Below are 115,343 nucleotides of genomic sequence, written 5' to 3'. Positions count from 1 at the left end.
GAAATCAGCATGCCTTCCACCAGCAGGTGCGGCAGTTGTTCCATCAGCAGGCGGTCTTTATAGGTGCCCGGTTCCATTTCATCGGCGTTACACAGCAGGTAACGGATGTTCATGGATTCGTCTTTCGGCATCAGGCTCCACTTCAGACCGGTGGAAAAGCCCGCGCCGCCGCGCCCTTTCAGGCCAGCGTCTTTTACCTGATTGACGATTTCGTCCGGTGACAGGCCGGTCAGGGCCTTACGCGCACCTTCGTAACCGTTTTTGCTACGGTATTCGTCCAGCCAGACTGGCTGTTTGTCATCACGCAGACGCCAGGTCAGCGGATGTGTTTCGGGAGTACGGATAATATCTTTCATTTATACCGCTCCAGCAGTTCAGGAATGCCTTCCGGGGTCAGGTGAGCATGAGTGTCGTCATCGATCATCATGTTCGGCCCTTTATCACAGTTCCCCAGGCAGCAGGTCGGCAGCAGCGTAAAGCGACCATCAAAGGTCGTCTGCCCCGGCTTGATGTTGAGTTTTTTCTCAAGCGCAGCCTGGATCCCCTGATAACCATTGATATGGCACACCACGCTATCGCAATAGCGGATCACGTGGCGACCTACCGGCTGGCGGAAGATCTGGCTATAGAACGTGGCAACACCTTCTACGTCGCTTGCCGGGATACCCAGCACATCCGCGATCGCATAGATCGCCCCGTCCGGCACCCAGCCACGCTGCTTCTGAACGATTTTCAGCGCTTCAATGGACGCCGCACGCGGGTCTTCGTAGTGGTGCTTCTCGTGCTCAATCGCTTCACGCTCAGCCGCACTCAGCTCAAAAGCCTCGGTTTGTGGTTGTTGATTCTCGTGCATAATTAGCGGTCCACATCTGACATAACAAAATCAATACTACCCAGATGGACGATAAGGTCGGACACCAGGCTGCCGCGTACCGCTACCGGGATCTGCTGCAGGTGCGCATAGCTCGGGGTACGGATACGAGTACGGTAACTCATGGTGCTGCCATCGCTGGTCAGGTAGTAACTGTTGATACCCTTGGTCGCTTCCACCATCTGGAAGGACTCGTTTGCCGGCATAACCGGTCCCCACGAAACCTGCAGGAAGTGGGTGATCAGGGTTTCGATATGTTGCAGCGTGCGCTCTTTCGGCGGCGGCGTAGTCAGCGGGTGATCCGCTTTGAACGGGCCTTCCGGCATGTTGTTGAGGCACTGCTCAAGGATGCGCAGACTCTGGCGCAGCTCTTCAACTTTCAGCATTACGCGGGTATAGCAGTCAGACACGCCGCCGCCAACCGGAACTTCAAAGTCAAAGTTTTCGTAGCCAGAGTATGGACGGGCTTTACGCACGTCGAAATCAATACCGGTCGCACGCAGCGCAGCACCGGTACAACCCCAGTCCAGCGCTTCTTTCTTGCCATAGGCGGCAACGCCCTGGGAACGACCTTTCAGGATGGTGTTACGCAGTGCAGCTTTCTCGTAGGAATCCAGACGTTTTGGCATCCAGTCGAGGAAGTCACGCAGCAGCTTGTCCCAACCGCGCGGCAGATCGTGTGCGACACCGCCGATACGGAACCAGGCCGGGTGCATACGGTAACCGGTGATCGCTTCCACCACGTCATAAATTTTCTGACGATCGGTAAAGGCGAAGAAAACCGGCGTCATCGCGCCGACGTCCTGAATGAACGTGGAGATGTACAGCAGGTGGCTGTTGATACGGAACAGTTCAGACAACATAACGCGAATCACGTTGACGCGATCCGGCGTGGTGATGCCCGCCAGTTTCTCAACCGCCAGTACGTAAGGCATTTCGTTGACGCAGCCGCCGAGGTATTCGATACGGTCGGTGTACGGAATGTAGCTGTGCCAGGACTGACGTTCACCCATCTTTTCAGCGCCACGGTGGTGGTAGCCGATGTCAGGCACGCAGTCGACGATTTCTTCGCCATCAAGCTGCAGCACAATACGGAACGCGCCGTGAGAAGACGGGTGGTTAGGGCCGAGGTTGAGGAACATGAAGTCCTCGTTTTCGGTACCACGCTTCATGCCCCAGTCTTCGGGTTTGAAGGTCAGCGCTTCCATTTCCAGATCCTGTTTGGCTTTGGTCAGCTCAAACGGATCGAATTCGGTCGCACGCGCCGGGTAATCTTTACGCAGCGGGTGGCCTTGCCAGGTATGCGGCATCAGCAGACGCGTCAGGTGCGGGTGGCCTTCGATATCGATACCAAACATTTCCCAGGTTTCACGCTCATACCAGTTGGCGTTGGGGAACAGTTTGGTAAAAGTCGGTACACGCAGATCGTTTTCAGACAACGCCACCTTGAGCATGATATCGCGATTGCGTTCAATAGAAATCAGGTGATAGAAAACGGAAAAATCCGCGGCAGGTAACCCTTCGCGGTGCGTACGCAGACGTTCGTCCATGCCATGTAAGTCAAACAGCATGACGTAAGGTTTCGGCAGTCTCTTTAAGAAATCGCCAACTTCCAGTAATTGTTCACGCTTGACCCAAACAACGGGTACCCCGGTGCGAGTCGCCTGAACGGTAAAGGCATCCGGCCCAAAACGGTTGCGCAGTTCGCCAATGACCGGGTCATCAAGGTGATCCCGTGTTTGCCATACAGCATCTTGCGCGGTTAAGTCGGTCATATTGTTCACCATTGTAAATGGTCCGTGGTAGTCGGCAGTGCTTCGCGCTATTTATGTAGTGATAAGCGAAGGAAGTGCGGCTGCCGACAGGCGCAAATTAAATCTCGTCTGGTGTACGAAGATTCGTTACAGCAATACGTTCACCGCGTTTACGCTCGCGTTCTGACTGCATATTGGCGCGATAAACGCCCTGATCCCCAACCACCCAGGAGAGCGGACGGCGTTCTTTGCCAATGGAATCCTGCAGCAGCATCAGAGCCTGCATATACGCTTCTGGACGCGGCGGGCATCCCGGGATGTACACATCGACCGGAATAAATTTATCAACGCCCTGCACCACAGAATAGATGTCGTACATACCGCCGGAGTTGGCGCATGCGCCCATGGAAATAACCCATTTTGGTTCCAGCATCTGATCGTAGAGGCGCTGAATAACCGGTGCCATTTTGGTAAAGCAGGTTCCAGCCACGACCATCAGGTCAGCCTGACGCGGCGATGCACGCAGTACTTCCGCACCAAAACGGGCCACATCGTGCACAGCGGTAAACGAGGTCACCATCTCAACGTAGCAGCAGGAAAGGCCAAAGTTATATGGCCAAATTGAGTTTTTACGGCCCCAGTTAACCATGTCATGGAGCTTGCCCATGAACACGTTTTTATTAACTTCTTGCTCCAGGGGGTCGGTTACGATCTCCTGTTTTTGCAGGGGGTAACGGTCGTTCTCACCGTTAGGATCTATGCGGGTGAGCGTATAATCCATCTTAATGCCTCGCGGTTAGCGTTGACGATTAGCGATACTGTTCGTTTCCGGGTTCATACGCTCGCGGCGTGAACGCGCGGGCGTCCAGTCCAGCGCGCCAATACGCACCAGATAAACCAGACCAGCCAGTAACACAAAAATAAAAATTGCAGCTTCCACAAAGCCAATCCAACCGCTTTCACGGATAGATGTTGACCATGCGAACAGATACAGCGCTTCAACGTCGAAGATAACGAAGAACATGGCTACCAGATAAAACTTGGCAGACAGGCGCAAGCGGGCGGTGCCGACCGAGTCGATACCTGATTCAAACGGCACGTTTTTAGATCTCGCGCGCGCGCGACCACCTAAAAACCAGCCGCCGACAAGCATCAGGCAGCACAGGCCAATGGCGACAATAAGAAAGATAGCGAATGCCCAGTGATGAGCGATGATTTCAGTGGATGTTGACATACTCATTGCTTACTCATCAAAAGTAGCGCCAAATTCTCTGCTCTTTTCGGCAGATGAACGCCACATCGATTCATGGGGAGGAATAAAAAAAACCTTACAATCACTGTAGAAAACCATTTTATACAGCCAATTGATGGGGTTTTTTACTCCTTTCTATAACCTTTTGTCAACTTTAACAAAAGTTTCCTCACATTATTTTACACCACTCCAACCTCATTAACATAAAGTGCTGTTTACACCCATTTCGGTTGCATCATCGGTCTTTTTTAATGTTGTTGAATCGTGTCCGTAGTGAAGTAAAAAAGATAATACTCGTCTATTTTGACAGGAATTCACACTAATGCCTCCCCCTAAATGGGAGTATTTTCTTGATCTGTGACACGCTTTTGTTAATTCACCATAAAAAACAGCAACAATTTCTCTAGTTTTTTAACATGGAAACAATTAACACTTCTGCTGATTATTTTTCACCCTATTTGCTGGCTGTTTTTTTACCCGCTGATTTTGTTAAGTTTTAGTATAGCAAATGACATAAACCAATGTTATTTGCATAAAAAAAGAGCCGCTGGATGTTTTTTCATCATTAGCGGCTCTTTTTTTACACTTACATTTTAAAACATTTTTTGTGACGCGTTACTCGAAGTCGCCTTCAATAAGGAGCGAATCATCTCCCCCTTCGGGGGTAAACTGATTGTATTGCCAAGGGTTTTGATATGTCTGCATCGAGTTAAAGATCACCTGAGCTAAATCATTTTGCGTAGCCGGATCGCAGCACAACAGATACTCGGTATCAGGCAATGGCGGTAATCCGTCCGCCGCGCCCAGTACGCGTAAATCAGGGCTCATCATTTCAACGGGACGCGCAGTAACGCCCAGACCGGCTTTGACCGCAGCACGAACCGCAGGCAATGTTGAAGCAACATACGCTAAGCGCCACGGGATCTGCGCAGCATTCAGCGTTGCCAACACCATATCGCGGAACGGGCTCGGATCGTCCAACAGTACCAACGGGACCGGCTCACCTTTTTGCAGGATATATTCGGCCGCACAATACCAGTGCGTCGGCGAAGTGCGCAGATTCAGGCATTCAAAATCGCCCGGACGGTTAGTCGTTACCACCAAATCCACTTCTTGCGACTTCAGCATATCCACCATATAGGCGTTGCGCTTGACCCTTACATCCAATGCAAGCTTCGGATAAACCGAGCTTATACGGTTGAGCAGGAAAGGCAGTATCGTATCGGCGGATTCATCAGAAGCGCCAATAGTTAACACTCCCTGAAGATTGTTAAACATTAATGATGAGCATGCCTCATCATTAAAACGCAATATTTTTCTGGCGTAACCCAACAGCTGTATACCATGTTCGGTCAGCAGTTTGTTGCGTCCATGACGCGCGAACAACTCTTTCCCCACGAGTTGCTCAAGACGCTGCATTTGCTGACTCACCGCAGACTGAGTGCGACATACCGCAGCTGCCGCAGCCGCGAAGGTATTCAGGTCGGCAACAGCAACGAAGGTTCTCAGCAGATCGAGGTCGAGGTTAATTATCGGACGATTTGCATTTATCATAGTTTTTCACTTACTCGCGGGTCATACCGGGTTAATGCTGTGCATTCAGAATCAAACCACTCCATTTGTTATCTGCCTTCCTTGCAGTTTCGCTTAGTGTAACCAAGTGAAAATAAGGATGTATTTGGTTTAACAAACGAAACAATTCTCTTTCTACGCTATATAATAACCGTGACACTCATCGGAATATAGCAACGAGAAAGGGCCATATTTTTAGCTGCTGGATGATTCTGACTAATGGAAAACATGTAAATTTTGTAAATTTAAAAAAACTTAACGAACAATAATTTACACATTAAAAACTAACTTTTCAGTACGTTAGGAACAACCAACAAACATTTGAATTATCGTAAAATTCGTACTACGCACCATTTCATGAGACTTATCTTAACCTAAAACCACTATATTTATAAGTGTTATCGCGAATAATTCGAGTCTACCTGAGGTTATGTCTGACCTGCGGTTTTCGTATTATTAGGCCATTCAATTTAATGCGATTTAAATATTAAATAATAATTAATTAAGAATCCTTCAATTCATTAATTATACTTAACAATGAATTCACACCGTACCACGCACGGATCAGGCCGATAACAGCCCTCGCAGATAAAACCTCAGTATTTTCGAATGACGTCATACCGCTTATGTGTCGGCGATCTTTTGCTTTACAGAGTTAAGTTTTTTTGACCAGACAAACCACCACACCCAAACCAACACTACAAAATATATCACCAATATAATACAATCCACCGGATTATTATTCCATGATAATTGCGTTATTTAGTTATTAACAGTTAATTATAACTTCATGGATTTTCAAAATCTTCTACTAAAGACCCTTCAAAACTTACCGTCGTGGGAGTACATTGTGCTGGGCTGACTTCCACGGCAGGGAGTGGCATTCACAGCTAAAAAGGTCAACGTTCATGTCCCCCATTGAAAAATCCAGCAAATTAGAAAACGTCTGTTATGACATTCGCGGCCCGGTTCTGAAGGAAGCAAAGCGCCTGGAAGAAGAAGGCAATAAAGTTCTGAAACTTAACATCGGCAACCCGGCACCATTCGGGTTTGAAGCGCCAGACGAAATTCTGGTTGATGTGATCCGCAATTTGCCAACAGCGCAAGGATATTGCGACTCCAAAGGTCTTTATTCAGCCCGTAAAGCGATCATGCAGCATTACCAGGCCCGCGGGATGCGCGATGTGACCGTGGAAGATATCTATATCGGTAACGGCGTTTCCGAATTGATTGTGCAGGCCATGCAGGCATTGCTGAACAGTGGGGACGAAATGCTCGTTCCGGCACCTGATTATCCACTGTGGACGGCAGCGGTATCGCTCTCCGGCGGTAACGCCGTGCATTACCTGTGTGACGAATCATCTGACTGGTTCCCGGACCTTGACGACATTCGCGCCAAAATTACCCCGCGTACGCGTGGGATCGTCATCATTAACCCCAACAACCCAACCGGCGCTGTGTATTCCAAAGAGCTGCTGATGGAGATTGTTGAAATTGCTCGCCAGAACAACCTCATCATTTTTGCGGATGAGATTTACGACAAAATTCTCTACGATGATGCTGAACACCACTCGATCGCCGCAATGGCGCCGGACCTGCTGACTATTACCTTCAACGGCCTGTCAAAAACCTATCGCGTTGCCGGTTTCCGTCAGGGCTGGATGGTGCTGAACGGGCCGAAGAAACATGCCAAGGGGTACATCGAAGGTCTTGAGATGCTGGCCTCTATGCGCTTATGTGCTAACGTTCCGGCGCAACATGCGATTCAGACCGCGCTGGGCGGATACCAGAGCATCAGTGAATTTATCATGCCTGGCGGGCGCCTGTATGAACAACGCAACCGCGCCTGGGAGTTACTCAATGATATTCCCGGCGTCTCCTGCGTGAAACCGCGCGGCGCGCTGTATATGTTCCCGAAAATCGACGCTAAACGCTTCAACATTCATGACGACCAGAAAATGGTGCTCGACTTCCTGTTGCAGGAAAAAGTGCTGCTGGTTCAGGGAACGGCGTTCAACTGGCCGTGGCCGGATCATTTCCGCATCGTCACGCTCCCGCGCATTGACGATATCGAAATGTCGCTGAGTAAATTTGAGCGCTTCCTGTCAGGGTATCACCAGCTGTAATAAAACACGGGCTGTTGGATCAGTATGACGAGTATTTGCATCTGACAGCCTTCTCTGCGCACAATGACTCTTAGGTTGCCATCATATAAGGGTCGTTATGAAGCAGAGCCATTTTTTTGCCCACCTCTCCCGTCTGAAGCTCATTAACCGCTGGCCGCTGATGCGCAACGTGCGCACCGAAAATGTGTCCGAGCATAGTTTGCAAGTCGCCATGGTCGCTCATGCGTTGGCGGCGATCAAAAACCGTAAATTTGGTGGTCAGCTTAATGCAGAGCGCATTGCCCTGTTGGCAATGTACCATGACGCTTCAGAGGTGCTGACCGGTGACCTCCCTACCCCGGTAAAATACTTCAACTCACAAATCGCCCAGGAATATAAAGCGATAGAGAAAATTGCCCAGCAAAAGCTGGTCGATATGGTGCCCGACGAGCTACGCGATATTTTTGCTCCGCTGATTGATGAACATGCTTACAGCGAAGAAGAGAAATCTATTGTCAAACAGGCCGATGCGCTGTGCGCTTATCTGAAGTGTCTGGAAGAGCTTTCGGCGGGCAATAATGAGTTCTTGTTGGCGAAAACGCGGCTGGAAAAAACGCTGGAGTCGCGGCGCAGCGAAGAGATGGACTATTTTATGGAGGTGTTTGTCCCGAGCTTTCACCTCTCATTAGATGAGATCAGCCAGGATTCACCGCTTTAAACGATGTTGCCGGATGGCGACGTCAACGTCTTATCCGGCACATAAAAATCAAAACGGGAACAGCATCGGGATCATCACCACGCACACCGCCATCACGATCACCGTAAACGGCACGCCAATTTTCACGAAATCGCTAAAGCTATAGTTACCCGGTCCCAGCACCAGCGTGTTTACCGGCGAAGAGACCGGTGTCATAAAGGCTGCGGATGCCGCCATTGCAATCACCATCGCAAAAGGATACGGCGAAACCCCCATCGACTTTGCCGCCGCCAGGGCAATTGGCGCCATGAGTACCGCCGTCGCAGTATTTGAGATAAATAACCCGATGCTCGCGCACAGGACGAACAGGCAACCCAACATCATGTACGGGCCATACCCGCCGCCGACGTCCATCAGTCCTTTTACTACCAGATCGACACCGCCGGTTTTTTGTAGCGCCAGTGCAAAGGGCATCATCCCGACGATCAAAATAATGCTCGGCCAGTGAATCGCTTTATAGGCGCTTTCGGCATCGATACAGCGGAATTTCCCCATCAGCAGGCAGGCGATAATTGCGGCAACCGTATTAGGAATTTCATCGGTAAGCATCAGGGCCACCATCAGCACCAGGCAGAAAATGGCATGTGGCGCCTGACTGTGCGCCGGGGAGGCTTCACTGACCTCAGCTGGCATGTTCAACACCACGAAGTCGCGCCCTTTTTGTCCCAGCAGTGTGATGAGCTTCCAGTTACCCACCACCAGAATGATATCCCCCATCAGCAACGGTTCATCCACCACCGCGCCTGCCAGCGCCGTACCATCGCGTTTCAGGCCGACCACATTCAGACCGTAACGCGTACGAAAGGCTATCTCCCGTACCGTTTTGCCAATCAGTTCCGATTCAGGGATCAGTGAGATCTCAGCCATGCCCACATCAAGCGCCTGCTCGGAGAAGTATTCCCCGCGCAGCACCATTGGCTCCAGCAGTTGCTCACTGCAAAATTCTCGCAGATCGACATCCGCTGCAGACATATCAATCAGCAGCACGTCACGGGCGCGAAACTCAGAAACCCCGTTAACATCAACAATCACGCGACGAAAGCGCCGCCAGCGCTCCACGCCAATCACGTTTGCTCCGTAACGCTCACGCAGCTTCAGGTCGTCCAGACGCTGGCCAATCATCGGTGAACCAGGGCGAATCGCCAGACGGCGGGCACGCCCCGTGAGGCGATACTCTTTGATTAAATCGCGAAAAGTCCGGCGTTTCCAACCGTCTCCCGGCTGCCCGGAGTCTTCACCCTTCAGCATAAAGCGCATCAGCAGCATATAAATTATGCCAAGCACCAGAACCACCAGCCCCAGCGGAGTGACGCTAAAAAAGCTGAAGCCGTTAAGTCCTTCGCGTAACAATTCACTGTTGACGACCAGGTTTGGCGGTGTCGCCACCAGCGTCATCATACCGCTTATCAATCCGGCAAAGCTCAGCGGCATCATCAGGCGCGAGGGAGAAATTTGCATGCGCATGGAAACGCTTAAGACAACCGGTATAAAGATAGCAACCACGCCGGTCGAACTCATAAACGCACCGAGCCCGGCCACGGTTATCATCAGCAACACCAGCATTTTGACTTCACTGCTGCCGGCAACCTTCACCAGCCAGGCCCCCATCACCGTCGCCACCCCGGTACGCACCAGACCGTCGCCGATAATAAATAAAGCCGCGATCAAAATAACGTTAGGATCGCTGAACCCGGAAAAAGCTTCTGTGATGCTCAATGTTCCACTCAGAACAAAGGCAATAATGACCAGCAAAGCGATCGCGTCCATACGCACTCTGCCAGTTGCAAACAAGACGACGGCAATCGCCAACAATGAGAGAACCCATATCAATTCACCGTTCACAACATATCCTTGTTAAATGAGAGGGATGGAGCGATTCTGCCATAAAAAAGCCCCAACAATCTGGGGCTAAATCATGATCAGGTATTTCTTACAACGACCACATTTCCGTTGGGCTGCTTGGTCACAGAAATATGTTCCAGACTGGTCAGCGAAAAATCGACCTCATCCAGACGCGGCGTGTCCGCTGGCGCATTTACCGCTATTACATGGCACCCTGCCGCCAGTCCCGAGAGCACCCCTGCGGGCGCATCCTCGACTACCGCGCATTCCTGTGGCGCCAGGCCCAGTAACTGAGCGCCTAACAGATAGGCGTCTGGCTCTGGCTTCCCTCTTTTTACCCGTTCGGCAGTGACAAACACTTCAGGAGCAGGAAGTCCTGCGACACGATGACGCGCCCGTGCGACCGGCATTGAACCGGAAGTCACAATCGCCCATGGAATGCCCGCTTTGTTGAGATGGTTGAGCAAGTCAACCGCCCCTGGCAGCGCGGTAATCCCCGCGGTTTCCGTCGCTTCGATCTGCTCCAGGCGGGTGAACTCCGCAGCGATCTCCGCCTCGGACTTGCCCACCATAAAGTGTCGCAGGGAGGTAATGGCCTGCTTACCATGAATAAAGCCGAGCACCTCGGCGTGATCGAGGCCAAAACGATCGGCCCAGTTGCACCACGCGCGCTCTACTGCGGGTAAGGAATCGACCAGCGTTCCATCCAGATCAAACAGAAAACCTTTGCACTGCACGCTCGCCCCCTCAGGCATTAATGATTTGGTTAATTTCATTCGCGCTCAGGTGATACTGGCGCGGGCAAGAGTGCCAGACATTCAGCATACGTTGATATTTTTCCCACATCGGGGTCTGGGCGTTGAAGCCATGCGTACCCGCATCAAAGTGGGTATAACGCCCTTCCACATTGACCATAAACCGTACATACCCGAGGAAACGGGCTTCCGTTGCAGCGTCAAAGCCGAGGAAGGTCACGCGGCGCTCATCAATAGACTGCGCGTCTTTTAGATTAGTCCAGGACACATGTAATGCGTGATACATCTCCATAATATCGATAACCGTACGGCAGGTTTCTTCCGTCAGCTCACCAAACTCACGATCCAGCTCGCGCATCTGCAAGCCGTAACCGCGTTCAATAATCGTCTGCAAACGACGATAACGCTCGGCGTTAGTGGGATCGAGCATAGTCATCATTTTGTACTGGTTAGACAAAATCAGACGTTGAGCGTTGGTCATTTCCATTTGGGACTCCTGTATCACTACTACTACGATGAAAAAAAGAAGGCATCTTGTGCCTTCTTTTATATGCGTAATCAGGGGTCAATTACAAATCATCAAGGAAAGTTTTATCCAGTTGTTTGAAGGCGCGCTTAAGCGTGTCAGCCAGCGCCTGATAATCAGGCTTTCCTTCTACCGGAGCGAGCGCCTGCCCGGCCTCTTGCAATTTACCCCGAACTTCGTAGAACCAGTTGAGTATTGAAGGCGGCAGCGGCGTGACAGAACGCTTACCCAGCCACCACATGCCCTGCATCGGCAGACTGAGCGCAAACAGCGCCGTCGCCACGGCGGGTCCCAACTGCCCGCCTAAAGCAATTTGCCAGCATAAGGTGAAAACAGCGATGGGCGGCATAAAACGGATTGCGTAACGCGTCATACGGATGACGCGGTTCTCAACAAATACGGGCGCGAGGCGCTTTTCCATTGGCCACGTCTTCGCATAGTGCTGCCCCCGGCGAAACAAACTAAAAAAATTGACGGAACGATTATCCGGTGTCGACATGGCGGTTACCTCAACTTCACATATAAAAATTAAAAAATTTGTGCAAAACAACAACTATAAAGGACATCGTTCAAAACATTTTGTCTTTGATACCCACATTCAGGTATCCTGTGCCGGCCTGTAAGGCCTTTAGTCCAAAATCATTGAGTCGTCAAATTGGCATACAGTATGCCACTGGCTGAAAAATACGCAAAATGACATAGACTCAAAGGTATTTATTCCATCGTGCCCAAAAAGACTCTGGCGCATGATGTTAATCATAAACGTCGGTATCATCATGCGCTACGCTCTATGACTCCCTGACGTTTTTTTAGCCACGTATCATAAATAGGTACTTCCATGTCGAGTAAGTTAGTACTGGTTCTGAACTGCGGTAGCTCCTCACTGAAATTTGCCATCATCGATGCAGTAAACGGTGAAGAATACCTCTCTGGTTTAGCCGAATGTTTCCATCTCCCAGAAGCACGCATCAAGTGGAAAATGGACGGCGGTAAACAAGAAGCGGCTTTAGGTGCAGGCGCCGCTCACAGTGAAGCGCTGAACTTTATCGTTAACACTATTCTGGCACAAAAACCAGAATTGTCTGCGCAATTGACCGCTATCGGTCACCGTATCGTACACGGCGGCGAGAAGTATACCAGCTCTGTGGTTATCGATGATTCCGTTATCCAGGGCATCAAAGATTCTGCCTCTTTCGCACCGCTGCATAACCCGGCTCACCTGATCGGTATCGCAGAAGCGCTGAAATCCTTCCCAAGCCTGAAAGACAAAAACGTCGCTGTGTTCGACACCGCGTTCCATCAGACTATGCCGGAAGAGTCTTACCTCTATGCTCTGCCGTACAGCCTGTACAAAGAACACGGCGTTCGTCGTTACGGCGCGCACGGCACCAGCCACTTCTTTGTTACTCAGGAAGCGGCAAAAATGCTGAACAAACCGGTTGATGAACTGAACATCATCACTTGCCATCTGGGCAACGGCGGTTCTGTATCTGCTATCCGTAACGGTAAATGTGTTGATACCTCCATGGGCCTGACCCCGCTGGAAGGTCTGGTGATGGGTACACGTTCCGGTGACATCGACCCGGCGATCATCTTCCACCTGCACGACACCCTGGGCATGAGCGTTGACCAGATCAACAAAATGCTGACCAAAGAATCCGGTCTGCTGGGTCTGACCGAAGTCACCAGCGACTGCCGTTATGTTGAAGATAACTACACAACCAAAGAAGACGCTAAACGTGCAATGGACGTTTACTGCCACCGTCTGGCGAAGTACATCGGTTCTTACACTGCGCTGATGGATGGTCGTCTGGATGCGGTTGTCTTCACTGGTGGTATCGGTGAAAACGCAGCGATGGTTCGTGAACTGTCTCTGGGCAAACTGGGCGTTCTGGGCTTTGAAGTTGACCACGAGCGTAACCTGGCCGCACGTTTCGGCAAATCTGGTTTCATCAACAAAGAAGGTACCCGTCCTGCGGTGGTTATCCCAACCAACGAAGAACTGGTTATCGCGCAAGACGCGAGCCGTCTGACTGCCTGATTTCACACCGCCAGCCTAGCTGGCGGTGCTGTTTTGTAACCCGCCTGAAATGGGCGGTAACGAAAGAGGATAAACCGTGTCCCGTATTATTATGCTGATCCCTACCGGAACCAGCGTCGGCCTGACCAGCGTCAGCCTCGGCGTGATCCGTGCTATGGAACGCAAAGGCGTTCGTCTGAGCGTCTTTAAACCCATCGCTCAGCCTCGTGCCGGTGGCGATGCGCCAGACCAGACTACCACTATCGTTCGTGCGAACTCTAACCTGCCAGCTGCTGAGCCGCTGAAGATGAGCCACGTTGAATCTCTGCTGTCCAGCAATCAGAAAGATGTGCTGATGGAAGAGATCATCGCGAATTACCACGCGAACACCAAAGATGCTGAAGTTGTACTGGTTGAAGGCCTGGTCCCAACACGTAAGCATCAGTTCGCGCAGTCTCTGAACTACGAAATCGCGAAAACGCTGAATGCGGAAATCGTCTTCGTGATGTCTCAGGGTACCGATACCCCGGAACAGCTGAACGAGCGTATTGAACTGACTCGCAGCAGCTTCGGCGGCGCGAAAAACACCAACATCACTGGCGTTATCGTTAACAAACTGAACGCGCCGGTTGATGACCAGGGCCGTACTCGCCCGGATCTGTCCGAGATTTTCGACGACTCTTCCAAAGCGCAGGTGATCAAAGTTGATCCGGCTAAACTGCAAGAATCCAGCCCGCTGCCGGTTCTGGGCGCGGTGCCATGGAGCTTCGATCTGATCGCTACCCGTGCAATCGATATGGCGCGTCACCTGAACGCTACCATCGTTAACGAAGGCGATATCAACACCCGTCGCGTGAAGTCTGTGACTTTCTGCGCACGTAGCATTCCGCACATGCTGGAGCACTTCCGCGCAGGTTCTCTGCTGGTGACGTCTGCCGACCGTCCTGACGTGCTGGTTGCAGCATGTCTGGCTGCTATGAACGGCGTAGAAATCGGTGCTCTGCTGCTGACTGGCGGCTACGAAATGGACGCGCGCATCAACAAACTGTGCGAACGTGCATTCGCTACCGGCCTGCCGGTATTCATGGTGAACACCAATACCTGGCAGACCTCTCTGAGCCTGCAGAGCTTCAACCTGGAAGTTCCGGTTGACGATCACGAGCGCATCGAAAAAGTTCAGGAATACGTTGCTAACTACATCAACGCTGACTGGATTGAATCTCTGACCGCGACTTCTGAACGCAGCCGTCGCCTGTCTCCACCGGCGTTCCGTTATCAGCTGACCGAGCTGGCGCGTAAAGCGGGCAAACGTGTTGTTCTGCCGGAAGGCGACGAACCGCGTACCGTTAAAGCGGCTGCTATCTGTGCTGAACGCGGTATTGCTACCTGCGTTCTGTTGGGTAACCCGGATGAGATCACCCGCGTTGCGGCCTCTCAGGGCGTTGAGCTGGGTGCTGGCGTAGAAATCGTTGATCCCGATGTGGTTCGCGAAAGCTACGTTGCTCGCCTGGTTGAGCTGCGTAAGAACAAAGGCATGACCGAAACCGTTGCCCGCGAACAGCTGGAAGACAACGTGGTTCTCGGTACCCTGATGCTGGAGCAGGACGACGTTGACGGTCTGGTTTCTGGTGCCGTTCACACTACCGCAAACACCATTCGTCCACCGCTGCAGTTGATCAAAACTGCGCCGGGTAGCTCGCTGGTGTCTTCCGTGTTCTTCATGCTGCTGCCGGAACAGGTTTACGTTTACGGTGACTGCGCGATCAACCCGGATCCGACTGCTGAACAACTGGCAGAAATCGCCATTCAGTCCGCTGAATCCGCCATCGCCTTCGGTATCGAACCGCGCGTTGCGATGCTTTCCTACTCCACCGGTACCTCTGGTGCAGGTAGCGATGTAGAGAAAGTTCGCGAAGCGACTCGTCTGGCGCAGGAAAAACGTCCTGACCTGATGATCGACGGTCCGCTGCAGTACGACGCCGCGGTTATGGCTGACGTAGCGAAATCCAAAGCGCCGAACTCGCCGGTTGCAGGTCGCGCTACCGTGTTCATCTTCCCGGATCTGAACACCGGCAACACCACCTACAAAGCGGTACAGCGTTCTGCCGACCTGATCTCCATCGGGCCAATGCTGCAGGGTATGCGCAAGCCGGTGAACGACCTGTCCCGTGGTGCGCTGGTAGACGATATCGTCTATACCATCGCCCTGACCGCGATCCAGTCATCCCAGCAGCAGAAGTAATTTGCTGCGGTGTGCCGGATCTCTTATCCGGCAACACCTCTGCTTATCAAACCGGAAATAGCTGATATTTCCGGTTTTTTTATATCTGTTTTTTCTTTGGTACATTCTGAAATATTTGCCAGGATGCGCTGCATCAATGAATAACTATTCTTCTGTTTGCATACTTACTCTCTTTTGCATTGCAACAGGGATAGTCTTTCATGTCAGCAGTCACAGAATCACAGCCAGCCAAAAAATGGGCGATGCCCGATACGCTGGTGATTATTTTTTTCGTCGCCATTTTAACCAGCCTGGCGACATGGGTTGTTCCGGTCGGGATGTTCGACAGCCAGGAAGTGCAGTATCAGGTTGATGGGCAAACCAAAACCCGTAAAGTTGTCGACCCCCACTCTTTTCGTATTCTGACCAACGATGCGGGTGAAGAGCAGTATCACCGGGTGCAGTTTTTCACCACCGGAGATGAACGCCCTGGCCTGATGAATTTTCCGTTTGAAGGATTAACCTCCGGCTCTAAATTCGGCACCGCCGTCGGCATTATTATGTTTATGCTGGTGATTGGCGGCGCATTCGGCATCGTTATGCGTACCGGAACCATTGATAACGGTATCCTGGCGCTCATTCGCCATACGCGAGGTAACGAGGTCCTGTTTATCCCGGTGCTGTTTGTTCTCTTCTCATTAGGCGGCGCGGTGTTTGGCATGGGCGAAGAGGCGGTCGCCTTTGCCATTATTATCGCGCCTTTGATGGTACGCTTAGGTTACGACAGTATCACCACCGTTCTGGTCACTTATATCGCCACCCAGATTGGTTTTGCCAGTTCCTGGATGAACCCGTTCTGCGTGGTGGTCGCACAGGGTATTGCAGGCGTCCCGGTGCTCTCTGGTTCTGGTCTGCGTATCGTCGTGTGGGTGGTTGCGACCCTGATAGGGCTGACCTTCACCCTGGCCTACGCAGCGCGCATCAAAAAAAATCCGCTTCTCTCCCGGGTACATGAGTCAGACCGTTTTTTTCGCGAGCAGCAGGACGAGGTTGTAGAACGCCGCTTCACGCTGGGCGACTGGTTGGTACTGCTGGTACTGACGGCGGTGATGATTTGGGTCGTCTGGGGCGTTATCGTCAACGCGTGGTTTATTCCTGAGATCGCCAGCCAGTTCTTCACGATGGGACTGGTGATTGGCATTATCGGCGTCGTGTTCCGTCTCAACGGTATGACGGTCAACGTCATGGCAGCTTCATTCACTGAAGGCGCGCGAATGATGATTGCTCCCGCCCTGCTGGTCGGTTTCGCCAAGGGCATATTACTGCTGGTCGGTAACGGAGAGGCGGGCGAAGCCAGCGTATTAAATACCCTGCTGCACAGCATTTCCAACGGTATCAGCGGGCTGGATAACGCTATCGCTGCATGGTTTATGCTGCTGTTCCAGGCGGTATTTAATTTCTTCGTCACGTCCGGTTCTGGCCAGGCTGCATTGACCATGCCGCTATTAGCGCCGCTGGGCGATCTGGTTGGCGTAAACCGTCAGGTCACCGTACTGGCCTTCCAGTTTGGCGACGGATTCAGTCACATTATCTATCCGACGTCGGCATCATTGATGGCAACGTTAGGCGTTTGTCGGGTGGATTTTCGTAAATGGCTGAAAGTAGGCGCCACGCTGTTGGGCCTGCTGTTTATTATGTCCAGCGTGGTGGTGATTGGGGCGCAGATAATGGGTTACCATTAAAAAATAATTGCCCGGCCTACATGATTTCTCGACGCTGTAGGCCGGATGAGCAGACGTTACTCGGCTTCTTCCTGCTTTTCGGCTTTCGCCCCTTCATTCTTGGCATTGCGGGTCATCCACAGCGCCAGCGCTTTCAGTGAGTCCGGCGTAAATTCGTCGCAGCGTGCGGTGATTTCTTCCGGCGTCAGCCAGCAAACTTCACTGACCTCTTCTTCCTGAAGCGCAAACGGCCCGTGGGAAACGCAGCTAAACAGCCCGCCCCAGACGCGACAGTTCTGGTCTTCAAAATAAAACTGACCGTGCTCGGCAAACGGCACGCCCGCAATCCCCAACTCCTCTTCCGCTTCACGGCGCGCTGAGTCCAGTAGCTGCTCGTCAGCCTGAACAACACCGCCAGCGGTGGCATCCAGCATGCCGGGCAAAAAATCTTTTGTCTCAGTCCTACGCTGAACCAGAATTTTGCCCATACCATCGTGCACCACGATATACGTCGCACGATGGCGTAAGCGCTGCGCCCGCATTTGTTCCCGGCTGGACTGTGCGATGACTTCGTTGTCTTCATTCACAATATCCACCCATTCCGTACTTGCCAAACGACGCTGTTCCACCATCAGGAAACCTTCTTTTTTCTGGCGCTCTTACGGCGCGTTTATGTTTGTGGGGTAAATTACGGATTAATCTCGATCTGCGCAATAACACTTTGATCATTGAGTGCCATTACGCTGAGAACATTATCATCCAGAATCCCGTAGCTTGCCGCAAAGCCTCCTTTCGGGATGCTTACCGAGCCAGGGTTAAAGTGATAGACATCCCCTTGCAACTCGGCAACCGGCAGATGAGTATGGCCATAAACCAGTACATCTCCCGCGCTGAGCGCTGGCATATTTTGCGGGCCAAAAAGATGCCCGTGCGTCAAAAAGAGTCGCTGGTTTTCTGTCAGAATTTGCTGCCACGGCGCGGTTATCGGAAAATGCAGGAGCATCTGATCCACTTCGCTGTCGCAATTGCCACGCACCGCAATAATCCGCGCTGCCAGTTCATTCAACCGCTCTGCAACCTGCGCGGGCGCATAGCCTTCCGGCAACGCATTACGCGGTCCGTGATTTAAAACATCACCCAATATCACCAGCCATTGCGCACCGCTTGTGCTAAACAGTTCGAGTACGCGTTCCGTGGCTGGCAACGAACCATGAATGTCCGATGCGAACATCAGTTTCATCACTCACTCCTCGTTGAAAAGTACCTTGTAATGATACTGGATTACGCTCCGATGGTCAGCAGGAACGCTTCGCTGAAAGCGCGATAAAACGCTGAACTGAAGCGCGCTGCCACTGGAAGGTGGCGTATTCCGCAAGCGCTTCTGGCACCTCATCGCCGTTAAGGACCAGACGATTAAGCATTAGCGCTAAATCGCAATCAGCGATACACCATTCGCCAAATAAATTCTGTTTACCATGGCTCAATAAACTGCTCGCAGTGGCAAACAGTTTTTCCGCACTGGCTTTTCCGGCGTCGCTCAGCGGCGCTTTTTTCACGCCAGCAAAAACCACATCCGTTGAGCGCTCTTCACGAATAGGCATCAGATCGCTGCGGATCCACGCCTGCACCTGGCGAGCCCGCGCGCGCTTTTGCACATCATGTGGGTAGATGCGCTCCCACTGCGGCGGGGCAAAGCTCTCTTCCAGAAACTCAGTAATTGCTGATGATTCGCTCAGCTCGAAATCGTCAATCTCCAGGACCGGCACGCGGCGCGTCAACGCATAACCTTGCCATGAAGGTTGCAAGTGTTCACCGCTGTTGAGATCAACAGTTTTCAGCGTAAAAGGTAGCCCTTTCTCTTGCAGAGCGACATAAACAGACAGCACGTAAGGGGAGAAAAAATTGGCATCTGACCACAGCGTAATTGCAGGTTTGCTCATAACGTCCTCTGAAGTGTATTGGCTTGCCTTCAAAATATAGAGTCTTTCTCTCGCTGTCACTTGATGAAAACTCACGCACGCCAACAGGCTCTATACTTGTAATGACCCGGTTCATGACAAAACGGACGCTGAAAATGATCGATCTCTATTACACGCCATCGCCAAACGGTCACAAAATCACGCTGTTTCTTGAAGAAGCGCAGCTGCAATACCGTCTGATTCATGTCGATATCAGCAAAGGTAGCCAGTTTCGTCCTGATTTTCTGCAGATCTCGCCGAACAATAAAATCCCGGCCATTATCGACAATGCGCCGCAGGATGGTGGAAGCCCGATCAGCCTGTTTGAGTCCGGAGAAATTTTACTCTATCTGGCGGAAAAGAGCGGCAAGCTGCTGAGCGGTGAGTTGCGTGAGCGCCACACCACGCTGCAATGGCTGTTCTGGCAGGTCAGCGGCCTGGGGCCCATGCTCGGTCAGAATCACCATTTCAGTCATTACGCCCCGCAGACTATTCCCTACGCCATTGAAAGATACCAGGTTGAAACCCAGCGCCTGTACAACGTAATGAATAAACGTCTGGAAACCTCCCCTTGGCTGGGGGGCGATCACTACAGCATTGCGGACATAGCCTGCTGGCCATGGATTCATGCCCACCAGCGTCAGCGTATCGACCTCGACAATTACCCGGCGGTTAATAACTGGCATGAGCGCATCCGTACGCGTCCCGCCACAGAACGCGCCATGCTGCAAGCGCAGACTGAGAAGCGGTAACACGGTTCGATTCTCGTGTATCATGAATAGGTTCATACATGGAGGAAACCTGCAATGTCACAACCTGACGCGATTATTCGTATAAAAAACCTTCGTCTGCGCACCTTTATCGGCATCAAAGAAGAGGAGATCCTTAACCGCCAGGATATCGTCATCAACATTGCCATTCATTATCCGGCAGACAAAGCCCGTATCAGCGAAGATATCAACGACGCGCTGAATTATCGCACTATCACCAAAAGCATCATTGCGCACGTGGAGAGTAACCGCTTCTCACTATTAGAAAAATTAACTCAAGATGTGCTCGATATCGCACGCGAACATCACTGGGTCACTTATGCTGAAGTGGAGATCGATAAACTTCACGCATTGCGTTACGCCGACTCAGTATCCATGACGCTGAGCTGGCAGCGCTAAACGTAACCCGGGAGGCGACATGCAGATTCTGATTACCGGCGGTACTGGCCTGATTGGACGTCATCTGATCCCCCGCCTGCTCGAACTGGGGCATCAGATAACCGTAGTGACACGTACCCCTGATAAGGCGCGTCAGATTCTCGACTCTCGGGTCACGTTATGGAAGGGGCTGGCAGAGCAGCAAAATCTCGATGGCATTGATGCCGTGATTAACCTTGCCGGAGAGCCTATTGCAGATAAGCGCTGGAGCGCTGAGCAAAAAGAGCGCCTGTGCCAGAGTCGTTGGGGCATCACGCAGAAACTGGTCGATTTAATCAACGCCAGCGAGACGCCGCCCGCGGTGTTAATATCCGGTTCCGCTACCGGTTACTACGGCGATCTGGGCGAAGTTGTCGTCACGGAAGAAGAGCCGCCGCATAACGAATTTACCCATAAGCTTTGCGCCCGCTGGGAGCAAATTGCCAGCACCGCGCAAAGTGACAAAACCCGCGTGTGTATGTTGCGTACCGGCGTGGTATTGGCCTCTGCTGGCGGGATTCTGGGGAAAATGGTCCCGCCATTCCGTCTTGGTTTAGGCGGCCCGATTGGTAACGGACGCCAGTATCTGGCCTGGATCCATATTGATGATATGGTCAACGGCATTATCTGGCTGCTGGATAACGATCTGCGTGGCCCCTTCAATATGGTTTCACCGTACCCGGTACACAATGAGCAGTTTGCCCACGCACTGGGTCATGCATTAAACCGCCCAGCCATACTGCGCGTTCCCGCCAGCGTAATACGTCTACTGATGGGCGAATCTTCCGTGCTGGTTCTCGGCGGACAGCGGGCGTTACCCAAACGCCTGGAAGCGTCCGGTTTCGCGTTTCGCTGGTACGATTTAGAAGAGGCGCTAGCAGATGTTATCCGATAGTTGCTAAGCGCTATTCACATTCGCCGTTGCGATGGTAAGGTTATAGATCTGACTTCCGCAATGGCGACGTTATGGCAAAAATATCGACTCCCCGTCTTACCCTCTCTTTGTTTCAATTTTCTGACTGGTCATTTTTCCAGAGACTGCGTGAAAGCCCTGAAGTCATGCGCTATATGGGCGACATCGCCCCAGCAAAGGATACGCGTCTGTTATTCGCCAGACGCCTTGCCGCACAGCACACATTTGTTATTCGCGAGCATAACAACCCGACGCCGCTCGGCGATATTGGTCTGCAAATCAGTCATCTTTATCCGCATGAGGCCGACCTCGGTTACGCCCTCATGCCGCATGCGCAGGGGAAAGGTATTGCCAGCGAAGCCGTGCGCGCGGTGTGTCAGTATGCCCTGGAGCAGGCTGGCGTCACGGCGATAAATGCTTACGTGCTGGCAGAGAATAAGGGGTCGATACGTGTTCTGGAAAAGACGGGCTTTGTACGAACGCAGGTGCTGGAAAAAGCGTATGAAATTAATGGGGTAGCGCACGACGACTGGGTTTATCGCCTGGAGTGCGATGCGTTAAAGCGGTAGGCCCGGAAAGCATAGCGCCTCCGGGCAACTGAATTACTTCAGCGATCCTTTGAGGAACTGCTGCAAGCGTGGGCTTTGCGGGTTGCCGAATACCTGCTCCGGGTCGCCCTCTTCTTCAATTTTCCCCTGATGCAGAAAGATCACATGCGTGGAGACATTTCGGGCAAACCCCATTTCATGGGTCACGACCACCATGGTTTTCCCTTCTTCGGCCAGTTGCTGCATAATGCGCAGCACTTCGCCGACCAGCTCTGGGTCAAGCGCCGAGGTGGGTTCATCAAACAGCAACACCTCCGGTTCCATCGCCAGCGCTCGCGCAATAGAAACGCGCTGCTGCTGACCACCAGACAAATGCACCGGATATTTACCCTGCGCTCGCTCATCAATGCCCACTTTAGCCAGATACTTCACCGCGCGTGCGCGGGCTTCCTGCTTGCTCAATCCTAATACCTGAATCGGCGCTTCCATGACGTTTTCCAGCACCGTCATGTGGCTCCACAGATTAAAGTGCTGAAAGACCATGGTTAGTCTTGTGCGCAGCAAACGCAGTTGATTTTTGTCCGCAACCTTGAGCTGGCCGTCTTTGTCACGCACCAGTCCAATGTTCTGCCCACTGACGACAATAGAACCAGCGCTCGGTTTTTCAAGAAAGTTAATGCAGCGCAGAAAGGTACTTTTACCGGAACCTGACGAACCGATAATACTGATAACATCACCCGCATTAGCTTGCAGCGATACCCCTTTCAGCACTTCATGTTCGCCGTAGTGCTTATGTAAATCGATAACGTTTAATTTATTCTCAGACATCGTGTTACTCGAATTATTTAGAGGATACATGCTGCAACCAGCGTTTTTCCGCTTTACGGAACAGACTGATCAGGACATACGAAATAATCAAATACAGCACCGCGGCAATACCGAAAGCGGTAAACGGTTGATACGTTGCCGAGTTGATATCGCGGGCGATTTTCAACAAATCAGGCACCGTGGCGGTAAACGCCAGCGCCGTGGAGTGCAGCATTAAAATCACTTCATTGCTGTATGCCGGCAGCGCAATACGCAGCGCGGAAGGCAAAATTATGCAGCGATACAGTTTGAATGACGAGAAACCGTAAGCGCGCGCGGCTTCAATCTCACCGTGTGGCACAGAACGAATCGCCCCGGCGAAAATCTCCGTCGTATAGGCGCAGGTATTCAGCGTCAACGCCAGTACGGTGCAATTCAATCCGCTGCGGAAAAACGCGTTGAGGAAGTCCGTTCCTTTGACTATCTCCAGCGTATACATCCCGGAATAAAACACCAGCAGCTGTACATACAGCGGCGTGCCACGAAAAACATAGGTAAATAACCAGATCGGGAACTGGATAAATTTATTGCTGGAAACGCGACCAATCGCCAAAAACAGCGCCAGTATGCCGCCCATCACCACCGACGAGATCAACAACCACAAAGTAATTGCCACACCGGTAAAGCGGTAACCGTCCGTCCACAGCAGGGATTTCCAGTACTCCTGAATTATCTCAATCACAGGTCAGCCCTCTTCACACCCACGGAGTAACGGCGCTCAAGGTACAGCAGCACACCATTAGAAACTGTGGTAAACACCAGATAGATGACCCCGCACACCACGGCAAAATAGAACGGCTCCCAGGTGCTCTTCCCGGCAAGCTGAGTGGCTTTCACCACATCTTCCAGACCGAGCAGCGATACCAACGCCGTGGCTTTGAGAATAACCTGCCAGTTATTACCAATTCCCGGTAAGGCATAGCGCATCATCGCCGGGAACATAATGCGGCGAAATATTTGTGAACTGGTAAAGCCGAATGCCGTCGCAGCTTCAATATGGCCTTTGGGCACAGCCATAAACGCGCCGCGGAACGTTTCGGTAAAGTAAGCCCCGTAGATAAATCCGAGCGTGATTATCCCTGCTACCATCGGATCGATATCAATCTGGCTGACCCCCATTGCATCGGTAATGGTATTCAGCGCGATTTGTAATCCATAGAAGATGAGCAACATTAAGACCAGATCGGGCACGCCGCGGATAAGCGTGGTGTACGCTTCGAAAATAAGCCCCAACGCCCGGCTTTGCGACAGTTTTGCTGCCGCGCCGACAAGGCCTATCAGAACCGCCAGCACCACTGAGCTGAGAGCCAGCTCAAGCGTAACAATTGCGCCCTGTAAAATAACACCTGAAAAGCCATACAACATGCTGCCTGTCCTGTCGTGTGTGGTGGAGTAATAAGCCTCTTTTGATTTCAGACTCACCGTTAAATGCCGGATGGCGGCGTTGCCTTATCCGGCCTACAAAATCAATGTAGGCCGGATGAGCGCAGCGCCATCAGGCATAAATTCAACGCGTCAAAAATCTACGGGCTTTATCAGCACCTGCGGTGATTAACCGCCATAAACATCAAAATCGAAGTACTTTTTAGCCAGCTTCTCGTAAGTGCCGTCAGCGCGCATCTCCGCAAAGGCTTTATTCAGTGCTTCGCGCAGCTCGTTATCATCTTTACGCAGCCCCATACCGGTACCCACGCCAAACAATTTCTCGTCCTTCACAGACGGGCCGCCGAATTTGTAATCCTTACCAACTGGCTGTTTCAGGAAGCCTTCGCTGGCAGCGACTTCGTCCTGGAATGCGGCGTCAATACGCCCGGCAGTCAGGTCAGAATAGATGTTGTCTTGTCCCTGATAGGAGACAATTTCAATACCTTTTGGCGCCCAGTGTTCGTTGCCGAACGTTTCCTGAGTGGTGCCCTGCAGCACGCCGACACGTTTGCCTTTCAGCGACTCAATGGTCGGCTGAATAGCAGAATCCTTAGCGACAACCAGACGCGAGTCGGCTGCATAAAGTTTGTCGGTAAACGCGATTTCCTGCTGACGTTTTTCAGTAATGGAAAGCGAAGACATAATCGCATCGATTTTCTTCGCTTTTAGCGAAGGGATCAGCGCGTCCAGCGGGTTTTCCACGAAGGTACATTGTGTATTAATCCGTTTGCATAGCTCTTTAGCCAGATCGATATCAAAACCGACTAATTCACCCTGCGCATTTTTCGATTCGAACGGCGCATAAGTAGGATCGGTGCCGATACGAATTTTTTGCGGAATGGCTGCAAATGCTGCGGTAGCACTGGAGAAAGCCAGGACCAGAGAAAGAGACAACACCAGTTTTTTCATAACTATCCTCAACAGACTGTCTTTTATAGGGGATCTTTACAGGACCAGGTGCAGTTATCGTGCCATTAATCAGGCCGACAAGGCAAAACATTCTACCTTGTCGGCGGTATTTATTTGCATGAAAAGCGCTTAAGTATGCACTCATGCTTATTAAGTCAGCGATAAAGGCACCAAAACAGTGCACTGAATTTATGATGCACCATAATGGTTACCCGCCATGGTGCAGCCAACTCCCCACGTCGATGAATTAATCGCCGTAGACATTAAAGTTAAAATACTTACTCGCCATCTTGTCGTAGGTGCCGTCTTTGCGCAGTTCGCCCAGCGCTTTATCGAAAGCCGCTTTCAGCTCCGCATCATCTTTGCGCAAGCCAATCCCGGTTCCGTCGCCAAAGTATTTTTTATCTTTAACTGAAGGACCGGCAAAAGCGTAGTCTTTGCCTGCCGGCTGTTTAAGGAAACCTTCACTGGCCGCGACTTCATCCTGCAATGCCGCATCCAGACGGCCCGCCGTCAGGTCAGAATAGATCAGGTCCTGGTTCGCGTAGGCCACCACATCCACGCCTTTGCTGCGCCAGTTATCATTGGCATAGGCTTCCTGAGTTGAGCCTTGTAGTACGCCTACGTGTTTACCTTTGAGGGAGTCCAGAGTCGGTTGAATCGGGGAACCTTTCGCGGCGATCAAACGAGAATCTGCGGCGTAAAGTTTGTCTGAGAAGGCAAGCTCTTGCTGGCGCTTCTCGGTGATAGAAAGCGAGGAGATGATGGCATCAATTTTTTTCGCTTTCAGCGACGGGATCAGCGCATCAAAGTCGCTGGCAACCCAGGTGCATTTGATCTGCATGCGTTTACACATCTCATTTCCCAGATCGATATCAAAGCCGACAAAGTCGCCCTTGGCATCTTTAGAGGAAAAAGGCGCGTAGGTGGTATCTGTACCAATACGAACTGTCTGCGGAAGTGCTGCGTAACTGGCCGCGGTTGCGGAAAGTCCTACCAGCAAAGACAAAGCAAGAACCGTCTTCTTCATACATAACCCTCAAGTGGCGTAATTTTATTATGTTTTACGTTGTGTTGTGTTTGCAGACTTTTTCATGCAGGTCTTATGCCATTTTCGCGTCGTTGAGGATATTCGACGTTAAATATGTTAATAAAACGTTGCAATATTGTCCTGATTTTGAAGATAGCAGGTCTGACGGTTGAAACGCAGCGTTTCGTTGAGTTTTGACGAATTAAATGTTGAGGATATGATCGCGGTTACAAAATTGCCCTGAAACAGGGCAACGGATGTTTCTTTGCACGCTAATAGAACGGCTTACGCCCCTTGCCAGCGGGTGAAGAGGTCCTGAGGAAGAGAAATATCAAACTGGTCAAGGACACGATTAACCGTTTGATTAATCACATCATCTAACGTTTGCGGGCGATGATAAAACGCCGGGACAGGCGGCATAATCACCGCCCCAATTTCTGCCGCCTGCGTCATCAGCCGCAAATGCCCCAGATGCAATGGCGTTTCACGCACGCACAGCACCAGCGGGCGACGTTCTTTCAATACCACGTCAGCCGCACGGGTGAGCAGCCCATCGGTATAGCTATGCACGATGCCAGAAAGGGTTTTAATTGAACAGGGCAGGATAACCATCCCGGCGGTCTGAAAAGAGCCAGACGAAATGCTGGCGGCGATATCGCGCGTATCGTGAGTCACATTCGCCAGAGCCTGCACGTCGCGCACAGAGAGATCCGTTTCCAGCGCCAGCGTCTGCCGGGCAGCGGCGCTCATCACCAGATGGGTTTCCACATCAGTAACGTCACGCAAAACCTGCAGCAGGCGCACGCCGTAAATCGCTCCACTTGCGCCAGAAATACCAATGATGAGTCGTTTCATGTTTAATCGCCCTTGCTTGCTTCAGGGCCGACTTTGCAGGAATTTACGGGGAGTTGCAAGCAAGGGTGCGGGTTGCGCCCTTGCTTGCGAGCAAACATTAACCTTCGTTGTGCATCTCAAGGTTTTCCGCTTCATTCTGACGCAATATCGCTTTGGCATCGTCATTACGCAGGGAGTCAAGGAAATCGAGATACTGCTGGTCAACGTCTTTGGTGACATAGACGCCATTAAACACTGAACATTCAAACTGCTGAATATCCGGGTTCTCAGCGCGGACCGCTTCAATCAGATCGTTGAGATCCTGGAAGATAAGCCCGTCTGCGCCGATTATCTGGCGAATTTCGTCCACTTCGCGACCATGAGCAATCAGCTCCGTCGCGGTAGGCATATCGATGCCATAAACGTTCGGGAAGCGGATTTCCGGTGCGGCAGAGGCCAGATACACTTTCTTCGCTCCGGCTTCACGCGCCATCTCGATAATCTGTTCTGAGGTGGTGCCACGTACGATAGAGTCATCCACCAGCAGCACGTTCTTATCACGGAACTCCGCACGGTTGGCATTCAGTTTACGGCGCACGGATTTACGACGCAGCTGCTGGCCCGGCATGATAAAGGTACGCCCTACGTAGCGGTTTTTCACAAACCCCTGACGGTACGGCTTGCCGAGAATACGGGCGATTTCCAGCGCGATATCGCAGGAGGTTTCCGGAATCGGGATCACCACGTCGATATCCAGATCTTCCCACTCGCGGGCAATTTTTTCGCCGAGCTTAGTTCCCATATTCACACGGGCGCTGTAGACGGAAATCTTGTCGATAAAGGAGTCAGGACGCGCAAAGTAAACGTATTCGAACAGGCACGGATTGCTGACCGGGTTATCGGCGCACTGGCGGGTAAACAGTTGGCCTTTTTCGGTGATGTATACCGCTTCGCCAGGCGCAACGTCGCGCAGGAATTCAAAGCCCAGCGTATCCAGCGCCACGCTCTCGGAGGCGACCATATACTCGGTGCGACCATCGCCGATATCACGTTTACCCAGCACCAGCGGGCGAATGCCGTTAGGATCGCGGAAGGCGACCATACCGTGGCCGATAATCATCGCCACGCAGGCATAGGCGCCACGGATCTGGCGGTTGGTTGCCGCAATGGCAGCAAAAATATTGTCTGCTTCCAGTGGATAATGGCGGAAGTTATCCAGCTCGCTGGCGAAAATATTCAGCAGGATTTCAGAATCTGAAGTGGTATTGATGTGGCGGCGCTTTTCTTCAAACAGCTTTTTCCGCAGCTCATGCGCATTGGTCAGGTTGCCATTGTGGGCAAGCGTGATGCCATACGGTGAGTTGACGTAAAAAGGTTGAGCTTCGGAGGCGCTGGAGCTGCCAGCCGTTGGGTAACGCACATGACCGATGCCCATATTGCCCTGCAAACGCTGCATATGGCGCGCTTCAAAAATATCGCTCACCATTCCGTTTGCTTTACGCAAGCGGAAGCAGTTGTTGGCATCAATAGTGATGATGCCCGCAGCATCCTGACCACGATGCTGGAGCACCGTTAACGCGTCATAAATCGACTGGTTTACCGGCATAACACCGGCGATACCGACAATACCGCACATACGTCTTTTCCTCGTTCAGCAACGACCCAAAGTTTATACTTTGGGCAAGAAACTTGACGAGCTTTGCAGATAGTCAAAGAACCATCTGATGATGAAACTGAACTGCGGGATCAGCTGCGACTTACTCCAGTCTTCACTTTTCGACAGACCGGTAAACGTATCGAGAAAGAACAGTATGGCGGCGACGATCAGCGCTCCTCGCAGAGCACCGAAGCAAATCCCCAACACCCTGTCGGTACCCGACAGACCTGTTTTCTCTACCAGTTGGCCTATCACAAAGTTAACGATAGCGCCGACGATAAGTGTCGCGATAAACAGTATCGCGATAGCAATCCCATTTCGAACCAGTTCGTCTTCAAAGCCCGTAAACCAGACAGACAGGTAAGTGTAGTAATGGCTGGCGACAAAGAAAGCACAACCCCAAGTCACCAACGATAATGCTTCACGAACAAAGCCACGGATCAGGCTAACCAGACAGGAAAAACCAATCACCGCGATAATGGCGTAATCAATCCAGACCATAAGTGTCCCACGATTTTACGCCCTGTCGTCCTGTTCGGGGCGCATTCTAACAGAAAAAGAAAACGTTTGCGTAGGGATTTCCTTTCCACGCGTAAATAAAAATGGCGCTGAAAAAATCTTCAACGCCATACGGTTTTATGCCTCTTCGGGCACTGGCCGGAGACGGTGAAAACACCGTATCCGGCCTGCATGAAACAGCCCCTTAATTAGGGGTATATCCCATCACAACCCCACTCAGACCGGAGATCTTCTGTAGCTCGCCCAGCGAATTCTTCAGCTTATCTCTGGAGGCGTCAGGGCCGACGAGAATGCGGGTTATTTTACCCTGTACCGGCGTTGACGGGGAAGTATATACCCGGAAGCCCGCGCCACGAAGTTTACCCACGATCTCATTGACCTTATCCGCATTTTTCAGCGCGCCGAGCTGCACAACATACGCTTTGCCGGTCGGGGCTGGCGCTTCTTCAGCGACCGGTTTCGGCGCTGGAACTGGCGCAGGCGCTGGCGCCGGTGTGGCGACAACGGGTTGCGGCTTCGGTTTAGGTTTCGGCGGTTCAACAGGTACGGGGACAGGATCTAACTCCGCACTACTTGCCGTTGTCATACGCGACGGATCCAACGATGGCGCGGCGGCATCGCCCGCGCGCACCTCTTCTGCCGCCCCTTCAGGCGGTTGCGTTGGCAGCGCCTGCGTTGCCGCAGGCATCATGTCCGGCTCGTCGCGATCGCCCGGTTTGGGCACCAGAGGGATCGCAGCAAACTCATCCTGATAATGTTTTTTTTGCCCGTCAAGCAGCCCGGGGAGCACAATCACCCCAAGCGCGACCAGCACAATTGTGCCAACTAATCGATTCTGAAACTTACTCGCCACCGCTTCTCCCCACGTCTATCACTTCCATGACATGTGCGACAGTGTGAAACGATCCACACACCAACACGGTATCTTCTGGCTTCGCCTCGGCCAGTGCCGCAGACCATGCCTGCGCCACGCTGTCATAGGCTTCACCTTTGCCCAGATGTTCTAACAGCTGTTCTGCCGTTGCGCCACGCGGCCCTTCCAGTGGCGCGCAGTACCAGGCATCGACCACGCTTTTTAACCAGGCCAACGTACCGGCAATATCTTTATCATGTAGCATACCGATAACTGCAAGTACACGCCCGCTTTTCACTAACTTTTTCAGACGTCCGGTCAGATATTCCGCCGCATGCGGGTTATGGGCAACATCAAAAATCACCCGCGGCGACTCGCTCACAATCTGGAAGCGCCCCGGTAAAATCGCCTGTTTGATTCCGTCACGAATTGCCTGCTCACTGACGTCAAGACCACTGGCACGCAGCGCAGCCAGTGCGGTCGCGGCGTTCGGTTGTGGAACCTGTGGCAATGGCAGATGCGCCAACGTGCCGTGAGTGTCCGTAAAGGACCAGTCGTTATCCGTTACCGTATAACGCCAGTCCACACCACAGCGTTGCAAAATCGCCCCGCACTCTTGCGCCACATCCGCAATAGTGTATGGCATTTCAGGTTCACCAACGATGGCCGGTTTCTCTGCGCGGAAAATCCCCGCTTTCTCACGACCAATGCTCTCGCGATCCGGGCCCAGCCAGTCGGTATGATCAAGCGCAATACTGGTGACGACCGCAACATCGGCATCGACGATATTCGTCGCGTCAAGGCGACCGCCTAACCCCACTTCCAGAATGACTACGTCCAACTGAGCCTGTTTAAACAACCAGAGCGCCGATAGCGTACCGTATTCAAAATAGGTCAATGAAATATCGCCACGTGCGTCTTCAATCTCAGCAAACGAGGCAGTATGCGCGGATTCCGGCAGTTCCCCCCCCTGCACGCGCACGCGTTCCGTGTAACGCACCAGATGCGGCGAACTGTATACTCCGACTTTATAACCTGCTGCGGTCAGCACCGATTCCAGCGTACGGCAGGTCGTGCCTTTTCCGTTGGTGCCCGCCACCGTAAAGACAAATGGCGCGGGTTTCAACACGCCCAATTTACGCGCCACCTGACTGACGCGCTCAAGGCCCAGATCGATGGTTTTACTGTGCAGGTTTTCCAGATAAGAAAGCCACGACGCCAGAGGCGACGCGGCTTGAGGAATACGTTTATTGTCCATGATGCCTGTAGATTCTTTACGTTGAGAAAAGCAAAAGGCAGCGCCAACTGGCCCTGCCCTTTTGTACTCGTAGTCTTTCAAGCTGCAGGCTTGTTGGCTGCGGATTACTCGGCCCATCCCTGGGCCTCCCCCTTCGGGGCCGCCGCATGCGGCGTTCAAATCTGCTCCCGGCAGATTTGTCGTTCACCCGAATCACTTGCCTGTGCAAGCTCATCGGGATGAACTCTCTTGCCGCCTACCTGCAACTCGAAATCCATAGAGTAAATTATCAGGCCTCTGATTCCTGATCGGGTACCGGAGGTACCACCTCGCCTTCACGCGGCTCATCCGGATTCGGCGCCGGAAGATTCATCAGCTTCGCCAGAATGCTTGCCAGTTTCAGGCGCATTTCCGGACGGCGGACGATCATATCGATAGCGCCTTTTTCAATCAGGAACTCGCTGCGCTGGAATCCCGGCGGCAGTTTCTCACGTACGGTTTGCTCAATAACACGCGGACCCGCAAAGCCAATCAGCGCTTTCGGTTCGGCAATGTTGAGATCGCCCAGCATCGCGAAGCTTGCGGAAACACCGCCCATCGTTGGGTCGGTCAGTACAGAAATGTACGGTAAACCGCGTTCCTGCATTTTCGCCAGCGCAGCAGACGTTTTTGCCATCTGCATCAGAGACATCAGCGCTTCCTGCATACGCGCCCCGCCAGAGGCAGAGAAGCAGATTAGCGGGCAGTTGTCTTCCAGCGCCTGCTCAACGGCACGGACGAAACGCGCACCGACGACAGAACCCATGGAGCCGCCCATAAACGCGAACTCGAATGCAGCCGCAACGACCGGCATGCCATGAAGCGTGCCTTTCATCACCACCAGCGCATCTTTCTCGCCGGTTTCTTTCTGTGCTGAGGCCAGTCTGTCTTTGTACTTTTTGGAGTCACGAAACTTCAGCACGTCTTTCGGCTCAAGTTCGCTACCCAGTTCCACAAGAGTACCTTCATCTAACAGGCTATGCAGGCGATTGCGCGCCGACATGCGCATATGATGGTCACACTTCGGACAGACCTCAAGATTACGTTCCAGCTCAGCACGGTATAAAACCTGACCGCAGCTATCACACTTGGTCCACACCCCTTCAGGAATGCTTGCCTTGCGGGTGGGAGTAATGTTGCTTTTAATTCGTTCAATCCAGCTCATTGGTGACCTTTCTGCCTGAACCCTAGTCAGCTTTGTTATAAGGGGCGCATAATGCCATTTTTGCCCCTAACAGACCATGAATGTTGCACATTAAAACATAACAGCCCGAAACTTTGGATAAAAAAGTGGTCGAACCGCTGAGTTACTTTCTATTTTGCAGCCCGTGACGCAGCCCGTTTATGACGAATCACTTCTATCACGCCCGGCAATACGGAAAGGACGATAATCGCCACAATCAATAATTTCAGGTTTTCCTGAACTATTGGCAGATCGCCAAACAGATAGCCTGCATAGGTGAACAGCAATACCCACAGCAGCGCGCCTACAACGTTATACATCGCAAAGTGGCGGTAGGACATGTGTCCCATACCGGCAACAAATGGCGCAAATGTACGCACGATAGGCACGAAACGCGCCAGGATAATCGTTTTCCCGCCATGACGCTCGTAGAACGCATGGGTTTTATCCAGGTAGCTGCGACGAAAAATTTTGGAGTTCGGGTTACTAAAGAGTTTCTCACCGAACAACCGGCCAATCGTGTAGTTCACCGCATCGCCGACAATCGCAGCCACAATCATCAACGCCACCATCAGATGAACATTGAGATCGTTAGTTGGCAGCGCAGAAAGCGCGCCGGCAACAAACAGCAGCGAGTCTCCCGGCAGGAACGGCGTCACTACCAGCCCGGTTTCACAGAACAGGATCAGAAACAGAATCGCGTATACCCAGATACCGTATTCCGCGACCAGCTCCGCCAGGTGCACATCAATGTGCAGAATAAAATCGATAAGAAAGTAAATCAGATCCATAGTTTTGCCTTTATACGACTCAAATTAGTCCGCCAGAAATAGCGGGCCCATTGGCGGTTTTGGCAGGTCGAACCGGTCAGGGTAATCTACCGCGACCAAATACAGTCCTTCCGCTTTCGCCGTTGCCGCTGCCAGCGTTCTGTCCTTCGCCGCTAACAGTTCTGCTATCCAGCTCTCCGGCTGGTTGTTGGCGCCTACTTCCATCAGGCTACCGACAATATTCCTGACCATATGATGTACAAAGGCATTCGCTTTAATATCCACCACCACATATGCGCCAAAACGTTCAACGTTTATGTGCATCACGTTACGCCACGGCGTGCGCGACTGGCATTGCACCGCACGAAACGAGGTAAAATCATTTTCGCCAATCAGACACTGGGCCGCACGATGCATACGCTCAGCATCCAGCGGCTCATAGTAATGGGTTACCCCTTTGCCCAAAACCGCAGGGCGCAACCGATGATTGTAGATGATGTAGCGATAACGGCGAGCCGTGGCGCTGAATCGGGCATGAAAATCATCAGGTACAGCTTTCACCCAGCGCACGGCGATGTCACCAGGTAAATTCGCATTTACGCCCAACGTCCAGGCGGCATCTTTACGCTCAGCGTGCGTTTCAAAATGTACGACCTGGCCTGTGCCATGAACGCCCGCATCCGTGCGCCCCGCACAAAAGACATTGATACGCTCATTCGCGACCTGAGAAAGCGCTTTTTCCAGCTTTTCCTGAACGCTACGCACTTCGTTCTGGCGCTGCCAGCCATAATATTTGCTGCCGTCATACTCAATGCCCAGCGCAATTTTATGGGGTAGCGGCTGTTGCAGGTCCGACATTAGTACAGATACTCCTGCACCAGTTTTTCCGCAATTTTCACCGCCATCAACGCGCCACCAAAGCGTACGTTGTCTGCCACGGACCAGAACTGAACCTGCTCCGGCATACCGTAATCGTTATGTACACAGCCGATGGAAAGATGTGGGGTACCAGACGCATCGCCAACCTGAGTCGGGAAATCGGTCTCTTCCGACAACACCACGTCTTCAGCGCGAGAAAACGCATCGCGCGCTTCTTCCGCCGCCAACGGACGCAGGGCTTCAAAATTCACCATCTGCGCGTGACCGTAGAATACCGGTGACTGTACGATGCTAGCGGAGATAAGCAGACCGTCATCCTGCATAATTTTGCGCACTTCATCGACGATACGACGCTCTTCGCGCACACTACCTTCGCGATCTGGCAGCAGCGGCAGCATATTGAATGCCAACTGGCGACCAAAGAAATCGTCTTCGTCAATCGGGATACCATTGAGCAGTTTCGCACTTTGCCCTGCCAACGCATCCACCGCTTTTTTACCGTGCGCGGAGGCCGACAGAATATTGGTCACCGTAATACGTGAAAGACCACCTTCATCAATCAGCGGTTTCAACGCAGACAACAGTTGACTGGTCAGGCTAGTAGGGACTGCAATCACATTGCGGTTGCGATAATCTGCCAACACGAACGGGTTAACGTCCGGAACCACCAGCGGAACGTCAGGCTCAAGTGCGAACAGACCACTGCTATCGATAACCAGGCAACCGGCATTGGTTGCTTCTTCCACCCATGCAGCGGTGGCCTCAGCGCCCGCAACAAAAAATGCCAGTTGTGCCTGCGTCCAGTCAAAGTCTGCAACATCCTGAACAATGACCGATTTACCGTTAAAACGCAGGTGCTCACCAGCGCTTTCGTTACGCGCCAGCGCAAAAATTTCACCGACCGGGAACTGGCGTTCAGCCAGCGTATCGAGCAGGGCTTCGCCTACGGCGCCCGTTGCGCCCAGAATGGCAATGTTCCAGCCTTCAGACATGGTGATTTACTCCAGAAATACATAAGCGTCCCTGTCGCATTATTCGACAGGGAGCATTAAGAAGACATTAATGTGCCGGGTGATGAACCGCGTTAAAACCCAGCTTACACAGCAAGGCGGCAGCCGTTGCGTCGTCACACATCACGTATAAAGACGACCATTCACGGCGCTCAAGATAATTTTTACGCAGTTTATCAAACTCACCCGGAATTCCAGCGACTTTACGCAGCGGCGCATCATCGCGGCGCACATCATACACTAAATGCGCCAGCCTTTTCAGCGTTGGCTGATCTAACGGGCCATGCAACGTGATACGCCCAAATTCCGGCGCAGGTAACAGGGTGTTCAGCGCAACGTGCTGTTCGCGACCAATAAACTTACTATAGGCCTCAAAGACCTGCGTGGTCCCACGCGCTTTTCCTTCCAGGGTATACCCGGCAATGTGCGCCGTGCCGATATCGGCTTTCTCCAGCAACGCCACATTGAGATCCGGCTCGCCTTCCCAGACATCCAACACCACGCTCAGCGCCTGCCCGGCGTTAAGCCGATTCAGTAATGCCGTATTGTCGATAACCGGCCCCCGGCAGGCGTTGATCAGAATGGTGCCCGGCTTCAGCCGACTCATCAGCGCGTCATCCGCAAGGTGCAGCGTTTTGTACGGACCGTCTTTAAATAACGGCGTATGGAAAGTCAGCACATCGGCCTGCTGTACCAGTTCGTCCAGCGAGCGGAAATCGCCCTCGTCACCGCGATCGGCCCGCGGCGGATCGCACAGCAAGGTACGGATCCCCAGCGCTTCCAGTCGCGCCTGCAAACGTCCGCCCACGTTACCAACACCGACGATGCCCACGGTACGATCGCGTAACGCAAAACCGTCGCGCTCCGCCAGCATCAGCAACGCTGAAAAAACATATTCTACGACCGCAATCGCATTACATCCGGGCGCTGCGGAAAAACCGATTCCCGACTGCGCAAGCCAGGCTTCATCCACATGGTCCGTGCCTGCGGTTGCCGTACCGACAAATTTAACCGGTTTTCCGCTGAGCAGTGATTCATTGACTTTCGTCACCGAGCGCACCATTAAGGCATCCGCATCATCCAGTTCGGCAACGGGAATCGGACGACCAGGAACCGCTTTGACCTCCCCCAAACGACTGAACAGTTCGCGGGCATAGGGCATATTTTCATCAACGAGGATTTTCACGTCTTTCGCACCTGTTTGAGAACGAGAGTTAACCGGGCAAGTGTGCCATAATCTCGCCGCCAGGCATACTGCGAGACCTGGTCAGCACAGATTTAAGGAACAGAGACGATGCAGCCCATTTCAGGTACGCCCGCTCGCCCTCCCGGCGAAGGCCAAAATGCCCCCTCCGTTGCAGGTGAGCAACCGTTATCCACGATACAACGTACCGTGCTGGAACGACTGATTACCCGTTTGATTTCGCTCACTCAGCAGCAAAGCGCTGAGGTGTGGGCCGGAATGAAACACGATCTGGGCGTCAAAAGTGATACACCGTTGCAGTCACGTCACTTTCCCGCCGCCGAACAAAATTTGAACCAGCGGCTGGAAGTCGCACAACAGAACCATGCTAATCGTCAGGTGCTGTCGCAGCTCACGGAGCTATTGAGTCAGGGAAATAACCGTCAGGCGGTGAGTGATTTTATCCGCCAGCAGTACGGGCAGACGGCGCTTAGCCAACTCACGCCTGAGCAATTGAAGAACGTGCTGACCCTGTTGCAACAGGGTCAGCTTTCGATACCGCAGCCACAGCAGCGTCCGGCTACCGATCGTCCGTTACTCCCCGCAGAGCACAATACGCTGAACCAGTTGGTGACCAAACTGGCGGCGGCCACGGGCGAATCCGGTAAGATGATCTGGCAGTCTATGCTGGAGCTGTCTGGGGTAAAAAGCGGAGAGTTAATCCCCGCCAAACAATTTTCGCATCTGGTCACCTGGCTGCAGGCGCGCCAGACGCTCAGTCTGCAAACTGCCCCGACCTTACAAACACTGCAGGCGGCGCTGAAGCTGCCGTTAGAGCCGAATGAGCTGACGGCAATCAAAGAGTACGCGCAGCAGACGTATCAGATCCAGCCACAATCGATTCTGACCACGGTTCAGGTGCTGGACTTGCTGAATCAAATCTTCCTGCGCCGCGTGGAACGTGACCGGGAGCAGGAATTAAACGATCCGCGCCATCCTCAGCCCATTTACAGCCCATTCGCGCCGATGATTGAAACGGTTAAATCATTGTCGACACGACCGGGACTGATATTTATTGCCTTGATGATTGCGTTAGCCATTTTCTGGCTGGTCGCTTAGCCTTTTCGCAGAGTCAGCAACGTCACAACAATTCCCACCACGGCGGATATCGCCCCGGCAAGGAATACCGAGGGATAGCCGTACGCGGTGGCCAGAACACCGGCGACAGGGCCGCTTACGCCGTAGGAGATATCCTGAAATGCGGCGTAACCGCCCAGCGCCGTACCGCGAACCTGCGCGGGCACTCGCTTCACAACCTCAACGCCCAATGCCGGGAAGATAAGCGAACATCCGGCCCCGGTTAATGCCGCCCCGAGCAGAGCAACCCAGGCAGAGGGAGCCTGCCACAGCAGGATCAGACCCGCAGTTTCAACCAGCAATGAAACAACGGCGACCTGCACGCCGCCGAACCGGTCCGGCATCCAGCCAAACAGAATGCGCATCAGCACAAATGCCCCGCCAAACGCGGTCAGGGTGAATCCCGCCATCGTCCAGCCATTGCTGACAAAATAAAGCGAAATAAACGTACCGATGACGGCAAAACCCACGCCCTGCAATGCCAGACCCAGGCCCGGTTTCCAGATAAGCCCGACCACGCTCCACAGTGAAGGTCGCTCCCCGGCATGCGCAGGCACTTTACGAACGGTGCCGTTGAATGCCCAGGCCAGCAGCGGTAATACCATCGTGGTTCCCGCCAGCGCCGCGAAGCCGAAGTGGCTATGGATCAGCAAGCCCAACGGCGCACCGGCAGCCAGCGCACCGTAAATCGCCATCCCGTTCCACGACATCACCTTACCGGAACGCGTTGGGCCAACCAGCCCCAGCCCCCAGGTCAGCGTTCCGGTGAGCAGTTGGCTTTCGCCAAAGCCGAGGATCAGACGTCCGACAATCAACAACGCAAATTTCACCGGGACAGAGACAGGTAATAGCGCGGCTAAAAGCCACGCCGCGCCCGCCAGCGCACAGGCAAACATCCCCTGTAGCGCCGAACGTTTAGCGCCATATTGATCGGCTAAGCGTCCGGCATAACCTCGCGTTAAGACCGTTGCCAGAAACTGTACGCCTACGGCGATACCGACCATGGTATTGCCATAGCCCAGCTCGTGGTGCACAAACAGAGGAATGACGGGTAAAGGCAGACCGACCGTCATGTAGGTCAGGAAAACCGCAAAAGCGATACGAAACAGCGAAAAGTTCGCCGACGGTGTTTTTTTTTGTTGGGTTACTGCTGTCATGCGTTACTCCAAAATGCAGAGTAAGGCGAGGAATGCCCACGCCCCCTCTACCTGACTTTCAGGATTAAGGTGCGTTGGATAACGTTAAACGCTTACGCATTATCAAGAGGATAATGTTGAAGCTGGAGTCTGCCTGTAAACCAGATAGATTGTCAACGATATAAAAAAGGGAGCCTGGCGGCTCCCTTTACTGTGCAGCATGAGCCGGATAACGGATCCGGCGCAATATTGATGCTTACAGCTTACGCATGACCAGCGTCGCGTTAGTGCCGCCAAAGCCGAAGCTGTTGGACATCACGGTGGTCAGCGCCTGCTCGGTCGGTTTGGTCACGATGTTCAGACCTTCCGCCTGCTCGTCCAGCTCTTCAATGTTGATGCTCGGCGCGATAAAGCCGTGTTCCAGCATCAGCAGAGAGTAGATAGCTTCCTGTACGCCAGCCGCGCCCAGAGAGTGACCGGTCATGGCTTTGGTTGCCGAGATTGCCGGGCTCTTATCGCCAAACACTTCACGGATTGCGCCCAGCTCTTTCACGTCGCCTACCGGAGTAGAAGTACCGTGGGAGTTCAGGTAGTCGATAGGCGTGTCTACGCCGTGCATCGCCATCTGCATGCAACGTACTGCGCCTTCACCTGACGGTGCAACCATGTCTGCGCCATCAGAGGTTGCGCCGTAACCGACGATTTCCGCGTAGATGTGCGCGCCACGAGCCAGAGCATGTTCCAGCTCTTCAACCACCACCATACCGCCGCCGCCCGCGATAACAAAACCGTCGCGGTTTGCATCATAGGTACGGGAAGCTTTCGACGGGTCGTCGTTATATTTGGTAGACAGCGCGCCCATTGCGTCGAATTCACACGCCATTTCCCAGCACAACTCTTCGCCGCCACCAGCAAACACGATGTCTTGTTTGCCCAGCTGAATTTGTTCTACTGCGTTGCCGATGCAGTGCGCAGATGTCGCACAGGCAGAGCTGATGGAGTAGTTTACGCCGTGAATTTTGAACGGCGTTGCGAGGCAGGCAGAAACACCGGACGCCATCGCTTTGGTGACCACATACGGGCCAACCGCTTTCAGACCTCGCGGGCTACGCATTGCGTCAGCGCCGAACACCTGAAAACGCGGGGAGCCGCCGCCGGAACCTGCAATCAGGCCAACGCGCGGGTTATTCTGGTAATCTTCTGCAGCAAGACCGGCATCCGCCACAGCCTGCTCCATGGAAAGGAATGCATAGATGGATGCGTCGCTCATGAAGCGCACTACTTTGCGGTCAATGAGGCCAGTGGTATCCAGTTTTACGTTGCCCCATACGTGGCTACGCATGCCGGAGTCCTTCAGCTCCTGAGAGAAAGTGATCCCTGAACGTCCTTCACGCAGAGATGCCAGGACTTCCTGCTGGTTATTACCGATGCTGGAAACGATGCCCAAGCCAGTAATCACTGCACGTTTCATTCAATACCTCTGTAAGTCGCACTATTTTAAAGTTTCGAGTGGCACAATAGCGTACACTTGTACGCCGAACAAGTCCGATCAGCCATTTAATGTGGAAATTTGCGCAGCCAGGCACTCATCGCTAAGATCGGGGCACAGCCTGCCAGACGAGTAACTTACGTGAAACAATACGCTATACAACCTGCCAACCTTGAATTCAACGCTGAGGGTACACCTGTTTCCCGAGATTTTGATGATGTCTATTTTTCCAATGATAACGGGCTGGAAGAGACACGTTACGTCTTCCTCGGCGGGAATCATCTCGCACAGCGATTTCCTGCGCATTCACGTCCCCTTTTCGTGGTGGCTGAAAGCGGGTTTGGCACCGGGCTTAACTTCCTGACGCTCTGGCAGGCATTTGCCGATTTTCGCGATACCCACCCTGACGCTACCCTGGAAAGATTACATTTCATCAGTTTCGAAAAATATCCGCTGACGCGTGAAGATCTGACCCTGGCCCATCAGCACTGGCCGGAGCTTGCTCCGTGGGCCACGGCACTGCAAGAGCAGTGGCCGCTGCCGCTGGCGGGATGCCATCGTCTGCTTCTTGATAATGGGCGCGTCACGCTGGATCTGTGGTTTGGCGATATTAATGAACTGACCAGTAAACTGGATGACTCTTTGAATCAAAAAGTGGACGCCTGGTTCCTGGACGGTTTCGCACCGGCGAAAAATCCAGACATGTGGACGCCAACGCTGTTTAACGCGATGGCCCGACTGGCTCGCCCCGGCGGCACGCTGGCCACCTTCACATCGGCAGGCTTTGTGCGACGGGGGTTGCAGGAAGCCGGGTTTACAATGCAAAAACGCAAAGGCTTTGGCCGCAAACGCGAAATGCTTTGTGGCGTTATGGAACAGACTCTGGCGCTCCCTTCATCGGCTCCGTGGTTCACGCGCACGGGCACAGATAAGCGCGAAGCCGCTATCATTGGCGGTGGCATCGCCAGCGCATTGCTGTCGCTGGCGCTACTGCGCCGCGGCTGGCAGGTCACGCTCTATTGCGCGGACGCAAAACCTGCCGCAGGCGCATCAGGTAATCGTCAGGGCGCGCTCTATCCGTTACTCAGCAAGCATGATGCGGCCATTAATCTCTTTTTCCCCACCGCGTTTACCTTCGCCCGCCGACTGTATGACGCCCTTCCGGTTGAGTTCGCACATGACTGGTGCGGCGTGACGCAGCTCGCCTGGGATGAAAAAAGCCAGCAGAAAATCACTCAAATGCTGTCTCTTGAACTGCCCGATGCACTCGCCGTCGGCGTAGACGCACAGCAGGTGTTGCAAACGACAGGCGTGGAAACCGGATGCGGCGGGATTCAGTATCCGGCAGGTGGATGGTTGTGCCCGGCGCAGTTAACCACCGCCGTACTGGACTATGCCACAACGCTGGGATTACGTACCCGCTACCAACACACGTTGGTCTCACTGACGCGCCAGACAGCAAGCTGGCAATTGCAGTTTGCCTGTGGAGAAACCGCCACTCACGAAGCGGTGGTTCTGGCTAACGGCCATCGCATTAACCGCTTTGAGCAGACGCAGTCGTTACCGGTCTATTCCGTTGGCGGTCAGGTGAGTCATATCCCCACCACGCCTACGCTGTCAGCGCTGCGCCAGGTGTTGTGCTACGACGGTTACCTCACGCCGTATGACCCGCAAAACCAGCAACACTGCATTGGCGCCAGCTATCATCGTGGGTGTGAGGAGACTGAGTATCGCGAGGACGACCAGCAGCAAAATTGTCAGCGTTTAATCGACTGCTTCCCGCACGCCGCATGGGCAAAAGAGGTGGACGTCAGTGCGCATGCCGCCCGCTGCGGGGTCCGCTGCGCTACGCGCGATCACATCCCGATGGTGGGCAATGTCGCGGACTATGACGCCACGCTCAGCCAGTACGCCACGCTTGCCGAAGACAAAGCGCACGCGGTAAGCGCCCCGGTGTATGTCAATCTATTTATGCTGGGCGCGCTGGGGTCACGCGGGTTGTGCTCAGCCCCGCTGTGTGCAGAAATTCTGGCAGCGCAAATGAGCGATGAACCCATTCCTATGGATGCCAGTACGCTGGCGGCACTGAACCCGAATCGGTTGTGGGTCAGGAAGTTATTGAAGGGTAAAGCGGTGAAATAAAATACTCTCTCATCATTGCCTGATGCGCTGCGGCGCTGCGCTTATCAGGCCTACAAACTGAACCCGAATCGTCAGTCCACGTAGGCCGGATAAGACGCCTTAGCGTCGCCATCCGGCACAATCCACTGCAATTATTATTGCGTTGCCTTTTGAAATAAAGCGTCCCACATCTCTTTCACTAACGCCTGGTCACGCGGCGAAAGTTCGCCTGCGCTAATCGCTTTTTCCAGGCTGCTGGTCACATTGGTGTACAATGCCTCAGCGGAATGGTCCTCGCCAGCGTCCAGCTCTGCTACGGCCAGCGTCAGGTGCCCACGCAAATAGCCACTGGCAAACAACTCATCATCGCTGGCGTGCTCTACCATATCGTCGATTAATGCCAGAATGCGTGATTCAAACTCCGCGATCATCTTCTTTCCTCATTGTAAACGTGGCGGCGGCTTCAGTTGAGCGCTTCGGGCCACGGGAATTGTTCCGCCTTAAGTTCAGGCGTGTGATAATAATTCTGTAACGCGTTAATAAAGCGCGCTGGACGCTCCGGGATCCCCTTTTCCAGATATTCCATCACCTGGGCATGAACACGACGCTGGAATACCACGCGATCCGGTTCAAAGTCGCCGTTCAGATTGTCGCAACTGACGTTAAACGGATAACCCGCCGCCATGCAGAACAGCCAGTCAAACGCCTGCGGCTTCACTTCCACATCTTCAAACTGGCATTGCGTGTTCGCGTCGCGTCCGTCCGGGCAGTACCAGTAACCAAAGTCAACCAGTTCACGACGCGCTTTACCCGCAATACACCAGTGCGAAATTTCATGTAAGGCGCTGGCGTAATAACCATGCGCAAAAACGATACGGTGATACGGTACTTCCGCATCAGCAGGAAGATAGATCGGTTCGTCATCGCCTTTAATCAGACGGGTATTAAATTCATCGGCAAAGCAGCCGTTAAAAATCTCAATTAACTGTTCGTAGTGATGGGTGTTATTCATTAGTTCATCCCCAGCCAGTGGAGAATCTCCTGTCCATGATTATCGTAAAGTAGCTTGGCGCTCATCACGGCGGAGACAATGACGATCATTGGCCGAATGAGTTTTTGTCCTTTGCTGAGCACCAGTCGCGATCCCATCCGTGCGCCAATGAACTGGCCAATGAGCATCACAAACCCGGTCGCCCAAATCACTTTGCCGCCGAGGGCAAACAGCAACAGTCCACCGATATTCGAGGTGGCATTTAATACTTTGGCGTGGGCCGTCGATTTTGCCAGGTTATAGCCGCACAGCATGACAAAAGCCAGCGCGTAGAACGATCCCGCCGCCGGGCCAAAAAAGCCATCGTAAAACCCAACGCAGCCCCCGGCCACCAGCGCGAAAGGCAAACCGTGCAGCCGACGCTGCCGGTCTTCTTCGCCCACTCTGGGCATCAACAGAAAGTAGAGGCCAATACAGATAACCAGCACCGGCAGGATCTGGCGTAATATGTCGGACTGCACATGCTGGACCAACAACGCGCCGCTCATGGAACCGACAAAAGTCATGAAGATGTTGAGCTTCTGATCCGCCAGATTCACCACGCCCCGGCGAATAAAATAGATCGAGGAAGAGATGGATCCCCCGCAGGCCTGTAGCTTATTGGTGGCCAACGCTTGCGCGGGCGGCATTCCGGCCGCCATCAATGCCGGGATGGTGAGTAAACCGCCGCCTCCGGCCAGAGAGTCAATAAAACCTGCCAGCATTGCCACAAAAAAAAGCACACCTAACAGCAGTGGCGACACCATAAACAGAGAGACAAAATGATCCATTAGAGTACATGCTCATCCAGTAGCGCCTGGCAGGAAGGCGGCAACGGCGGCGGTGTCTTCTTCTCAGGCTTGGTGGTTCCAGGTTTAGGAGGTTCGAACCAGCTTTGCAGCTCTGCGCCACAGCCATCGCCTGGAGGAGGCAACGGTTGATCTTCGCACTCAAGGCTGTCAGCAGGACAACGTAATCGTACGTGCATATGCGCACGATGCTGGAACCACGGTCGCACTTTACGCAACCAGTCCCTGTCAGTCCCTGCATCCAGACACAGCTGCTGCTTAATCGCCGGATTCACAAAAATGCGCGTGACTTCATTATCTTTTGCCGCCAGCCTAATCAGGCTGAAAATCTCCGGCTTCCACAGCGACGGCACGACATGTTTGCCATCCCGTGAGACCAGATCTAACGCCTGAGGACGCAGCAGTTGTGACTGGGTCCAGCGCGTTTTCGGCAACTGCAGGAAAATATCGACATCCAGTCCCGTCTGGTGGCTGGCGTGACCGCCATTGAACCGCCCACCGGCCGGCATACCCATATCGCCGATTAACACCGTGCCCAGCCCCAGATTATTCGCCTGATTACTCAGACGCTGGATAAACATCACCAGATCCGGATGACCAAAATAACGTCGCTGATCGGTGCGCATCACCTGATAGTGTTCAGACTGTACAGGCAGCGTCTCAGCGCCAACAATACAGCCATTGGCGAATGCGCCGATAGACTGCGGGCTGCCCGCCACCGGATGGGTAATTTTCTGCCAGGGCGTCGCCGCCAGGCAGGCGGTGCTGGCAAAAAGAGCTAACGCCGCAAGTGCCGTTTTTTTCATGTATTACCAGCGTGGAATGTCAGTCTTCACGTCCGCGTTTTGCGCCCGCTGACGCAGCAGGTGATCCATTAATACGATCGCCAGCATAGCCTCTGCGATCGGCACGGCGCGGATCCCAACGCACGGATCGTGGCGTCCTTTGGTGATCATGTCGACTTCTTCGCCAAAGCGGTTAATCGTGCGTCCAGGAACGGTAATACTGGACGTCGGTTTCAGCGCCATATGTGCAACAATTTGCTGCCCGCTGCTGATCCCGCCCAGAATGCCGCCCGCATGGTTACTCTGGAAACCGTCTTTGGTGATTTCATCACGGTTTTGGCTGCCGCGCAGCGCGACAACGTCAAACCCGTCGCCAATCTCTACGCCCTTAACGGCGTTAATGCTCATCAGCGCATGGGCAATGTCGGCATCCAGGCGGTCAAATACAGGTTCACCGAGACCCGCAGGTACGCCGCTTGCCACCACGCTGACCTTTGCTCCGATGGAGTCGCCCTCTTTTTTCAGGCCGCGCATCAGTTCATCGAGCGCCTCGATTTTATCCGGGTCCGGGCAAAAGAACGGGTTAAGCTCTACCTGAGACCAGTCTTTAATCTCCAGCGGGATATCGCCCATCTGCGTCAGACAGCCGCGAATTTCAACGCCGAATTTTTCCGCCAGATATTTTTTGGCAATAGCCCCGGCCGCCACGCGCATTGCTGTTTCACGTGCGGATGAGCGTCCACCGCCACGATAGTCGCGCAGACCGTATTTTTGCTCATAGGTATAGTCGGCGTGACCAGGACGAAAAACATCCTTAATCGCGCTGTAATCCTGTGAACGCTGATCGGTATTTTCGATCAGCAGACCAATGCTGGTACCGGTGGTCACGCCTTCGAACACACCAGAGAGGATTTTCACCTGATCCGGTTCACGGCGCTGCGTAGTGTAACGCGACGTACCTGGGCGACGTCTGTCGAGATCGTGCTGCAGGTCAGCTTCTGTCAGAGAAATGCCCGGCGGAACACCATCGACAATACAACCGAGCGCCAGCCCGTGTGATTCGCCGAATGTGGTTACGCGAAAGAGTTGCCCAATTGTGTTTCCTGCCATCACGGCTCCGTTATGAGTGTTGTGTTTGTGCGCGTGTATTTAGTCTTTATAAATGCTGAAGTGCTCGCGAGCAGCAACTAACTGTTCTTTGGTCAGCATGAATACACCGTCACCGCCGTTGTCAAACTCCAGCCAGGTAAACGGTACATCCGGGTATTGCTCTATCAGATGTACCATGCTGTTTCCGACTTCACAAATCAGAATACCGTTATCTGCCAGGTAATCTGGAGCGTTCCCCAGAATGCGGCGAGTCAGTTTCAGCCCATCGCTACCGGACGCCAGACCCAGCTCAGGTTCATGACGATATTCGTTTGGCAGATCGGACATATCTTCCGCATCGACATACGGCGGGTTGGTCACAATCAGGTCATACTGCACTTTCAGCAGATCGCGGAACAGATCGGAGCGGATCGGCGTCACGTGATGGATCAGACCATGTTCTTCAATATTGTGCTCAGTCACCGCCAGCGCGTCAGTGGAAATATCCACCGCATCCACTTCGGCTTCCGGGAAAGCATACGCGCAGGCAATAGCGATGCAGCCGCTGCCGGTACACATATCGAGGATATGCTGCGGCTGCTCATTGATGAGGCCCGCAAAACGATTATTGATCAGTTCGCCAATCGGTGAGCGTGGAACCAGCACGCGTTCATCAACATAAAACTCATGCCCGCAGAACCAGGCTTTATTGGTCAGATAAGCAACCGGGATACGCTCGTTGACGCGGCGAATCACGCGTTCAACAATACGATGGCGCTCGCTGGAGGTCAGACGCGCGGTGCGCATATCTTCAGGTATATCCAGCGGCAAATAGAGCGACGGCAGCACCAGCTGTACGGCCTCGTCCCATGGGTTATCCGTGCCATGGCCATACCAGATATTCGCCGCGCTAAAACGGCTGACCGCCCAACGCAACATGTCCTGAATGGTATGCAGTTCACTCACTGCTTCATCGACGAAAATTTTATCCACGTATTCCTCCAGGGCATGCTCGTATTAATTTCGGCGGCTAGTTTGCCACGAAGACGGCGATAAATCAGCATCCACACCGGGCCTGAACGCGAAAATTGCGTTTTAAGCGATCGGATGCCCGTCGAGTCGGGTTAAACTAACGGAAAATAAAAGATGAGACGCTCGAATGAAAAAGAAAACATCGCTCAGCGAGGAGGATCAGACGCTGTTTCGCCAGCTGATGACCGGCACGCGTAAAATTAAGCAAGACACTATTGTTCACCGACCGCTACGTAAAAAAATCACCGAGGTTCCGGTTAAAAGGCTGTTGCAGGAACAGGCTGATGCCAGCCACTATTTTTCTGACGAATTTCAGCCGTTGCTGAACACAGACGGCCCGGTAAGATATCTACGTGCCGACGTCAGCCATTTCGAACTCAAGAAAATGCGCCGTGGCGACTACTCCCCGGAGCTGTTTCTTGATTTGCATGGACTGACCCAGCAACAGGCCAAACAGGAATTAGGCGCGCTGATCGCCGCCTGTCGTCGTGAGCATGTGTTTTGCGCCTGCGTTATGCATGGCCACGGAAAGCATATTCTTAAACAGCAAACGCCTCTCTGGCTGGCACAGCATCCGCACGTGATGGCCTTTCATCAGGCACCAAAAGAGTATGGTGGCGACGCCGCACTGCTGGTGCTGATTGAAGTGGAAGAGTGGCTGCCGCCAGAACTTCCGTGATGCAGAAAAACAGAAAGAGCCGCGTTTGCGGCTCTTTTATTTTCCGGATGGCGGTTGTGCCTTATCCGGCACTTATATCGCTTTCGCCATTTTGAGATTACACGGGCTCATCTGCCAGTTGAAAACCCCTTTTCCGCTTTCATCAAGCGTAACGCTGGCAATCGCTGACGTGGTAAACATCGGCGGAGTTTCGCCTGGGCAAAGCTCAGACACCAGGTACCCCACTAAAGGTAAGTGAGAAATCACCAGCGCCGTGGTGATACCTTCATTGGCCAGAGCCTGTAAATAGGCGCTGACCAGACCAACATCGCCGCAGGGAGTCAGCTCCGGCAAAACATCCACGCCGCTTGGCAGGTTCATGCATTCCCCCACCACATCCAGCGTTTGTTCGGCTCGCAGGAACGGGCTCACCAGAACACGTTCGATATCCACTTTTTGACCTTTCAGCCAGTTCGCCATCAGGCGAGATTCGTCACAACCACAAGAGGTTAAAGGACGAACCGAATCACTGGCGGCATCGAGGGCCGCGTCGCCGTGACGCATGATAAAAACTTGCATATTGCACCGCTTTTGTTAACCAGAATCACCAACACCAGTTAATCACGGCCCCTATTGACCGTGGTAACGATATGGTGGCCGGCATTGTGCCTTATCCATTCACCGAATGAAACGCTGTTTTTTACCTCAACGGCGTAAGTATAGTCAATCTCTGTTTACATTTTGAGCATGAGCCATACATTCAGTGCGGATTCATCCTACCTTTGACCTCATGAATTCAGGTCAGTTTCCCTACTATTCCAGAATCTTTCACCGCGTTCCGCCATCAGCAATAACTGCTCACACGGCGTAAACCGCGAGCCATATTGTGTTGATAGCCGTTGCAGAACCGCAACTACTTCACCCGCGCCGAGGGAATCCATATACCGGAACGGGCCGCCGAGGAATGGCGGAAAACCAATACCAAATACAGCGCCGATATCGCCATCACGGGCGCTGCGGACGACCTTCTCGTCGAAACAGCGAGCTGCTTCATTGAGCATTAACATGACACACCGCTCAGCAATTTGCGTGGCGGTGAGTCGAGCCTGGCCCTGAGCGCCAATAAGCGTATAAATTGCAGGGTCGACCTGTTTTTTGCTTTTACGCCCTTTCGCGCCATAAAGATAGAAACCGCGACCATTTTTTCTACCTTTGCGATCGTCATTCAAAATTGAAGCAACAACATTTGCAGGCGCGCTAAAACGTTCTCCATACGCCGCTTCAAGCACAGGTATAATTTTAGTGCCCGTATCAATTCCGACCTCATCCAAAAGTTGGATTGGCCCAACCGGAAAACCAAACTTAACCAGCGCGGCGTCAATGGCTTCAACCCGCTCGCCTTCGGTTAACAGGCGTATAGCTTCATTGATGTAAGGCGCTAAAATGCGGTTAACGTAAAATCCGGCCTTATCTCTGACGACTATCGGTGTTTTACCCTGTTTTTTCGCCAACTTGACGGTTGTTGCAATAGTTTGCTCAGAGGTCTTTGCATGCGGAATGACCTCAACCAGCGGCATTTTTTCCACCGGGCTAAAAAAGTGCAAACCAATCACTTGTTCAGGTCTGGCAGCCTTAGCCGCAATATCACTAATTGGTAAAGATGAGGTGTTGGAAGCAAAAATAGTGTGAGGTGCGCAATTTTGTTCAACTTCTGCCACCATCTGTTGTTTTAACGCCAGATCTTCGAACACGGCTTCAATAACCAGATCGCGATGCGCAAAACCGCGATAATCGGTAGATCCAGAAATTAACGCCAGCTGTTTATCGCGCTCGCTGGCTTTGATATGACGGCGACGAACTTTCGTTTCAAGCTGATCCCAACTGTACTTCAGCGCGTGGTTGATTCCCTTAGCAGTAATATCCTTGATACGTACTGGCAAGCCACCTTTACAGGCCGTCACATAGGCGATACCTCCGCCCATCAGACCGCCACCCAGAATGCCGACACTGTTTAGCGGACCGGGATTTGCATCACTACCTGGATCCTTTTTCACGTCGGTATTGGCAAAAAAGATGTGTCGCAGCGCCTGAGACTGGGGTGTCATCGCCAATTCCCCAAATGCGCGGGCTTCTGCGTCATAACCGCTACTGCTTCCCTGGGCAAGGCCGGTTTCAATGACCTCAAGGATACGTTCCGTCGCGGGATAATTTCCCTGCGTTTTTTGCGCCGTCTTTTTACTGGCCATACGGAATAGCAGCGCTCGCCCCAGCGGCCCCGCTAATACCCGCTCACGTACGGGCAGACTCCGATGTGAGGAACTGTCTTTTTTAGCCAGTTCAACGGCAGCTTCCAGCAATATGGACTGCGGCACGACTTCATCCACCAGCCCCACTTTAAGCGCCTGTTTTGCGCGCAATTGTTTCCCTGTGAGGATCATATCCAGCGCAGTACTGACGCCAATAAGGCGTGGCAAGCGTTGCGTGCCGCCGGAGCCGGGCAACAGACCAAGCTGGACTTCCGGCAAACCCAGTACGGTTTTAGCATCATCGGTACAAATACGGTTATGGCAGGCCAGCGCCATCTCCAGGCCACCACCCAGACATGCGCCATGAATCGCGGCGATAACCGGGATCGGCAACGCATGGATTTCCGCCATAATCTGCTGCCCCTGGCGGGCCAGCGTTTCGGCTTTCTGCGCGCTGCGGCAGCTACCAATCATGTTGATATCTGCTCCGGCGATAAAATTATCGGGTTTCGCTGAAATGAACACCACACCGCGCAGCGCTTTGTTGTCGCGAATTTGTTTCAGGATGGCCCGAACCTGAGAAGCAAACTCCGCTTTCAGGGTATTCATTTTCTCTCCGGGCACATCAATAGTGACAACAGCAATGTTATCCAGACGCACGTTTAGCGTAAAAGCCGATGTCATTTCCATTATTCCGCCTCCAGAACCATTGCCGCCCCCAAACCACCTGCCGCACAGGCGGTGACTAAACCAAAGCCGCCGCCACGCCGGCGTAATTCATTGAGGGTTTGCGTGATCATTCGCGCACCGGTAGCAGCAAAAGGATGTCCATAGGCAATAGACCCACCCAGCACGTTAAATTTACTGTCATCAACCTCGCCAGTGGCATGTGCCCTACCCAACACTTCGCGGGCAAAACGTTCGCTGCCCAGCAACTGAAGATTCGCCAGCGTTTGTGCGGCAAAGGCTTCATGCATATCGATCAAGGTTAAATCCGTCATCGTCAGTCCAGCTCGATCCAGCGCAAGCGGTGTTGACCACGCCGGTCCCAGCAGCATGTCCTGCCAGACATCAATTGCGGTGAAAGCATAGCTGCGTAAATACCCCAGCGGCACCAGTCCCAGCTCTTTCGCACGCGACTCCGTCATCAATATCACGGCGGCTGCGCCGTCCGTCAGCGGGGTACTGTTCGCCGCAGTGACGGTGCCGTGCTTTCGGTCAAACGCCGGACGCAGTTTGGCGTAATCGGCCAGCGTAGAGTTGCCGCGAATATTGTTATCTTCGGAAAGAGGATCTTTAAATGGTGGCGCGTAGGTGGTCATCACCTCATCGGCGAGCTTTCCTTCAGCCCATGCCTGAGCGGCACGTTGGTGAGAACGATGCGCCAGGGCGTCCTGCTGCTCGCGCGTAATGCCATAGGTTTTCGCCATTTGCTCGGCCGTATCCCCCATGCGCAAGCCGGTGGAATATTCAGCGACAGCGGGGGGTACAGGCATCAGGTCACGTAAACGCAGCCGGGAAAACAGTTTCAGGCGTTGCCCTGTTGTGCGGGCTTTATTGACATCCACCAGCACGCGCGCCAGCTTTTTGCTGACGCCAATCGGCAGGACAGACGACGAGTCCGCCCCGCCGGCAATTCCGGCGCGAATTGTCCCCGCCATCAGGCTTTCCGCGACATTCGCTACTGCCTGGAAACTGGTAGCGCAGGCTCGGCTTACGCTGTAGGCATCCGTGTGCACATTCATACCGGTTCCGAGTACGATTTCACGAGCAATATTGGGGGCTTCAGGCATTTGTACCACCTGGCCAAAGACCAGTTGCTCGATCACATCAGCGGGTATTTCGCTACGCGCCAGCAGTTCACCAACAACCATTTTCCCCAAATCTACGGCGGGAATGCCATGAAATGCGGTTGCCTGACGGGCAAATGGCGTACGCAATCCGCTTACAATGGCGATGCGATCGCCCTGGCGGGTAACCAGCGGTAAAGCCTGACTCATAACACTCCCCTGTAAAAAATAAAAATAAGTGGTCTGACCTGATCACAGTCTTAACCAATTTTTTACATTTAGCCAAGCGGAGAGAAAAGAAAGTGGGAGCTAAGACACAGTGAATAATCACTGACTGTTACGAAAATACCCTTGCTACCAGGCAGCAAGGGTATAAAGAGAAGGGATTAACGCAGGCCCAACTGGAAAATCAGCGTTTCAGCTTCACAAGCAAAAACAAAGTCAATATCCAGACGCACACCATCTGATTCTTCGGTAAAGGTAGAGGTGATTTGGCAAGGCTCAGATTCCACGCCACGCGCCTTTTCAGTCAGAGCGGCCAGCGTTTCTTCTGCCTCTGCGCGATTCGCGAACACACGGCTGTATGACGCGGTGCAATCGGAGTTGTCCATGATGGTGCCAACATCCATACAGCAGCAAACCGGGGTTTCATCAGCACTGCATTTACTCATTGTAGATTTCCTCTGTATTCGCACCTGAGGTGCCAGATAAACGATAGGGATATTTTACGCTCCCCTCTTTCGCCTCTCCAGTCGTTAATTGTATGAAATGCGATAAGTGACCGAAATCACACTTAAAAATGATCTAAAACAAAAATCACCCAAACAGGTGAGTGCGCATACCCGCAATTTTGCCAGCTGGATCGCGTTTCCGAGATCAGAATTGAAAATATTTATAAACATACTTGCAACATTTCAGCTGGTCAGACCTATACTCTCGGCACTGGTCTGATTTCTATGTCGTACCTCAGACCCTACACTTCGCGCTCCTGTTACGGTATGTAACATTGTTTGTATAAAAATAAATCTATGAGGTTATGGTCATGAGCCAGAAAACCCTGTTTACAAAGTCTGCTCTCGCAGTCGCAGTGGCAATTATCTCCACACAGGCCTGGTCTGCAGGCTTTCAGTTAAACGAATTTTCTTCCTCTGGCCTTGGCCGGGCATATTCGGGTGAAGGCGCTATTGCAGATGATGCAGGTAACGCCAGTCGTAACCCGGCACTGATTATGATGTTCGATCGCCCCACTTTTTCTGCGGGCGCGGTGTATATCGATCCAGACGTTAATATTTCCGGTAAATCGCCATTCACCGGACGTAGCACCGACGCAGATAACATCGCCCCTACAGCGTGGGTTCCCAACGCTCACTTCGTGATGCCTATCAACGAGCAGTTTGGTTGGGGGGCTTCTGTCACCTCAAACTATGGTCTGGCAACCGAGTTTAATGACAGCTATATCGTCGGTGAGTACGGTGGGAAGACTGATCTTAAAACGGTCAACCTTAACCTGAGCGGTGCCTACCGTCTGAATGACAGCTGGAGCTTTGGTGTTGGTTTTAATGCCGTTTACGCCGATGCAAAAATTGAGCGTTATTCCGGTGAGCAGACCGCCGCACTGCCGAAAGTAAGCCAGAAGATCGCCAGCCTGAAGGGTGACGAATGGGGCTACGGCTGGAACGCCGGTATTTTGTACGAGCTGGATAAAAATAACCGTTACGGCTTGACCTACCGCTCTGAAGTTAAAATCGACTTCGATGGTGATTACAAAAGCGGCATTCGTTCCCAGGCCAATGCGTTACCTGGCGCAGGCACCGCGTTCCCATGGGGCACAACCAATGCCACCGTCCCGGGTTCTTTGACGCTGAACCTGCCGGAAATGTGGGAACTGTCGGGCTATAACCGCATCGCTCCGCAATGGGCTATTCACTACAGCATGGCTTATACCAGTTGGAGCCAGTTCCAGGAGCTGAAAGCAACCGGCACCAACGGCCAGACACTGTTCTATAAAGAAGAAGGCTTTAAGGATTCTTACCGCATCGCGCTGGGCACGACCTACTATATGGATAAAAGCTGGACCTTCCGTACCGGTATCGCCTATGACGACAGCCCGGTTCCTGCAAGCAAGCGTTCCATCTCCATTCCAGACCAGGACCGCCTGTGGCTGAGCGCGGGTACGACTTACGCATTCAATGATGACGCATCTATTGATGTTGGTGTTTCTTATATGCACGGTCAGAAAGTGACCGTCAAAGAAGGCCCGTATACTTTCGACTCTGAAGGTAAAGCCTGGCTGTTCGGTACCAACTTCAACTACGCATTCTGATTTTCTGCAGACATTAAAAAAGGTGAGCTTTTTTTAGCTCACCTTTTTATTTGCCTCAATTCCTTACTCGGAATCAATATCTTTTAAATCATCCTGAATGGCTTTCGCGTTCGGGTTTTCTTCTGGTTTAAGTTTCCCGCCGTTCGCGATGAAGTCATGACGCTGGAAGTAGGCTTCACGTACCATGATGTAAGGGTCGGAAGACTGACGCAGCAGACCGTCGGAATCAAGCAGCTGTGCGCGGGTTTCAATCCCTTCGACTGTCCATTTACCTATCGACAACGGCCAGGTCAGCCAGGACAGTACCGGATACAGCGTATCCACCATATCGCCACCATCATCGCGCAGCGTGAAGCTACCGTAGAACGGAAGCTGCATATATGGTCCGTAACCCACGTCATAGTGGCCTAACGTACTGCCAAAGCGGTGTGGTTCAACGCGCTGTAGCTTCGGATTCGCCATACCCGCCACATCGATAAAGCCGCCCATACCCAACAAGGTGTTCAGGAAGAAACGGGTAAAATGCACCATCCCCTGATAAGGATCGCCTTGCAGGAAATAGTTGACCATGACGGCCGGCTCTTCAAGGTTGCCCGTAAAGTTGCTCAAACCATTACGCGCCGGCTGCGGGACATAATCACGCCAGGCTACTGCTACCGGTCGAACAACATAGGGATCTAACACATTAAAGTTAAAGTTGTACATTGTGCGGTTGAACCCTTCAAATGGATCCGAACGCCCCTGCTGTTCAGTACCGGAGCTCGCACACCCCACCAAAAGTGTGGTTCCCAGCGCAAGCGCCGACAGGCGAAGCTTCATAAGTGTCTCCCTGTGTAATATGGCTATCGCTGATTGCCATCCATGACGGAACGATGACGTATCCGCCTGTTAAGATGTGAGCGATTGTAACAGCACGTCAAACGATGTCTATATACCCGGTCTTACTGATTTGATCATAGCCTGGTTATGCACACTACGCGGCGGTTCTATTTTAGCTAACCCGATAAAAACAAACGTTACCATTTTTGCTATCTCAGACTTTCTCCCGCTGATTTTCGGATAAAAACCGCTACGCTTTAGCAATACGTGCTTATGCAGGATTCGGCTATGAATGATATTGAGAAAGAAAAAATTGATCGGCACAGCGACGAAATCCAGGTCGAAAGTGATGAAAAGTTAGAAGGTAAAAAGATAGAGGTCGATGAGGACAGACTCCCCTCGCGCGCCATGGCGATTCATGAACATATCCGCCAGGATGGGGAGAAAGAGATGGAACGCGATGCGATGGCGCTGCTGTGGTCGGCCATCGCTGCCGGGCTGTCGATGGGCGCCTCGTTACTGGCAAAAGGGATTTTCCACGTGCAGTTAGAAAGCGTGCCAGGTGGATTTCTACTCGAGAACCTTGGTTATACCTTCGGATTTATCATCGTCATCATGGCCCGCCAACAGCTTTTTACCGAAAATACCGTCACTGCCGTACTACCGGTTATGCAAAACCCTACCCTCGGCAATTTTGGTCTGCTAATGCGCCTGTGGGGGGTGGTTTTACTGGGTAATATTATCGGTACCGGCATTGCGGCGTGGGCCTTTGAATATATGCCGATTTTTGATGAAGAGACCCGCGACGCCTTTGTCAAAATCGGTATGGACGTGATGAAAAACAGCCCAACAGAGATGTTTTCTAACGCGATTATTTCTGGCTGGCTGATTGCTACAATGGTCTGGATGTTCCCTGCGGCCGGTGCGGCGAAGATTGTGGTCATTATTCTGATGACCTGGTTGATTGCGCTGGGCGATACCACGCATATCGTCGTCGGCTCGGTGGAAATTCTCTATCTGGTCTTTAATGGTACGCTGCACTGGAGTGATTTCTTCTGGCCCTTTGCGTTACCGACACTCGCCGGAAATATCTGCGGCGGTACGTTTATCTTTGCGCTGATGAGCCACGCGCAGATCCGTAATGATATGAGCAACAAACGCAAGGAAGAAGCCAGGCAGCAAGCAAAACGCGAAGAATCGAAACAGAAAAACCAGAAAAAACAGGCTTGAATGGTGACTGTTTGAGCAGTCAGGCGGCTTGAGACTTACCGTTGAGGGTAAAAAACGCTATACTCGTGCCGCTTCGTCCCCTTAGTTAAATGGATATAACGAGCCCCTCCTAAGGGCTAGTTGCAGGTTCGATTCCTGCAGGGGACACCATGAACACTTCTCACTAAGTCCAATTAACTCCATAACTCACTGTTTCTACTGTTCTCATCTCCTTTTACTTGTCCAGCAAAGTGCCATTATTTCTAATGGAATCTATACATTTTTGCGTATAACATTGTGTATAACTGAGTTCGATCTTTTTTCTATACACATGCTGCTATCTGACATCCAAATAAAACGAGCAAAACCGAAGGACAAACCCTATACACTTAACGATGGTATGGGACTATCACTCCTCATCGACACCGCGGGCAGCAAAGGCTGGCGTTTCCGCTATCGCTTTGCAGGTAAACCTAAGATGATCTCCTTCGGCGTATATGGCGATGTGTCATTGGCACAAGCACGTGCTAAACGTGATGAGGCGCGTTCGATGTTAGCTAAAGGGATCAACCCAAGTGAAGCCAGAAAAGCTAATAAAATAGCTTTACAGTTCGCGCATGAGAACAGCTTTGAGTCTGTGGCCAGAGAATGGCACTCATCAAAAAAAACCACCTGGTCAGAGGGGTATGCAAAAGAGGTTCTCAACTGCATGGAAAAGGATATTTTCCCTTTCATCGGACAACGCCCAATTGAGCAGATTGAACCACTAGAGCTGCTCACCGTCCTGCAAAAAATTGAGAAAAGAGGTGCGCTAGAGCAAACCAGCAAGATCCGCCGCCGCTGCGGTGAAGTGCTTCGTTATGCTGTTGCCACAGGTAGAGCAAAGTATAATTTTGCACCCGATTTAGCTATCGCACTCAACAAACCTAAAACTCAACACTTCCCGTTCCTGACTGAAAGCGAGTTACCCGAGTTCGTCAATGCTCTGGATAACTATCAGGGCAGTTTAGTCACCAAATACGCCACCCAGCTATTGATGCTAACAGGCGTGCGAACAATTGAACTACGTGCAGCGGAATGGGCTGAGTTTGATTTAGATAATGCCTTATGGGAGATCCCCAAAGAACGGATGAAGAAACGCCGCCCCCATCTGGTTCCGTTATCTACTCAGGCGATCAGCATCCTGAAAAAGCTGCAAGAAATAACTGGGAATTACAGCCTCGTTTTCCCTGGACGAAACGACGTTAGAAAACCAATGAGCGAAGCCAGTATCAACAAAGTGATAAAACTACTGGGCTATCATGGTCGGTTAACCGGTCACGGCTTCAGACATACCATGAGTACAATTTTGCATGAACATGGTTTTGAAAGCGCTTGGATTGAAATGCAACTTGCGCATGTTGATAAGAACTCCATTCGAGGTACCTACAACCATGCGCAATATATTAAGCAGCGCCAGATTATGATCCAATACTACTCTGATATTGTCTATTCATGATCAAAATGGCTCTACAACTTTGTCTTCCAAATATTGCTGATCATAGACAACATCATTTTCTATCGCACCGACAATTTTTTTAAGTTGGTTGACGATTGATAAGGAATCATCATTAATATCTAATGTCTTCGCATATTCAAAGGCGGATAACGGCTTGCCCTTTTTGGAATCGTGTGAATAATTATGTGCATGCTCAAAATTCCTTATTGAAACATACCTATTGATTTCGCAGCCATTCCTTGCACTCGCAATTTGCATTGCATCCCATATTTTTTCATTCATTGTCCATGCACTATTAGATGTTTTTTCGCCATCATTATTATATTTAACAACTCCTTTCTCATACAAGTAACGTTCATCAGAATCATGAATGATATGTTGTTTTATCTTAAAATTGCTCAATACATTAATAAAGAAAGGAATGTTATTTTTTGATCCAGTATTAACTACAAATATTTCTTTTTCTGGGAAATGCTCTAATAGTAACTGCCTCGTTATAATTGCTTCAGTATCACCCTCGACTAAAATAACCTCATCAGAAAAGAAACTCTCACAAAGATGAGGATTAAAGCGGTTAAGCATCTGAACTCTATCTTTTGTCTCAACATCTTTAACGAATAAGTCCTCATCAGTTTGATATATCTCAGTCTTCCCATCATCACCTTTAATAAACCTTGCTAAAGATGTATGTGGTTTACTGAGATCAATCAATTGAGGATCGTGTGAAACGCAGATTACTTGATAATTATCCCCATTAGCAAGTTTATATAGAGTCTCTCTGAATTTTCTTTTATTGCTTGGATGCAAATAAAGCTCAGGCTCTTCAAAAAGAATAATATGTTTTTTCCCATCCTCCGTATTTTTAAAAAGTCCTAAAAGGGTAACTAGTGCCTGTCTAATTAGTGCATGTCCTTGTAGATCAAAAGACCTGTAACCATCATTTCCCCTTGTTTCAATTTCCGCTATCTGCTCTTTGATCAATGAAACCTGTTCAACAGCTACTTTTACCTGTTCTTCCGTAAGAGCAGTCTGTTCTTGTTCTTGTTCTTGTTCTTGTTCTTGTTCTTGCTCCTGCTCCTGCTCCTGCTCCTGCTCCTGCTCTTGCTCCTGCTCTTGAATTAAACGAGGTCCAATAGTAACGCTAAAATCTTTTTCGAAAATCTTAGCGATATCTGATTCTTTATAGGGTAGTGATGCAATCCTCATTTCCAAGGAAGGAAATGTTTCGCAAAAATATTTATTTGCCGCATTGCTCATTTCACCTAAAAAATTCGCACTTTCTATTTTACCTTGTAACCGTTTTACTGCCTTAGCTGCTTCTTCATATTCTTCATTATAAGATGTTTTTATTTTTGCCAATAGATTACTTTTTATCTGTTTATCTAACCAATCAGTTAATTCTTTAATGTTAGGGATGGCCTCTATAAAAATAATTACCGGAGTAGCATTAGTCAGTATTTGCTCCAAACCTCCAAAACCATTATCCACAAAACCATTAACCTCTTCGCTAGGGTTAAAGGTTTCTTTTTTCGCCACCTGATCCCTTTTTATCCAAGTTTTCCTAAACCTAATTTCATTAGTCTTGACACTAACCCATTTATCAAGACCTTTCTCTGCAAAATTTTGGGTATCTGAATCTTCTTTGATGTATACTGCTTCAATTACAATGTTATTGCCCTCATCGTAATCAAGAAAATCTGTAATTAATGCCTTTTGAGTTGGGGCTGCAAAATATTTATACGCATGCAACATACTCGACTTCCCAATATTATTTTTACCGAACAAAAAAACAATATTGTTATTATCAAACTGCAAAACATTACTCTCACCATTTATAGCACGAAAATTTTTTACTTTTAGCGATTTGAGTCTCATGAAAATTCCCTATTATGAAAAACAAAAGAGGAATTATCTTAAAAAGAATGAGGCATTAATTCAACTTAAAAAGCTAGTATCTAAACCTGGCTTTACATACACTGTTTTAATTATCAGTAAAAATTAATGATATCCATCACAATTTATCAATTTTTGTACCTAATCAATCACAATGCTGCATGCTCATAAAATGAACATCACTAACAAAATAGCAATCAAGAGGACTTAACAGAAGTCCAAAGTATTGCACTTTTCAGCAAAAAATTATCAAAATGACCAAAATCGCACTACACCGCACCCGCCTGCGGTTTTCATATCACTAAAATTTTTCAGTTGTGATTTTTTACAAACGATATTGCCAGCCCGCGCCCGTTCTGGGGATGCTCTGCGATACAGGAACTGAAAAGAATGAAAAGAAATTCAGCTTTTTTCAGTTTTACTGTCCGTAGTATCTATGGCCTGAATACGCAACTCTATGATATTAAATGGATAATTAATTTTAGGTGTATGCTTTTATGAAGGTTTGTGAAACATGAAAAACATAACAAATTGAAAAATAATAATTTTATGTCCGTATAAACTGAAATCCTGTGTTCAGGTTCCGGGAACGGATCGGCCATTCCCGACGCATACTTTACCCATTCTTTTGCGCAGCCAGCAGCAACTTTAAAGCCTTTTCCCGCTCCTCGGGTGGAATGGCATCAATTAGCTCTTTAACCCTCCCCTGCCCGTTCAGCGCGCTTGGACTAACTGAATGGGAGAAAGCAACATTCATCACAAACGAGTGACCGCACTCCACATTAGAGCAATAGCAGTACACATCGTACAGTTGTGGGTGTTTCCTGTTTGTTTTACCTATCCGCGCTACTGCCTGACATGTGGGGCAGTACATTCTTATCATCTTCATCGTTCTGTGCCCTATACTGTTGCCCGCCAGAAGAAGGGATTTGGATCCCTACCTCTTGTTCTGAACGTGTAACACTGGTAACACGTGTAACGCTATTGATTTAAAAGGATTTAATCTGTTACCAGTTAGCAAAATCAAGAGGTAACGCGTGGTAACACACCATTTTTTGTTACCTCTGTTGGATGAACTGCAAATCGCTTTCCCGCCATTGAGTTATCAGACGCCTATCCGGGTAGCCTCGTTCCAGCTGAAACTCGAAATCGGCCCCTTCCAGCCCATGTTCGCGAAGCACCTGTTCTACCACCTCCGGTACCGACTGGAACCGAAACAGGCGACACTGCCGGGTTTCCGACAGCAACGCCAGGCGGGAACTGAGTGTGAGACTGTAGTGAGACTGGTCTTCTGAGGTGGAGAGCCATTCCAGGTGGGTCACTATTCCATGGACATTTTTACCGCCACGCATCAGCAACGTCGCATATTTCATCAGTACCTGTTCCGGGGGAATGTTCTCCTGCGGTGTGGTGAATGCAATCTCCCACGAAAACGGCTCGCTCAGAGCTTCCCTGCCGCGAAAACGCAGAACATCCGGCTTTACCGGGCTGTCATTGATCATCAGGATATAGCGGTTTTGTCCGTCAAATAGCGCTGGCCAGTTATCCATCACGTCACTCCTTTACCGGCACGAGGCTGAGCCAGCCATCACCCAGTTCAATCGTACGGGGTGTGTCCGGGTCGAGCTCGTCACAGGTCAGCACCAGGCGCCAGCGGTTCTCCTTCTGATCCGGTCGATTAAACAGCCCTACCACCGCCACGAAGTGAGCGTCTTCATCCATAGGCATATTGATCGTCACGCTGCCTTTGGGCATTACCAGCAGCTCTTTCGCCGCCAGCACATCCTCTTTAAGTACCGTATCGGCCTGGCGCAGCAACGTCTGGTAATCGGCGGCTTCAACCGCTTTACGATCCCTGAGTTGATAGACTCGCACCATTGTCGCCAGCGGCGTCTGTGCGCCATCGGCGTTTACGGCCGTGCGCGGAGTAAAATCCAGATGCAGCGTTTTAATTTTCTTGTAGAAGATGGAATTCGTGATGCTGACCGTACCGTCCGTGACGGTCTGCGTCAGACCGCAGCCAGCGAGCAGGCTACAGGCAATAAGTGTCAGCGCCCGCCAGCGGGTTACTGTTGTCATTCAAAAGTTCCTTTTGTGAGAGAGGGAGTACGTAATTATTCGAAGCGGTAATGTCCGTCTTCAGCGGGCGGGAGCGCAGAACATTGCAACCCTTCATAGCAGCCCAGACTGACGGTGAGACTCTCCCGGCTATTGCTGAATTTGCCTGCTTTCAGGCCCAGCAAACCGGTACGGCCCAACTGGATACGCCTGCCTTTGCCAAGTCGCGGCTCAGGCAACAACCGCACGGGTACGGTGAGGCTCAGTCGGGCGTCGCTACGGTAGCCGAGATAGACACGCAGCAGGACCAGCAAATCGGTATGGAGGACACCTCCGGGTAACCAACCTTCCGCCTCATCCGGGTCCGCTGTCTCCAGCGTCACCAGCACACGACTACATGATTCCTTTGCCGTTTTACCCAGCGTGGCCCGCTGCGAAAGACGGACGCGGTTTTCGGTGCCCAGCCCACTGCGATTTTCGATATGGACCTTAACCGGATCGGTTTCGGTGATGAATGCCCGGGTATTCGGTGCCAGCAGGCTTACCAGGGCCTGGATACCTTCGGCATTGCGTGTGGGCAAACGCATGGTGCCCAGAAGGGCCAGGAAACGGGAAACCGGTGTCGCCACCTGTTCCGCCGTGCCTGGTATACCGAGTCCCACCAGCCCCAGCAGACACTGTGATGTGGCATCGCGACCACCCGCCTCGAACGTTGCCGGATACGCGTATTTTCGCCAGATCCGGTAATACTGCGTGGTGATGCGGTGGCTGAAAATATCCAGAAATGAGGTGACAGCCTCGTGTCCTTCGCGGCGCTGCGCAATATCATCCAGCCAGGACGTCGGCAGAGGGGAGTCCACCCCATACATCCCGAGAAATGTCGTGCGGACCGTTGGGGGTAATGTCGGATGGTCTTCGTCGGTCTCCACCGCTTTGAGGGTACTGACCGGGAAACCCATACCAGGCCAGGGTCTGAATCGTACCGGATCATCGCCCGGACATCCGCGACAGCAAAATCGGCAAGTCTTTCGTTGCTTTCACGACGCATGGTCATCAGACGCTGGCGTCGGGAGCGTAACTGGCGATTGAGCAGCACCAGACGTTCGCGAAGAACCGGACTTGCTCCGAATGACGCCACTGGAGGAATAAAAGACGGATCCTGTCGCCACGCATTTTGTCCATCCCGGAGCAGTCTTGCTACCGGGCAGACTTTCCAGGCCTCATTACTTTCATGGGCAAACCGGATGGTGAAATTAAACCGGGCAACTGCCATGGATTCTTCTTCAGAACCAAAAACATCCGGTATAGTTACCCATTCCTCCCGGTAACGAAGCGGACGGTCAGCGGTCATGCCTTCCTGTTCAACATTAACAACACCGGGCTGCAAATGAGGGAGTGCGATAACGACTGTTACCGCATCCAGACCAGCCAACAGATCCGGGTCTAACTCGCGAGGAGGGGGAAGCAGATCGCTCCTTTGCGCATCAATCAGTGAACCATCTTCCAGCCAGAGGCGTAACAGCGTAATCTGGATCAGGCCGGACGAAAGAAAACTGTCATTAAACTCAATCTTTTCCACGCCCCAAGGGAACGGGGTGGCTAGCGCTGATGCACCGGCACTGCGAAAAGATGCCCATTCAGCCTGCTGCTGGAACTGCTGAGGGGACAGCAAAGCCCCCTCGTTCCACAGTGGACGATAAATTTTCATCCCTGTCCTGCCTTATGCTTTTGCTTTAGGCATCCGGGATGCCACAGACAGATTGACGTCCATGTCATCGACCTGGAAATGAGGGATTGCAAAGCGTTTCACACGGAAGAAACCCGGCTTGTCCTCAATGTCTTCAACAATGACTTTGGTATCGCGAAACGGATGGGACGCCTGCAGATCGTCGCCTACGCTGTCGAAATTGCTCTTCGAAATGTTTACCTTTTCGCGTTCAGACAACGGACGATTTTCCCGGCCATGACAGAAGCCCCTAACTGTCAGCAGTTTCAGCGGCAGATCGGTTTTTTTCTGGGCCCCACCGGTGTGCAGGGCTAAATATAAGTTAATACGAGCTTTGGGCATTTCTTCCTGGTAAGAACCGGACATGCAATGTTCCTTCATTTGACGTGTCTACGACAGCAGAAGAAGTGAAAGCCACAGGGGCTTTCCACAGAACGACTCCACCGCCCTGACAGCGATAAATAATGATGAATAAAACAGAGGGTTACGATGAAAATCGTACGCCGGTTGATGGCGTTAACAAGTCTGCACGCCCGATGCAAATGTAAATAATAATTTCAATTAAAGCCCGTCACTGCTATTTTCCATTTCAGAAAATGAACAAATATTTCTTTCCGGATCCATTGCCCATAAAGGATTTGAGCGTATACAACCTGCCATCGCGCCACTTAATTCCCGTTATTAATTATTTCGGTTAAGTAACAATTTAGCGCCCAGCTCCGATTAAGTTTTGCCAATCTGATGATTATTCAATCCGCAAACTTCACCCCATAAATACAAACAACATAAACAATATCTTTTGACAATTATTAATTACCCACCATGTACATCAAGCAGAGAATTCAGAGTGGGTTTTATGTATATTTTAAATGTTAAACAATTTTCCAGAAAATCAAATTATTTATTCCAGGAACTTATTCTCCATTGAAAAATAATTCTTCACAACAATAATTATGAATGCGTTAAAGTATTTATAAAATAGATATATACTCCAGCAATCATTGATTAATCGCCGAAACAGATCGAGTTTTAAAAATTGAAGTGTGAAAATGATCTGGCTTTTCAAAATACCTCTGCCAGCATATGCCATAAATTCCCATTAAGCCAAGAACGGTTATTAATGAATCCCCCTTTTACGCTGCCGGCCAAACTGTCGCCCTTGGCTTGTCGTCAGGTTGTCAATCAGGCCTGGTGCCCTGCCACAACCGGCGAGCCATTGCTGAATTCTGCCCGTGATATTGCCGAAAGCTGGCTGAATGCTGTCATATCTGCTGCAACGATGCCATGATTCAGTCCCACATCGACCGGGCGCTGTCCCCCCAGGATGCGATTAACTATCTCATTGAATGTTGGAGGAAAATATCTCTTTAGCTCAGCCCTGAGCCAGGCGATAAAACGGTACTGGCCTCATTGTTGCAGTGAGATTATCAGACACCAATATCTGGCCCGTCGCTACCCGCATCCCTGATTTTCTCAACCTCAGTACGTCAGCTGCTATACGCTGGCTGCCAAACCAGAAAAGCCCGTCCAACGCCGTGACATCAAGTCCTGATTCGAGCGCCATCTTCAGGCGTTCCCGTGGAGATTTCACCGCTTTTGCGATCTGCTGGTAAGGGGCTTCGGTCAACCCTTCTGGATCTATGCGCCGGATACGATGCGACAGGCGATACTGAAATTCATCCGGTATACCGTCAAGGCTCGCTTTCAGGGTATATACACACCCAAAGCGTTTACCATTAAAGATGACGTTTTTCTGGCTAAGCTGTAGCGCGTCACGCACGCTGGCAATCAATTGCGGGGTGCGAAGTAATAACAACCGAAAAGGCAGCTCAAAGCTGGTCACATAGTCCACGTTCAGTAAGGCAATACGCAGACGCTCTTCCGGTCCAGCCTTCATTTCCCGACATTCAGCAATAACGTCAGCCCATTGGCCGGTAAGACGAGAACTTTCAGCAGCCTCTGTAAAGCTGTACTTTTCAGTCTGATAATCAATACGTCCGCTCACACGGCATTCCCTTCTGGCCACATTTCGGTATTTGCTGCTCACTTTACCAGCGACAGACGACTACCGAAAGCCCGGCAACCTAACAAATATTGATTCAACTCATATACTTAATTGTTCTCACACTGATAATCTCATGGAATTCATTGGCTGGCGGACAGGGTCACCGTGTTAGAAATCTTTTCTTAACCCACTGAAAAATATCTAACAAATATTTTTCTCATATAAAAACGATGGTTCGTTCAATACGGATCCGAATTTATTTGGGTTAAAAAAGGTACGGTATGAAAGTCACATGGACTGTCACTCCTGCCGGGTACCAGCGTATTACCAAACGCTGTCCCGCATGTAATGTAAAACGCGAGTTTGCACCTTCCGGGTCCTTCAGGGTCAATTCACAAAAAAAAGTGCTCGATATCTGGAGCATTTATAAATGTACGCATTGTGAATATACGTGGAATATCTCGCTGTTCTCACGGCTTCACATCAGCAAAATTAATCGAGAGCTGTACCAGCGGTTTATCACTAATGATGCCAGTACGGTTCACTATTATTCTCATGATAAAGCCACTCTGAGCCGAAACAACGCTGAGCTTGCGGGTAAGCCTGATTTTCGTGTTCAGGAACAATGGCAGGCCAGCATCAACATTGACCAGCACTTCGCCGTCAGAATCAGGCTTACCTGTGCTTTTCAGATCAGTGCGCTATCGATATTGAAGCGCCAGCTTTTACTCAGCACGGCGGAGATTAAGCGTCTGATAGATGAGGGTCATGTTCGCGGTATCACCATGAAAGAACTCAAATCCCGAAAGTTACGGACAGCTAATGTCGATTTTCACTTGTCTGCGGTAACGTTGTATGCCCGGCGAAGGGTGGTTCTGGCGCCACGTTAATAGAATAAGGCTCATCCTGAGGTAATGAGCCCTCCCGATCCGACACCTTTGCCGGATCGGGATAACGGTGTCATGTCAGACAACAAAACGATTAACCAGATCCCTCATGGTTACTGAGAGATTATCCAGCCGCTGGCTGTCATTCGCGGCCTGAGAAACCAATGCCGCGTTTTGCTGTGTAACCTGCTCCATGGGTCTCAGCGCCAGGTTTATCTGGGAAACACCCTGCGATTGTTCCGTCGCTACCCGGGCGATATCGCCGATATATTGCTTCATACTGGTGGTATTATCCGCCGCCGCTTTTAGCGCGGTAGCTGATGCGGTAACCCGCTCAACGCCCTCGCTGATTTTTACCATATTCTGCGCCACCAGCTCACGGATCTGATTCGCTTCTTTAGCACAGCGCTGTGAAAGGTTACGCACTTCACTGGCTACTACCGCAAACCCCCTTCCCATCTCTCCGGCGCGAGCCGCTTCAACAGCCGCATTCAGCGCCAGCAAATTCGTCTGAAAGGAAATATCATCAATTGAGGTAACGATAGTTGAGATTTTCTCACTGGAGGAGCGAATATCCCCCATGCTCTGATTTGCCGCGCTGGCGACGTTACTGGCCTGGCGAACCTCTTTTTCCAATCTTATTGTCAGGAGCTCCGCTTCGCGGGCATTGTCCGCCGTTTGCGTAATCGTCGTTGAGAGCTGTTCCATACTGGCCACGGCTTCTACAATCGATGCGGCCTGTTCATCGGTGCGCTGGGCCAGATCCTGATTTCCCGCCGTAATACTACTGCTGGCATCGTACAGCACCAGAGAGCCTTGTTTAATCTCCTGTACGATGTGCTGAATATTTTCCAGCATCGTGTTATAGGCGCGATTGAGTGAAGAAAGCTCGTCTTTCCCTGGCGTCGCCAGACGTTGAGTCAGATCGCCGTTCATACCCGCAATCTTGTTTAGCGTGTCGCTGAACTGACGGTGCATATTGAGTGCGATGGCCCCGGCGAACGCCAATGATGCCAGTAGCGCCAGCAGGCTCACGGCCATATATATCTGCCAGTTCTTACGTGCATCCTGCGCGAGTTTTATCGCACTTTCCCACAGAAGATTCGCTGCCACATTTTCAATCTGTCGCATCACTTCAATACGCTGGGTTTGTACTTTAAACCAGACGGTAGGATCGACGTCAAATCCACCATTCGCCGCATGACTAAACGCAGCTTCGCGTAATGAAAGCGCTTGGGTAGCTTCGGTGGATTGTAAGCGACTGTTGAGCATGGCGGCCTGTTCAGGTGGACTCAGGCGCAAAGATTGCGCCAGCCAGACATTCTGTTTACTGACCACATCGCTAAGCTGATGTAATTGTCCGTCGGCGAAATGACCAGAGGAAAAGATATTTGCCAGCAGCGCCCGCTCAATACCCGCTTGTTCCTTCAAATTCAGCAGGTTGTAGTAGGCTGCGAATGAATTCGCCATATCGCCGGAATCCGTCAACGTCCCTAACCGGCCAACAAAATTCAGTACATCAGCGATAACGTTGGTATAAAACTTAACCACCTCAGAGGCTGGCAGACCCAATTGCGTCACCTTTTCCCGGAGTGTCGCCAATGACAGAATATTTTTCTTAAACGCGGCGACAGAGGTGGTGACATCCCCTGCCTGTAAGGCGGTATCGGACAGCGAATCCACAAATACCTCGATCTCGCGATCGGTTAAGGCCCGTTGTGCGTTTAGTTCATCTTTGAACGTCTTCCCTTCGGCCCCAAGAAACCCGACACTCATTCCACGCTCTTTTTGCAGTTCATGCACCACATTTCCGGCACTGCGAGCGAGGGCTGTCAGTTGGGCAATATTCTCCATCTGTCGCTCTGTTTCGATGCGCGTCCATATTCCTGAACCAGCAAACCAACATAACGCCAATAATAGTGGTTGCAGCGCGATTATTAACTTCATTTTCATCGGCATTCGATAAACCCACCACATGCCACTTACCTCCCTTATCCATATTTTCGTCATGGTTATCGGCGTGGTGTTGCTGCACTTTACATCTTTTCAAGAGATACATGGCTATTTATTTGGTTTAATATTGTTCAATATACCTCTATATAATTAGAACAAACAGGATAAACATCCATTTATATTATATTCCCAAATCTATATTTTATTATTTGAGAATATATAGCATGTTATATCTTATTCTAAGGAGGGTAATGATTAACTTGATGCTCAACGGCAGAAAGACACAAGATCGCTCCCACCGCGAGTGGCGCCCAAAGAGCTACCTGCAGAGCGCGCCTCATCTGGCTTCCCACCGAACGTTAAGGTTATAATCCTTACAACGATTTTATTGGATTAGAAGCGACGATGACAAAACTTACCCTACAGGAACAGATGCTTAAGGCCGGTCTGGTCAGCAGCAAAAAAATGGCAAAAGTGCAGAGAACGGCGAAAAAATCGCGCATTCAGGCTCGTGAAGCCAGAGAAGCGGTGGAAGAGAATAAAAAAGCACAGGCCGAGCGTGATAAACAGCTCAGCGAGCAGCAAAAGCAGGCTGCGCTGTCTAAAGAGTATAAAGCGCAGATCAAACAACTTATTGAAATGAATAAAATCACCATTTCTCGTGGCGATATTGGTTACAACTTCACTGATAATAACCTAATCAAAAAAGTCTATGTTGATAAAGTGACCCAGTCGCAGTTAATCAAGGGCCGTCTGGCCATTGCGCGTCTGACGGCTGAAAGCAGCAGCGATAGCGAATATGCCATCATTCCGGCTGTCGTCGCCGATAAAATCGCCCAGCGCGATGCAAGCTATATTGTATTAAATTGCGAGCTTAGCCAGGAAGCGAAGGACGAAGACGATCCGTATGCTGATTTTGTCGTCCCTGATGATTTGATGTGGTAAGAAAAACAAACAGATAATTCAGACTTCCGTCGCGTATTTCGGTGAGCGCTCGCGCCGCCACCGAAATACTGTCAACGTCTCTTCTTCTGGAACCTCGCCACTAAAACTTATAGTGTTCTTTGCTCAGCCCGTATTTTCTCATGCGTAAATACAGTTTTTTACGCGGGATTTGTAAATACTCCGCCACTTCATTAATGCGTCCCTGATGAATATTTAACGCCTCGGTAATAATCTGTCGCTCGTACTCCTCCACCCGGCGATCGAGCGGCGTCGGTTCAGGCATATGCAGCTGCGGATTTGCGGTTTCAGCCAGCGGAAGTAGCCCAACGGCAAAAAGCTCAGCGGCGTTCGCCAGCTCCCGAACATTACTTAACCACACGCGGCGCCGCATGCCTTTCAGGAGTTCCCCGTCAACGTCAGGTACCGGATGATTCAGGCGCAGACAGGCTTTCTGCAGATAATGGCGAAACAGGGGCTCAATATCATCGGGACGCTGTGATAACGGCTGACAGGCGATTTGCGTCATCGCGAAACAGTAATAGAGTTCGGCCACAATCTGGTTAGTTGCCGCCAGTTCCACCAGCGATGTGGCGCCAATGCCGATTAAGCGAAAAGGACGCCGCTCCTGGCTTTGCAGGTGCACCAGTTGGTGCTGCTGTTCGCGCGTCAGGCATTCAATATGGCTCAGGACCAGCGTACCGCCTTGCGCCTGGGCAATAAGGTCATTGAGTTGTCCCGCATTGCCTGGCGTCAATTCACCGCGGATAAACGGTTCCTCGGTGCTGCGCCCAAGCTGATGCAAATAACGGGCTCCCGTCATACGCCCCGTTCCCGCCTCGCCATAAAACCAGACGGCAATATCCGTTTCCGCCAGCTGCTGCAGACGCTGGCGGTACTGATTGACCCATTCGCTGTAACCGATCAGCTCAACCTGCAGCTTTTGCTGACAATAGTGGCGACGCGCAATCACCGATTTTCGCTGACGCAGCGCATCTTCTACCAACAACAGCAGTTTGCCGGGGTCAACCGGTTTTTGCAGAAAATCCCATGCCCCTTTTTTCACCGCTTCCACGGCCATCGGGACGTCGCCATGGCCGGTGATCAACAGGATCGGCAGCTGATTATCATCCTGATGAAACAACGTCATGAGATCGATTCCATTGCAGCCAGGCATACACACGTCGCTCAGGACAATCCCCGGCCAGTCGGCCTGTAGCCAATTTCGGGCGTCAAAAGGGTTACTGCATGCGTATACACGATAACCCTCCTGTTCAAGCAACAGCGTGTAAGCGTCGAGAACATCGGCATCGTCATCAATCAGCAAAACAGCATATTCATCACACAACATCGTTTACATCCGTCAGATTAAATTGCAGCACGACGCAGGCATTGCGCCCCGGCGTCGAGGCCAGGCGCAGCTCGCCGTTCATTTGCGTCATTAACGATACACAAATTGATAAACCAATACCGAGACCCACATCCTTACTGGTGGTAAACGGCTTTAATAGTGATGGCAACAACGCGCCTGGCCAGCCGGGGCCGTTATCACAGACTAAGACACATAATCGGTGGCCTTCAGCCTGCCAGTGAACCTCTATTTCCGCGGCAGCCGGACAGGCATCCAGCGCATTTGCCAGTATGTTTACCAGTACCTGCTGAATACGCACTTCATCACCTGCCACCCACACACTGTGAGCAGGAAGCGTCAGCGTGCCTTGCTGCTTATGGCGCATAGCCAGCAGTTCCCAGGCAGCAGTAAACGTTTGTCGTAGATCGACCGGATGTAAAGGCGCGCCCGGCTCAGCCCGACGCGCAAACTGACGCAGCGAACGGATAATGGCATCGATGCGGGTAATCAGCCCCTCCGCTTTGGTTAACGTGCTTCTGGCCTGAGCGGATTGCCCCTGCTCAATTGCCCTTCCCGCCGTAAACAGGTACATCGACAGCGCATTCAGCGGTTGATTAATTTCGTGCGCCAGAGTGGTCATGGTCTGGCCGACCACCGCCAGTTTAGCCGTCTGGATCAGCTCATCCTGCGTCGCCCGGAGATCGGACTCAATCTCCTTACGCTCCGCCACTTCCTGCTCAAGCTGATTTTTTTGCGCATTCAACTGGCCCAGGGTATGGCGCAGCAGGCCCGCGATACGCCCCAATTCATCGCGCCCGTAAACCGGGATAGTGGCGTCCGTTCGCCCCAGACCGATTTGCACCACGGCCTGGTTGAGCGCGGTAAAACGCTTCACCAGCCGGGAACGAATGAAGTAGTGGTTAAGTCCCCAGGCGAGAAGGAGCGCCAGCAGCGTCGCCAACAGAATAAGTCCGCCGCTGACGCGAACAATTTGTTCCAGCCGCTGGTTAAACATCTGCATTTGCTGATGGCTACTTCCCAATTGCGCTTCAAGCAATGTTCGAAAGCGCCCGAGCGTTGCCTCTCTGGCGTGGTTGGCATCAATGAGCGCCTTTTGCGCAGCGACATAATCGCGCATCGTATCGGGCATTTTATTTTTCATCATCCCGATTTCCAGCAGTTCATCAATGGTTTGCCGCAGGGTGATGGTACTGGGCCAGTCATCGAGGGTACGGATGTTTTCATCGGCGGTTTTCTTCAGATTCTCCAGGTAGCGGATATGGTTCTCCACCAGCATCCCGTCGTCGCTGCCCGATTTCAGTTCATTAAGCCTGTCGCGTAAATCATCGACGATCTGATTTTCAATTCTTGCCAGGGTGTAAACCTGCTGCTGCTCGTTTTGCACCTCTCTGGCACGTTTGAGATACAGCGCCGCATCGCCACTTTTTGCCTCGATTTGATCCAACAACGTCCCCTGTTGCCAGGTAAAATCCTGCACCAGTGAATTCAGCTCGGTGTTAAAATCATCGTGTAGCCAGTCGATGCGTGCGGAGAGTTCACTCACTTTTTCACGCACGAGGAACATGTTGTAGAGCACCCGGTCCAGCTCCGCCATCAACGCCCGGCTGTCCTGCAAAATCACCGCCAGCTGCTGTTGTTCTGCGGGTTGTAGCCCCCGGCTCAGAGTCTCGATTTTATCCAGATGTGAGATTATCTGATTGCGCAATTGCAGCCTCACCGTCGTGTTGGGGGCCAGCAGGAATTCATTAAGCTGATCCACAACAAGGTTAAGATTCCCTTCAATCAAAAAAGCGGAATGCACGCGCGGGAAGTAATCATCAAGCGAATAGCGTATCTGAGAGCTCTGCTCATGCCATGAGTACAAACTGACGCAGCTTACGCTCAATGTCAGTAGTGCGCCCGTCAGAAAGGCTCCCCGCAGGCTGCTGCTGATGTTGAGCTGCCGCAGGCGTTGCAGTATCGATCCACCTTTCATTTTAATTCTTCCAGTTTTGCTATCGCCTGACGTTGATTTTTAAGAAACCACAGTTGCCATTCCATCATCTGCTGTTCGGCAAAGCTTTTGTTATCGAACTGAGCAAGCCAGGCCTCATCTTCACTACGCCTGGCATCTATCGGGACGCTGGTCAGTAAGGCTCTGATTTCGGGTAACGGGCGTTTCAGGCGCGCTTCCGCACTGTATAGCGCTCGCCAGGCATCTTTCAGTTGTGCGAGACGAAAACTGATGGCGGTATCAAACATCCGTTGCACCAGCCGCTGCCGCTTAAGGATCAGCCGATAATTAAGCGCAGGCTGATTCATCAACATAGCCTGTTGAGCGGCCCGTGGGTTATCTGGCGCGAGCTGGGTAACCGGATATTTTCCCGTATTCGCATCCGCAAGGATCCGCTGTCCTTCCGGACTTAATAAGTAGCGGATAAAACGACGCGCTTCACTGGCGTGCTGGCTGTTCTTGAGAACGGCGACATAGGTTGGCGACACTGCGGAGCGAGGAAAATAGGTAAAGGCCAGATGCGGATCGTTGAGCAACAGATTGGCATAGTTATCAATGACCGGCCCGGCAACGCCAAGACCGCTCTTTATTTTGTCGGCGACGCCAAAACTGCGTGATGAAATCGTCACCAGATTACCCGCGCTCGCTAACAGCGTCGCCCAGCCCTCTTCCCACCCTTTTTGCTGCAACAGCGACTCAACCATCAGATGATTGGTATCGGAACGTGACGGACTACTCATCAACAACGCATTCTGATATTTAGGCTGCGTTAAATCCGCCCAGTCAGCAGGAGGAGAAAGGTGTCGCGCCGCCAGCGCGGAACGGTTAATTAGCAGGCCAAAACCGGATATCGCCACCGCCACAGAGGTAGAACGAATAGACTCAGGCACCAGCCTCTGGCTTTCCGGCAGCGCATTATCAAAGGGCGCCAGCTTCTGATGCTCCTGAAGATGCTGTAACAGCATGGGCGATGAGGTCAAAATGAGATCAACGTTTTCCGCATTCGCGGTATCAAGCAGTTGTTCCAGCGAGCTGCTGGTCCGGTTTAACGTGCGAATCATCACCGATCCCGGCTGCGTCTGCCAGCGCTGGATAATCCAGGCTGTGGCGCCGGGAGAAAAGGTTGTGGCCATCACCAGCTCTTTACTCAACGCCTGGCGACTCGCCAACAGCGACATGAAACAGAGCGAGATTGCCCAAAAACGCCGCCAACAGAAAAGTCTGTTTGTGATCCCGTTCATAAATACCAACATGTGCAAAAAATAATATTGAGACAAAACTTACCCGTTTATCACTACAGCAGAGAGGAATAAGGTTATTCGCAAGTTTACCAAACGGAAAGTGACTACATCAGCAAAGAATACCCGAAAATACAGTATGAATTTGTTAATATCCGCACATGCCAGCAATAAAAGTCCGCGCAAAAGAACAGAAATAAAATATCATTATTTAAAAAGAGTCAAAATCCGCCGCGCTACCCGCAAAATGGGTCAATAATGACACATTTCATCGACTTGAGTTTCTCTCCTGCCTATTTCACTCTTCACCACGAAAACTCCTGATATTCACATCAATATAAATTTAGGTGATGATATGTTATCAATATTTAAGGCAGGGCCTGCGGCAAATAAAGTCCCGGCGGAGAAAGTCCAGGAAACTTATGGTCGCTATCGCATTCAGGCATTACTCAGCGTATTCCTGGGATATCTTGCGTACTATATTGTGCGTAATAACTTCACGCTCTCAACGCCTTATCTGAAGGAGCATCTGGATCTCAGCGCCACGCAGATCGGTTTACTCAGCAGTTGTATGCTTATCGCCTATGGGATCAGTAAAGGCATTATGAGCAGCCTGGCAGACAAAGCCAGCCCCAAAGTCTTTATGGCATGCGGTTTGATTCTGTGCGCCATCGTCAACGTAGGTTTAGGATTCAGTACCGGATTCTGGATTTTTGCCGCGCTGGTTGTCTTCAACGGCTTGTTCCAGGGGATGGGCGTCGGCCCTTCATTTATTACTATCGCCAACTGGTTTCCGCGTAAAGAACGTGGACGCGTTGGCGCATTCTGGAATATCTCACACAATGTCGGTGGTGGTATTGTTGCCCCGATCGTTGGTGCCGCCTTTGCCATTTTGGGAAGTGAACACTGGCAAAGCGCCAGCTATATTGTTCCGGCCGGCGTTGCCGTCCTGTTTGCATTTATCGTGCTGATGCTGGGGAAAGGTTCACCACGCCAGGAAGGTTTACCGGCTCTGGAACAAATGATGCCGGAAGAAAAAGTTGTATTAAATGCCCGACACGCTGTCCAGGCGCCAGAAAATATGAGCGCCTTCCAGATCTTCTGCACTTATGTCCTGCGTAATAAAAATGCCTGGTATGTTTCACTGGTAGATGTTTTTGTCTATATGGTACGTTTTGGCATGATTAGCTGGTTGCCAATTTATCTGTTAACCGAAAAACATTTCTCGAAAGAGGAAATGAGCGTCGCTTTTTTATTTTTCGAATGGGCGGCAATCCCTTCCACATTACTGGCGGGTTGGCTTACCGATAAACTGTTTAAAGGCCGTCGCATGCCATTGGCCATGATTTGTATGGCACTGATTTTCGTCTGTCTGATCGGCTACTGGAAAAGCGAATCGCTGTTGATGGTGACTATTTTTGCCGCCATCGTTGGCTGCCTGATTTATGTTCCTCAGTTCCTGGCCTCCGTTCAGACCATGGAAATCGTACCCAGCTTCGCAGTGGGTTCCGCAGTAGGATTGCGCGGATTTATGAGCTACATTTTTGGCGCGTCATTGGGCACCAGCCTGTTTGGCGTAATGGTCGACAAAATGGGATGGCATGGCGGTTTCTATCTGCTGATGGGGGGAATTGTCTGCTGCATCCTGTTCTGCTACCTCTCTCATCGCGGGGCGCTGGAACTTGAGCAACAGCGGAAAAATGCTCAGCAAGAAGAAGCATCACTCCAGTTGGCTGACGCCCGTTAATCGAGTTCAGTCTCGCAAAAAGTGCCAGCGTAGCTGGCACTTCCCTACTCTCAGCTAAATAAAAAACAGCTAAACGTGAAAATTCATTTCCAATCGTAACACGCCGGATTATTGCCTACCGTCCCCCACCATAAAGCGAATGATCAAACCGCATGTTGGGGCAAGAAAAAGGAATAATCCGGTTACCATTTCGTTACCATTAGTCAACCGCATAGTAAAAACGTAAATTAAGGCGGTGAGTATGACCATGCCGATAAAAGCGCTTATTGACGCCGCAGCGCCCATTACCTGCCAGATGTAGCAACTGACGCTCAGAATACTCAATGCGAGAAAGGTCCAAAAATAGAGCATAGCGATACCTCCTGTTTGCCATAAAACTTTACGTAAGTCCTTACACTCCCTTGTTTTTATATTCTAAGATAATTTCCATCAGTTCGCAATTTAAGCAACATTTACGTTACAAAAATCACTCATCTGCTTACTATTTAGATATACACCTGGAGTTTATTTATTCATCATAAAAACAATGAATTATAAATAGTCTTTTTTTTGTTCTTAATCGCCCCCAAAATATTTACGAAACTTGAGTAATTATTTCTGGCTGACATTAATCTTCGGGTGTACATTGTGCGTCCGATCATTCATGCCCCTCGTGGTTTTGTCCTGACTCAGTTTTACACTCTTTGCAGGAACCAATGTCGTTTATGGCGGCCTAACGATCTGTGCAGAGTGTAACGCGCCAGACCCAGCGTCTTCGCGATACATCTATTTCGTATCAACAACAGGTGCTTATGTTTCCCCAATGTAAATTTTCACGCGCGTTTTTACATCCGCGCTATTGGCTCACGTGGTTTGGCGTCGGTGTGCTCTGGTTACTGGTACAACTTCCCTATCCCGTATTATGTTTTCTTGGTACCCGTACAGGAACACTGGCTCGTCCATTTTTAAAGCGCCGTGAATCTATTGCACGTAAAAACCTCGAACTCTGTTTCCCCAATCTGTCGCAGGAAGAGAGAGACAAACTGGTCGATGAGAACTTCCATTCACTCGGCATGGGACTGCTTGAAACAGGTATGGCCTGGTTCTGGCCGGATCACCGCGTTCGCAAATGGTTTGATGTAGAAGGGTTGGACAACCTGAAACGCGCCCAGATGGAAGACCGTGGCGTGATGGTCGTAGGCGTACACTTTATGTCGCTCGAATTAGGTGGCCGCGTAATGGGGCTGTGCCAGCCGATGATGGCAACCTATCGCCCGCACAACAATAAGTTGATGGAGTGGATCCAAACCCGCGGTCGTATGCGTTCCAACAAAGCCATGATCGGCAGAAATAATCTGCGTGGCATTGTCGGCGCCCTGAAAAAAGGGGAAGCGGTATGGTTTGCTCCCGATCAGGACTACGGTCGTAAAGGAAGCTCGTTCGCGCCTTTCTTCGCCGTTAAAAACGTGGCAACCACCAATGGTACTTACGTGCTGTCACGCCTGTCGGGCGCAGCGATGCTGACCGTAACCATGGTGAGAAAAGCAGACAACTCAGGTTACCGCCTGTTTATCACACCACAAATGGAAGGTTACCCGGCAGATGAAAGCCAGGCTGCGGCTTATATGAATAAAATTATCGAAAAAGAGATCATGCGCGCGCCCGAGCAGTATCTCTGGATCCACCGTCGCTTCAAAACCCGCCCCATGGGTGAAGCCTCGTTATATATCTAAAAAGAAAGGCCTTACGGCCTTTCTTTTTGTCTGTGGCTGAATTACTTAACACCCCACTCGTTCTGTAGTTCAGTCATGCGCTCATTGTAGTTACGAGCAATACAGGCTGGTTTATCCTGCTCTTTCCAGCACTCGTTTCGTCCTTTAACCCAGCCGCGCTGCTCCGCTTTCAGCGTTGGGTTATTTTTCGATTTAACCAACGCCTGTTTGTAAACCCCGTTCAACTTAACATCCATCGCGGAGAGTGATGGACTCTGGCAAATAACCTCTTCAATACTTCCCTTTGCCACCGCTGAGCAGGAGAAAGAAGGGCCGCTGTGGGGCGATTTTTCCCCCGGGGCGTAGTCAATATTGTCTTCAGGCTGACAAATTCCGTGCTTACGATTTGGCCCTGCCCATGAAACTTCCGGGTTGCCGTCATCTTTACGGGAGATGGAAAGCGTATTTTTGCCGCTTTTGGCTTCCCAGTAGTTTTCATTGAAGCTCTTTACGGTCGCCTTGGCACCGTCAATCCAAACGTTACCTTTACCATCACTATTCACACCACCAATACTTGCGCAGCTGAAATTAAACGCCAACGGTGAGGCCGCCATCGACGTCACTGGCGTAAGAACGAGTGCTAACATCATTAATCTGGTCATTTTTAACCTTTTCATTATTGAATTCCGCGAAAAATTAACCGCATTCATACTATGGTGATATGAGAATTCTCCGACTAATCATTACGTCGCTCAATAGCAATTTATTACCGGCAGAAATTAAACTGTCGCCGAATCACGACACTTGTAAGTTATTAAAATTAAATAGAAAAATGCCTCTTGTCTCACCTCATTTTTAGGCGTACATTAGCGCCGTCTGGAGCACTAAAGCTCAGAATTCTGAGGTGATGCCGCCAGGCAAACGAGGGATATTCTCCATTTCGTTTGCGCGTGCATCAGCTCTCTGTCAGGTAAGCATATGTTCATTCAGACGTACCCAGGTACGCGGAGAGATGAAAAGTGAAATATTTCTTTATGGGCATTTCTTTTATGGTCATCGTTTGGGCCGGTACGTTCGCCCTGATGATCTAAATAAAAGACGCAGCAAAAAAACAGGAGCCATCAGGCTCCTGTTTGCTTTTGGAGATCTCACGATCGGTTAGTCGGTACTTTCAATAGCCGATTTCGCACTGGCAGGCAGTAAGCCATCTGCGCGGAACATCGCTTTGATGCCGCGGATCGCCTGGCGGGTACGGTCACGGTTTTCAATTAAGGCAAAACGCACGTGCGTATCGCCATAATCACCAAAGCCAATCCCCGGCGAAACGCATACTTTCGCTTCGTTCAGCAGTTTCTTGGCAAACTCAAGTGAGCCCATCGCGGCATATTGCTCAGGAATTTTCGCCCAAACGTACATTGAAGCCTTTGGCATCTCGACCATCCAACCGGCCTCATGCAGCCCTTTAACCAGTACATCGCGACGGCGTTTATACTGCTCGGCAATATCCCGTACGCATTGCTGATCGCCTTCCAGCGCCGCGATTGCCGCAACCTGCAACGGTGTAAACGTCCCGTAATCGTGATAACTCTTGATGCGTGCCAGCGCGTTGACCAGCGTTTTATTGCCAACCATAAAACCGATACGCCAGCCCGCCATGTTGTAGCTTTTCGACAGGGTGAAAAATTCAACCGCGACATCACGAGCGCCAGGTACTTGCATAATCGATGGCGCTTTCCAGCCATCGTAAACGATATCGGCATAGGCGAGATCGTGAACCACCAGCACGTCATAGCGTTTAGCCAGCGCGACGACTTTTTCGAAAAATTCCAGCTCGACGCACTGTGCTGTCGGGTTGGATGGGAAACCTAAGATCATCATCTTCGGTTTCGGGTAGCTTTCACGGATCGCGCGTTCCAGCTCATTAAAGAAATCGACACCTTCAACCAGCGGCACTGACCGTACCTGCGCCCCGGCAATCACCGCGCCATAAATATGGATCGGATAGCTCGGGTTGGGTACGAGAACCGTATCACCATGATCGAGCGTTGCCAGCATCAGGTGCGCCAGTCCCTCTTTGGAACCAATAGTCACAATCGCTTCGGATTCGGGATCAATTTCAACGTCATAGCGTTCCTGATACCAGCGGGAAATCGCCCGACGCAGACGCGGAATGCCGCGAGACGTGGAATAGCCATGCGTGTCCGGGCGCTGCGCCACGGTACACAGTTTTTCAACAATGTGAGGAGGTGTGGCCCCATCCGGGTTCCCCATACTGAAATCGATAATATCTTCGCCGCGCCGACGCGCAGCCATCTTCAGTTCAGCGGTAATGTTAAAAACGTAAGGGGGAAGGCGATCAATACGCGTAAAGCGACGTTCAGGGCAGGAGTCAGCCATAATATCCTCAGATTAACGTTAGCGCCCGGACCGTCCGAGCGACGCTGCCACGATGGTGGCACGTTTAGAAAATAGCCTGAATAATTTCCTTCTGTCGAGAGGCAAAACAAAATATTTTTTTTCGACACAAATGAGGAACAGGCAAAAAAAATGAGGAAATATTCATTTTCACACACCGCTAAAAATTACCATCATTTAACATTTTGTTGTTGAAAACATTACCTTGATCTTTGCGCTTAGAAGACAGGTATTGTAAATACAACAACAATGCAACAATCCCCTTTTAATATTAAGGTTTTTCCTCATTAGCCGCAGGCTGCGCGGGCGCTGGTCATCCAGACTCAGGTTGCCTATCATAGAGGTTTAACCCCTGCGCAAGAGTCACCCGTGCACGAAATATTTAATATGCTGCTGGCGGTATTTGACCGGGCAGCGCTGATGCTGTTTTGTCTGTTTTTCCTGATTCGTATCCGCCTGTTTCGCGAACTGTTGCACAAGTCAGCTCACTCCCCGAAAGAGTTGCTCGCCGTCACCGCGATTTTCTCGATGTTTGCCCTGTTCAGTACCTGGTCCGGCGTACCGGTTGAAGGCTCACTGGTAAACGTACGTATTATCGCGGTCATGTCGGGGGGAATTCTGTTCGGTCCGTGGGTCGGCATCATTACGGGACTCATCGCCGGCACCCACCGCTACCTGATTGATATTGGCGGCGTAACCGCCCTACCCTGCTTTATTACCAGTATTCTGGCAGGCTGCATTGCCGGGTGGATCAACCGTAAAATCCCCAAAGCGCAACACTGGCGCGCAGGTATTTTAGGCGGAATGCTGTGCGAATCCCTGACCATGATCCTCGTCGTTGCCTGGGCGCCTACGACCGCGCTGGGGCTGGATATAGTCTCGAAAATCGGTATCCCGATGATCCTGGGCAGCGTCTGTATTGGTTTTATCGTCATGCTGGTTCAAAGCGTGGAGGGCGAGAAAGAAGCCAGCGCCGCGAAACAGGCCAAGCTGGCACTGGATATCGCCAACAAAACCCTGCCGCTTTTCCGTCACGTCAACAGCGAGTCGCTCCGCCAGGTGTGTGAAATTATTCGCCATGACATCCATGCAGACGCCGTCGCGATTACCAATACCCAGCACGTTCTGGCCTACGTTGGCGTGGGTGAACTGAATTACCGCGATAACGATGACTTCGTCAGCCCGACCACGCGACAGGCGATCAATTACGGGAAAATCATCATAAAAAACAATGATGAAGCACATCGGACACCGGAAATACACTCCATGCTGGTGATCCCGCTTTGGGAGAAAGGCGTTGTCACCGGCACGCTGAAGATCTACTACTGTCACGCTCACCAGATCACCTCCTCGCTACAGGAAATGGCCATCGGCCTGTCGCAAATTATCTCGACTCAGCTTGAGGTTTCTCGGGCGGAACAGCTACGCGAAATGGCAAATAAGGCAGAACTGCGGGCACTGCAGAGTAAAATAAATCCCCATTTCCTGTTTAACGCCCTGAACGCTATTTCGTCGTCGGTGCGACTTAACCCGGACACCGCGCGCCAGCTCATTTTTAATTTGTCGCGTTATCTTCGCTATAATATTGAATTAAAAGATGATGAGCAGATCGACATCAAGAAAGAGCTGTACCAAATCAAGGATTACATCGCCATCGAACAGGCCCGTTTTGGCGACAAGCTGACGGTTATTTATGATATTGATGAAGAGGTAAGCTGTTATATTCCCAGCCTGCTGATTCAGCCGCTTGTCGAGAACGCCATTGTTCATGGTATTCAACCCTGCAAAGGGAAAGGCGTGGTGACCATCAGCGTTGCAGAGTGCGGAAATCGGGTACGAATTGCCGTGCGGGACACCGGTCATGGGATCGATCCGAAAGTGATTGAGCGGGTCGAATCCAATGAAATGCCGGGTAATAAAATTGGCCTGTTGAATGTCCATCATCGCGTTAAGCTGCTCTATGGCGAAGGATTACTGATCCGCCGTCTGGAGCCGGGCACAGAGATTGCCTTTTATGTGCCTAATCAGCACTCGCCCGCAGCCGCACCGGCCACATTATTGCTTTAACCAGGAGTGAAGTCGTGAAAGTCATCATTGTCGAAGATGAATTCCTGGCCCAACAGGAACTAAGCTGGCTGATAAAAGAGCACAGCCAGATGGAGATTGTCGGCACATTTGACGACGGTCTTGACGTGCTGAAATATCTCCAGCACAACCGCGTTGACGCTATTTTTCTGGATATCAATATTCCCTCGCTGGATGGTGTACTGTTGGCGCAAAACATCAGCCAGTTCGCGCATAAGCCCTTTATTGTGTTTATTACCGCGTGGAAAGAGCACGCTGTTGAAGCTTTCGAACTGGAAGCTTTTGACTATATTCTGAAACCGTATCAGGAATCGCGCATTGTCGGCATGCTGCAAAAGCTGGAGGCCGCCTGGCAACAGCAGCAAGCGGGAACCTCGCCAGCCAGCCCGGTGATCCGTGAAAACGATACGATCAACCTGATTAAAGATGAGCGGATCATCGTAACCCCGATCAACGACATCTACTACGCTGAAGCCCATGAAAAGATGACCTTCGTCTATACCCGGCGCGAGTCGTATGTGATGCCAATGAACATCACCGAATTTTGCAGCAAACTGCCTGCTTCGCATTTCTTCCGCTGCCACCGCTCATTCTGTGTGAATTTGAATAAAATTCGCGAGATCGAACCCTGGTTTAACAACACCTACATTCTGCGCTTAAAAGACCTGGAATTTGAAATCCCGGTGAGTCGGAGTAAAGTGAAAGAGTTCAGACAGTTAATGCACTTATAGCGCAGAGAAAGAGCAATGAAAGAGCCAGGCCTGCCCGCCGACCAACAGTTTTTTGCCGATCTGTTCAGCGGCCTGGTGTTAAATCCGCAGCGTCTGGGGCGCGTATGGTTCGCTACGCCGCGAACCACATTACCGACCGGCAGTTTATGTATTGACCTGCCCCGCCTGGATATCGTGCTGCGCGGAGAGTACAGCAACCAACTGGAAAAGCAGCAGCACAGCCTGGCGGAAGGCGACATGTTGTTCATCCCGGCTAAAGCGGCGAATTTACCAGGCAACGATAAACCGGTGATGCTCTTGAGCCTGGTATTTTCTCCAGCCTGGCTGGGCCTCTCTTTTTACGACAACCGAACCGCATCGCTGTTGCGTCCCGTACGTCGCATTGAGTTACCACATCCGCAGCGCGGTGAAGGCGAGGCGATGCTTACCGCATTGACCCATTTGAGCCGCTCACCTCAGGCCCAGGATATTATTCAACCGCTGGTGCTTAGCCTGCTGCACCTGTGCCGCAGCGTGGTCAACACCCGGCCTGATATAGCGCGCCCGCGCTCTGAATTTCTCTATCACAGCATATGTAATTGGGTCCAGGACAACTATGCCCAATCGCTGAGCCGGGAAAACGTAGCGCAGTTTTTTAATATCACGCCGAATCACTTATCTAAAATATTTACCCAGCATGGCACCATGGGATTTGTCGAGTACGTGCGGTGGGTGAGAATGGCGAAGGCGCGCATCATCTTACAGAAATATCATCTGTCGATTAGCGAAGTCGCACAGCGTTGCGGGTATCAGGACAGTGATTATTTTTGCCGCCTGTTCCGCCGTCAGTTTGGCCTGACGCCGGGCGAGTACGGCGCGCGTTTCCAGTCAGCACGTTGATTGAGACAACACCAACGCGTTAGTCATATCCACTTATATCGTTGTAAAATAATGCCCCTTCGCACATAACGTGCAGGCTGACTCAACAAAGTGAATATTCGATGAAAAACAGACGTGCACTTTCCCTGATGTGTCTTCAAATGCTGGAATCAGGTGCGGATCGTCGGACCGTGAAAAGAGCGCTCACCGCCCGACGCGTAAAAGGTCGCCAGGCGGTAGTACTGCTCTGCAAACAAGAGATGACGTTATTAAGGGCCGGGAAACTGCCGATTCAACACACCATAGATTAATAATTTCTCTATCAGAAGCCTTTACGCAGCCTGTAAGCGCCTCGCTGCAGGCTGGAAAGCGTTCCTCTCTGTAGAATTTAAAACGTCAGTTCCGCCTCCAGCAGCGCCAGAATGCTTTCGGCATCGGTAGCGGCAAACAACGACTGGCGGAACTGCTTGTTCACCAGCTTACGCGCCAGCTGCGAGAAGACCTTCACGTGGTTAATGCCTTCATCGGCGCCTAGCGTCAGCATGATCACCAGTTCAACGTCGCCCATCTCGGACTGCCAGTCTATCGGCTGAGCAAGCCGGGCAATACTGATGCTGGAATGGCTGATCCACTGGGATTTAGTATGTGGGATAGCAACCCCGAAACCTACGGCGGTAGTGACTATCTCTTCACGCTGCCAGACATCTTCCTCCAGCTCAAACGGATGTTCGGTGCGTCCATTTACCCCAAGATTGCCACATAAGAACTGGATCGCCTGCTCTTTGTTGGTAAGGGGCTCACCAACAAAAATATTCTCCAGCGCCAGTAGCGGGCGCACCTCTTTCTGTGGCGCAAACTGGTTCAGCAGATCTTCAATCTCCTGAGCGCTGCGACACTCGCAGGCCTGCATAGCGAGTTCGCGACACGCCTGGCAGTCCAGTTGACGAAGCTGGCTTTTCACTGCCGGAATCCGTGGGCTGCTCATACTTAGTTCGTCAAGCCCTAAGCCCAACAGCAGCGGCAAGTAACGTCCTTCGCCGCCCAGTTCTCCGCAAATGCCCACCCATTTACCACGTTCGTGCGCCACGCGAACAATCTGCTGCAACATCCGCAAGAACGAGGGCGTAATCGGGTTATATAGTGGCGACACGCGAGGATTATTGCGATCGACAGCGTACAGATACTGGGTCATGTCATTGGAACCAATGCTGAAGAAATCCACCTCGTCGCAGAAGTGGTCGATGATGTAACACACCGATGGTACTTCAACCATAATGCCCAATGAAATTGTCGGAGCATGACGTAAACCCTCCGCTTTCAGCTCCACCAGCGCTTTTTGCAATTCGCTTTTTACCCATAAAATCTGGTCGAGGCTATGCACCATTGGGATCATCAACTGCGCATTACCGAAGGTCGCCGCGCGTAAAATGGCGCGCAACTGCGTGCGAAACAGCCCGGCAAACTCGGGATAAATCCGCACCGCACGATAGCCCAGGAATGGGTTCTCTTCTTGCGGAATATTGAGATAGCGGATGTTCTTATCGCCACCAATATCCATCGTGCGAAAGATAACCGGCTTGTCGCCCGCAGCCAACAACACCTGCTGGTAGGCCTCAAACTGTTCCTGCTCGTCGGGAGCGCTGTCGCGATCCATAAACAGCATTTCTGTGCGAAACAACCCGATCCCTTCCGCGCCATTGGCAAACGCTCCCGGCGCTTCCAGCGCGGTGCCAATATTCGCTGCGACGTCAATTCGTTGATTGTCTTTGGTTAACGCGGGCTGGGCGGCGTCAAGCGCTTGCCGACGCTGGCATTCGTCAGCCAGCTTCTGCGCAATCGCATAGTAGCCGCGAACCGCCTCGTCTGGATTAATGGCCAGGACCCCACATCGGGCATCCAGGACTGCGGGTTGCCCGGCATAGCGGCTAATCGCTGCCAGCGGCAAGCCGCTAAGCACCGGAATCGCCGACGCCCGAGCGAGGATCAGCGTATGCGAGGTGCGCCCTGTTTTCTCAAGGATCATGCCTGACAGATGCTGCAAATCGAGACTCAAAAACTGACTGGGCGTCAGATCTTCAGCCACCAGAATCGTTGGTTTTTCCAGCACCAGCGCATGGCGCGGCCGCTTTTCAGGCCACGTAATATGTAGCAATTGTTCGCTGATATCACGGATGTCGCTGACGCGTTCACGCAGGTAATCGCTGCCGGAAGCCGACAGCTTGTCGCATACTTGCTCCATATTGGTAATAATCGCCGCCCCCAGCCCCAGATGCTGCTCCAGCATTAAGTGGCGAATATTCCCGGCAAACTCGTCGTCCTGAATCAGAGACAGATGCGCGCTGAGAATGGTTTTACTCTCACCATCGCGCTCACGCAGTTGCTGATTGAGCAGTTCCGCCAGCGTCGCCAGACTGTGCTCCAGCCTGGCGTTGTCTTCCGCACTCGCCGCAATCGCGCGATAGCTCTCCAGATTATCACTCTGCCACAGCGTGAGCTGACCTGCCCCCACGCCGCCTGCCAGCACGGTGCCATACAGCAAATCCGGGTTGAGCCGAATCAGCGAACGCGGCAACGGATGCGCCGCCAGTTCCGCCGCCCCTGGCTGAACGCTGTCGCTGTCGATAAACCGCTGCTGAATGTACTCCTCCAGCACCCGCCTGGCCTGCTCTTCATCCTGACCGGTGATGGTTAAGCTACAGCTGTCGTTAAACAGCGTCCCGGTGCCAATCAGCGCCAGCGAGCTTTTCGCATCCGCTTTGGCGTTTTGACGATGGTTGAAAAACATCACCTCACTTTGCCACTGGCTGCACTGCTCTTTCAGCTCCCATGCTGGACGCGCATGCAGTCCATTGGGTAACGGGCAAAGAAATTGAATCGTTAGCATAACAACTCCTGATTAGCGCGAAATCAGCACCTGAAGTCCGTCAGATGAGCCACGGTTTCGCACGTAAGATGTGAAATAAGCGCCGACAGCAACTGCTGCGTCTGGATGATGTCACGACAGTCGGCAATTGATGCCGCACAGTGCCCATACCGCGTAGCTGGCCCCATAACAACCGTCGGGATCCCCGTTCCGCTGACGTGTACGGCCCCGCCGTCTGTGCCGCCATTACTGAACATATCGAGCTGTAACGGGATGCCCGCATCAGTGGCTACACTTTCAATCCATGCCGTCAGCTTTGGCGGCGCAATCAGCGATTTATCGCTCAGCACCAGCATCGGGCCTTTGCCGAGCTGTCGGTGGTTGGCCGCGCCATAATCAAAATTTTTCGCCCAGCAGGCTGTATCCAGCACGATCGCCACATCGGGCGCAACCGCACGCGCTGCCGTTTGCCCTCCGCGCAGTCCCACTTCTTCACTGGAACTGGCCACCAGCCACACCTCGCAAGGAAGGATGGCGTTATGCCATGCGCGCAGCAGCGCGATCAGCAAATAACATCCAAGTCGGTCATCAAAGGCTTTGCCCATGACGCGTTGGTGCGGCAAAACCTGAAAAGTCGTGTCAAAGGTGACGCGATCGCCTGGACACACGCCGGCCTGAAGTACTTCGTCATAAGACCGCGCGCCAATATCCACCCGCAGCGCATTCACCTCATTGCCACTGCGATCTCCGTCGAGCAGCCCCGGGATTTTGCTCTCTTCGCGGGTGGTAATCCGCACTGGCTGTAACTGTCTGGCCGCCATACGCACATTTCCCACCGGCAAGACATCGATCGCCCCTTCCCTGGAAATACTGCGCACAATAAATCCCACTTCATCCATATGCGCGCAGATCATTACCTTCGGACCGGTTGATTCATTCAGGCGGATCAACACCGATCCCAACCCATCGAAGCGCACTTCTTTGTGCAGACGATCTGCTTCTTCGAGCAAGATCTGTCGCACCTCCTGTTCTGAGGAGGCGATCGCATCAGCCTCGCTCAGCGCCTTCAGTAGCGATAAGTCCATCACGCCTCTCCCGTGTGTAACAATGTTTTCGCCATGGTGTAGAGCACCTCGCCGCCGTCTGGCGTAACCAGCACCACGTCCTCGATACGCACTCCGCCCTGCCCCGGCAGATAAATACCTGGCTCAACGGTGAGCAGCATTCCCGCCGCCAGAGGCGTCCCATCGGTAGGGGAAAAACGTGGGTTCTCATGGACTTCAATGCCGATAGCGTGTCCGGTATTGTGACCAAACGCATTACCATAGCCCGCCTGTGTAATAACTTGCCTGGCTGCGGCGTCCACCTCATTGCAACGCGCGCCAGGTCGAATTGCCGCTACCGCCGCCAGTTGCGCTTCCAGGACAACCTGATAAATCGAAAATAGCGCACTGTCTTCTGCAGGTTGCCTGGCGTCAGGTATGCGAAACGTTCGCGTCATATCCGAACAATACCCCTGATACTGTGCGCCAAAATCCAGCGTAATGAATTCACCTGCTGCAACCCGTTTATCGCTGGCTTTGCCATGCGGCAGCGCGCCGCGCCAGCCGCTGGCGACAATGGTGTCAAAAGAAGCTTTGTCTGCGCCAAGCGTGCGCATAAACCACTCCAGTTCGGCGGCAATCTCGCGCTCACTCAGACCGGGTTGAATAAACCGCCGTATATGTTCAGCGCTGAGGTCGGCAATCCGACAGGCTTCACGGATACAGGCTATTTCCTGGGCCGTTTTCACCTGCCGAAGCACATCCGGCACGGCGCTGACCAGCCGTCCATGCAGTTTGCCTGCCCAGGCCTGTGCCGTTTCCCAGCTTACCTGCTCGCCTTCGAACCCCACCGTCTGCAGCTTTTCGTCAGCAATGATGTGATTCACCCGCGAATACAGCGTCTGTGTGCCATCGAGGAGATGGATCTGGTAGCCCTGGGTACGCGTAGCGACATCAGTGTAATAACGGGCATCGACCAGGATATGCGCGCTTTCATGGCTGATAAACACATACCCTGAACTGCTGGAGATCCCCATATGTGGCTGTTTATTCTGCCGCGATGACAGCAGCATCGCATCGAGATGTTGCGCCGTTAACCAGTTACGCAGCGAGGCAAGTAAGCTCATGGTTACAATCCTTTTGATCAGAGGCTTTCAATCAGCAATTTGCCTTTGCGGTACATCAGATGGCGCAGGAACACCACCATCAGCGCCGTAATCACCGCACCTAACAGGATCCCTGCCATATAGACACCGAGATTGGTCACCAGCGGCCATGCCCAGATAGCCGACTCAGGGAACCATTGCACCGCACCCAGCCAGACGGCAGCCGTCGATCCGACAATGGCGCCAACCATGTAAGAGGGAATTGCCGTGATGGGGCTTTCCAGCGCAAACGGGATAGCCCCTTCGCTGATGCCCATAAATGCGAGGAACATTGCCGTTTTTCCCTGCGGGTAGAGCTGGGCGCTGAACAGACGTTTCCCCGTTAAGCGGCGGTCAAGCAGCGTTGCCAGCCCGAGACCAATCGGCGGAATCACAATCGCAATAGAGCGCGCGGTGACCGGCAGAACGTGATCGGTGGTAAAGCTGAAGGCGACAAATCCAGCGGCTTTATTAATCGGCCCCCCGAGGTCGATGGCCGTTGCCGCGGAAATCCCCATCGCATACATCAGCGTCCCTTTCTCTCCTGCTGCGGTCAGCAGAGTACGAATTCCACCGTTGATCCAGCCGCCAAACGGCGTGATTACGTAATACATCGCCAGCATGACGAAAATGGCGGAGAGAATGGGTAGCAAGAAGGTGGTTTTGAACGCCAGCAGGAAATCAGGGAGCTGAATTTTTTGGTTCATCCACTTCACCAGATATCCGGCAACGATCGAGATAATGAGCGCGCCAATAAAGGTGGAAGGCACGGGAGCACTGGTTACCCATTGCAGCGTCGATGGGTCAAAATTCAGCATCTGGGTAGGCTGAGTAGACATCAGCCCACCGATGAACCCCGCCGGAAACGCCAGTTTGCCGCCAATCGAATTGGCAACAAACGCGGCAAACATCGGAATAGCAAAACCAAACAGCACGCCGCCAAAAGATTGCGACAACCAGGCAAACTTCAGTAATGAGAGATTAAAACCGGTAAATTTTCCGCTGTTCAACGCATCCATGATGCCCGTGTCAGCAGGAATATCGAGCCAGCTATAAGCGATCAGTTGCGAGAAGGCGAGAATTACCCCGCCCATAATCAATGTCGGCACCATGCGTGAAATACCCGACATCACATGTTGCGGAAGTTCGCCCCAGAAGCTGTTGCGGGAGGCCGGTGGATTTTTTATTGCCGCTGTCGCACCAGATGCGCCTGGCACAACGGTTGCACTGCGTTTTTTAATGGCCATACGTAGTTCCCTGTCGATGATTATTGTTGTTCAGCGGCAACCATCTCTTCGATCTCTTTAATGATGCCGGCCGCATTTTTTATCGCGTCCTGTAGCGTAATTTCGTAGACGTCACGCGACTCGAAACGCTCGTTATCTTCCGGGGTAACGGCAACTGAATGGATGATTAACGTCGCCTCAGCGATATCCTGCGCCGTCAGTCGATTTTGAATTCCGTCAGCGCCCTGAGTTTCGATTTTCACTTCATAACCGGCTTCAACCGCCGCTTCTTCCAGCGCCTGCGCCGCCATAAAGGTGTGAGCCAGCCCCATTGGGCACGCACAGACAGCAATCAATTTTTTGCTCATATTCATTTCCTCGTAATAGTTAACGAGAGAAATTATGGTCCGAGGCAAGTAGCGACCGTTATCAGACAAATAATGCTTTTACTGGACATATAATCCAGTAATCAGGAAGTGTGACGAAGGTCGGAAAGCTGGGCGGCAGGCATAAAAAAACCGCGTCAGAAGCGTAATGCTTGTCAGTTAATCATTATGGAGAACATGTGATTGCGACTCAGGGTTCCGTTCACTTCAGCTTTTCACTTTTCTGAAGCACAGGTACCCGTGAACGTGCAAGGGAGGCTCACCGCCGCCTCCCTTGCAACCCAGGCTCCCGGCGGGATTGTTAAGGGTACGGCGATAGTACCCTTAACACGTTCACAGGCAGTATCGTTTCAGAGAAGTGAAAAACATAAGGTGAACGTAACAAATACCGGGGGCAACAAATTCATTACCTCCGGATATGCCGCTCTTAGCTATAGTTACGACGATTGCTCGTCGTTAACTGATCGTCATTACGTCAGAAGCGCGGTTTAGTGGGAATACAGGCCGGATGATTGCTAAATACCATCCGACATTGGCCTTACAAAATATGCCCCAGCGTCTGACGCAGATGTGCGCCAGAACCAAGCAGGCCCGGATTATCATGCACAATCAGATACACCGGAATATCCTGAACGTAGGCTTTAAAACGTCCTTTATCTTCAAACCCACCGCGGAAACCGGAAGCTTTAAAGAATTCAAGGAAGCGCGGCACGATCCCGCCAGCGATGTACACGCCGCCAAACGTGCCCAGCGTTAACGCCAGATCGCCGCCAAAGCGGCCCATGATCACACAGAACAGCGACAGCGCGCGGCGGCAGTCGATACAGGAATCTTCCAGCGCACGGGCGGTGATATCCTTCGGCTGCAGATTTTCCGGCAGGCGGCCGTCTGATTTGACGATGGCGCGATACAGGTTCACCAGTCCGGGTCCTGAGAGCACACGTTCAGCAGAAACATGACCGATTTCCGCACGCAGAACCTCAAGGATAATCCCCTCTTCTTCGCTGTTAGGCGCAAAATCCACATGCCCGCCTTCACCCGGCAGACTTACCCAGCGTTTATCAACGTGCACCAGATGCGCCACGCCGAGGCCAGTTCCCGCGCCATACACCGCAATCGGTTTACCTTCGACAGGTTCCGCGCCGCCAAACTGGATCAAATGATCTTTTTTCAGCATAGGGATTGCCATCGACACGGCGGTGAAATCATTAATGATTTCCAGATGGCTAAAGCCCAGATTTTTTTTCATCTCAGCAATAGAGAATGCCCAGGTATGGTTGGTCATTGCCACCCAGTCGCCGGTGATCGGACAGGCAATGGCAATGCAACCATCTTCGACGCTGACGCTATGCTCATCCAGGTACACGCGCACCACAGCCTCCAGACTGGGGTAATCCAGCCCGGAATAGGTTTTTGCCTGCGATATCTCGCCACTGGCAATGTCGCACAGAGCAAGACGTGCGTTGGTGCCGCCAACATCACCTACTAAAGCATATTTTGTCATTCTTCCACTGCTCCGCTAAAGTCAGAATAAATCTTTGCCACACTGTAAATTCATGGGGGCATAACAACAACGGCCTGAAGGCTGATGCCCGTAGAAAATCGATCCAGATCACACAATTACTTTATCGTTTCAGCACCATTTGCAGCGATGCGGTCGCGCAGGCTGTGCAAACTATATCTATGACTCTGTTTGAAGGAATTGAAAATGCTCCATCCGCGAGCCAGAACGATGCTCTTGCTATCAACTCCCGCGATAATCATTGGCATAGCGTCCAGCCTGGTGTTGATCGTTGTGATGAAAGTCGCTTCCGTTTTACAGCAATTTTTATGGGAGCGTCTGCCGATTAGCATCGGAATTGCCCAAGACTCTCCGCTGTGGATCATCGGTATGCTCACGTTAACCGGACTGATGGTCGGGCTTGTCATCCGCTACAGCCGGGGCCACGCTGGTCCGGATCCGGCTTGTGAACCGTTAATCGGAATGCCGGTGGCCGTTTCGGCGCTGCCAGGCCTGCTGGCGGCGCTAATCCTCGGTCTGGCGGGCGGCGTCAGTTTAGGGCCGGAACATCCCATCATGACCGTGAATATCGCCCTCGCAGTGGCGCTTGGCAGCCGCCTCTTTCCGCGCATTGCTAAGCTGGACTGGACCATTCTCGCCTCTGCCGGCACCATCGGGGCGTTATTTGGTACTCCCGTGGCCGCCGCGTTGGTGTTTTCGCAAACGCTGAATAGCTCGAACGATGTTCCTTTATGGGATCGCCTGTTTGCGCCGTTAATGGCCGCCGCCGCAGGTTCACTGACCACCAGCCTGTTCTTTCATCCCCATTTTTCATTGCCCATCGCGCACTATACGCAAATGCATCTGATCGATATCCTCAGCGGTGCGGTCGTTGCTGCTATCGCCATTGCCGCGGGCATGGTGGCCGTCTGGTGTCTACCGCGCTTGCATCATTTAATGCATCGGCTTAAACACCCGGTACTGATCCTTGGGGTTGGTGGTTTTATTCTCGGTATTTTGGGTGTAATTGGCGGACCGCTTACCTTATTTAAGGGACTGGATGAAATGCAGCAAATGGCGTTTAGCCAGACGCTGGGGACAACGGATTATTTGCTGCTTGCCGTGATCAAACTGGCGGCATTGGTGGTCGCCGCAGCGAGCGGTTTTCGCGGCGGGCGAATTTTTCCGGCGGTCTTCGTGGGTGTCGCGCTGGGTCTGATGCTGCACGCCCATGTTGAAGCCGTTCCGGCAGCCATCACGGTCTCCTGCGCGATTCTCGGGCTGGTGCTGGTCGTTACCCGCGACGCGTGGCTGAGCCTGTTTATGGCGGCAGTCGTGGTGCCAGACACCACTTTGCTGCCGCTGCTTTGCGTCGTTATGCTCCCCGCCTGGCTTTTATTGGCCGGAAAACCAATGATGATCGCCAGCCGTCCCGAGGAGTAGCTATCCTCCGTTGCGAGATTCCAGCGCACGGGTCACCGTGCGCAATAACTCAGGAAGATCGGCTTTCGGTAGCACCACTTCAATTAATGACAACCGTTGCGGACGGGACAGCCGGGCCAGCACTTCCTCCAGTTGGACCGCCTGCTTCACTCGCCAGCATTCCGCCTGACATTCATGACTTAACGCCTGCGGCACCAGCGTCCAGTTCCATCCGGCGATGTCGTTATAACGCTGATTTGCCCCGTGAATGGCCCTCTCCACGGTATAGCCGTCATTGTTAAGCAGTAAAATCACCGGTGATTGCCCGTCCCTGAGCATAGAGCCCAGTTCCTGGATAGTGAGTTGCGCTGCACCATCGCCAATAATCAGGATCACCCGGCGGTCCGGGCAGGCCGTTTGCGCGCCAAATGCCGCCGGGAGCGCGTAGCCGATGGAACCCCACAGGGGTTGGACCAGGACTTCCGCACCGCTGGGTAGCGAGAGCGCTGCCGCACCAAATGCCGCCGTTCCCTGGTCGACGAGGATGATGTCATCCGGCGCCAGATAGTGTTGCACCGTTTGCCAGAAATTTTCCTGGGTCAGCAGCCCCTTCTCAACCTGGATACGCCCAACTGGCGGGCGTTCGGGCGGCAGTGAAAACGACATCTCCAGACACAACTCGCGTAACGTAGTGACGGCCTGTTCCATCGGAACGTTAAACCATTGGGTACCAACACGTGACGCATGGGGTTGAACGTCAATCGTGCGCTCCGGTGGTAACCGTTGCGTAAACCCAGCGGTCAGGGTGTCGACAAATTGTGTACCGACACAAATAATCGTATCGGCATCTTCAATGGCCTGGCGCACATAGTCGCTACTGGCTCCGGCGCTGTACGTACCGACAAACGCCGGGTGACGCTCATCAAATAACCCTTTCCCCATCAACAGCGTGGCGTGAGCCATCGGCGTTTCCGCCATCCAACGCTGCAATACAGGCTGTAAGCCAAAACGCTGCGCGAGAAAGTCGGCCAGCAGCGCTACGCGCGGACTGTCCAATAGCCGCTCGCGGGCATAATAGCGAAACGCTTCCGCCACGCTGCTTTCCGGTTCGCTCAGAGGAATAATCAGGGCGTCATTCGGCGGCGTGGCGGGCTGTTTTGCCACATCAGCAGGCAACATCAGATAGCCCGGCCTGCGCTCAGTTAACATCGCCCGCAGCACGCGATCAATTTCATAGCAGGCGTTTTGTTCATCCAGCGCTGCGCTGGCCGTCGTTACAGCCTGCTGCATACGGTAAAAATGCTGAAAGTCACCGTCGCCAAGGGTGTGATGCATCAGTTCCCCACGACGCTGCGCACCGCGACAGGGCGCGCCGACAATATGCAAAACGGGAACATATTCCGCATAGCTTCCCGCGATGCCGTTGATCGCACTTAACTCTCCCACGCCAAACGTGGTGAGCAAAGCTCCCGCCCCTGCCACCCGGGCATAGCCATCCGCAGCATAAGCCGCATTTAATTCGTTCGCACACCCGACCCAACGTACGCTGGGATGTTCAATCACGTGGTCAAGAAACTGCAAATTATAATCGCCAGGCACACCAAAGAGGTGGCCGACGCCACAGCCTGCCAGCCTGTCCAGCAGATAATCAGCAACGGAATATTGGGTTTGCATGACAGCTATCCTTCTGACGGTAACCTCAATGTTGAGTATCGAAGAACTGTGATGACTGTCCAGGGGAGTTGCTGTGAAGGGGGTGGAAAGCAAGCTGTACAGTTTTGACGATTAAAAATTCATTACAGTCTGCTTTGTGTAAACGTATACACTCAATGACACACGTTATCCAACAGGAGGCTACATGGTTTATCAGGCTGATGAAAATCGCTATCAAACAATGGAGTATCGCCGCTGCGGCCAGAGCGGCCTCAGGTTGCCGATTGTTTCTTTGGGTTTGTGGCATAATTTTGGTGATGCCACGCAGGTAGAGAACAGTCGGGCGCTGTTACAGCGCGCATTCGATCTGGGAATTACTCATTTTGACCTGGCGAATAACTATGGCCCGCCGCCGGGTTCAGCGGAGCGAAATTTTGGCCGCATTCTGCAGGAAGATTTTTTACCGTGGCGGGATGAGCTGATCATCTCCACCAAAGCGGGCTACACCATGTGGGAGGGGCCCTACGGCGACTGGGGATCGCGCAAGTACCTGATTGCCAGCCTCAATCAAAGCCTGAAGCGTCTGGGGCTGGAGTATGTTGATATCTTCTATCATCACCGGCCCGATCCAGAAACGCCGCTCAGAGAAACCATGCGCGCGCTGGATCATATTGTCCGTCAGGGGAAAGCGCTGTACGTCGGGCTGTCTAACTATCCGGCTGAGCTTGCCAGGCAGGCGATTGAAATACTCGACGATTTAGGCACCCCCTGCCTTATCCACCAGCCTAAATATTCCCTGTTTGAACGTTGGGTCGAAAGTGGCCTGCTGTCGCTGTTACAGGAAAAGGGTGTTGGCAGTATCGCCTTCTCACCGCTGGCGGGTGGGCAATTAACCGACCGCTACCTGAACGGTATTCCTGCGGACTCGCGCGCGGCAAGCTCCAGCCGTTTTCTTAACCCGGACCAGTTAACGCCACAAAAACTGGAAAAGGTCCGTGCGCTGAACGCGCTCGCAGAGCGCCGGGGACAAAAACTTTCTCAAATGGCGCTCGCGTGGGTATTACGGGAAGACAAGGTCACCTCCGTGCTGATAGGCGCCAGTAAACCCGCGCAAATTGAAGACGCCGTTGGCATGCTGGCAAACCGGCATTTCTCTGCCGAAGAGTGCGCTGAGATTGATGCCATTCTGAGCTGATTGAAATAAAGACACATTTATTAACAAAAAGTGCTCTCGCTCGCGATTTAAGAGTTAAGGCGATGAAACGGGGCTTTACTGCCCCGTAATATTACGTTAACAGGCCGGCTACGGCTCGATCGTGAAGGAGAGTAAACATGTTCAGGTCACTGATTCTGGCGGCAGTCTTATTGGCTTTTACCCCGCTGGCCGCGAACGCTGGCGAAATCACCCTGCTGCCATCAATAAAATTGCAAATTGGCGATCGCGATAATTACGGTAACTACTGGGATGGCGGCCGCTGGCGCGACCGGGATTACTGGCATCATAACTATGAGTGGCGCAAAAATCGTTGGTGGCGTCATGACAACGGCTATCATCGTGGCTGGGATAAACGTAAAGCTTATGAGCGCGGCTATCGCGAAGGCTGGAATGACCGTGACGACCATCGCGGTCGCGGGCGCGGTCACAAACATCATCATTAATGTAACAAAAGAGCCTGCGGGCTCTTTTGTTTTTACAAACCCAGCGCGGTTCCCACCAGTAGCCAGATATTGAGCGCGACCACTAACACCACAATCATCCAGCCAATGTATTTGACCCAGGCGGTGTTAACCAAATCCCCCATCAATGGGCCGTTGCTGGTAAAGATTAGTAGCGGCACCAGCGCAAGGGCAATCCCGAAACTGAGCAACACCTGGCTCATCACCAGAATACGGGTCGGATCCAGCCCCATCAGAATCACAATAAATGATGGCATCATAGTGACGGTGCGACGTACCCATAATGGGATATGAAAGCGGATGAATCCCTGCATCACCACCTGCCCCGCCAGCGTGCCGACCACAGTAGAAGACAGTCCCGCAGCCACCAGGCTTAAACCAAACACCGTCGCCGCCGCATGGCTCAACAGCGGTTCAAGGGTCAGGTACGCTTGATCGAGATCGGCGATACCGGTATGCCCGCTAAAATGAAATGCGGCGGCAGCTGTCGCCATCATCGCCAGATTTACAAATCCGGCAATCGTCATGGCGATAGCCACATCCCATTTGGTGGCCGTATAGCGCTGTTGGCGCGTTCCGCCGTGCAGATGCTGGGTTAAGGAAGAGTGCAGATAAATGACGTGCGGCATGATGGTCGCGCCAAGTACGCCTGCGGCCAGGAACACAGCCTCCGAATTGGGCAGGCTGGGAATAATCATCCCCTTGCTAAGCTGCGCGAAGTTCGGTTGGGAAAAGATCAGTTCCACAATGTAAGCCGCGGCCACAAACAGCAGCAGGCCGCCAATGACTTTTTCCAGCGGCTTTTGCCCGCGGCGCTGCAGCATCAAAATTAAAAATGTCGCGATGCCGGTAAGCACGGCCCCCTGCAATAACGAAACGCCCAGGATCAGTTTGAAACCAATCGCAGCGCCAATAAACTCAGCAAGGTCGGTCGCCATGGCGATAATTTCAGCCTGCACCCAGTAAAACCACACCACCGGGCGAGGATAATGATCGCGAATTTGCTCTGCCAGGTTTTTACCGGTGGCAATACCCAGTTTTGCCGACAGCACCTGAATCAGCATCGCCATCAGGTTTGCCCAGACCACCACCCACAGCAATTTATAACCAAAGCTGGCCCCTGCCTGGATATTGGTGGCAAAGTTACCTGGATCGATATAACCGATCGCCGCGATGAACGCAGGTCCCATTAATGCGAGCTTCAACTTGCGCGCTGCCCGTCCACTGCTACTCTCAACGCGATCGTTCGTCATTTTAGTGCCCCAGAAACATAGCCTTTGCTATGTTTCAAGCTACGCCCATTGAGAATGATTATCAAATTCATTTTAATGGGTGAAGTTGATTTCTCTGATAGCGATTGTCTATGGATCGATAAAGATTCTGGAAATACCGGTGAGATGTTTAATTATTGTTATTAGATTAGCACAATGACATAACTTTTCACTTCCCTACTCAACATAACAGAAGTGTATCGCCGATCACTAATTTTGAATCTCGTCACAGGTCCTTATTATAGTGTGTGTTTGATCTCGTTTTCTTTATGGTTGTTACATAGAATGTGCACGAAAACTAAACCTGCCTCATATTTGGAGCAAATATGGACCGCGTTCTTCATTTTGTCCTGGCCCTTGCCGTGGTTGCGGTACTCGCACTGCTGGTAAGCAGTGACCGTAAAAAAATCCGCATTCGTTATGTTATTCAACTGCTTGTTATTGAAGTGTTACTGGCATGGTTCTTCCTGAACTCTGATGTCGGTCTGGGCTTCGTGAGAGGCTTCTCCGAGATGTTTGAGAAACTGCTCGGATTCGCTAATGAAGGGACAAACTTTGTCTTCGGCAGCATGAACGACAAAGGCCTGGCATTCTTCTTCCTGAAAGTGCTTTGCCCGATCGTCTTCATTTCCGCGCTGATCGGTATTTTGCAGCATATCCGCGTTCTGCCAATTGTCATCCGCGCGATTGGTTTCCTGTTATCTAAAGTCAACGGTATGGGTAAGCTGGAATCCTTTAACGCCGTCAGCTCCCTGATCCTGGGTCAGTCCGAGAACTTTATCGCCTATAAAGATATTCTCGGCAAAATGTCCCGCAACCGTATGTACACCATGGCTGCGACAGCGATGTCGACGGTTTCCATGTCTATCGTCGGCGCGTATATGACCATGCTGGAGCCGAAGTACGTGGTTGCTGCGCTGGTTCTGAACATGTTCAGCACCTTTATCGTCTTGTCGCTGATCAACCCCTACACCGTTGATGCCAGCGAAGAAAACATTCAGATGTCTAACCTGCACGAAGGCCAGAGCTTCTTCGAAATGCTGGGTGAATACATCCTGGCAGGTTTCAAAGTGGCAATTATCGTTGCAGCCATGCTGATTGGTTTCATCGCGCTGATCGCCGCCCTGAACGCCCTGTTCGCTACCGTGACCGGTTGGTTTGGCTACAGCATCTCCTTCCAGGGCATCCTGGGCTACATCTTCTACCCGGTTGCATGGGTAATGGGTGTACCGTCCAGCGAAGCGTTGCAGGTGGGCAGTATCATGGCAACCAAACTGGTTTCTAACGAATTCGTCGCGATGATGGATCTGCAGAAAATCGCCTCTACGCTCTCTCCACGCGCTGAAGGCATCATCTCTGTGTTCCTGGTCTCCTTCGCTAACTTCTCTTCCATCGGGATTATCGCCGGCGCGATTAAAGGCCTGAACGAAGAACAAGGTAACGTGGTTTCCCGCTTTGGTCTGAAGCTGGTGTACGGCTCTACGCTGGTGAGCGTACTGTCTGCATCCATCGCAGCACTGGTGCTGTAAGCCTAAGACAACATTGTCGTGTTAAGACCGGGGAGGTTTTTCTCCCCGGTTTTTTTATGCGTGTTATTCAGCAAACCAAAGAAATATAAGGTGAGAACTGGCAGGATGTAAAAACAAAAAACCCCCGCTTTTCAGCGAGGGTTTAAATTTTGGTGGAGCTAAGCGGGATCGAACCGCTGACCTCTTGCATGCCATGCAAGCGCTCTCCCAGCTGAGCTATAGCCCCACGATGCTTTTACGTACAGACCAAATTTATTGGGATTAAATTTGGTGGAGCTAAGCGGGATCGAACCGCTGACCTCTTGCATGCCATGCAAGCGCTCTCCCAGCTGAGCTATAGCCCCGTCACGTAAAGCTTGTCGAGTTGACGGGCGGCATCATATGAATTCCCTTCGCGTGTGTCAACGGCAAAATTAACTCATAGAATTCAATCGCTGAAAAAGCAGTCAAATGAAGAACATTGCGTAACAACTCGCATTCAGTAGTTAAACGCGTCACGGTTTCTACTAAAATGGTGCTATAAAATGAGCCACTAATTAACCCCACGACTACTCAGGGAATCGTTATGTTCAAGGAACGGATGACGCCAGAAGAGCTTGCTAATCTGACCGGATACAGCCGACAGACCATCAATAAATGGGTGCGCAAGGAAGGTTGGGCTACATCACCAAAACCAGGCGTTCAGGGCGGTAAAGCCCGTCTGGTTCACGTCACCGAACAAGTTCGTGAATACATTCGCAGCGCTGAACGTTCAGCCGAAGGTTTATCAGATAACTTATCGTTATCCGGTGATACTTCGATTGAGGCGCTGCTGATTAGACTCGCCAAAGAGATGACGCCATCAGAACAGAAAATGTTTACGTCATTGATCCTGCGTGAAGGCATTACGGGTTTATTACAACGCTTAGGGATCCGCGAAAACAAATAATATGAAAAAATTACGCAGCAAAATGACGACCGAAGAGCTGGCGGAATGTCTCGGGGTAGCCAAACAAACCGTCAATCGTTGGATCAGAGAGCAAAACTGGACCACCGAAAAGTTTCCCGGCGTTAAAGGTGGTCGTGCGAGACTTATTCATATTGACTCCGGTGTCCGCACGTTTCTGCTCAACGTTCCCGCTTTTCGCAAAGCTCCTGAGTTTTATCAGGCTGAAGAACCGCTGGCAGAATACACCCATGTAGTGCGCAGCCATGCCTGTCGCCAGATAATCAGCGCACTGGACAATATGTCGCCAACGGAACAAGAAAAGCTGGCGATGTATATCTCGCGCGAAGGGATTCGTAATTTCCTTATTCGTCTGGGCATTGATGAGTCTGAATAACAGGTAAAAAAAACGGCAGGAGCGCATCCTGCCGTTGTGTCATCAATCAGCCAGAATTACTGCTGACTTTCACGCTCTGCAATAAACGCCAGTGCTTTGTTAATACGCTCAACGCTGCGGGATTTGCCAATCGCATGCACCGTGACGTCTAACGCCGGGGACTGACCCGCGCCGGTTACCGCGACGCGCAGCGGCATCCCAACTTTACCCATACCCACTTCCAGCTCATCAGCGGTTGCCTGAATCGCGTGGTGGACGTTTTCTGCCGTCCATTCGGTAATGGCGGCCAGTTTGTCGCGAACCACTTCCAGCGGCTGACGCGCAACCGGACGCAGGTGTTTCTTCGCCGCGTCAGCGTCGAACTCAGCAAAGTCTTCATAGAAGTAGCGGCAGCTCTGCGCCATTTCTTTCAGCGTCTTGCAACGCTCGCCCAGCAGTTTCACCAGCTCAGACAGTTGAGGCCCAACGCGAGTATCGATATTTTCCTGCTCAATGTGCCACTGCAGATGCGTTGCCACATATTCCGGCGCCAGCGCATTAATGTAGTGATGGTTCAGCCACTGCAATTTTTCAGTGTTGAACGCGCTCGCAGACTTGCTCACCGCACCGAGGGAGAACAGTTTGATCATCTCTTCACGGGTGAAGATTTCCTGATCGCCGCTGGACCAGCCCAAGCGCACCAGATAGTTCAGCAGCGCTTCCGGCAGATAGCCGTCATCGCGGTATTGCATCACGCTGACCGCACCGTGACGTTTAGAGAGTTTTTTACCGTCGTCGCCGTTGATCATCGACACGTGCGCGTAAACCGGCACCGGCGCATTCAGCGCTTTCAGGATATTGATCTGACGCGGGGTGTTGTTGATATGGTCTTCGCCACGAATAACGTGAGTGATTTCCATATCCCAGTCATCGACAACCACGCAGAAGTTGTAGGTTGGGGAGCCGTCGGTACGGCGGATGATCAGATCGTCCAGCTCCTGGTTGCTGAATTCGATCGGCCCACGGATCTGATCGTCAAAAATAACGGAACCGTCCTGCGGGTTGGCAAAACGCACCACGCACGGTTCATCGGCGGCATGGTGCTCATGACCGTGGCGGCAGCGGCCGTCGTAACGCGGCTTCTCACCGTTCGCCATCTGCTCTTCGCGCAGCGCATCCAGACGCTCTTTGGAGCAGTAGCACTTATATGCGGTGCCTGCTTCCAGCATTTCATCAATAACAGCGTTGTAGCGATCAAAACGTTTGGTCTGGAAGTACGGGCCTTCATCCCATTCCAGATTCAGCCAGTTCATACCATCCATAATGGCTTCAATAGCTTCCGGCGTGGAGCGTTCGAGATCGGTGTCTTCAATACGCAGCACAAACTCACCGCCATGGTTACGTGCAAAAAGCCAGGAATAAAGAGCAGTGCGCGCACCGCCGACGTGCAGGTAACCTGTCGGGCTTGGCGCGAAGCGAGTTTTGATTTTCATGAAATGGCCTTACGTTTATAAAGATGCCGACAACCGGCAAATCCAGGGAAGATTATCAGGCTCGTATTCTATCACTGTGGTCTGATTCCTCAATGTTGATCGGGTTGGAACATCACGCTTTGCCATTTTCGTATACAAATCATGCTGCATGGATTGTTTTGCGATCGTTTTGTTTAAATTTACGACGAACGAACAATTTCTTTTGAAAATGCGTTGACTCATTTTCAACTCTCCCTATAATGCGACTCCACACAGCGGGGGTGATTAGCTCAGCTGGGAGAGCACCTCCCTTACAAGGAGGGGGTCGGCGGTTCGAACCCGTCATCACCCACCAACTACTTTATGTAGTCTCCGCCGTGTAAAAACAAGAAATTGAGAAGTGGGTGATTAGCTCAGCTGGGAGAGCACCTCCCTTACAAGGAGGGGGTCGGCGGTTCGATCCCGTCATCACCCACCACTTTCTCGCCAGCTGGATTTCTTGTTAAAATATGAAGTACCGAAGTGGGTGATTAGCTCAGCTGGGAGAGCACCTCCCTTACAAGGAGGGGGTCGGCGGTTCGATCCCGTCATCACCCACCACTTCGGGTCGTTAGCTCAGTTGGTAGAGCAGTTGACTTTTAATCAATTGGTCGCAGGTTCGAATCCTGCACGACCCACCAATGTAAAAAGGCGCCCTAAAGGCGCCTTTTTGCTATGCGCAAAATTCAACGATTCGAACCTGCAGCAGGTTCGGCTCGAACGTAGTGAGACAACGGAGCCGTTTACGGCGACGGCCCGAAGGGCGAGCGAAGCGAGTCATCCTGCACGACCCACCAATGTAAAAGAGGGCGCTGGCGGCGCCTTTTTGCTATCTGCGATATGAAAAATTCGAATCTGCTTACCTGATGCGCTGCGCTTATCAGGCCTACAGGCAATACCGCACGCGTAGGCCGGATAAGACGTTAGTCGCCATCCGGCGCAAACATCATACCATCAACGCCGCCACCAGTTTCTCCAGCGCGGGCGTTGCCTGCTGCTGGTCATACACAATATACAAATCCGCCGGAATACGTTCCTCTAACGGACGGAACACCACACCCGGCCAGCTCATTTGTGCATAACTGTCTGCAATCAACGTAATTCCAACCCCCATACTGATCATCGCCAACACCGTTTGCGGCTCCTTCACCTCGCGAATAATCATTGGTGAAAATCCGGCGCTTTGGCAAACGCGCTGTAAAAATGCCCAGTCGGTATGAATGGACGGCATTGTGACAAAATATTCGTTCCGCAACGCTTCCAATGGTATCGCGGCTAGTTCAGTCAGTGGATGCTCTTCTGGCATTGCCACCAGGAAAGAGGATTCATGCAAACGCAGGCTGGTAAATCCAGGCGAAGGCTCAGTGGCCATCCGCCAAATTCCCGCATCCAGCTCACGTCGTTCCAGCATCGTCATCTGCATGGCTGGCATATTCTCGCGAAACAGCACCTCAACGTTAGGGTTATCTTTTAAAAAACGCCGCATCACTGGACGCATTTTTCCCCACATCGCCGTACCGATAACACCGAGTTCAATCCGCCCTGCGTCGCCGCGACCAATTTGCTCTACTCTCGCCAGCGCCTGATTCGCACTGGATAGCAATCGGCGCGACTCTTCCATCAAAATTTTTCCGGCATGTGTTAAGGCTACACTGCGGGAATGTCGGATAAAAAGCAAAGTGCCGAGTTGTTGTTCCAGCTCTTTAATATGCGTACTGAGCGGCGGTTGCGACATATTCAGGCGAGCAGCAGCGCGTCCAAAATGCAGTTCTTCTGCGACAGCAAGAAAATAACGCAGTAACTTCAGATCGATACGGTGCGTGCGTTCCATGGATAATGCGCTCCTGAGGACAAAGGATAATGCGCAAAGTTACCACATTGCATCGCGGAAAATGAAACGGCGGGTATCAGTCCCCCGCCGCGAATGTCACGTTAATGCGCCAGCGATTTCTGCGCCAATTTTTCTGGCTCATGCTTGTATTTAAAGAACAATGCAAAGATAACCGCCAATGCCAGCGCATACGCGGCAAAGACTAACCAGATAGTCTGCCAGTCCTTAACGCCATCGACAGAGAAGTAATCTACCGCCATCCCGCTCAGGATTGAGCCAACCCAAGCGCCCACGCCATTGACCATCGTCATAAACAGCCCCTGCGCACTGGCGCGAATGTTAGAACTCACTTCCTGCTCTACAAACACCGATCCTGAAATATTGAAGAAATCAAACGCGCAACCATAGACAATCATCGACATCAGCAGCATCACAAAGCCGACCGGGGACGGATCGCCAAAGGCAAAAAAACCAAAGCGCAGCGTCCACGCCAGCATGCTCATCAGCATTACCGTTTTAATACCAAAGCGTTTGAGGAAGAACGGGATAGTCAGGATAAAGCCCACTTCCGCCATCTGTGAAACTGAAAGCAAGATAGAGGAATACTTCACCACAAAACTGTCGGCAAACTCAGGATTACGAGCAAAATCATGCAGGAACGGATTGCCAAAGACATTAGTAATTTGCAGTACCGCCCCCAACATCATCGCAAACAAAAAGAAGATTGCCATACGTGGATTTTTAAACAAGACAAAAGCATCCAGCCCAAGCTTGCTGGCAAGCGTTGTGTCCGCTTTCTTCTCGGCAACCGGAATTTTCGGCAACGTCAGCGCATACAGAGCCAGCAGCAACGATGCGCCAGAAGCGATATACAGTTGCGCACTGCTCAGTTCCAGTCCCATCAGACTCACCGTCCACATGGCCACGATAAAGCCGATAGTGCCAAACACGCGAATGGGTGGAAAAGCGGTGACCGGGTCCTGACCCGATTGCGCCAGACACGAGTAGGAAACACTGTTCGATAACGCAATCGTCGGCATATATGCCATCGCGTTAACCAACATCACCCAGAACATGGTCTGCGGATCGGTAACGGTAGTGGCATATAGCAACACACCCGCGCAGACAAGATGGCAAAGCATGTAGGCGCGTTCGGCGCGTAGCCATTTATCGGCAATGATCCCCATTATGCCCGGCATGATAATCGCTGCCAGCCCTTTCGAACTGTAGACCATACCCACATTCGCGCCGGTAAAATCCAGGGTATTAATCATGTAAGAACCCAGGGTAACCAGCCAGCTCCCCCAGATGAAATATTGCAAAAACGACATGAGCTTTAAGCGAGATGCGATACCCATTTTTCCGTTCCTTGCCAAAAAAGTAAGACCCCGCAAGCGGGGTCAATTTTTAATTATTCAGGCCAGTTTGCGCAAAAAGCCGCAGATCAGATTGATAAAGTTCTGCCGGGAGAGTTCCGCTGCCGCCAGCGTCTGCGCGTGAGATAATTTCACATCGCCCAAACCTTCCGCCAGGTTAGTGATAGCTGCGACCGCAACCACTTTCAGACCGCAATGGCGGGCAGAGATAACTTCAGGCACCACCGACATCCCCACGACATCGCCACCAATGATTTGCATCATGCGAATTTCTGCCGCGGTTTCAAAGTTTGGTCCCGGATAAGAGACAAATACGCCTTCGCTCAGCGGGAAACCTTCTTCTGCGGCAACGGTTTGCAGGATTGCACGATAGTCAGCATCATAGGCATTCGCCAGCGAAAAGAATCGCTCGCCAAAACGCTCATCGTTAAGTCCCACCATCGGTGTACCTGGCATCGTATTGATGTGATCGCTAAGCGCAACCAAACTACCCGGCCCAACTTCAGGGCGGAGGGAGCCTGCGGCGTTGGTACAAAATAACAGTTCACAGCCCAGCAGCTTCAGTGTGCGAATGGCATCGGTCATCACCGTCATACCGCGCCCTTCATAGAAATGTCCACGCCCTTTCATACAGGCCACCGGAATACCTGCCAGATTTCCCAACACCAGTTCACCGGCATGACCGTGAACGGTGCTCACCGGGAACCCGGGAAGTTTCTCGTAAGAAATGGCCACCGCATCCTCAATTTGATCCGCCAACGCGCCCAGGCCTGAGCCAAGAATAAAAGCGACGCGAGGAGTGAAATCCGGCTTATAGCCACGAATAATATCGGCGCTGTACCAGGGATTTTGCGAGAAAAGAGAGTGGCTCATGAGATATCCTTAATACTGAGTAATCGAAAATAACGTCGCGTACCACACTGTTATAGCGGGACTACGCAATCGATTACCAATACCGTTTATCCCGACAAGCGATAGTAAATCGGTATCGATGAGGTACGCTAAACTGGTTTGAATTCACATTATTTTTCTGCCAGAAATGGCATGGGGCGGTTTATATCTTATACAGCGGATCGCTTGCGCGACCAGCAGTTAACTCACTGGCCTGCATGCGCACCACGTCCCACAACGCCTGAGCCGCGGTAGATAAAGAACGGTTTTTACGTCGCGCCAGCATCAATTGTCGTTCAACCACCGGCGTCAGACGCTTAACCTGTAAATGGCTACCCTGCGGTAAGGGGAGCGCCAGCGCGGGCAGTACGCTGATACCAATGCCCGCCTCTACCATTGGAAACAACGTGGCCGGGTGACCAATCTCCTGAACAATATTGGCATCAATCGAAAAGTGGGCCAGCGCCGCATCGATCAGCGGTCGACTGCCGGAAGCGTAATCCTGTAGCACCAGACGCTCATGATAGAGATCCTGCCAGTTGACCCATTCCCGCTGGGCTAACGGATGATCCTGCCGACACAGCAACAGGAAAGGTTCGGACAGTACGGCTTCACACTGCAGATCGGTCACAGCACCAGGATCAATCACAATGCCAAAATCGACTTCTCCCTGGCGAATGCTTTCCAGCACCCACTGCTGTGGCCTGTCGTGCAGCACAAAATCGATCGCAGGATAAAGCTGATTACTCTGGGCAATACACTGTGGAATCAGGTGTGCGGAGATCGTCTGGCTGGCGGCAACGCGCACCGTTCCGGTTAACTGCGTCCCCACCTGGCCTGCTTCACGCAGGGTGCTGTGCAGTTCATCCAGAATACGCTCCAGTCGCGCCGCCAACTGATGCCCGGCTTCTGTCAGTACCACTTCTCGTGTTGTTCTATCTAATAATCGGACGCCCGTCTGCCCTTCCAGCTCTTTAACGCTATGGCTGACCGCCGACTGGCTTAAGCCAATGATATCCCCCGCCCGGCTAAAACTTTTAGCCTGAGCGACGGTAACAAAGATACGGAGCTGACGCAGAGAGTAATTCATCTATTCGATTCATATATGGATGCAATAAATCAATTTTATTTCTCAAACGGAAAAACGCAAAATGTTCCTACCGAATTTCAGGAGCTTTTATGAAACTATTTCGTATTCTTGATCCGTTCACGATAACGCTAATTACCGTCGTTTTACTGGCTTCCTTTTTCCCGGCCGAGGGCGGTTTTGTCCCTTTTTTTGAAGGCTTAACCACCGCCGCCATTGCCCTGCTGTTTTTTATGCACGGGGCAAAGCTGTCGCGTGAGGCCATTATTGCCGGCGGTAGCCATTGGCGTTTGCATCTGTGGGTCATGTGCAGCACTTTCGTCGTCTTCCCGGTATTGGGTGTTCTGTTCGCATGGTGGGCACCGGTTAATGTTGACCCGATGCTGTATACCGGTTTCCTGTATCTGTGTATTTTGCCGGCCACGGTGCAGTCGGCCATCGCCTTTACATCGCTGGCGGGAGGTAACGTCGCCGCCGCCGTGTGCTCCGCTTCGGCCTCCAGCCTGCTGGGTATTTTCCTTTCACCACTGCTGGTAGGCCTGGTGATGAATATGCACGGCGCGGAAGGCAGCCTGGAGCAGGTGGGGAAAATTATGCTGCAACTGCTGCTGCCATTCGTGTTGGGACATCTTTCACGTCCATGGATTGGTAACTGGGTATCACGACATAAAAAGTGGATCGCCAAAACGGACCAATCCTCCATTTTACTGGTGGTGTACTCTGCCTTTAGCGAAGCCGTGGTTAACGGGATCTGGCACAAAGTGGGAATCGGCTCACTGCTGTTTATCTGCGTGGTCAGCATCGTTCTGCTGGCCATTGTGATTGGCATAAACGTCTTTGTTGCCCGGAAATGCGGCTTCAATAAAGCCGATGAAATCACCATTGTCTTCTGCGGTTCGAAAAAGAGCCTGGCGAATGGGATCCCAATGGCAAATATTCTGTTTCCGACTTCGGTGATTGGCATGATGGTGCTGCCTTTGATGATCTTCCATCAAATTCAGCTGATGGTCTGCGCCGTGATGGCCCGTCGCTACAAGCAACAGACGGACGCATTGCAGGCGCAGCAGAAAAGCCGCGCCGCAAAGGCTTAAAGCGGGCGTTTCAGGGGCTGCACCAGTTGCGTCAGCCCCTCAGTTTTAATCAGCAGCGTGATTTGCATCAGCTCGCCAAGTTTACCCGCCGGGAATTCATCCTTACGGGCAAACCACAGCAGATACTCTTCCGGGACATCAATCAGCCGACGCCCCTTATATTTGCCAAAGGGCATCACGGTGTTGGCGATTTCAACCAGCTGCTCTTTTTCCATCTCAGGCACCCAGTAAGCGGATCATTTCAGCTTCATCAATCACGGTAATACCCAGTTCCTGCGCTTTTGCCAGTTTCGAACCCGCCGCTTCGCCGGCAATCACCAGATCGGTTTTCTTCGACACGCTACCGGCCACTTTTGCGCCCAGTTCGGTTAATCGTGCTTTGGCGTCATCACGCGACATCAGGCTCAGGCTTCCGGTCAGCACCACCGTTTTGCCCGCGAACGGGCTGTCGATTTCCTCAGCGTTGATAACCACCGGCGCGGGCCAGTGAATGCCCTGCGCCAGCAACTGGCCTATCACCTCGCGGTTGCTCTCTTCGGCAAAGAAATTAAACACGTGCGTCGCGACCACAATGCCAACATCCGGCACTTTTTGCAGCTCTTCAACAGAGGCCGCTTCCAGCGCATCCAGAGTGCCGAAATACGCCGCCAGACCTGCGGCAGTGGCCTCGCCGACTTCACGAATGCCCAGCGCGTAGAGGAAACGGGCAAACGTCGTTTCTTTCGCTTTTTCCAGCGCATTCACCACGTTTTGCGCCGACTTTGGCCCCATCCGATCGAGTCCGGTGAGCTTGCCTGCCGTCAGGGTGAAGAGATCTGCTGGCGTATGGACATACTCTTTCTCCACCAGTTGATCGATAATTTTGTCGCCCATACCGTCAACATCGAGCGCGCGGCGGGAAACAAAGTGTTTCAACGATTCCTTACGCTGGGCGCCGCAAATCAGGCCGCCGGTACAGCGAGCGACCGCTTCGCCTTCCACACGTTCAACATCAGACCCACACACCGGACAGTGCTGTGGAAACACGATTTCACGCGTCTCTTCCGGGCGCTCGGAAAGCACCACGTTGACCACCTGCGGGATTACATCGCCCGCCCGGCGAATAACGACTTTATCGCCAATACGCAACCCCAGACGATCGATTTCATCGGCATTATGCAGAGTGGCGTTACTGACCAGAACCCCGGCAACCTGAACCGGCTCAAGGCGAGCAACGGGCGTAATCGCCCCGGTACGTCCGACCTGAAACTCAACATCGCGAACAAAGGTCATCTGCTCCTGCGCCGGAAACTTAAAGGCCACCGCCCAGCGCGGCGCGCGAGCGACAAAGCCCAGTTGCTCCTGCAACGCCATGGAGTTGACTTTAATCACCACGCCGTCGATATCGAAGCCCAACGTCGGTCGGTCTTCTTCAACCTTGTGATAGTAAGCGAGTACTTCCTCCGGCGAGTCACACAGCGCTACCCTGTCGCTTACCGGCAGTCCCCACTCTTTAAATTGCAGCAGACGGCCGAGGTGAGTATCAGGCAGCGCGCCGCCTTCCAGCACACCAACGCCATAGCAGAAGAAAGTAAGCGGTCGCTTCGCCGTGATACGGGGATCAAGCTGGCGTAATGACCCGGCGGCGGCGTTGCGCGGATTAGCAAACACTTTATTGCCGGTGCGGCGGGCTTCTTCATTAATTTTTTCAAATCCGGCCTGTGGCAGGAACACTTCCCCGCGCACTTCCAGACGCGTGGGAATATTATCGCCACGCAGTTTTAACGGGATCGCGCGGATAGTGCGCACGTTAGAGGTAATATCCTCCCCCGTGGTGCCATCACCGCGCGTTGCGGCGCTGACCAGTACGCCGTTTTCATACAGGATACTGACCGCCAGGCCGTCCAGTTTCAGTTCACAGCACCAGGTCAGCTTATCGGTGCTCTTCAGTCGGTCCTGCACGCGCTTGTTGAAGGCGAGAAAACTCTCCTCATCAAACACGTTATCCAGCGACAGCATCGGCACTTCATGGCGAATCTGGCTGAACGCCGACAACGGCGCGGCGCCAACACGTTGGGTTGGCGAGTCGGGGGTAACAAGGTCCGGATGCTGCGCTTCCAGCTCGCGCAGTTCACGCATCAGGCGATCATATTCCGCATCGGGAATTTCCGGCGCGTCCATCACATGGTAGAGATACTCATGATGGCGAAGCGTGGTTCGCAGTTCTGTCAGTTGTTGTTCGATTGATTCCATATCGCACCATCAATGATAAAAAACCCCCGACAGGCGGGGGTTTAGCAAGGAAATGTCACGCCAGAAGAAAATCAGGCGTGAGATTCTTTAACTTCGCGGATGCGGTCCTGATATTCCCGCAGTTTCTGCGGCGTCATCATACGACGTTGATCGTCGAGCACCACACCGCCAACTTCATCAGCAATGTGCTGCGCGGACTGCAGCATCAGCTTAAAGTTTTGCAGCTCGTCCCCATAGGACGGAACCTGCATAAAAATAGTCACGCCAGGCGTGCTGAAGTCGCCCGTCATCTCCGGGTCAAAGGTACCAGGATTAACCATGTTGGCAAGACTGAACAGCGACGGACCACTGCCATCCGGGCTCAGGTGACGATGGAAAATATTCATATCGCCAAATTTAAAACCGGCTTGCTGAATGCTGTTGAGCAGCACATCACCGTTGAGTTCGCTACCATGGTGAGCCGCGACGTTCATAATAATGACCGCTTCTTTACGCTGCGGTTTTTCGGCAACAGGCGCTTCTTCAACGACCGGCTCAGGCTGCGGTTGGTGTTCAACGACAGGCTCTGCTGGCTGGAAGGTCTGCGGCGCAGGTTGCGGAGCCTGCTGCACGGGCTGCTGAACCTGCGGAGCAACGGGCTGATGCTGTACCGGCTGTTGCACCGGTTGCGGCTGAACAGGCTGATGTTGCACAGGCTGCTGCGGTTGAACAGGCTGAGGCGGCTGCTGAACATGCGGCGGCGGTACCGGCGCTTGTGCAGGCTGCTGCGCGGTTTGACGCGGCTGAGCAGACGCATAAGGCGGCTGGTACTGGTGTTGCGGCGACTGAGGAGGAACACCATGTTCCTGCGCGTTACCGGGAGCATGATTCACACGATGAACGCGAACTTCGCCCACGCCTTCGTCTTCCTCGACGTTGTCGTCGAACGAATCCTCGTATCCACGTTTAGACTTCATGCGTTTCAGTGGGCGATCGCGGAATATAGAAGACCGCTCTTTACGGCTAGTCCAAAAACCATGTACCAGTAAAGCGATTATGGCGATCGCGCCAACAATGATTAATATCAGACGCAAATCCTGCATCATTATATTCTCTGTTGTTCTAACACCTTGCCACCACGGCAAACATTTACTCACTAAGAGTATTTGTCGATTACGCCAAGTGCAAGTGCACTCTTGGCTTTCACGGCATAAAGATGAACAAAATTGTGCTTTTTGCTGTTTTTTCGAACATTTCCGAACAGCTTAACGCTCAACAACCCGGTAAGATACGCCAGGTTTACCAGAGCTTATATAACAAGGAGTATGTCCTGACCATGGTTTCATCATCTGCAGTTGTACCTCGCAGCGGCCTTTATTACTTTTCTCAGGGATGGAAGCTCATCTCCCAACCGGGCATTCGTCGTTTTGTTATTCTGCCTTTACTGGTGAATATCCTGTTGATGGGCGGCGCGTTCTGGTGGTTATTTAGCCAACTCGATAGCTGGATCCCTGCGCTGATGAGCCACGTACCTGACTGGCTTCAATGGCTCAGCTATTTGCTGTGGCCGATCGTTACCATTTCCGTACTGTTAGTGTTCGGCTACCTGTTCTCCACCGTCGCCAACTGGATTGCCGCACCGTTTAACGGTTTGTTGGCGGAGCAACTTGAAGCGCGCTTAACGGGCGCAACGCCACCCGACACTGGCGTTCTCGGCATCATGAAAGACGTTCCTCGCATTATGAAACGTGAATGGCAAAAGCTGGCGTGGTATCTTCCGCGCGCCTTCGTGTTGCTGATCCTCTATTTTATTCCGGGCATTGGACAGACCGTCGCCCCGGTGCTGTGGTTCCTGTTCAGCGCGTGGATGCTGGCCATTCAGTACTGTGATTATCCGTTTGATAACCACAAGGTGCCTTTTAAGGAGATGCGCGTCGCGCTACGCACGCGTAAGGTGACCAATATGCAGTTTGGCGCGTTGACCAGTCTGTTCACCATGATCCCGGTACTCAATCTGTTCATTATGCCGGTTGCGGTTTGTGGCGCCACGGCGATGTGGGTAGACTGCTATCGTGCTAAGCATGCGTTATGGAAGTAATGCAAAAATGTGTAAAAGCGGGCTGGCTTATGTCCGCTCTTATTCCATACTGCAAGGCATTATTTCCCATCAGCATATAGATATGCGATTTCCTTACTTCCCCATACTTTCTCAACAGGTATGCTGAAGCGGTATCTCAATTTCATACAGTTAAGGACAGGCCATGAGTAAGATTTTTGAAGACAACTCGCTGACTATCGGTCATACGCCGCTGGTTCGACTGAACCGTATCGGTAACGGACGCATTCTGGCGAAGGTGGAATCACGTAACCCGAGCTTTAGCGTCAAATGCCGTATCGGTGCCAATATGATTTGGGATGCCGAAAAACGTGGGGTACTGAAACCGGGCGTTGAGCTGGTAGAACCGACCAGCGGCAATACCGGCATCGCGCTGGCCTACGTAGCCGCCGCTCGTGGTTACAAACTGACGTTAACCATGCCGGAAACCATGAGCATTGAGCGCCGCAAGCTGTTAAAAGCGCTGGGCGCGAATCTGGTGCTGACCGAAGGCGCAAAAGGGATGAAAGGCGCGATCCAAAAAGCGGAAGAAATTGTGGCCAGCGATCCGGAAAAATTCCTGCTGCTGCAGCAGTTCAGCAACCCGGCCAACCCGGAAATCCACGAAAAAACCACCGGGCCGGAAATCTGGGAAGATACCGATGGCCAGGTTGATGTCTTTATTTCCGGCGTCGGCACCGGCGGTACGCTGACTGGCGTAACCCGTTACATTAAAGGCACCAAAGGTAAAACGGACCTGATCACCGTCGCGGTAGAACCGACCGACTCCCCTGTCATCACCCAGGCCCTGGCGGGTGAAGAACTCAAACCCGGTCCGCATAAAATTCAGGGTATCGGCGCAGGCTTCATTCCAGGAAACCTTGATCTGAAGCTTATCGATAAAGTCGTTACCATCACCAATGATGAAGCTATCTCTACCGCACGTCGCCTGATGGAAGAAGAAGGTATTCTGGCGGGTATCTCTTCCGGTGCTGCGGTTGCTGCCGCGCTCAAGCTCCAGGAAGATGAAACCTTTACCAATAAGAATATAGTGGTTATTCTACCGTCATCGGGTGAGCGTTATCTGAGCACTGCACTGTTTGCCGATCTCTTCACTGAGAAAGAACTGCAACAGTAATGCCAGCATGTTAAAAACGCGTAAAAAAGCACCCTTTTGGGTGCTTTTTTGTGGCCTGCTTCAAAGTTTCAACTCTCCTGGCATTGATTCAACCCGCCGGAACTGGTATTTAACCAAGCTAATTATTTTGATGCGCGAAATTAATCGTTACAGGAAAAGCGCTAGCTGAATCGATTTTATGATTTGGTTCAACTCTTCCTTTCGCTGCATAATGTTTAATGACGAACGAAACGTCAGCGGCAAGAAGTTGCCAACAACGGATTGTACCGAACTCCTTTTGTGTCGCGTCCAGTTTACGCCGATGCTAACAATACAGGCTAAAGTTGAACCGCCAGGCTAGACTTTAGTTCCACAACACTAAACCTATAAGTTGGGGAAATATAATGTTCCAGCAAGAAGTTACCATTACCGCTCCGAACGGTCTGCATACTCGCCCTGCTGCTCAGTTTGTTAAAGAAGCAAAAGGTTTTACTTCTGAAATTACTGTGACTTCCAACGGCAAAAGCGCTAGCGCCAAAAGCCTGTTTAAACTGCAGACTCTGGGCCTGACTCAGGGTACCGTTGTCACCCTGTCCGCAGAAGGTGAAGACGAGCAGAAAGCAGTTGAGCATCTGGTAAAACTGATGGCTGAACTCGAGTAAGTTCAACGAGTTCTTTTAAATATCAGTCACAAGTAAGGTAGGGTTATGATTTCAGGCATTTTAGCATCCCCGGGTATCGCTTTCGGCAAAGCATTGCTGCTGAAAGAAGACGAAATCGTCATTGACCGGAAAAAAATTTCTGCCGACAAGGTTGATCAGGAAGTTGAACGTTTTCTGAGCGGTCGTGCCAAGGCATCTGCGCAACTGGAAGCGATCAAAACCAAAGCTGGTGAAACGTTCGGTGAAGAAAAAGAAGCCATCTTTGAAGGGCATATCATGCTGCTCGAAGATGAGGAGCTGGAGCAGGAAATCATAGCCCTGATTAAAGATAAGCACATGACGGCTGATGCAGCTGCGCATGAAGTTATCGAAGGTCAGGCCACAGCCCTGGAAGAGCTGGATGATGAATACCTGAAAGAACGTGCGGCTGACGTACGTGACATCGGTAAACGCCTGCTGCGTAACATTCTGGGTCTGGCGATCATCGACCTGAGCGCGATTCAGGAAGAAGTTATCCTGGTTGCCGCAGACCTGACCCCGTCAGAAACCGCACAGCTGAACCTGAACAAGGTGCTGGGTTTCATCACTGACGCGGGTGGACGTACTTCCCACACCTCCATCATGGCGCGCTCTCTGGAACTGCCTGCCATCGTCGGTACGGGTAGCGTCACCTCTCAGGTGAAAAACGACGATTATCTGATTCTGGATGCCGTAAATAACCAGGTTTACGTCAATCCGACCAACGACGTTATCGAGCAACTGCGTGCCGTTCAGGAGCAGGTAGCGACCGAGAAAGCGGAACTCGCAAAACTGAAAGATCTGCCGGCTATCACGCTGGACGGACATCAGGTTGAAGTTTGCGCCAACATCGGTACCGTGCGTGACGTTGAAGGCGCTGAGCGTAACGGCGCTGAAGGTGTTGGTCTGTACCGCACCGAATTCCTGTTCATGGACCGTGAATCGCTGCCGACTGAAGAAGAACAGTTCGCTGCGTATAAAGCCGTGGCTGAAGCCTGTGGCTCTCAGGCGGTCATCGTCCGTACCATGGACATCGGCGGCGATAAAGAGCTGCCGTACATGAACTTCCCGAAAGAAGAGAACCCGTTCCTGGGCTGGCGCGCCGTACGTATCGCCATGGATCGTAAAGAGATCCTGCGTGACCAGGTTCGCGCTATCCTGCGTGCCTCTGCTTTCGGTAAACTGCGCATCATGTTCCCGATGATCATCTCTGTTGAAGAAGTGCGTGCACTGCGCAAAGAGATCGAAATCTACAAACAGGAACTGCGCGACGA

At 51.9% G+C, this 115,343-nt stretch carries 103 protein-coding genes, 7 tRNA genes, 1 other RNA gene and 5 pseudogenes (2 of these 116 cut by a window edge); 41 read left to right on the top strand and 75 right to left on the bottom strand.

Going from position 1 to position 115,343, the window contains the following annotated elements:
* From nuoF to lrhA, 6 genes are all read right to left on the bottom strand, one after another.
* Positions 1-356, bottom strand: partial view of an NADH-quinone oxidoreductase subunit NuoF gene (gene nuoF, locus M4I31_RS07605; protein ID WP_003839356.1) — the 5' end (the start) only. It extends 982 nt beyond the left edge of the window; 356 of the gene's 1,338 nt are visible here — the first part of the coding sequence; it begins with the start codon at positions 354-356; the stop codon falls past the left edge of the window.
* Positions 353-853: an NADH-quinone oxidoreductase subunit NuoE gene (gene nuoE / locus M4I31_RS07600; RefSeq protein ID WP_006683660.1), complete on the bottom strand. Its 501-nt coding sequence runs from the start codon at positions 851-853 to the stop codon at positions 353-355. Before nuoE ends, nuoF begins: the two co-directional genes overlap by 4 nt.
* Before the next feature lie 2 nt (positions 854-855).
* Entirely contained in the window at positions 856-2,658 is a 1,803-nt protein-coding gene (gene nuoC, locus M4I31_RS07595) for an NADH-quinone oxidoreductase subunit C/D (RefSeq protein WP_006683659.1), read from the bottom strand.
* A gap of 85 nt (positions 2,659-2,743) precedes the next feature.
* Positions 2,744-3,406: an NADH-quinone oxidoreductase subunit NuoB gene (gene nuoB, locus M4I31_RS07590; protein ID WP_003028075.1), complete on the bottom strand. Its 663-nt coding sequence runs from the start codon at positions 3,404-3,406 to the stop codon at positions 2,744-2,746.
* Between the two features lie 15 nt (positions 3,407-3,421).
* Positions 3,422-3,865 carry an NADH-quinone oxidoreductase subunit NuoA gene (nuoA, locus tag M4I31_RS07585; protein ID WP_003028077.1) on the bottom strand — a complete coding sequence of 148 codons (444 nt, stop codon included), beginning with the start codon at positions 3,863-3,865 and terminating at the stop codon, positions 3,422-3,424.
* A gap of 627 nt (positions 3,866-4,492) precedes the next feature.
* The gene (gene lrhA / locus M4I31_RS07580; protein ID WP_038642304.1) at positions 4,493-5,431 is read right to left on the bottom strand and encodes a transcriptional regulator LrhA; all 939 of its coding nucleotides are present in this window, start codon (positions 5,429-5,431) and stop codon (positions 4,493-4,495) included.
* Between the two features lie 926 nt (positions 5,432-6,357).
* On the opposite strand from lrhA, the gene alaA reads away from it, so the two are divergent.
* Positions 6,358-7,575, top strand: coding sequence for an alanine transaminase AlaA (alaA, locus tag M4I31_RS07575; protein WP_005129483.1), 1,218 nt, complete (start codon positions 6,358-6,360; stop codon positions 7,573-7,575).
* Positions 7,576-7,672: 97 nt separating this feature from the next.
* Positions 7,673-8,272 carry a 5'-deoxynucleotidase gene (yfbR, locus tag M4I31_RS07570; protein WP_042307093.1) on the top strand — a complete coding sequence of 200 codons (600 nt, stop codon included), beginning with the start codon at positions 7,673-7,675 and terminating at the stop codon, positions 8,270-8,272.
* A 48-nt stretch (positions 8,273-8,320) separates the two neighbouring features.
* On the opposite strand, the gene M4I31_RS07565 is transcribed toward yfbR, so the two are convergent.
* The 4 genes from M4I31_RS07565 to yfbV form a co-directional block, all read right to left on the bottom strand.
* The gene (locus tag M4I31_RS07565) at positions 8,321-10,153 is read right to left on the bottom strand and encodes an SLC13 family permease (protein WP_038642308.1); all 1,833 of its coding nucleotides are present in this window, start codon (positions 10,151-10,153) and stop codon (positions 8,321-8,323) included.
* A gap of 77 nt (positions 10,154-10,230) precedes the next feature.
* Positions 10,231-10,908: a sugar phosphatase gene (locus M4I31_RS07560; RefSeq protein ID WP_087051296.1), complete on the bottom strand. Its 678-nt coding sequence runs from the start codon at positions 10,906-10,908 to the stop codon at positions 10,231-10,233.
* A complete protein-coding gene (locus tag M4I31_RS07555; protein ID WP_038642310.1) occupies positions 10,901-11,395 on the bottom strand; it encodes a YfbU family protein in 495 nt (164 codons plus the stop codon). The genes M4I31_RS07560 and M4I31_RS07555 overlap by 8 nt, the downstream gene beginning before the upstream one ends.
* A gap of 82 nt (positions 11,396-11,477) precedes the next feature.
* Positions 11,478-11,933: a terminus macrodomain insulation protein YfbV gene (gene yfbV, locus M4I31_RS07550; RefSeq protein ID WP_038642312.1), complete on the bottom strand. Its 456-nt coding sequence runs from the start codon at positions 11,931-11,933 to the stop codon at positions 11,478-11,480.
* Between the two features lie 339 nt (positions 11,934-12,272).
* Between yfbV and ackA the strand changes: the two genes are divergently transcribed.
* The 3 genes from ackA (at position 12,273) to yfcC (ending at position 17,417) form a co-directional block, all read left to right on the top strand.
* Positions 12,273-13,475: an acetate kinase gene (gene ackA, locus M4I31_RS07545; RefSeq protein WP_006683648.1), complete on the top strand. Its 1,203-nt coding sequence runs from the start codon at positions 12,273-12,275 to the stop codon at positions 13,473-13,475.
* Between the two features lie 76 nt (positions 13,476-13,551).
* Complete coding sequence (gene pta, locus M4I31_RS07540) at positions 13,552-15,696, top strand: phosphate acetyltransferase (RefSeq protein ID WP_038642314.1); 2,145 nt, start codon at positions 13,552-13,554, stop codon at positions 15,694-15,696.
* Positions 15,697-15,896: 200 nt separating this feature from the next.
* Entirely contained in the window at positions 15,897-17,417 is a 1,521-nt protein-coding gene (gene yfcC / locus M4I31_RS07535; RefSeq protein WP_085047813.1) for a putative basic amino acid antiporter YfcC, read from the top strand.
* Between the two features lie 56 nt (positions 17,418-17,473).
* Here the strand turns inward: yfcC and yfcD are convergent, their stop codons facing one another.
* Genes yfcD through yfcF form a run of 3 tightly spaced genes read right to left on the bottom strand, consistent with a single transcriptional unit; the run spans position 17,474 to position 19,336 of the window.
* On the bottom strand, positions 17,474-18,028 hold the full coding sequence (yfcD, locus tag M4I31_RS07530; RefSeq protein ID WP_006683645.1) for an NUDIX hydrolase YfcD: 555 nt from the start codon (positions 18,026-18,028) through the stop codon (positions 17,474-17,476).
* 56 nt (positions 18,029-18,084) lie between these two features.
* Positions 18,085-18,636, bottom strand: a complete 552-nt coding sequence (yfcE, locus tag M4I31_RS07525) for a phosphodiesterase (RefSeq protein ID WP_085047812.1) — start codon at positions 18,634-18,636, stop codon at positions 18,085-18,087.
* A gap of 55 nt (positions 18,637-18,691) precedes the next feature.
* On the bottom strand, positions 18,692-19,336 hold the full coding sequence (yfcF, locus tag M4I31_RS07520) for a glutathione transferase (protein WP_085047811.1): 645 nt from the start codon (positions 19,334-19,336) through the stop codon (positions 18,692-18,694).
* Between the two features lie 134 nt (positions 19,337-19,470).
* Here yfcF and yfcG point away from each other — a divergent pair, with 134 nt between their 5' ends.
* The 4 genes from yfcG to M4I31_RS07500 all read left to right on the top strand — a co-directional run bounded on the left by yfcG (position 19,471) and on the right by M4I31_RS07500 (position 22,023).
* The gene (gene yfcG / locus M4I31_RS07515; protein WP_085048252.1) at positions 19,471-20,106 is read left to right on the top strand and encodes a GSH-dependent disulfide bond oxidoreductase; all 636 of its coding nucleotides are present in this window, start codon (positions 19,471-19,473) and stop codon (positions 20,104-20,106) included.
* 54 nt (positions 20,107-20,160) lie between these two features.
* A complete protein-coding gene (gene folX / locus M4I31_RS07510) occupies positions 20,161-20,523 on the top strand; it encodes a dihydroneopterin triphosphate 2'-epimerase (protein WP_038642324.1) in 363 nt (120 codons plus the stop codon).
* A 19-nt stretch (positions 20,524-20,542) separates the two neighbouring features.
* Positions 20,543-21,436, top strand: coding sequence for a TIGR01777 family oxidoreductase (locus M4I31_RS07505; RefSeq protein WP_085047810.1), 894 nt, complete (start codon positions 20,543-20,545; stop codon positions 21,434-21,436).
* A gap of 71 nt (positions 21,437-21,507) precedes the next feature.
* Positions 21,508-22,023: a GNAT family N-acetyltransferase gene (locus M4I31_RS07500; RefSeq protein ID WP_074458484.1), complete on the top strand. Its 516-nt coding sequence runs from the start codon at positions 21,508-21,510 to the stop codon at positions 22,021-22,023.
* A gap of 33 nt (positions 22,024-22,056) precedes the next feature.
* Here the strand turns inward: M4I31_RS07500 and hisP are convergent, their stop codons facing one another.
* The 15 genes from hisP to pdxB form a co-directional block, all read right to left on the bottom strand.
* Complete coding sequence (gene hisP / locus M4I31_RS07495) at positions 22,057-22,830, bottom strand: histidine ABC transporter ATP-binding protein HisP (protein WP_038642330.1); 774 nt, start codon at positions 22,828-22,830, stop codon at positions 22,057-22,059.
* Between the two features lie 13 nt (positions 22,831-22,843).
* The gene (gene hisM, locus M4I31_RS07490) at positions 22,844-23,551 is read right to left on the bottom strand and encodes a histidine ABC transporter permease HisM (protein ID WP_038642332.1); all 708 of its coding nucleotides are present in this window, start codon (positions 23,549-23,551) and stop codon (positions 22,844-22,846) included.
* Positions 23,548-24,234, bottom strand: a complete 687-nt coding sequence (locus tag M4I31_RS07485; protein ID WP_038642334.1) for a histidine ABC transporter permease HisQ — start codon at positions 24,232-24,234, stop codon at positions 23,548-23,550. Before M4I31_RS07485 ends, hisM begins: the two co-directional genes overlap by 4 nt.
* Before the next feature lie 186 nt (positions 24,235-24,420).
* Complete coding sequence (gene hisJ, locus M4I31_RS07480; RefSeq protein ID WP_003028120.1) at positions 24,421-25,203, bottom strand: histidine ABC transporter substrate-binding protein HisJ; 783 nt, start codon at positions 25,201-25,203, stop codon at positions 24,421-24,423.
* A gap of 247 nt (positions 25,204-25,450) precedes the next feature.
* Positions 25,451-26,233, bottom strand: coding sequence for a lysine/arginine/ornithine ABC transporter substrate-binding protein ArgT (gene argT / locus M4I31_RS07475; RefSeq protein WP_085047809.1), 783 nt, complete (start codon positions 26,231-26,233; stop codon positions 25,451-25,453).
* A gap of 285 nt (positions 26,234-26,518) precedes the next feature.
* The gene (locus tag M4I31_RS07470) at positions 26,519-27,088 is read right to left on the bottom strand and encodes a UbiX family flavin prenyltransferase (RefSeq protein ID WP_038642336.1); all 570 of its coding nucleotides are present in this window, start codon (positions 27,086-27,088) and stop codon (positions 26,519-26,521) included.
* A gap of 97 nt (positions 27,089-27,185) precedes the next feature.
* Positions 27,186-28,703 carry an amidophosphoribosyltransferase gene (purF, locus tag M4I31_RS07465; protein WP_005129677.1) on the bottom strand — a complete coding sequence of 506 codons (1,518 nt, stop codon included), beginning with the start codon at positions 28,701-28,703 and terminating at the stop codon, positions 27,186-27,188.
* Positions 28,704-28,736: 33 nt separating this feature from the next.
* A complete protein-coding gene (gene cvpA, locus M4I31_RS07460; RefSeq protein ID WP_005129678.1) occupies positions 28,737-29,225 on the bottom strand; it encodes a colicin V production protein in 489 nt (162 codons plus the stop codon).
* A 202-nt stretch (positions 29,226-29,427) separates the two neighbouring features.
* A complete protein-coding gene (gene dedD / locus M4I31_RS07455) occupies positions 29,428-30,096 on the bottom strand; it encodes a cell division protein DedD (RefSeq protein ID WP_085047808.1) in 669 nt (222 codons plus the stop codon).
* Positions 30,086-31,354, bottom strand: a complete 1,269-nt coding sequence (folC, locus tag M4I31_RS07450; protein ID WP_085047807.1) for a bifunctional tetrahydrofolate synthase/dihydrofolate synthase — start codon at positions 31,352-31,354, stop codon at positions 30,086-30,088. Before folC ends, dedD begins: the two co-directional genes overlap by 11 nt.
* A 268-nt stretch (positions 31,355-31,622) precedes the next feature.
* Complete coding sequence (gene accD / locus M4I31_RS07445) at positions 31,623-32,537, bottom strand: acetyl-CoA carboxylase, carboxyltransferase subunit beta (RefSeq protein WP_006683629.1); 915 nt, start codon at positions 32,535-32,537, stop codon at positions 31,623-31,625.
* Positions 32,538-32,686: 149 nt separating this feature from the next.
* Positions 32,687-33,346 carry a DedA family protein gene (locus tag M4I31_RS07440; protein WP_003028140.1) on the bottom strand — a complete coding sequence of 220 codons (660 nt, stop codon included), beginning with the start codon at positions 33,344-33,346 and terminating at the stop codon, positions 32,687-32,689.
* A 24-nt stretch (positions 33,347-33,370) separates the two neighbouring features.
* Entirely contained in the window at positions 33,371-34,183 is an 813-nt protein-coding gene (gene truA / locus M4I31_RS07435) for a tRNA pseudouridine(38-40) synthase TruA (RefSeq protein WP_085047806.1), read from the bottom strand.
* A complete protein-coding gene (locus tag M4I31_RS07430; RefSeq protein ID WP_085047805.1) occupies positions 34,183-35,196 on the bottom strand; it encodes an aspartate-semialdehyde dehydrogenase in 1,014 nt (337 codons plus the stop codon). The genes truA and M4I31_RS07430 overlap by 1 nt, the downstream gene beginning before the upstream one ends.
* A gap of 67 nt (positions 35,197-35,263) precedes the next feature.
* Positions 35,264-36,400 (bottom strand): 4-phosphoerythronate dehydrogenase PdxB, encoded by a 1,137-nt coding sequence (gene pdxB, locus M4I31_RS07425; RefSeq protein ID WP_085047804.1) that lies wholly within the window; start codon positions 36,398-36,400, stop codon positions 35,264-35,266.
* 108 nt (positions 36,401-36,508) lie between these two features.
* On the opposite strand from pdxB, the gene flk reads away from it, so the two are divergent.
* On the top strand, positions 36,509-37,516 hold the full coding sequence (gene flk / locus M4I31_RS07420) for a flagella biosynthesis regulator Flk (protein WP_069323375.1): 1,008 nt from the start codon (positions 36,509-36,511) through the stop codon (positions 37,514-37,516).
* Here the strand turns inward: flk and M4I31_RS07415 are convergent.
* Positions 37,513-38,691: an MFS transporter gene (locus M4I31_RS07415; RefSeq protein WP_085047803.1), complete on the bottom strand. Its 1,179-nt coding sequence runs from the start codon at positions 38,689-38,691 to the stop codon at positions 37,513-37,515. The genes flk and M4I31_RS07415 overlap by 4 nt on opposite strands.
* Positions 38,692-38,926: 235 nt before the next feature.
* A complete protein-coding gene (fabB, locus tag M4I31_RS07410) occupies positions 38,927-40,141 on the bottom strand; it encodes a beta-ketoacyl-ACP synthase I (protein ID WP_085047802.1) in 1,215 nt (404 codons plus the stop codon).
* Between the two features lie 159 nt (positions 40,142-40,300).
* Here fabB and mnmC point away from each other — a divergent pair, with 159 nt between their 5' ends.
* A complete protein-coding gene (mnmC, locus tag M4I31_RS07405) occupies positions 40,301-42,301 on the top strand; it encodes a bifunctional tRNA (5-methylaminomethyl-2-thiouridine)(34)-methyltransferase MnmD/FAD-dependent 5-carboxymethylaminomethyl-2-thiouridine(34) oxidoreductase MnmC (RefSeq protein WP_085047801.1) in 2,001 nt (666 codons plus the stop codon).
* Positions 42,302-42,435: 134 nt separating this feature from the next.
* Here the strand turns inward: mnmC and M4I31_RS07400 are convergent, their stop codons facing one another.
* Genes M4I31_RS07400 through prmB form a run of 6 tightly spaced genes read right to left on the bottom strand, consistent with a single transcriptional unit; the run spans position 42,436 to position 46,986 of the window.
* A complete protein-coding gene (locus tag M4I31_RS07400) occupies positions 42,436-42,711 on the bottom strand; it encodes a YfcL family protein (protein WP_038642363.1) in 276 nt (91 codons plus the stop codon).
* Between the two features lie 32 nt (positions 42,712-42,743).
* A complete protein-coding gene (locus M4I31_RS07395) occupies positions 42,744-43,292 on the bottom strand; it encodes an elongation factor P hydroxylase (RefSeq protein WP_038642365.1) in 549 nt (182 codons plus the stop codon).
* Entirely contained in the window at positions 43,292-44,101 is an 810-nt protein-coding gene (locus M4I31_RS07390; RefSeq protein ID WP_038642367.1) for a sulfite exporter TauE/SafE family protein, read from the bottom strand. The genes M4I31_RS07395 and M4I31_RS07390 overlap by 1 nt, the downstream gene beginning before the upstream one ends.
* Positions 44,101-44,925: a penicillin-insensitive murein endopeptidase gene (gene mepA, locus M4I31_RS07385; RefSeq protein WP_038642368.1), complete on the bottom strand. Its 825-nt coding sequence runs from the start codon at positions 44,923-44,925 to the stop codon at positions 44,101-44,103. Before mepA ends, M4I31_RS07390 begins: the two co-directional genes overlap by 1 nt.
* A gap of 3 nt (positions 44,926-44,928) precedes the next feature.
* Positions 44,929-46,014, bottom strand: a complete 1,086-nt coding sequence (gene aroC / locus M4I31_RS07380; protein ID WP_038642369.1) for a chorismate synthase — start codon at positions 46,012-46,014, stop codon at positions 44,929-44,931.
* A gap of 39 nt (positions 46,015-46,053) precedes the next feature.
* A complete protein-coding gene (gene prmB / locus M4I31_RS07375) occupies positions 46,054-46,986 on the bottom strand; it encodes a 50S ribosomal protein L3 N(5)-glutamine methyltransferase (RefSeq protein WP_038642381.1) in 933 nt (310 codons plus the stop codon).
* Between the two features lie 166 nt (positions 46,987-47,152).
* Between prmB and smrB the strand changes: the two genes are divergently transcribed.
* Positions 47,153-47,704 carry an endonuclease SmrB gene (smrB, locus tag M4I31_RS07370; protein WP_006683613.1) on the top strand — a complete coding sequence of 184 codons (552 nt, stop codon included), beginning with the start codon at positions 47,153-47,155 and terminating at the stop codon, positions 47,702-47,704.
* A 72-nt stretch (positions 47,705-47,776) separates the two neighbouring features.
* On the opposite strand, the gene sixA is transcribed toward smrB, so the two are convergent.
* The 4 genes from sixA to M4I31_RS07350 all read right to left on the bottom strand — a co-directional run bounded on the left by sixA (position 47,777) and on the right by M4I31_RS07350 (position 52,390).
* Positions 47,777-48,262, bottom strand: a complete 486-nt coding sequence (sixA, locus tag M4I31_RS07365; protein ID WP_038642383.1) for a phosphohistidine phosphatase SixA — start codon at positions 48,260-48,262, stop codon at positions 47,777-47,779.
* 209 nt (positions 48,263-48,471) lie between these two features.
* Entirely contained in the window at positions 48,472-50,619 is a 2,148-nt protein-coding gene (gene fadJ / locus M4I31_RS07360) for a fatty acid oxidation complex subunit alpha FadJ (RefSeq protein WP_250856865.1), read from the bottom strand.
* Positions 50,619-51,929: an acetyl-CoA C-acyltransferase FadI gene (gene fadI, locus M4I31_RS07355; protein ID WP_085047799.1), complete on the bottom strand. Its 1,311-nt coding sequence runs from the start codon at positions 51,927-51,929 to the stop codon at positions 50,619-50,621. The genes fadJ and fadI overlap by 1 nt, the downstream gene beginning before the upstream one ends.
* 176 nt (positions 51,930-52,105) lie before the next feature.
* Positions 52,106-52,390: a YfcZ/YiiS family protein gene (locus M4I31_RS07350; RefSeq protein WP_038642389.1), complete on the bottom strand. Its 285-nt coding sequence runs from the start codon at positions 52,388-52,390 to the stop codon at positions 52,106-52,108.
* Between the two features lie 371 nt (positions 52,391-52,761).
* Between M4I31_RS07350 and fadL the strand changes: the two genes are divergently transcribed.
* On the top strand, positions 52,762-54,042 hold the full coding sequence (gene fadL / locus M4I31_RS07345) for a long-chain fatty acid transporter FadL (RefSeq protein WP_038642391.1): 1,281 nt from the start codon (positions 52,762-52,764) through the stop codon (positions 54,040-54,042).
* A gap of 63 nt (positions 54,043-54,105) precedes the next feature.
* Here fadL and mlaA read toward each other — a convergent pair whose 3' ends face one another.
* Positions 54,106-54,861, bottom strand: coding sequence for a phospholipid-binding lipoprotein MlaA (mlaA, locus tag M4I31_RS07340; protein WP_038642393.1), 756 nt, complete (start codon positions 54,859-54,861; stop codon positions 54,106-54,108).
* Positions 54,862-55,158: 297 nt separating this feature from the next.
* Here mlaA and M4I31_RS07335 point away from each other — a divergent pair, with 297 nt between their 5' ends.
* From M4I31_RS07335 to M4I31_RS07325, 3 genes are all read left to right on the top strand, one after another.
* Positions 55,159-56,091 (top strand): formate/nitrite transporter family protein, encoded by a 933-nt coding sequence (locus M4I31_RS07335; RefSeq protein WP_110498802.1) that lies wholly within the window; start codon positions 55,159-55,161, stop codon positions 56,089-56,091.
* A 75-nt stretch (positions 56,092-56,166) separates the two neighbouring features.
* Positions 56,167-56,241: transfer RNA gene (locus M4I31_RS07330), tRNA-Arg, on the top strand.
* A 160-nt stretch (positions 56,242-56,401) separates the two neighbouring features.
* Entirely contained in the window at positions 56,402-57,568 is a 1,167-nt protein-coding gene (locus M4I31_RS07325) for a tyrosine-type recombinase/integrase (RefSeq protein WP_085048251.1), read from the top strand.
* Here M4I31_RS07325 and M4I31_RS07320 read toward each other — a convergent pair whose 3' ends face one another.
* The 9 genes and pseudogenes from M4I31_RS07320 to M4I31_RS07280 all read right to left on the bottom strand — a co-directional run bounded on the left by M4I31_RS07320 (position 57,569) and on the right by M4I31_RS07280 (position 65,250).
* The gene (locus tag M4I31_RS07320; protein ID WP_085047798.1) at positions 57,569-59,443 is read right to left on the bottom strand and encodes an ATP-dependent endonuclease; all 1,875 of its coding nucleotides are present in this window, start codon (positions 59,441-59,443) and stop codon (positions 57,569-57,571) included. It lies immediately after the preceding gene.
* A 634-nt stretch (positions 59,444-60,077) separates the two neighbouring features.
* Positions 60,078-60,350, bottom strand: coding sequence for an ogr/Delta-like zinc finger family protein (locus M4I31_RS07315; RefSeq protein WP_023219962.1), 273 nt, complete (start codon positions 60,348-60,350; stop codon positions 60,078-60,080).
* 175 nt (positions 60,351-60,525) lie between these two features.
* Positions 60,526-61,011: pseudogene (locus tag M4I31_RS07310) on the bottom strand (contractile injection system protein, VgrG/Pvc8 family); the annotation flags it as partial.
* A 4-nt stretch (positions 61,012-61,015) separates the two neighbouring features.
* Entirely contained in the window at positions 61,016-61,540 is a 525-nt protein-coding gene (gene tssJ / locus M4I31_RS07305) for a type VI secretion system lipoprotein TssJ (RefSeq protein ID WP_085047796.1), read from the bottom strand.
* A gap of 35 nt (positions 61,541-61,575) precedes the next feature.
* Positions 61,576-62,517: pseudogene (tssG, locus tag M4I31_RS07300) on the bottom strand (type VI secretion system baseplate subunit TssG); the annotation flags it as partial.
* Positions 62,517-63,227 (bottom strand): annotated as a pseudogene (tssK, locus tag M4I31_RS07295) (type VI secretion system baseplate subunit TssK); the annotation flags it as partial. The pseudogenes tssG and tssK, both read right to left, overlap by 1 nt.
* A gap of 12 nt (positions 63,228-63,239) precedes the next feature.
* A pseudogene (locus M4I31_RS24095) lies at positions 63,240-63,413 on the bottom strand (type VI secretion system contractile sheath large subunit); the annotation flags it as partial.
* A pseudogene (locus M4I31_RS24090) lies at positions 63,414-63,611 on the bottom strand (type VI secretion system contractile sheath small subunit); the annotation flags it as partial.
* 1,006 nt (positions 63,612-64,617) lie between these two features.
* The gene (locus M4I31_RS07280) at positions 64,618-65,250 is read right to left on the bottom strand and encodes a DNA-binding protein (RefSeq protein ID WP_085047793.1); all 633 of its coding nucleotides are present in this window, start codon (positions 65,248-65,250) and stop codon (positions 64,618-64,620) included.
* 281 nt (positions 65,251-65,531) lie between these two features.
* Here M4I31_RS07280 and M4I31_RS07275 point away from each other — a divergent pair, with 281 nt between their 5' ends.
* A complete protein-coding gene (locus M4I31_RS07275; RefSeq protein WP_085047792.1) occupies positions 65,532-66,140 on the top strand; it encodes a DUF1062 domain-containing protein in 609 nt (202 codons plus the stop codon).
* A 75-nt stretch (positions 66,141-66,215) separates the two neighbouring features.
* Here M4I31_RS07275 and M4I31_RS07270 read toward each other — a convergent pair whose 3' ends face one another.
* The gene (locus M4I31_RS07270; RefSeq protein WP_085047791.1) at positions 66,216-68,114 is read right to left on the bottom strand and encodes a methyl-accepting chemotaxis protein; all 1,899 of its coding nucleotides are present in this window, start codon (positions 68,112-68,114) and stop codon (positions 66,216-66,218) included.
* 381 nt (positions 68,115-68,495) lie between these two features.
* Between M4I31_RS07270 and M4I31_RS07265 the strand changes: the two genes are divergently transcribed.
* Positions 68,496-69,035, top strand: coding sequence for a DUF2058 domain-containing protein (locus M4I31_RS07265; RefSeq protein WP_085047790.1), 540 nt, complete (start codon positions 68,496-68,498; stop codon positions 69,033-69,035).
* 100 nt (positions 69,036-69,135) lie between these two features.
* On the opposite strand, the gene pgtA is transcribed toward M4I31_RS07265, so the two are convergent.
* Genes pgtA through pgtC form a run of 3 tightly spaced genes read right to left on the bottom strand, consistent with a single transcriptional unit; the run spans position 69,136 to position 73,569 of the window.
* Positions 69,136-70,383 carry a two-component system response regulator PgtA gene (gene pgtA / locus M4I31_RS07260; RefSeq protein ID WP_038642409.1) on the bottom strand — a complete coding sequence of 416 codons (1,248 nt, stop codon included), beginning with the start codon at positions 70,381-70,383 and terminating at the stop codon, positions 69,136-69,138.
* Positions 70,373-72,364 carry a two-component system sensor histidine kinase PgtB gene (gene pgtB / locus M4I31_RS07255; protein ID WP_170973253.1) on the bottom strand — a complete coding sequence of 664 codons (1,992 nt, stop codon included), beginning with the start codon at positions 72,362-72,364 and terminating at the stop codon, positions 70,373-70,375. The genes pgtA and pgtB overlap by 11 nt, the downstream gene beginning before the upstream one ends.
* A gap of 11 nt (positions 72,365-72,375) precedes the next feature.
* On the bottom strand, positions 72,376-73,569 hold the full coding sequence (pgtC, locus tag M4I31_RS07250) for a phosphoglycerate transport regulator PgtC (protein WP_121530023.1): 1,194 nt from the start codon (positions 73,567-73,569) through the stop codon (positions 72,376-72,378).
* 421 nt (positions 73,570-73,990) lie between these two features.
* On the opposite strand from pgtC, the gene pgtP reads away from it, so the two are divergent.
* On the top strand, positions 73,991-75,382 hold the full coding sequence (pgtP, locus tag M4I31_RS07245; RefSeq protein WP_038642412.1) for a phosphoglycerate transporter PgtP: 1,392 nt from the start codon (positions 73,991-73,993) through the stop codon (positions 75,380-75,382).
* Positions 75,383-75,490: 108 nt separating this feature from the next.
* Here pgtP and M4I31_RS07240 read toward each other — a convergent pair whose 3' ends face one another.
* Positions 75,491-75,733 (bottom strand): DUF2545 family protein, encoded by a 243-nt coding sequence (locus M4I31_RS07240; RefSeq protein WP_038642414.1) that lies wholly within the window; start codon positions 75,731-75,733, stop codon positions 75,491-75,493.
* A 440-nt stretch (positions 75,734-76,173) separates the two neighbouring features.
* Here M4I31_RS07240 and lpxP point away from each other — a divergent pair, with 440 nt between their 5' ends.
* Positions 76,174-77,094, top strand: coding sequence for a kdo(2)-lipid IV(A) palmitoleoyltransferase (gene lpxP / locus M4I31_RS07235; protein ID WP_085047788.1), 921 nt, complete (start codon positions 76,174-76,176; stop codon positions 77,092-77,094).
* Positions 77,095-77,135: 41 nt separating this feature from the next.
* Here lpxP and M4I31_RS07230 read toward each other — a convergent pair whose 3' ends face one another.
* Complete coding sequence (locus M4I31_RS07230; protein WP_085047787.1) at positions 77,136-77,750, bottom strand: lysozyme inhibitor LprI family protein; 615 nt, start codon at positions 77,748-77,750, stop codon at positions 77,136-77,138.
* Positions 77,751-78,092: 342 nt separating this feature from the next.
* Between M4I31_RS07230 and ypdK the strand changes: the two genes are divergently transcribed.
* Positions 78,093-78,164, top strand: a complete 72-nt coding sequence (ypdK, locus tag M4I31_RS07225) for a membrane protein YpdK (protein ID WP_010723117.1) — start codon at positions 78,093-78,095, stop codon at positions 78,162-78,164.
* Between the two features lie 67 nt (positions 78,165-78,231).
* Here the strand turns inward: ypdK and alaC are convergent, their stop codons facing one another.
* Positions 78,232-79,470, bottom strand: a complete 1,239-nt coding sequence (gene alaC / locus M4I31_RS07220; protein ID WP_085047786.1) for an alanine transaminase — start codon at positions 79,468-79,470, stop codon at positions 78,232-78,234.
* 387 nt (positions 79,471-79,857) lie between these two features.
* Between alaC and M4I31_RS07215 the strand changes: the two genes are divergently transcribed.
* The 4 genes from M4I31_RS07215 (at position 79,858) to M4I31_RS07200 (ending at position 83,473) form a co-directional block, all read left to right on the top strand.
* Positions 79,858-81,555, top strand: a complete 1,698-nt coding sequence (locus M4I31_RS07215) for a sensor histidine kinase (protein ID WP_071888159.1) — start codon at positions 79,858-79,860, stop codon at positions 81,553-81,555.
* Positions 81,556-81,569: 14 nt separating this feature from the next.
* Positions 81,570-82,304 (top strand): two-component system response regulator YpdB, encoded by a 735-nt coding sequence (ypdB, locus tag M4I31_RS07210; protein WP_085047785.1) that lies wholly within the window; start codon positions 81,570-81,572, stop codon positions 82,302-82,304.
* Positions 82,305-82,319: 15 nt separating this feature from the next.
* Positions 82,320-83,183 carry an AraC family transcriptional regulator gene (locus tag M4I31_RS07205; protein ID WP_038642425.1) on the top strand — a complete coding sequence of 288 codons (864 nt, stop codon included), beginning with the start codon at positions 82,320-82,322 and terminating at the stop codon, positions 83,181-83,183.
* Between the two features lie 101 nt (positions 83,184-83,284).
* Positions 83,285-83,473, top strand: coding sequence for a hypothetical protein (locus M4I31_RS07200; protein WP_085047784.1), 189 nt, complete (start codon positions 83,285-83,287; stop codon positions 83,471-83,473).
* Between the two features lie 77 nt (positions 83,474-83,550).
* Here the strand turns inward: M4I31_RS07200 and ptsP are convergent, their stop codons facing one another.
* From ptsP to glk, 6 genes are all read right to left on the bottom strand, one after another.
* Entirely contained in the window at positions 83,551-86,046 is a 2,496-nt protein-coding gene (ptsP, locus tag M4I31_RS07195; protein ID WP_085047783.1) for a phosphoenolpyruvate--protein phosphotransferase, read from the bottom strand.
* A gap of 23 nt (positions 86,047-86,069) precedes the next feature.
* Positions 86,070-87,110, bottom strand: a complete 1,041-nt coding sequence (gene ypdE / locus M4I31_RS07190; protein ID WP_085047782.1) for an aminopeptidase — start codon at positions 87,108-87,110, stop codon at positions 86,070-86,072.
* Positions 87,110-88,195, bottom strand: coding sequence for an aminopeptidase (gene ypdF / locus M4I31_RS07185; RefSeq protein WP_085047781.1), 1,086 nt, complete (start codon positions 88,193-88,195; stop codon positions 87,110-87,112). The genes ypdE and ypdF overlap by 1 nt, the downstream gene beginning before the upstream one ends.
* A gap of 17 nt (positions 88,196-88,212) precedes the next feature.
* Positions 88,213-89,460 (bottom strand): PTS fructose transporter subunit IIC, encoded by a 1,248-nt coding sequence (locus M4I31_RS07180; protein ID WP_038642433.1) that lies wholly within the window; start codon positions 89,458-89,460, stop codon positions 88,213-88,215.
* 20 nt (positions 89,461-89,480) lie between these two features.
* The gene (locus tag M4I31_RS07175) at positions 89,481-89,807 is read right to left on the bottom strand and encodes a PTS fructose transporter subunit IIB (protein WP_003028254.1); all 327 of its coding nucleotides are present in this window, start codon (positions 89,805-89,807) and stop codon (positions 89,481-89,483) included.
* Positions 89,808-90,363: 556 nt separating this feature from the next.
* On the bottom strand, positions 90,364-91,329 hold the full coding sequence (gene glk / locus M4I31_RS07170) for a glucokinase (RefSeq protein ID WP_042306971.1): 966 nt from the start codon (positions 91,327-91,329) through the stop codon (positions 90,364-90,366).
* A 204-nt stretch (positions 91,330-91,533) separates the two neighbouring features.
* On the opposite strand from glk, the gene M4I31_RS07165 reads away from it, so the two are divergent.
* Positions 91,534-92,769 carry an ion channel protein gene (locus M4I31_RS07165; protein WP_085047780.1) on the top strand — a complete coding sequence of 412 codons (1,236 nt, stop codon included), beginning with the start codon at positions 91,534-91,536 and terminating at the stop codon, positions 92,767-92,769.
* Here the strand turns inward: M4I31_RS07165 and M4I31_RS07160 are convergent, their stop codons facing one another.
* On the bottom strand, positions 92,770-94,422 hold the full coding sequence (locus M4I31_RS07160; protein WP_085047779.1) for an alpha-keto acid decarboxylase family protein: 1,653 nt from the start codon (positions 94,420-94,422) through the stop codon (positions 92,770-92,772). It abuts the gene before it with no gap.
* Between the two features lie 184 nt (positions 94,423-94,606).
* Here M4I31_RS07160 and mgrA point away from each other — a divergent pair, with 184 nt between their 5' ends.
* Positions 94,607-95,596: an L-glyceraldehyde 3-phosphate reductase gene (mgrA, locus tag M4I31_RS07155; protein ID WP_085047778.1), complete on the top strand. Its 990-nt coding sequence runs from the start codon at positions 94,607-94,609 to the stop codon at positions 95,594-95,596.
* 137 nt (positions 95,597-95,733) lie between these two features.
* Positions 95,734-96,060: a DUF2502 domain-containing protein YpeC gene (gene ypeC, locus M4I31_RS07150; protein WP_003834889.1), complete on the top strand. Its 327-nt coding sequence runs from the start codon at positions 95,734-95,736 to the stop codon at positions 96,058-96,060.
* Between the two features lie 32 nt (positions 96,061-96,092).
* Here ypeC and M4I31_RS07145 read toward each other — a convergent pair whose 3' ends face one another.
* Positions 96,093-97,331 (bottom strand): Nramp family divalent metal transporter, encoded by a 1,239-nt coding sequence (locus M4I31_RS07145; protein WP_085047777.1) that lies wholly within the window; start codon positions 97,329-97,331, stop codon positions 96,093-96,095.
* Positions 97,332-97,675: 344 nt separating this feature from the next.
* Between M4I31_RS07145 and nupC the strand changes: the two genes are divergently transcribed.
* Positions 97,676-98,878: a nucleoside permease NupC gene (nupC, locus tag M4I31_RS07140; protein WP_038642445.1), complete on the top strand. Its 1,203-nt coding sequence runs from the start codon at positions 97,676-97,678 to the stop codon at positions 98,876-98,878.
* Positions 98,879-99,028: 150 nt separating this feature from the next.
* Here the strand turns inward: nupC and M4I31_RS07135 are convergent.
* A tRNA-Ala gene (locus M4I31_RS07135) sits at positions 99,029-99,104 on the bottom strand.
* Between the two features lie 42 nt (positions 99,105-99,146).
* Positions 99,147-99,222, bottom strand: a tRNA-Ala gene (locus M4I31_RS07130).
* Positions 99,223-99,443: 221 nt separating this feature from the next.
* Between M4I31_RS07130 and M4I31_RS07125 the strand changes: the two genes are divergently transcribed.
* Positions 99,444-99,806: a YfeC-like transcriptional regulator gene (locus M4I31_RS07125; protein ID WP_006683575.1), complete on the top strand. Its 363-nt coding sequence runs from the start codon at positions 99,444-99,446 to the stop codon at positions 99,804-99,806.
* A gap of 1 nt (position 99,807) precedes the next feature.
* On the top strand, positions 99,808-100,200 hold the full coding sequence (locus M4I31_RS07120; protein WP_038642449.1) for a YfeC-like transcriptional regulator: 393 nt from the start codon (positions 99,808-99,810) through the stop codon (positions 100,198-100,200).
* Between the two features lie 56 nt (positions 100,201-100,256).
* Here M4I31_RS07120 and gltX read toward each other — a convergent pair whose 3' ends face one another.
* On the bottom strand, positions 100,257-101,672 hold the full coding sequence (gltX, locus tag M4I31_RS07115) for a glutamate--tRNA ligase (RefSeq protein WP_038642458.1): 1,416 nt from the start codon (positions 101,670-101,672) through the stop codon (positions 100,257-100,259).
* Positions 101,673-101,930: 258 nt separating this feature from the next.
* Here gltX and M4I31_RS07110 point away from each other — a divergent pair.
* The 5 genes from M4I31_RS07110 (at position 101,931) to M4I31_RS07090 (ending at position 102,487) form a co-directional block, all read left to right on the top strand.
* Positions 101,931-102,006: transfer RNA gene (locus M4I31_RS07110), tRNA-Val, on the top strand.
* A gap of 47 nt (positions 102,007-102,053) precedes the next feature.
* A tRNA-Val gene (locus M4I31_RS07105) sits at positions 102,054-102,129 on the top strand.
* A gap of 46 nt (positions 102,130-102,175) precedes the next feature.
* A tRNA-Val gene (locus tag M4I31_RS07100) sits at positions 102,176-102,251 on the top strand.
* 4 nt (positions 102,252-102,255) lie between these two features.
* Positions 102,256-102,331, top strand: a tRNA-Lys gene (locus tag M4I31_RS07095).
* 22 nt (positions 102,332-102,353) lie between these two features.
* A non-coding RNA gene (locus M4I31_RS07090) (RtT sRNA) lies at positions 102,354-102,487 on the top strand.
* Positions 102,488-102,636: 149 nt separating this feature from the next.
* Here M4I31_RS07090 and M4I31_RS07085 read toward each other — a convergent pair.
* From M4I31_RS07085 to M4I31_RS07070, 4 genes are all read right to left on the bottom strand, one after another.
* Positions 102,637-103,521, bottom strand: coding sequence for a LysR family transcriptional regulator (locus M4I31_RS07085; RefSeq protein WP_085049683.1), 885 nt, complete (start codon positions 103,519-103,521; stop codon positions 102,637-102,639).
* Positions 103,522-103,622: 101 nt separating this feature from the next.
* Entirely contained in the window at positions 103,623-104,879 is a 1,257-nt protein-coding gene (locus tag M4I31_RS07080) for a nucleoside permease (protein ID WP_250856864.1), read from the bottom strand.
* A gap of 57 nt (positions 104,880-104,936) precedes the next feature.
* The gene (gene xapA, locus M4I31_RS07075; protein WP_038642464.1) at positions 104,937-105,770 is read right to left on the bottom strand and encodes a xanthosine phosphorylase; all 834 of its coding nucleotides are present in this window, start codon (positions 105,768-105,770) and stop codon (positions 104,937-104,939) included.
* Positions 105,771-105,951: 181 nt separating this feature from the next.
* Complete coding sequence (locus M4I31_RS07070) at positions 105,952-106,878, bottom strand: LysR family transcriptional regulator (RefSeq protein WP_069324504.1); 927 nt, start codon at positions 106,876-106,878, stop codon at positions 105,952-105,954.
* Between the two features lie 89 nt (positions 106,879-106,967).
* Here M4I31_RS07070 and M4I31_RS07065 point away from each other — a divergent pair, with 89 nt between their 5' ends.
* Entirely contained in the window at positions 106,968-107,966 is a 999-nt protein-coding gene (locus M4I31_RS07065) for a bile acid:sodium symporter family protein (protein WP_038642468.1), read from the top strand.
* On the opposite strand, the gene M4I31_RS07060 is transcribed toward M4I31_RS07065, so the two are convergent.
* The 3 genes from M4I31_RS07060 to zipA form a co-directional block, all read right to left on the bottom strand.
* Entirely contained in the window at positions 107,963-108,181 is a 219-nt protein-coding gene (locus M4I31_RS07060; RefSeq protein ID WP_032944144.1) for a DUF3820 family protein, read from the bottom strand. The genes M4I31_RS07065 and M4I31_RS07060 overlap by 4 nt on opposite strands.
* Position 108,182: 1 nt before the next feature.
* Positions 108,183-110,198, bottom strand: a complete 2,016-nt coding sequence (gene ligA / locus M4I31_RS07055) for an NAD-dependent DNA ligase LigA (protein WP_085049685.1) — start codon at positions 110,196-110,198, stop codon at positions 108,183-108,185.
* A gap of 71 nt (positions 110,199-110,269) precedes the next feature.
* Positions 110,270-111,283, bottom strand: coding sequence for a cell division protein ZipA (gene zipA, locus M4I31_RS07050; RefSeq protein WP_161668233.1), 1,014 nt, complete (start codon positions 111,281-111,283; stop codon positions 110,270-110,272).
* 230 nt (positions 111,284-111,513) lie between these two features.
* On the opposite strand from zipA, the gene cysZ reads away from it, so the two are divergent.
* From cysZ to ptsI, 4 genes are all read left to right on the top strand, one after another.
* Positions 111,514-112,275 (top strand): sulfate transporter CysZ, encoded by a 762-nt coding sequence (gene cysZ, locus M4I31_RS07045; protein WP_069324501.1) that lies wholly within the window; start codon positions 111,514-111,516, stop codon positions 112,273-112,275.
* A gap of 163 nt (positions 112,276-112,438) precedes the next feature.
* Positions 112,439-113,410 (top strand): cysteine synthase A, encoded by a 972-nt coding sequence (cysK, locus tag M4I31_RS07040; protein WP_038642476.1) that lies wholly within the window; start codon positions 112,439-112,441, stop codon positions 113,408-113,410.
* Between the two features lie 383 nt (positions 113,411-113,793).
* Entirely contained in the window at positions 113,794-114,051 is a 258-nt protein-coding gene (gene ptsH, locus M4I31_RS07035; protein ID WP_002913505.1) for a phosphocarrier protein Hpr, read from the top strand.
* Positions 114,052-114,096: 45 nt separating this feature from the next.
* On the top strand, positions 114,097-115,343 hold the 5' portion of the coding sequence (gene ptsI / locus M4I31_RS07030; protein WP_003038080.1) for a phosphoenolpyruvate-protein phosphotransferase PtsI. It continues 481 nt past the right edge of the window; the window shows 1,247 of its 1,728 coding nt (coding positions 1-1,247); the start codon lies at positions 114,097-114,099; the stop codon falls past the right edge of the window.

It is taken from the genome of Citrobacter sp. XT1-2-2, assembly GCF_023516235.1.
Classification (GTDB): domain Bacteria; phylum Pseudomonadota; class Gammaproteobacteria; order Enterobacterales; family Enterobacteriaceae; genus Citrobacter; species Citrobacter werkmanii.
The sequence above is the reverse complement of the archived record's forward strand: the minus strand, read 5'-3'. Positions and strand labels throughout refer to the sequence as shown.

Excerpts from the sequence above, each read along its gene's own strand:
- ackA (WP_006683648.1), top strand. The coding sequence starts at position 12,273 with ATGTCGAGTAAGTTAGTACTGGTTCTGAACTGCGGTAGCTCCTCACTG.
- pgtA (WP_038642409.1), bottom strand. The coding sequence starts at position 70,383 with ATGTTGTGTGATGAATATGCTGTTTTGCTGATTGATGACGATGCCGAT.
- M4I31_RS07085 (WP_085049683.1), bottom strand. The coding sequence starts at position 103,521 with ATGGAACGCACGCACCGTATCGATCTGAAGTTACTGCGTTATTTTCTT.
- M4I31_RS07415 (WP_085047803.1), bottom strand. The coding sequence starts at position 38,691 with ATGACAGCAGTAACCCAACAAAAAAAAACACCGTCGGCGAACTTTTCG.
- M4I31_RS07145 (WP_085047777.1), bottom strand. The coding sequence starts at position 97,331 with ATGACGAACGATCGCGTTGAGAGTAGCAGTGGACGGGCAGCGCGCAAG.
- yfcC (WP_085047813.1), top strand. The coding sequence starts at position 15,897 with ATGTCAGCAGTCACAGAATCACAGCCAGCCAAAAAATGGGCGATGCCC.
- M4I31_RS07505 (WP_085047810.1), top strand. The coding sequence starts at position 20,543 with ATGCAGATTCTGATTACCGGCGGTACTGGCCTGATTGGACGTCATCTG.
- M4I31_RS07470 (WP_038642336.1), bottom strand. The coding sequence starts at position 27,088 with ATGAAACGACTCATCATTGGTATTTCTGGCGCAAGTGGAGCGATTTAC.
- ypdF (WP_085047781.1), bottom strand. The coding sequence starts at position 88,195 with ATGAGCTTACTTGCCTCGCTGCGTAACTGGTTAACGGCGCAACATCTC.
- pgtP (WP_038642412.1), top strand. The coding sequence starts at position 73,991 with ATGTTATCAATATTTAAGGCAGGGCCTGCGGCAAATAAAGTCCCGGCG.
- M4I31_RS07120 (WP_038642449.1), top strand. The coding sequence starts at position 99,808 with ATGAAAAAATTACGCAGCAAAATGACGACCGAAGAGCTGGCGGAATGT.
- M4I31_RS07555 (WP_038642310.1), bottom strand. The coding sequence starts at position 11,395 with ATGGAAATGACCAACGCTCAACGTCTGATTTTGTCTAACCAGTACAAA.
- fadI (WP_085047799.1), bottom strand. The coding sequence starts at position 51,929 with ATGAGTCAGGCTTTACCGCTGGTTACCCGCCAGGGCGATCGCATCGCC.
- alaC (WP_085047786.1), bottom strand. The coding sequence starts at position 79,470 with ATGGCTGACTCCTGCCCTGAACGTCGCTTTACGCGTATTGATCGCCTT.
- accD (WP_006683629.1), bottom strand. The coding sequence starts at position 32,537 with ATGAGCTGGATTGAACGAATTAAAAGCAACATTACTCCCACCCGCAAG.
- truA (WP_085047806.1), bottom strand. The coding sequence starts at position 34,183 with ATGTCGGACCTGCAACAGCCGCTACCCCATAAAATTGCGCTGGGCATT.
- tssJ (WP_085047796.1), bottom strand. The coding sequence starts at position 61,540 with ATGACAACAGTAACCCGCTGGCGGGCGCTGACACTTATTGCCTGTAGC.
- M4I31_RS07125 (WP_006683575.1), top strand. The coding sequence starts at position 99,444 with ATGTTCAAGGAACGGATGACGCCAGAAGAGCTTGCTAATCTGACCGGA.
- M4I31_RS07315 (WP_023219962.1), bottom strand. The coding sequence starts at position 60,350 with ATGAAGATGATAAGAATGTACTGCCCCACATGTCAGGCAGTAGCGCGG.
- yfbV (WP_038642312.1), bottom strand. The coding sequence starts at position 11,933 with ATGTCGACACCGGATAATCGTTCCGTCAATTTTTTTAGTTTGTTTCGC.
- M4I31_RS07230 (WP_085047787.1), bottom strand. The coding sequence starts at position 77,750 with ATGAAAAGGTTAAAAATGACCAGATTAATGATGTTAGCACTCGTTCTT.
- gltX (WP_038642458.1), bottom strand. The coding sequence starts at position 101,672 with ATGAAAATCAAAACTCGCTTCGCGCCAAGCCCGACAGGTTACCTGCAC.
- cysK (WP_038642476.1), top strand. The coding sequence starts at position 112,439 with ATGAGTAAGATTTTTGAAGACAACTCGCTGACTATCGGTCATACGCCG.
- M4I31_RS07350 (WP_038642389.1), bottom strand. The coding sequence starts at position 52,390 with ATGAGTAAATGCAGTGCTGATGAAACCCCGGTTTGCTGCTGTATGGAT.
- M4I31_RS07395 (WP_038642365.1), bottom strand. The coding sequence starts at position 43,292 with ATGAATAACACCCATCACTACGAACAGTTAATTGAGATTTTTAACGGC.
- M4I31_RS07390 (WP_038642367.1), bottom strand. The coding sequence starts at position 44,101 with ATGGATCATTTTGTCTCTCTGTTTATGGTGTCGCCACTGCTGTTAGGT.
- hisP (WP_038642330.1), bottom strand. The coding sequence starts at position 22,830 with ATGTCTGAGAATAAATTAAACGTTATCGATTTACATAAGCACTACGGC.
- xapA (WP_038642464.1), bottom strand. The coding sequence starts at position 105,770 with ATGAGCCACTCTCTTTTCTCGCAAAATCCCTGGTACAGCGCCGATATT.
- purF (WP_005129677.1), bottom strand. The coding sequence starts at position 28,703 with ATGTGCGGTATTGTCGGTATCGCCGGTGTTATGCCGGTAAACCAGTCG.
- yfcE (WP_085047812.1), bottom strand. The coding sequence starts at position 18,636 with ATGAAACTGATGTTCGCATCGGACATTCATGGTTCGTTGCCAGCCACG.
- mgrA (WP_085047778.1), top strand. The coding sequence starts at position 94,607 with ATGGTTTATCAGGCTGATGAAAATCGCTATCAAACAATGGAGTATCGC.
- M4I31_RS07175 (WP_003028254.1), bottom strand. The coding sequence starts at position 89,807 with ATGAGCAAAAAATTGATTGCTGTCTGTGCGTGCCCAATGGGGCTGGCT.
- M4I31_RS07060 (WP_032944144.1), bottom strand. The coding sequence starts at position 108,181 with ATGGAAAAAGAGCAGCTGGTTGAAATCGCCAACACCGTGATGCCCTTT.
- zipA (WP_161668233.1), bottom strand. The coding sequence starts at position 111,283 with ATGATGCAGGATTTGCGTCTGATATTAATCATTGTTGGCGCGATCGCC.
- yfbR (WP_042307093.1), top strand. The coding sequence starts at position 7,673 with ATGAAGCAGAGCCATTTTTTTGCCCACCTCTCCCGTCTGAAGCTCATT.
- yfcF (WP_085047811.1), bottom strand. The coding sequence starts at position 19,336 with ATGAGCAAACCTGCAATTACGCTGTGGTCAGATGCCAATTTTTTCTCC.
- folC (WP_085047807.1), bottom strand. The coding sequence starts at position 31,354 with ATGGACAATAAACGTATTCCTCAAGCCGCGTCGCCTCTGGCGTCGTGG.
- fabB (WP_085047802.1), bottom strand. The coding sequence starts at position 40,141 with ATGAAACGTGCAGTGATTACTGGCTTGGGCATCGTTTCCAGCATCGGT.
- yfcD (WP_006683645.1), bottom strand. The coding sequence starts at position 18,028 with ATGGTGGAACAGCGTCGTTTGGCAAGTACGGAATGGGTGGATATTGTG.
- ypdE (WP_085047782.1), bottom strand. The coding sequence starts at position 87,110 with ATGGACTTATCGCTACTGAAGGCGCTGAGCGAGGCTGATGCGATCGCC.
- M4I31_RS07500 (WP_074458484.1), top strand. The coding sequence starts at position 21,508 with ATGGCAAAAATATCGACTCCCCGTCTTACCCTCTCTTTGTTTCAATTT.
- folX (WP_038642324.1), top strand. The coding sequence starts at position 20,161 with ATGTCACAACCTGACGCGATTATTCGTATAAAAAACCTTCGTCTGCGC.
- cysZ (WP_069324501.1), top strand. The coding sequence starts at position 111,514 with ATGGTTTCATCATCTGCAGTTGTACCTCGCAGCGGCCTTTATTACTTT.
- M4I31_RS07430 (WP_085047805.1), bottom strand. The coding sequence starts at position 35,196 with ATGTCTGAAGGCTGGAACATTGCCATTCTGGGCGCAACGGGCGCCGTA.
- yfcG (WP_085048252.1), top strand. The coding sequence starts at position 19,471 with ATGATCGATCTCTATTACACGCCATCGCCAAACGGTCACAAAATCACG.
- M4I31_RS07065 (WP_038642468.1), top strand. The coding sequence starts at position 106,968 with ATGAAACTATTTCGTATTCTTGATCCGTTCACGATAACGCTAATTACC.
- lpxP (WP_085047788.1), top strand. The coding sequence starts at position 76,174 with ATGTTTCCCCAATGTAAATTTTCACGCGCGTTTTTACATCCGCGCTAT.
- M4I31_RS07270 (WP_085047791.1), bottom strand. The coding sequence starts at position 68,114 with ATGTGGTGGGTTTATCGAATGCCGATGAAAATGAAGTTAATAATCGCG.
- M4I31_RS07400 (WP_038642363.1), bottom strand. The coding sequence starts at position 42,711 with ATGATCGCGGAGTTTGAATCACGCATTCTGGCATTAATCGACGATATG.
- ptsH (WP_002913505.1), top strand. The coding sequence starts at position 113,794 with ATGTTCCAGCAAGAAGTTACCATTACCGCTCCGAACGGTCTGCATACT.
- M4I31_RS07275 (WP_085047792.1), top strand. The coding sequence starts at position 65,532 with ATGAAAGTCACATGGACTGTCACTCCTGCCGGGTACCAGCGTATTACC.
- lrhA (WP_038642304.1), bottom strand. The coding sequence starts at position 5,431 with ATGATAAATGCAAATCGTCCGATAATTAACCTCGACCTCGATCTGCTG.
- cvpA (WP_005129678.1), bottom strand. The coding sequence starts at position 29,225 with ATGGTCTGGATTGATTACGCCATTATCGCGGTGATTGGTTTTTCCTGT.
- nuoB (WP_003028075.1), bottom strand. The coding sequence starts at position 3,406 with ATGGATTATACGCTCACCCGCATAGATCCTAACGGTGAGAACGACCGT.
- M4I31_RS07160 (WP_085047779.1), bottom strand. The coding sequence starts at position 94,422 with ATGCAAACCCAATATTCCGTTGCTGATTATCTGCTGGACAGGCTGGCA.
- sixA (WP_038642383.1), bottom strand. The coding sequence starts at position 48,262 with ATGCAAGTTTTTATCATGCGTCACGGCGACGCGGCCCTCGATGCCGCC.
- M4I31_RS07080 (WP_250856864.1), bottom strand. The coding sequence starts at position 104,879 with ATGGGTATCGCATCTCGCTTAAAGCTCATGTCGTTTTTGCAATATTTC.
- nuoC (WP_006683659.1), bottom strand. The coding sequence starts at position 2,658 with ATGGTGAACAATATGACCGACTTAACCGCGCAAGATGCTGTATGGCAA.
- M4I31_RS07320 (WP_085047798.1), bottom strand. The coding sequence starts at position 59,443 with ATGAGACTCAAATCGCTAAAAGTAAAAAATTTTCGTGCTATAAATGGT.
- aroC (WP_038642369.1), bottom strand. The coding sequence starts at position 46,014 with ATGGCAGGAAACACAATTGGGCAACTCTTTCGCGTAACCACATTCGGC.
- smrB (WP_006683613.1), top strand. The coding sequence starts at position 47,153 with ATGAAAAAGAAAACATCGCTCAGCGAGGAGGATCAGACGCTGTTTCGC.
- mlaA (WP_038642393.1), bottom strand. The coding sequence starts at position 54,861 with ATGAAGCTTCGCCTGTCGGCGCTTGCGCTGGGAACCACACTTTTGGTG.
- M4I31_RS07180 (WP_038642433.1), bottom strand. The coding sequence starts at position 89,460 with ATGGCCATTAAAAAACGCAGTGCAACCGTTGTGCCAGGCGCATCTGGT.
- mepA (WP_038642368.1), bottom strand. The coding sequence starts at position 44,925 with ATGAAAAAAACGGCACTTGCGGCGTTAGCTCTTTTTGCCAGCACCGCC.
- argT (WP_085047809.1), bottom strand. The coding sequence starts at position 26,233 with ATGAAGAAGACGGTTCTTGCTTTGTCTTTGCTGGTAGGACTTTCCGCA.
- fadL (WP_038642391.1), top strand. The coding sequence starts at position 52,762 with ATGAGCCAGAAAACCCTGTTTACAAAGTCTGCTCTCGCAGTCGCAGTG.
- nupC (WP_038642445.1), top strand. The coding sequence starts at position 97,676 with ATGGACCGCGTTCTTCATTTTGTCCTGGCCCTTGCCGTGGTTGCGGTA.
- M4I31_RS07205 (WP_038642425.1), top strand. The coding sequence starts at position 82,320 with ATGAAAGAGCCAGGCCTGCCCGCCGACCAACAGTTTTTTGCCGATCTG.
- ptsP (WP_085047783.1), bottom strand. The coding sequence starts at position 86,046 with ATGCTAACGATTCAATTTCTTTGCCCGTTACCCAATGGACTGCATGCG.
- M4I31_RS07070 (WP_069324504.1), bottom strand. The coding sequence starts at position 106,878 with ATGAATTACTCTCTGCGTCAGCTCCGTATCTTTGTTACCGTCGCTCAG.
- M4I31_RS07165 (WP_085047780.1), top strand. The coding sequence starts at position 91,534 with ATGCTCCATCCGCGAGCCAGAACGATGCTCTTGCTATCAACTCCCGCG.
- hisJ (WP_003028120.1), bottom strand. The coding sequence starts at position 25,203 with ATGAAAAAACTGGTGTTGTCTCTTTCTCTGGTCCTGGCTTTCTCCAGT.
- M4I31_RS07440 (WP_003028140.1), bottom strand. The coding sequence starts at position 33,346 with ATGGATCTGATTTACTTTCTTATCGATTTTATTCTGCACATTGATGTG.
- ypeC (WP_003834889.1), top strand. The coding sequence starts at position 95,734 with ATGTTCAGGTCACTGATTCTGGCGGCAGTCTTATTGGCTTTTACCCCG.
- M4I31_RS07200 (WP_085047784.1), top strand. The coding sequence starts at position 83,285 with ATGAAAAACAGACGTGCACTTTCCCTGATGTGTCTTCAAATGCTGGAA.
- M4I31_RS07560 (WP_087051296.1), bottom strand. The coding sequence starts at position 10,908 with ATGCCTGAGGGGGCGAGCGTGCAGTGCAAAGGTTTTCTGTTTGATCTG.
- ligA (WP_085049685.1), bottom strand. The coding sequence starts at position 110,198 with ATGGAATCAATCGAACAACAACTGACAGAACTGCGAACCACGCTTCGC.
- nuoA (WP_003028077.1), bottom strand. The coding sequence starts at position 3,865 with ATGAGTATGTCAACATCCACTGAAATCATCGCTCATCACTGGGCATTC.
- M4I31_RS07240 (WP_038642414.1), bottom strand. The coding sequence starts at position 75,733 with ATGCTCTATTTTTGGACCTTTCTCGCATTGAGTATTCTGAGCGTCAGT.
- M4I31_RS07485 (WP_038642334.1), bottom strand. The coding sequence starts at position 24,234 with ATGTTGTATGGCTTTTCAGGTGTTATTTTACAGGGCGCAATTGTTACG.
- glk (WP_042306971.1), bottom strand. The coding sequence starts at position 91,329 with ATGACAAAATATGCTTTAGTAGGTGATGTTGGCGGCACCAACGCACGT.
- fadJ (WP_250856865.1), bottom strand. The coding sequence starts at position 50,619 with ATGGAAATGACATCGGCTTTTACGCTAAACGTGCGTCTGGATAACATT.
- alaA (WP_005129483.1), top strand. The coding sequence starts at position 6,358 with ATGTCCCCCATTGAAAAATCCAGCAAATTAGAAAACGTCTGTTATGAC.
- M4I31_RS07325 (WP_085048251.1), top strand. The coding sequence starts at position 56,402 with ATGCTGCTATCTGACATCCAAATAAAACGAGCAAAACCGAAGGACAAA.
- flk (WP_069323375.1), top strand. The coding sequence starts at position 36,509 with ATGCAGCCCATTTCAGGTACGCCCGCTCGCCCTCCCGGCGAAGGCCAA.
- nuoE (WP_006683660.1), bottom strand. The coding sequence starts at position 853 with ATGCACGAGAATCAACAACCACAAACCGAGGCTTTTGAGCTGAGTGCG.
- M4I31_RS07265 (WP_085047790.1), top strand. The coding sequence starts at position 68,496 with ATGACAAAACTTACCCTACAGGAACAGATGCTTAAGGCCGGTCTGGTC.